The sequence below is a fragment of the Enterobacter cancerogenus genome (assembly GCF_019047785.1).
GTDB lineage: Bacteria > Pseudomonadota > Gammaproteobacteria > Enterobacterales > Enterobacteriaceae > Enterobacter > Enterobacter cancerogenus.
This window is the reverse complement of the sequence record NZ_CP077290.1, coordinates 4,351,840-4,467,182: the sequence shown is the minus strand read 5'-3', so window position 1 is coordinate 4,467,182 and position 115,343 is coordinate 4,351,840. Positions and strand designations below refer to the sequence as shown.

96 protein-coding genes and 1 riboswitch (2 of these 97 only partly in view) are annotated in these 115,343 nt (G+C 56.0%); of the genes, 33 read left to right on the top strand and 63 right to left on the bottom strand.

The features are described from left to right. From I6L58_RS21055 to I6L58_RS20935, 25 genes are all read right to left on the bottom strand, one after another. Nucleotides 1–1,022 carry the 5' portion of a glycosyltransferase gene (locus I6L58_RS21055; protein ID WP_088208140.1) on the bottom strand. The gene continues 115 nt to the left of window position 1, outside the view, so the window shows 1,022 of its 1,137 coding nt (coding positions 1–1,022); it begins with the start codon at nt 1,020–1,022; the stop codon falls past the left edge of the window. Beyond that, the gene (locus I6L58_RS21050) at nt 1,019–2,347 is read right to left on the bottom strand and encodes an O-antigen ligase family protein (RefSeq protein WP_088208139.1); all 1,329 of its coding nucleotides are present in this window, start codon (nt 2,345–2,347) and stop codon (nt 1,019–1,021) included. The genes I6L58_RS21055 and I6L58_RS21050 overlap by 4 nt, the downstream gene beginning before the upstream one ends. Nucleotides 2,348–2,377: 30 nt before the next feature. Beyond that, on the bottom strand, nt 2,378–3,760 hold the full coding sequence (cpsG, locus tag I6L58_RS21045) for a phosphomannomutase CpsG (RefSeq protein WP_088208138.1): 1,383 nt from the start codon (nt 3,758–3,760) through the stop codon (nt 2,378–2,380). Further along, nucleotides 3,760–5,157, bottom strand: coding sequence for a mannose-1-phosphate guanylyltransferase/mannose-6-phosphate isomerase (locus I6L58_RS21040; protein WP_088208137.1), 1,398 nt, complete (start codon nt 5,155–5,157; stop codon nt 3,760–3,762). The genes cpsG (I6L58_RS21045) and I6L58_RS21040 overlap by 1 nt, the downstream gene beginning before the upstream one ends. Nucleotides 5,158–5,415: 258 nt before the next feature. Further along, entirely contained in the window at nt 5,416–6,315 is a 900-nt protein-coding gene (gene galF / locus I6L58_RS21035) for a UTP--glucose-1-phosphate uridylyltransferase GalF (protein ID WP_088208136.1), read from the bottom strand. A gap of 175 nt (nt 6,316–6,490) precedes the next feature. Then, on the bottom strand, nt 6,491–7,882 hold the full coding sequence (wcaM, locus tag I6L58_RS21030; protein WP_088208135.1) for a colanic acid biosynthesis protein WcaM: 1,392 nt from the start codon (nt 7,880–7,882) through the stop codon (nt 6,491–6,493). A gap of 12 nt (nt 7,883–7,894) precedes the next feature. Next, nucleotides 7,895–9,115 carry a colanic acid biosynthesis glycosyltransferase WcaL gene (wcaL, locus tag I6L58_RS21025; protein WP_006176298.1) on the bottom strand — a complete coding sequence of 407 codons (1,221 nt, stop codon included), beginning with the start codon at nt 9,113–9,115 and terminating at the stop codon, nt 7,895–7,897. Further along, nucleotides 9,112–10,392: a colanic acid biosynthesis pyruvyl transferase WcaK gene (gene wcaK, locus I6L58_RS21020; protein WP_088208134.1), complete on the bottom strand. Its 1,281-nt coding sequence runs from the start codon at nt 10,390–10,392 to the stop codon at nt 9,112–9,114. Before wcaK ends, wcaL begins: the two co-directional genes overlap by 4 nt. Before the next feature lie 15 nt (nt 10,393–10,407). Further along, nucleotides 10,408–11,886, bottom strand: a complete 1,479-nt coding sequence (gene wzxC / locus I6L58_RS21015) for a colanic acid undecaprenyl disphosphate flippase WzxC (protein ID WP_006176300.1) — start codon at nt 11,884–11,886, stop codon at nt 10,408–10,410. A gap of 1 nt (nt 11,887) precedes the next feature. Further along, entirely contained in the window at nt 11,888–13,282 is a 1,395-nt protein-coding gene (wcaJ, locus tag I6L58_RS21010) for an undecaprenyl-phosphate glucose phosphotransferase (RefSeq protein WP_006176301.1), read from the bottom strand. A 110-nt stretch (nt 13,283–13,392) separates the two neighbouring features. After that, nucleotides 13,393–14,763, bottom strand: a complete 1,371-nt coding sequence (cpsG, locus tag I6L58_RS21005; RefSeq protein WP_088208133.1) for a colanic acid biosynthesis phosphomannomutase CpsG — start codon at nt 14,761–14,763, stop codon at nt 13,393–13,395. A gap of 110 nt (nt 14,764–14,873) precedes the next feature. Next, a complete protein-coding gene (gene cpsB, locus I6L58_RS21000; protein WP_006176303.1) occupies nt 14,874–16,310 on the bottom strand; it encodes a mannose-1-phosphate guanyltransferase in 1,437 nt (478 codons plus the stop codon). Between the two features lie 3 nt (nt 16,311–16,313). Then, nucleotides 16,314–17,537, bottom strand: coding sequence for a colanic acid biosynthesis fucosyltransferase WcaI (wcaI, locus tag I6L58_RS20995; protein WP_058609782.1), 1,224 nt, complete (start codon nt 17,535–17,537; stop codon nt 16,314–16,316). Then, the gene (locus tag I6L58_RS20990) at nt 17,534–18,013 is read right to left on the bottom strand and encodes a GDP-mannose mannosyl hydrolase (protein ID WP_006176305.1); all 480 of its coding nucleotides are present in this window, start codon (nt 18,011–18,013) and stop codon (nt 17,534–17,536) included. The genes wcaI and I6L58_RS20990 overlap by 4 nt, the downstream gene beginning before the upstream one ends. 2 nt (nt 18,014–18,015) lie before the next feature. Then, nucleotides 18,016–18,981, bottom strand: coding sequence for a GDP-L-fucose synthase (gene fcl / locus I6L58_RS20985; protein WP_058609783.1), 966 nt, complete (start codon nt 18,979–18,981; stop codon nt 18,016–18,018). A 2-nt stretch (nt 18,982–18,983) separates the two neighbouring features. After that, nucleotides 18,984–20,105 (bottom strand): GDP-mannose 4,6-dehydratase, encoded by a 1,122-nt coding sequence (gene gmd, locus I6L58_RS20980; protein ID WP_088208132.1) that lies wholly within the window; start codon nt 20,103–20,105, stop codon nt 18,984–18,986. Between the two features lie 21 nt (nt 20,106–20,126). Beyond that, nucleotides 20,127–20,681, bottom strand: a complete 555-nt coding sequence (gene wcaF, locus I6L58_RS20975) for a colanic acid biosynthesis acetyltransferase WcaF (protein ID WP_088208131.1) — start codon at nt 20,679–20,681, stop codon at nt 20,127–20,129. A gap of 16 nt (nt 20,682–20,697) precedes the next feature. Next, a complete protein-coding gene (gene wcaE / locus I6L58_RS20970) occupies nt 20,698–21,444 on the bottom strand; it encodes a colanic acid biosynthesis glycosyltransferase WcaE (protein ID WP_088208130.1) in 747 nt (248 codons plus the stop codon). A 16-nt stretch (nt 21,445–21,460) separates the two neighbouring features. Next, nucleotides 21,461–22,681 carry a colanic acid polymerase WcaD gene (gene wcaD / locus I6L58_RS20965; protein WP_088208129.1) on the bottom strand — a complete coding sequence of 407 codons (1,221 nt, stop codon included), beginning with the start codon at nt 22,679–22,681 and terminating at the stop codon, nt 21,461–21,463. Then, nucleotides 22,656–23,873, bottom strand: a complete 1,218-nt coding sequence (gene wcaC, locus I6L58_RS20960; RefSeq protein WP_088208128.1) for a colanic acid biosynthesis glycosyltransferase WcaC — start codon at nt 23,871–23,873, stop codon at nt 22,656–22,658. The genes wcaD and wcaC overlap by 26 nt, the downstream gene beginning before the upstream one ends. Beyond that, nucleotides 23,870–24,361: a colanic acid biosynthesis acetyltransferase WcaB gene (gene wcaB / locus I6L58_RS20955; RefSeq protein WP_042320603.1), complete on the bottom strand. Its 492-nt coding sequence runs from the start codon at nt 24,359–24,361 to the stop codon at nt 23,870–23,872. Before wcaB ends, wcaC begins: the two co-directional genes overlap by 4 nt. After that, on the bottom strand, nt 24,361–25,203 hold the full coding sequence (wcaA, locus tag I6L58_RS20950) for a colanic acid biosynthesis glycosyltransferase WcaA (RefSeq protein WP_006176315.1): 843 nt from the start codon (nt 25,201–25,203) through the stop codon (nt 24,361–24,363). Before wcaA ends, wcaB begins: the two co-directional genes overlap by 1 nt. Before the next feature lie 106 nt (nt 25,204–25,309). Continuing rightward, complete coding sequence (wzc, locus tag I6L58_RS20945; RefSeq protein ID WP_006176316.1) at nt 25,310–27,472, bottom strand: tyrosine-protein kinase Wzc; 2,163 nt, start codon at nt 27,470–27,472, stop codon at nt 25,310–25,312. A 2-nt stretch (nt 27,473–27,474) separates the two neighbouring features. Beyond that, nucleotides 27,475–27,918 (bottom strand): low molecular weight protein-tyrosine-phosphatase Wzb, encoded by a 444-nt coding sequence (gene wzb, locus I6L58_RS20940; protein WP_006176317.1) that lies wholly within the window; start codon nt 27,916–27,918, stop codon nt 27,475–27,477. A 6-nt stretch (nt 27,919–27,924) separates the two neighbouring features. Beyond that, nucleotides 27,925–29,064, bottom strand: a complete 1,140-nt coding sequence (locus I6L58_RS20935) for a polysaccharide export protein (RefSeq protein WP_006176318.1) — start codon at nt 29,062–29,064, stop codon at nt 27,925–27,927. Nucleotides 29,065–29,758: 694 nt separating this feature from the next. Here I6L58_RS20935 and I6L58_RS20930 point away from each other — a divergent pair. Beyond that, nucleotides 29,759–31,342: a TerC family protein gene (locus I6L58_RS20930; protein WP_006176320.1), complete on the top strand. Its 1,584-nt coding sequence runs from the start codon at nt 29,759–29,761 to the stop codon at nt 31,340–31,342. Nucleotides 31,343–31,432: 90 nt separating this feature from the next. On the opposite strand, the gene asmA is transcribed toward I6L58_RS20930, so the two are convergent. From asmA to udk, 3 genes are all read right to left on the bottom strand, one after another. Further along, a complete protein-coding gene (gene asmA, locus I6L58_RS20925; protein WP_088208127.1) occupies nt 31,433–33,283 on the bottom strand; it encodes an outer membrane assembly protein AsmA in 1,851 nt (616 codons plus the stop codon). Nucleotides 33,284–33,305: 22 nt separating this feature from the next. Further along, nucleotides 33,306–33,887 carry a dCTP deaminase gene (dcd, locus tag I6L58_RS20920; protein ID WP_006176323.1) on the bottom strand — a complete coding sequence of 194 codons (582 nt, stop codon included), beginning with the start codon at nt 33,885–33,887 and terminating at the stop codon, nt 33,306–33,308. Between the two features lie 90 nt (nt 33,888–33,977). Then, nucleotides 33,978–34,619, bottom strand: a complete 642-nt coding sequence (udk, locus tag I6L58_RS20915; RefSeq protein ID WP_006176324.1) for a uridine kinase — start codon at nt 34,617–34,619, stop codon at nt 33,978–33,980. A 342-nt stretch (nt 34,620–34,961) separates the two neighbouring features. Here udk and I6L58_RS20910 point away from each other — a divergent pair, with 342 nt between their 5' ends. Continuing rightward, complete coding sequence (locus I6L58_RS20910) at nt 34,962–38,291, top strand: diguanylate cyclase (protein ID WP_088208126.1); 3,330 nt, start codon at nt 34,962–34,964, stop codon at nt 38,289–38,291. Here I6L58_RS20910 and alkA read toward each other — a convergent pair. Further along, on the bottom strand, nt 38,256–39,128 hold the full coding sequence (alkA, locus tag I6L58_RS20905; RefSeq protein WP_088208125.1) for a DNA-3-methyladenine glycosylase 2: 873 nt from the start codon (nt 39,126–39,128) through the stop codon (nt 38,256–38,258). The two genes, I6L58_RS20910 and alkA, sit on opposite strands and share 36 nt — an antisense overlap. 131 nt (nt 39,129–39,259) lie before the next feature. Between alkA and yegD the strand changes: the two genes are divergently transcribed. The 8 genes from yegD (at nt 39,260) to trhP (ending at nt 53,343) form a co-directional block, all read left to right on the top strand. Further along, the gene (gene yegD, locus I6L58_RS20900; RefSeq protein ID WP_088208124.1) at nt 39,260–40,612 is read left to right on the top strand and encodes a molecular chaperone; all 1,353 of its coding nucleotides are present in this window, start codon (nt 39,260–39,262) and stop codon (nt 40,610–40,612) included. A 187-nt stretch (nt 40,613–40,799) separates the two neighbouring features. Then, entirely contained in the window at nt 40,800–42,044 is a 1,245-nt protein-coding gene (locus I6L58_RS20895; RefSeq protein WP_088208123.1) for an MdtA/MuxA family multidrug efflux RND transporter periplasmic adaptor subunit, read from the top strand. Then, complete coding sequence (locus tag I6L58_RS20890) at nt 42,044–45,166, top strand: MdtB/MuxB family multidrug efflux RND transporter permease subunit (protein WP_088208122.1); 3,123 nt, start codon at nt 42,044–42,046, stop codon at nt 45,164–45,166. The genes I6L58_RS20895 and I6L58_RS20890 overlap by 1 nt, the downstream gene beginning before the upstream one ends. Beyond that, the gene (gene mdtC / locus I6L58_RS20885) at nt 45,167–48,244 is read left to right on the top strand and encodes a multidrug efflux RND transporter permease subunit MdtC (protein ID WP_058609796.1); all 3,078 of its coding nucleotides are present in this window, start codon (nt 45,167–45,169) and stop codon (nt 48,242–48,244) included. After that, a complete protein-coding gene (gene mdtD, locus I6L58_RS20880) occupies nt 48,245–49,660 on the top strand; it encodes an MFS transporter (protein WP_088208121.1) in 1,416 nt (471 codons plus the stop codon). Further along, nucleotides 49,657–51,060, top strand: a complete 1,404-nt coding sequence (baeS, locus tag I6L58_RS20875; RefSeq protein ID WP_088208120.1) for an envelope stress sensor histidine kinase BaeS — start codon at nt 49,657–49,659, stop codon at nt 51,058–51,060. Before mdtD ends, baeS begins: the two co-directional genes overlap by 4 nt. Next, complete coding sequence (gene baeR / locus I6L58_RS20870) at nt 51,057–51,779, top strand: envelope stress response regulator BaeR (RefSeq protein ID WP_058609798.1); 723 nt, start codon at nt 51,057–51,059, stop codon at nt 51,777–51,779. Before baeS ends, baeR begins: the two co-directional genes overlap by 4 nt. Nucleotides 51,780–51,981: 202 nt before the next feature. Beyond that, on the top strand, nt 51,982–53,343 hold the full coding sequence (gene trhP / locus I6L58_RS20865) for a prephenate-dependent tRNA uridine(34) hydroxylase TrhP (RefSeq protein ID WP_006176342.1): 1,362 nt from the start codon (nt 51,982–51,984) through the stop codon (nt 53,341–53,343). 255 nt (nt 53,344–53,598) lie between these two features. Here trhP and I6L58_RS20860 read toward each other — a convergent pair whose 3' ends face one another. Continuing rightward, nucleotides 53,599–53,937: a contact-dependent growth inhibition system immunity protein gene (locus I6L58_RS20860; protein ID WP_088208119.1), complete on the bottom strand. Its 339-nt coding sequence runs from the start codon at nt 53,935–53,937 to the stop codon at nt 53,599–53,601. A 9-nt stretch (nt 53,938–53,946) separates the two neighbouring features. After that, a complete protein-coding gene (locus I6L58_RS20855) occupies nt 53,947–54,762 on the bottom strand; it encodes an RNase A-like domain-containing protein (protein WP_088208118.1) in 816 nt (271 codons plus the stop codon). Nucleotides 54,763–55,185: 423 nt separating this feature from the next. On the opposite strand from I6L58_RS20855, the gene yegS reads away from it, so the two are divergent. Beyond that, nucleotides 55,186–56,085, top strand: coding sequence for a lipid kinase YegS (yegS, locus tag I6L58_RS20850; RefSeq protein WP_006176346.1), 900 nt, complete (start codon nt 55,186–55,188; stop codon nt 56,083–56,085). 172 nt (nt 56,086–56,257) lie between these two features. Here yegS and fbaB read toward each other — a convergent pair whose 3' ends face one another. Beyond that, on the bottom strand, nt 56,258–57,310 hold the full coding sequence (fbaB, locus tag I6L58_RS20845; protein ID WP_006176348.1) for a class I fructose-bisphosphate aldolase: 1,053 nt from the start codon (nt 57,308–57,310) through the stop codon (nt 56,258–56,260). Nucleotides 57,311–57,561: 251 nt separating this feature from the next. On the opposite strand from fbaB, the gene I6L58_RS20840 reads away from it, so the two are divergent. The 3 genes from I6L58_RS20840 to I6L58_RS20830 are packed head-to-tail and all read left to right on the top strand — an operon-like array spanning nt 57,562 to nt 60,790. After that, nucleotides 57,562–58,839, top strand: coding sequence for a nucleoside permease (locus tag I6L58_RS20840; protein ID WP_006176350.1), 1,278 nt, complete (start codon nt 57,562–57,564; stop codon nt 58,837–58,839). Further along, the gene (locus I6L58_RS20835; protein WP_088208117.1) at nt 58,836–59,840 is read left to right on the top strand and encodes an ADP-ribosylglycohydrolase family protein; all 1,005 of its coding nucleotides are present in this window, start codon (nt 58,836–58,838) and stop codon (nt 59,838–59,840) included. The genes I6L58_RS20840 and I6L58_RS20835 overlap by 4 nt, the downstream gene beginning before the upstream one ends. Further along, nucleotides 59,837–60,790: a PfkB family carbohydrate kinase gene (locus I6L58_RS20830; RefSeq protein WP_088208116.1), complete on the top strand. Its 954-nt coding sequence runs from the start codon at nt 59,837–59,839 to the stop codon at nt 60,788–60,790. The genes I6L58_RS20835 and I6L58_RS20830 overlap by 4 nt, the downstream gene beginning before the upstream one ends. Here the strand turns inward: I6L58_RS20830 and I6L58_RS20825 are convergent. From I6L58_RS20825 to thiM, 3 genes are read right to left on the bottom strand one after another with little or no spacing between them, the layout of a single operon-like run. Then, nucleotides 60,764–61,510 carry a GntR family transcriptional regulator gene (locus I6L58_RS20825; protein ID WP_006176355.1) on the bottom strand — a complete coding sequence of 249 codons (747 nt, stop codon included), beginning with the start codon at nt 61,508–61,510 and terminating at the stop codon, nt 60,764–60,766. The genes I6L58_RS20830 and I6L58_RS20825 overlap by 27 nt on opposite strands. A gap of 42 nt (nt 61,511–61,552) precedes the next feature. After that, the gene (thiD, locus tag I6L58_RS20820; protein WP_088208115.1) at nt 61,553–62,353 is read right to left on the bottom strand and encodes a bifunctional hydroxymethylpyrimidine kinase/phosphomethylpyrimidine kinase; all 801 of its coding nucleotides are present in this window, start codon (nt 62,351–62,353) and stop codon (nt 61,553–61,555) included. Then, nucleotides 62,350–63,120, bottom strand: a complete 771-nt coding sequence (gene thiM / locus I6L58_RS20815) for a hydroxyethylthiazole kinase (RefSeq protein ID WP_088208114.1) — start codon at nt 63,118–63,120, stop codon at nt 62,350–62,352. Before thiM ends, thiD begins: the two co-directional genes overlap by 4 nt. Nucleotides 63,121–63,155: 35 nt before the next feature. After that, nucleotides 63,156–63,253: riboswitch (TPP riboswitch) on the bottom strand. A 533-nt stretch (nt 63,254–63,786) separates the two neighbouring features. On the opposite strand from thiM, the gene I6L58_RS20810 reads away from it, so the two are divergent. The 4 genes from I6L58_RS20810 to I6L58_RS20795 all read left to right on the top strand — a co-directional run bounded on the left by I6L58_RS20810 (nt 63,787) and on the right by I6L58_RS20795 (nt 67,633). Beyond that, nucleotides 63,787–64,011, top strand: coding sequence for a hypothetical protein (locus I6L58_RS20810; protein WP_006176369.1), 225 nt, complete (start codon nt 63,787–63,789; stop codon nt 64,009–64,011). A 9-nt stretch (nt 64,012–64,020) separates the two neighbouring features. Then, nucleotides 64,021–64,458: a hypothetical protein gene (locus I6L58_RS20805; protein WP_176399417.1), complete on the top strand. Its 438-nt coding sequence runs from the start codon at nt 64,021–64,023 to the stop codon at nt 64,456–64,458. A gap of 313 nt (nt 64,459–64,771) precedes the next feature. Beyond that, the gene (locus I6L58_RS20800; protein WP_006176373.1) at nt 64,772–66,148 is read left to right on the top strand and encodes a diaminobutyrate--2-oxoglutarate transaminase; all 1,377 of its coding nucleotides are present in this window, start codon (nt 64,772–64,774) and stop codon (nt 66,146–66,148) included. Nucleotides 66,149–66,166: 18 nt separating this feature from the next. After that, complete coding sequence (locus I6L58_RS20795; protein WP_058609807.1) at nt 66,167–67,633, top strand: pyridoxal phosphate-dependent decarboxylase family protein; 1,467 nt, start codon at nt 66,167–66,169, stop codon at nt 67,631–67,633. 36 nt (nt 67,634–67,669) lie between these two features. Here I6L58_RS20795 and I6L58_RS20790 read toward each other — a convergent pair whose 3' ends face one another. After that, nucleotides 67,670–68,185: a protein disulfide oxidoreductase gene (locus tag I6L58_RS20790; RefSeq protein WP_088208112.1), complete on the bottom strand. Its 516-nt coding sequence runs from the start codon at nt 68,183–68,185 to the stop codon at nt 67,670–67,672. Nucleotides 68,186–68,261: 76 nt separating this feature from the next. Beyond that, a complete protein-coding gene (locus I6L58_RS20785) occupies nt 68,262–69,182 on the bottom strand; it encodes a LysR family transcriptional regulator (RefSeq protein WP_167519796.1) in 921 nt (306 codons plus the stop codon). A 123-nt stretch (nt 69,183–69,305) separates the two neighbouring features. Here I6L58_RS20785 and I6L58_RS20780 point away from each other — a divergent pair, with 123 nt between their 5' ends. Together I6L58_RS20780 and I6L58_RS20775 are read left to right on the top strand one after the other, a co-directional pair. Next, nucleotides 69,306–71,084, top strand: a complete 1,779-nt coding sequence (locus I6L58_RS20780; RefSeq protein ID WP_088208111.1) for an adenine deaminase — start codon at nt 69,306–69,308, stop codon at nt 71,082–71,084. Between the two features lie 20 nt (nt 71,085–71,104). Beyond that, nucleotides 71,105–72,448: an NCS2 family permease gene (locus I6L58_RS20775; protein ID WP_088208110.1), complete on the top strand. Its 1,344-nt coding sequence runs from the start codon at nt 71,105–71,107 to the stop codon at nt 72,446–72,448. On the opposite strand, the gene I6L58_RS20770 is transcribed toward I6L58_RS20775, so the two are convergent. Genes I6L58_RS20770 through I6L58_RS20760 form a run of 3 tightly spaced genes read right to left on the bottom strand, consistent with a single transcriptional unit; the run spans nt 72,445 to nt 76,228 of the window. Beyond that, nucleotides 72,445–74,643 carry a polysaccharide biosynthesis tyrosine autokinase gene (locus I6L58_RS20770; protein ID WP_088208109.1) on the bottom strand — a complete coding sequence of 733 codons (2,199 nt, stop codon included), beginning with the start codon at nt 74,641–74,643 and terminating at the stop codon, nt 72,445–72,447. The genes I6L58_RS20775 and I6L58_RS20770 overlap by 4 nt on opposite strands. Next, a complete protein-coding gene (locus I6L58_RS20765; RefSeq protein WP_006176381.1) occupies nt 74,643–75,092 on the bottom strand; it encodes an arsenate reductase/protein-tyrosine-phosphatase family protein in 450 nt (149 codons plus the stop codon). Before I6L58_RS20765 ends, I6L58_RS20770 begins: the two co-directional genes overlap by 1 nt. Then, nucleotides 75,092–76,228 (bottom strand): polysaccharide export protein, encoded by a 1,137-nt coding sequence (locus tag I6L58_RS20760; protein WP_088208108.1) that lies wholly within the window; start codon nt 76,226–76,228, stop codon nt 75,092–75,094. The genes I6L58_RS20765 and I6L58_RS20760 overlap by 1 nt, the downstream gene beginning before the upstream one ends. A gap of 467 nt (nt 76,229–76,695) precedes the next feature. Here I6L58_RS20760 and I6L58_RS20755 point away from each other — a divergent pair, with 467 nt between their 5' ends. Together I6L58_RS20755 and I6L58_RS20750 are read left to right on the top strand one after the other, a co-directional pair. Continuing rightward, nucleotides 76,696–77,028: an RcnB family protein gene (locus tag I6L58_RS20755; RefSeq protein WP_006176384.1), complete on the top strand. Its 333-nt coding sequence runs from the start codon at nt 76,696–76,698 to the stop codon at nt 77,026–77,028. Beyond that, nucleotides 76,979–77,458 carry a GNAT family N-acetyltransferase gene (locus tag I6L58_RS20750; protein WP_088208107.1) on the top strand — a complete coding sequence of 160 codons (480 nt, stop codon included), beginning with the start codon at nt 76,979–76,981 and terminating at the stop codon, nt 77,456–77,458. The genes I6L58_RS20755 and I6L58_RS20750 overlap by 50 nt, the downstream gene beginning before the upstream one ends. Nucleotides 77,459–77,549: 91 nt before the next feature. Here the strand turns inward: I6L58_RS20750 and apbC are convergent, their stop codons facing one another. After that, on the bottom strand, nt 77,550–78,659 hold the full coding sequence (gene apbC / locus I6L58_RS20745) for an iron-sulfur cluster carrier protein ApbC (protein WP_088208106.1): 1,110 nt from the start codon (nt 78,657–78,659) through the stop codon (nt 77,550–77,552). Nucleotides 78,660–78,795: 136 nt separating this feature from the next. On the opposite strand from apbC, the gene metG reads away from it, so the two are divergent. Further along, the gene (metG, locus tag I6L58_RS20740) at nt 78,796–80,829 is read left to right on the top strand and encodes a methionine--tRNA ligase (RefSeq protein ID WP_042320245.1); all 2,034 of its coding nucleotides are present in this window, start codon (nt 78,796–78,798) and stop codon (nt 80,827–80,829) included. 99 nt (nt 80,830–80,928) lie between these two features. Here the strand turns inward: metG and I6L58_RS20735 are convergent, their stop codons facing one another. From I6L58_RS20735 to I6L58_RS20725, 3 genes are read right to left on the bottom strand one after another with little or no spacing between them, the layout of a single operon-like run. Then, nucleotides 80,929–81,399, bottom strand: a complete 471-nt coding sequence (locus I6L58_RS20735) for a YehS family protein (protein ID WP_006176388.1) — start codon at nt 81,397–81,399, stop codon at nt 80,929–80,931. A 47-nt stretch (nt 81,400–81,446) separates the two neighbouring features. Next, nucleotides 81,447–82,166, bottom strand: a complete 720-nt coding sequence (gene btsR, locus I6L58_RS20730; RefSeq protein WP_088208105.1) for a two-component system response regulator BtsR — start codon at nt 82,164–82,166, stop codon at nt 81,447–81,449. Next, complete coding sequence (locus I6L58_RS20725; RefSeq protein ID WP_006176390.1) at nt 82,160–83,845, bottom strand: sensor histidine kinase; 1,686 nt, start codon at nt 83,843–83,845, stop codon at nt 82,160–82,162. Before I6L58_RS20725 ends, btsR begins: the two co-directional genes overlap by 7 nt. Nucleotides 83,846–84,062: 217 nt before the next feature. Here I6L58_RS20725 and mlrA point away from each other — a divergent pair, with 217 nt between their 5' ends. Both mlrA and I6L58_RS20715 read left to right on the top strand, forming a co-directional pair. After that, nucleotides 84,063–84,803, top strand: a complete 741-nt coding sequence (gene mlrA, locus I6L58_RS20720) for an HTH-type transcriptional regulator MlrA (RefSeq protein WP_006176391.1) — start codon at nt 84,063–84,065, stop codon at nt 84,801–84,803. Between the two features lie 69 nt (nt 84,804–84,872). Further along, on the top strand, nt 84,873–84,986 hold the full coding sequence (locus tag I6L58_RS20715) for a protein YohO (RefSeq protein WP_071599713.1): 114 nt from the start codon (nt 84,873–84,875) through the stop codon (nt 84,984–84,986). Here I6L58_RS20715 and I6L58_RS20710 read toward each other — a convergent pair. From I6L58_RS20710 to bglX, 5 genes are all read right to left on the bottom strand, one after another. After that, entirely contained in the window at nt 84,961–85,698 is a 738-nt protein-coding gene (locus I6L58_RS20710) for an ABC transporter permease (protein WP_088208104.1), read from the bottom strand. The two genes, I6L58_RS20715 and I6L58_RS20710, sit on opposite strands and share 26 nt — an antisense overlap. Next, nucleotides 85,682–86,632: an ABC transporter ATP-binding protein gene (locus I6L58_RS20705; RefSeq protein WP_088208103.1), complete on the bottom strand. Its 951-nt coding sequence runs from the start codon at nt 86,630–86,632 to the stop codon at nt 85,682–85,684. Before I6L58_RS20705 ends, I6L58_RS20710 begins: the two co-directional genes overlap by 17 nt. Further along, nucleotides 86,625–87,782: an ABC transporter permease gene (locus tag I6L58_RS20700; protein WP_088208102.1), complete on the bottom strand. Its 1,158-nt coding sequence runs from the start codon at nt 87,780–87,782 to the stop codon at nt 86,625–86,627. Before I6L58_RS20700 ends, I6L58_RS20705 begins: the two co-directional genes overlap by 8 nt. Nucleotides 87,783–87,794: 12 nt before the next feature. Beyond that, on the bottom strand, nt 87,795–88,712 hold the full coding sequence (osmF, locus tag I6L58_RS20695; RefSeq protein WP_058609815.1) for a glycine betaine ABC transporter substrate-binding protein OsmF: 918 nt from the start codon (nt 88,710–88,712) through the stop codon (nt 87,795–87,797). Between the two features lie 147 nt (nt 88,713–88,859). Continuing rightward, nucleotides 88,860–91,157, bottom strand: coding sequence for a beta-glucosidase BglX (gene bglX, locus I6L58_RS20690; protein WP_088208101.1), 2,298 nt, complete (start codon nt 91,155–91,157; stop codon nt 88,860–88,862). A gap of 189 nt (nt 91,158–91,346) precedes the next feature. Between bglX and dld the strand changes: the two genes are divergently transcribed. Both dld and I6L58_RS20680 read left to right on the top strand, forming a co-directional pair. Further along, entirely contained in the window at nt 91,347–93,095 is a 1,749-nt protein-coding gene (gene dld / locus I6L58_RS20685; protein WP_088208100.1) for a D-lactate dehydrogenase, read from the top strand. Nucleotides 93,096–93,207: 112 nt separating this feature from the next. Beyond that, nucleotides 93,208–93,762, top strand: coding sequence for a GNAT family N-acetyltransferase (locus I6L58_RS20680; protein WP_042320259.1), 555 nt, complete (start codon nt 93,208–93,210; stop codon nt 93,760–93,762). Between the two features lie 97 nt (nt 93,763–93,859). Here the strand turns inward: I6L58_RS20680 and pbpG are convergent, their stop codons facing one another. Further along, nucleotides 93,860–94,780 carry a D-alanyl-D-alanine endopeptidase gene (gene pbpG / locus I6L58_RS20675; RefSeq protein WP_006176400.1) on the bottom strand — a complete coding sequence of 307 codons (921 nt, stop codon included), beginning with the start codon at nt 94,778–94,780 and terminating at the stop codon, nt 93,860–93,862. Nucleotides 94,781–94,947: 167 nt separating this feature from the next. After that, complete coding sequence (locus tag I6L58_RS20670; RefSeq protein WP_006176402.1) at nt 94,948–95,535, bottom strand: Yip1 family protein; 588 nt, start codon at nt 95,533–95,535, stop codon at nt 94,948–94,950. Between the two features lie 157 nt (nt 95,536–95,692). Here I6L58_RS20670 and I6L58_RS20665 point away from each other — a divergent pair, with 157 nt between their 5' ends. Further along, the gene (locus tag I6L58_RS20665) at nt 95,693–96,262 is read left to right on the top strand and encodes a DedA family protein (RefSeq protein ID WP_088208099.1); all 570 of its coding nucleotides are present in this window, start codon (nt 95,693–95,695) and stop codon (nt 96,260–96,262) included. Nucleotides 96,263–96,782: 520 nt separating this feature from the next. Here I6L58_RS20665 and I6L58_RS20660 read toward each other — a convergent pair. Next, the gene (locus tag I6L58_RS20660) at nt 96,783–97,547 is read right to left on the bottom strand and encodes an SDR family oxidoreductase (protein ID WP_088208098.1); all 765 of its coding nucleotides are present in this window, start codon (nt 97,545–97,547) and stop codon (nt 96,783–96,785) included. 50 nt (nt 97,548–97,597) lie between these two features. Next, nucleotides 97,598–99,016: a multidrug resistance outer membrane protein MdtQ gene (gene mdtQ / locus I6L58_RS20655; protein ID WP_088208097.1), complete on the bottom strand. Its 1,419-nt coding sequence runs from the start codon at nt 99,014–99,016 to the stop codon at nt 97,598–97,600. Nucleotides 99,017–99,223: 207 nt separating this feature from the next. Between mdtQ and yohP the strand changes: the two genes are divergently transcribed. After that, nucleotides 99,224–99,307 carry a small membrane protein YohP gene (gene yohP, locus I6L58_RS23135; protein ID WP_015572324.1) on the top strand — a complete coding sequence of 28 codons (84 nt, stop codon included), beginning with the start codon at nt 99,224–99,226 and terminating at the stop codon, nt 99,305–99,307. Nucleotides 99,308–99,347: 40 nt separating this feature from the next. On the opposite strand, the gene I6L58_RS20650 is transcribed toward yohP, so the two are convergent. The 6 genes from I6L58_RS20650 to map form a co-directional block, all read right to left on the bottom strand. Further along, entirely contained in the window at nt 99,348–100,742 is a 1,395-nt protein-coding gene (locus I6L58_RS20650) for a glycoside hydrolase family 1 protein (protein ID WP_088208096.1), read from the bottom strand. Nucleotides 100,743–100,754: 12 nt separating this feature from the next. Further along, on the bottom strand, nt 100,755–102,608 hold the full coding sequence (bglF, locus tag I6L58_RS20645; RefSeq protein ID WP_088208095.1) for a PTS beta-glucoside transporter subunit IIABC: 1,854 nt from the start codon (nt 102,606–102,608) through the stop codon (nt 100,755–100,757). A 135-nt stretch (nt 102,609–102,743) separates the two neighbouring features. Then, entirely contained in the window at nt 102,744–103,577 is an 834-nt protein-coding gene (gene licT, locus I6L58_RS20640) for a BglG family transcription antiterminator LicT (protein WP_088208094.1), read from the bottom strand. A gap of 165 nt (nt 103,578–103,742) precedes the next feature. Beyond that, complete coding sequence (locus tag I6L58_RS20635) at nt 103,743–105,032, bottom strand: carbohydrate porin (protein ID WP_254082168.1); 1,290 nt, start codon at nt 105,030–105,032, stop codon at nt 103,743–103,745. 366 nt (nt 105,033–105,398) lie between these two features. Continuing rightward, nucleotides 105,399–106,331: a tRNA dihydrouridine(16) synthase DusC gene (gene dusC, locus I6L58_RS20630; protein ID WP_088208092.1), complete on the bottom strand. Its 933-nt coding sequence runs from the start codon at nt 106,329–106,331 to the stop codon at nt 105,399–105,401. Between the two features lie 66 nt (nt 106,332–106,397). Beyond that, a complete protein-coding gene (gene map / locus I6L58_RS20625) occupies nt 106,398–107,177 on the bottom strand; it encodes a type I methionyl aminopeptidase (protein WP_088208091.1) in 780 nt (259 codons plus the stop codon). Nucleotides 107,178–107,378: 201 nt separating this feature from the next. Here map and I6L58_RS20620 point away from each other — a divergent pair, with 201 nt between their 5' ends. The 4 genes from I6L58_RS20620 (at nt 107,379) to sanA (ending at nt 110,324) form a co-directional block, all read left to right on the top strand. Then, nucleotides 107,379–107,777 (top strand): CidA/LrgA family protein, encoded by a 399-nt coding sequence (locus I6L58_RS20620; protein ID WP_006176413.1) that lies wholly within the window; start codon nt 107,379–107,381, stop codon nt 107,775–107,777. Next, the gene (locus I6L58_RS20615; protein WP_058609826.1) at nt 107,774–108,469 is read left to right on the top strand and encodes a CidB/LrgB family autolysis modulator; all 696 of its coding nucleotides are present in this window, start codon (nt 107,774–107,776) and stop codon (nt 108,467–108,469) included. The genes I6L58_RS20620 and I6L58_RS20615 overlap by 4 nt, the downstream gene beginning before the upstream one ends. A 129-nt stretch (nt 108,470–108,598) precedes the next feature. Beyond that, nucleotides 108,599–109,483 (top strand): cytidine deaminase, encoded by an 885-nt coding sequence (cdd, locus tag I6L58_RS20610; protein ID WP_058609827.1) that lies wholly within the window; start codon nt 108,599–108,601, stop codon nt 109,481–109,483. 127 nt (nt 109,484–109,610) lie between these two features. Then, nucleotides 109,611–110,324, top strand: coding sequence for an outer membrane permeability protein SanA (gene sanA / locus I6L58_RS20605; protein WP_006176416.1), 714 nt, complete (start codon nt 109,611–109,613; stop codon nt 110,322–110,324). A 105-nt stretch (nt 110,325–110,429) separates the two neighbouring features. Here sanA and mglC read toward each other — a convergent pair whose 3' ends face one another. The 4 genes from mglC to galS all read right to left on the bottom strand — a co-directional run. Continuing rightward, a complete protein-coding gene (gene mglC / locus I6L58_RS20600; RefSeq protein ID WP_006176417.1) occupies nt 110,430–111,440 on the bottom strand; it encodes a galactose/methyl galactoside ABC transporter permease MglC in 1,011 nt (336 codons plus the stop codon). Between the two features lie 15 nt (nt 111,441–111,455). Continuing rightward, nucleotides 111,456–112,976 (bottom strand): galactose/methyl galactoside ABC transporter ATP-binding protein MglA, encoded by a 1,521-nt coding sequence (mglA, locus tag I6L58_RS20595; RefSeq protein WP_042320270.1) that lies wholly within the window; start codon nt 112,974–112,976, stop codon nt 111,456–111,458. Between the two features lie 79 nt (nt 112,977–113,055). Next, complete coding sequence (gene mglB / locus I6L58_RS20590; RefSeq protein WP_088208090.1) at nt 113,056–114,054, bottom strand: galactose/glucose ABC transporter substrate-binding protein MglB; 999 nt, start codon at nt 114,052–114,054, stop codon at nt 113,056–113,058. A gap of 295 nt (nt 114,055–114,349) precedes the next feature. Next, nucleotides 114,350–115,343 carry the 3' portion of an HTH-type transcriptional regulator GalS gene (gene galS / locus I6L58_RS20585; protein WP_042320612.1) on the bottom strand. Its footprint extends 29 nt past the window's final position, so only the last 994 of its 1,023 coding nucleotides appear in the window; its start codon lies off the right edge, out of view — the gene reads right to left on this strand; its stop codon occupies nt 114,350–114,352.

Sequence of the window (115,343 nt, the reverse complement as noted above, 5' to 3'; positions counted from 1 at the left end):
TGATTGTTTAGTAAATAGCTAATTCTTTCAGCAAGTTGATTATCATTCCTCTCTTCTACCAAAAATCCTGTACGCTCATCGATTATTGCTTCTGGAATACCTCCATGCTGCGTACCAATTACAGGAACTCCTGTCACTGCCGCTTCAAGAAGTACCATTCCTAAACCTTCTGCATCACCTGTTTTTGCCGTAACGCTAGGTAAAACCAACATACTAGCTTGACGCATCCAGGTCATCACATCGCTGTGAGGTAGTGCACCAACAAATGTCACATTATTTTCAAGCCCAAGCATTGCGACCTGGGTCTTAAGAACTTCCCTTAATGGGCCGTCACCGATAATTACGAGCTTAACGTCACTATTTTTTACCTTTACATGCTTAATAGCATTGATTAATACGTTCGTTCCTTTTTTTTCAACTAACCGCGCGACATGCAGGATTATGCCTTGATTGTCCTCTTGATTCCGTGGCTGGTAGTTTTCAACATCAATACCGATGTAATGTTGAATAATCTTGCTTTCAGGGAAGCCATGTGACAGCGCCTGTTGAGCAATGAAATTTGATACACAAATAAATTTATTGCTATCATTTTTAACTTTTTTCTGATGGATGAGATAATTTATCCATGCTGGCGAACGTGATGATAACAATTCTTTATTACTAACGGTCACATCAAATCCATGCAGGGTTGTCACGATAGGTATATTTTTATTTTGGGCTAGTTTCAGCGCGTAGAGGCCATCAATAGCAAAATGCGCGTGGATGAGATCTAAAGGTTGTTCTCGCAAAATATAATGATAAGGATGAGCGGATGTCGTTATGGCATTAAACATCTCAGCAATTTTTCCTTGAAAATCTCCATTTTCATTCAATACTGCGGTATCCGCACCATCGGGTTTCCTTCCAATAATTCGCCTGCCTATATAGCACTTTTTAAAGCATTGAAGTGCTTCAGCTTGCTGTTGGATGAATATCTCTGAACCTTTAAAGAGCTGGTTTCTGAAAATACCAACCGTTTTCATTGTCGTACCTTATTATTATGGTTAATTGGTAAATTCGCTACCATGTTTAATGCCATACTAAGCCCAAGCATTACAGCCAAAACAACCATCTGATGCTGCTCCCCAATTAAACCAAAGTTTTCTCCAAATCCATGAGCGAACAACCATGAGAGCACCATCATGAACGAAATCCCTATGCTTCTCTGTTCTTCATAGATACCCCGAATCGCTCGCCACGCAACAGTAATACTACACATCATAAAACCGAAGCCCATGAATGAAGCAATAATGCCGGATTTAGACCAGAGATATATAAGGGTGTTATGAGGCGGGAGAAAGTAGTCGGTATGCTTACTATAATCAATTTCCCACCCACCAAATCCTTGCCCCATCAACGGATTATTCAAAAATGCATTAAATGCATAATTCCAGATTTGATAACGGGTTTCAGCGGTATCTGTTGATTCCTTTAAAAAACCAGTGTGTTCACTCATGCTGAAAATAACGCTAATTGCGATTAGAATAACAACAAAAGAAGCACCAACCGATCCTAGTATAATTTTAGTGGAACTTTGCAATTTTAGATAGATAAAGAATACTGGTATGAGTACCGCGAAGAGCACCCCGGCTTTGGAGCCTGTAAAGAATACTGTAGCCCACAATATCACAGCCATTAAAAGGGTTTTTTTTGATTTCTGCGTTTTATATATCCCCCAGGCCATGAAAGAAGAAATACCAGCATAACAGGCCGCTGCATTGGCATTAACAAATAATATACCACCCGCTTTCACCGGATCATAGAAGTTATTTCTTGCACCATCTAATAACCCCTGTAGCGTATTCATTCCCATTGTATATTTACTCATTGGGGAAAGAATAATAGCTAATTCTAGAGACTCATTAAACCTGAAGATCATGACCGTGATAGCCTGAAGACAAATGATAAAAAGCATAACATTAATCGTTCTATAAAGTGCTACCCGGTCTTTCAATGCCAACATATAAACAGCATTGGAAATCACGATAAATTCACACAAATAGGCAATATCTCGTATACCTATTGATTTTTCAACCGACCACGTAAGGCTAAATGAACTAATGACTATAAGCCCGACAAGAATTAGAATCGTCGGTTTCGCTAAAAAACGACTTAAGTTAATGAGAAATTCAGGAAGGAGTAAAGCGGGGATAAGAAACGCCAGAGGTACATCGGCCCCGCCTATTTGTATCAAATATAGCTGTGGAATACTACACACTAGCACTAATAAGAGTCTGGTGCGTAAGTGCAGCGAGAGCATACCAAAATAGAAAATCAGAACTATTACTGCTATGAAAATTTCAAACATTACTTTATTCCCGCGAGATTAAGCAATTCTTTAATTACCCTGTATTAACTCTAATAATTCACCTGTTTTTTTCTCCATCAATTCACGATCAGAATTTGCTTCCACATTTAGTCGTAAAAGAGGCTCTGTATTAGAGGTGCGGATATTAAATCGCCAATCAGGGAAAGACATGCTCAGTCCATCCGTGTAGTCAATATCGATTGCTTCTTTTGCATAGCGATTCTCGATATCGGAAATTAATGTTATAGCATTACAGACCTTACGGTTAATCTCGCCTGAAACAGGATATAGAGCGATACGATCTTCGACCAATGAACGAAGAGATCTCCCAGAGGTCAATACGAGTTCAGCTACCAGTAACCATGGAATCATGCCGCTATCACAATATGCGAAATCACGGAAATAGTGGTGTGCGCTCATTTCTCCGCCGTATACTGCATTCTCTTTGCGCATACGTTCTTTGATAAATGCATGACCCGTTTTTGACATCACCGAGATTCCACCTGCAGTGTCAACGATATCAATAGTATTCCATTTCAGCCGCGGATCATGGATAATTTTTGCCCCAGGCTCTTTTTTGAGGAAAGCTTCTGCTAACAATCCAACAATATAATAGCCTTCGATAAAATTAGCTTGCTCATCAAATAAAAAGCAGCGATCGAAATCTCCATCAAAAGCAATACCCATATCCGCTTGAGTGGAAAGTACTGCATTCGCAGTATCCTTACGGGCTTCCGGTAAGAGTGGATTAGGAATGCCGTGTGGGAAGGAACCATCAGGGTCGTTATGGACTTTAATAAATTCTACCGGAATACCAGCCTTTTTGAAACGCAGCTCAATCTCATCAATCACATGCCCAGCAGCACCATTCCCTGAATTGATTACTAACTTCATAGGTTTGATACGGAAATGATCGAGATTGATATAGCCCATAAGATGGTCAACATATTCTTTGAGAATATTAATTTTATTATAGCTTCCCTTCTTCTGACATGGAGAAAAATCATTTATTTCAACAAGATGTTGAATCTCTTTTAATCCCGTATCTCCGCTGATAGGTTGAGCACCCTGGCGAACAAGTTTCATTCCATTGTAGTCTATTGGGTTATGGCTTGCAGTCACCTCAATTCCGCCATCAACATTCAAATGAAAAGTGGAGAAATAGATCTCCTCTGTCCCAGAAAGTCCAATATCAATAACATCACAGCCGCCGTCCATGAGTCCATCAGCCAAAGCTAGTTTCAGTGATTCGCTTGTCAGTCGGACATCACCGCCTACAACAACCTGCTTCGGTTTAAGACATTGCGCATATGCACGACCAATACGCCATGCGATTTCCTCATTGAGCTCTTCACCCAATTTACCGCGAATATCGTAAGCTTTAAAGCAATTCAATTTATTATTATTTTTCATCATGAAATCCTTTTAACGTCATCATCACCTAAATAAGAACCAAACTGTATTTCCAGAATTTCAAGATTTATTTTCCCTGGATTTGAAAGTTGGTGTTTTTTTCCAACAGGAATGGTAGTTGATTCATTTTCAGTGAGATAAATTTGTTGTTCTTCAATTCTAATTTGCGCCGTTCCCGTGAGAACCACCCAATGTTCAATACGATGATGATGTAGCTGGAAAGAGAGTTCGCCATCAGGAATAATAGTCACTCGATTAACTTTGTAACGCGCGTCACGAACAAGAGTTTCAACGTGCCCCCACGGCATATAACGTATCGTATGTTCGCGGAATTCGTTTCGAGAATTCTTTTTAAGGTGCTCGACTACAATTTTAACATCCTGAACATTATCTTTGTGAGATACTAATAATGCATCCTGAGTATTCACAATTATCAGGTTATCTAAGCCTAATGCTGCCGTTAATTTACTTTCACTGCGGATATAACAATCACGTGTTTGATGGGCAAACACATCCCCAATTAGCGCATTGCCTTGTGCATCATGTGGAGATGTTTCCCACAACGCAGACCAGGAACCAACGTCATTCCAGCCCGCATCCAGTGCCGAAACAATTCCCAGATCCGTATGTTCCATCACAGCGTAGTCGATTGAATCGGATGGGCAAGATGAGAAAATTTCTTTATCAAGCTTAATAAAGTCGAGATCGTTCAGCGGTTGTTGCATGGCTTTTTTGCATGCATCAAGTATTAAAGGGCAAAATTTAGCCACTTCATTGAGATATGATGACGCCCTAAACATGAACATACCGCTGTTCCACAGATATTCATTGCTCTCCAGGTAGGAGATGGCGGTACCTTGATTAGGCTTTTCAACAAATCGTTTGATTTTCCAGGCTGCGGAGTGGCCAACGTGCTGCTCTTCACCGCGCTGAATATAGCCGTAACCTGTTTCAGGCTGCGTAGGGACAATACCGAACGTGACGAGTTTACCCATCTTTGCGAAAGGAATGGCATTAGCTATCGTCGTGTGGAATGTAGTTGTATCAGCAATCAAATGATCGGCTGCAAGTATGAGCAAGACAGGGTCTTCGCCTGTTTTCTGCGCATGTAGCGCAGCCAGCGTGATTGCTGGTGCAGTATTTCGCCCAACAGGTTCAAGAATGATATTTCCGGCTAGTTTATGCATTTGCCGTAACTGCTCAGCCACCAGAAAACGATGATCTTCGTTGCAAATTACAATTGGATTAGCCACTTCCAATCCATCCAGGCGCGCGATGGTATTTTGAAGCATCGATCCATTCTGATGAAAAGAAAGAAATTGCTTAGGCTGCAATTCTCGCGACATCGGCCATAATCGGCTTCCTGTTCCTCCTGCGATAACCACTGGAAGTAACATCCTGCTTCTCCTGCTTTGCTCAATACTGATGTGTGTAAAATAAGCATGCTACCGCCCCTGGCCTACGCTACCAGAAGCGACATTCGATAATGAAATTCTCGCCTTGCACTCGTTTATACGCTGCTTTCGAGAAGAAATAGATTTTTACTGCACTTATGTAAGGAATGTGATGAATATTTGCAAGCTTTATATATGACAAAAGACCACGCTGAAATTTCAGGGTAGTCTCCTGTTTTATTAAAGCATCAAGACTGTCTGTTAGTCATGTGCATTTAGTAGATTTATTATGCGCTCACGTAACTTCTGACCTTCCTTCAGGTTACGCAGGCCATACTCCACAAACGCCTGCATATACCCCATTTTCTTACCGCAGTCATAGCTGTCGCCCGTCATCAGCATGGCATCAACTGACTGCTTCTTCGCCAGCTCAGCAATCGCATCGGTCAGCTGGATACGGTCCCAGGCACCCGGCTCGGTTTTTTCCAGCTCGGACCAGATATCTGCATTCAGCACATAGCGGCCTACTGCCATCAGGTCGGAATCCAGCGTCTGCGGCTGATCCGGCTTCTCAATGAACTCGACGATGCGGCTCACCTGCCCTTCCGTCTCCAGCGCTTCTTTTGTCTGGATAACAGAGTACTCGGACAGATCGCCTTTCATGCGTTTCGCCAGAACCTGGCTGCGACCCGTTTCATTGAAGCGCGCGACCATCGCCGCCAGATTGTAACGCAGCGGATCGGCAGAGGCATTGTCAATGATGATATCGGGCAGCACAACGATAAATGGATTATCACCCACCACCGGGCGTGCGCACAGAATTGAGTGGCCCAGACCCAGCGGCTGTGCCTGACGCACGTTCATGATGGTTACGCCAGGAGGACAGATAGACTGCACTTCGGCCAGCAGCTGGCGTTTGACGCGCTGCTCAAGCAACGCCTCGAGTTCGTAGGAGGTGTCGAAGTGGTTTTCAACGGCATTCTTGGAGGAATGCGTGACCAGGACGATTTCTTTGATCCCTGCAGCCACAATCTCGTCGACGATGTACTGAATCATCGGCTTGTCGACAATCGGCAGCATCTCTTTTGGAATTGCCTTTGTGGCTGGCAGCATATGCATGCCCAGACCCGCTACCGGAATGACTGCTTTCAAATTAATCATTATACCTTCCACCTTAAAATGGTTGACGAATTATAGCTTTTAAACCTGTTTTCGCCAGTATGATTTGCCGTAAATCTCATAGAATGTTACGCCACCGCACCACAAATTACAGTAGTTGTAATCTGAATAGTAAACGCTTATCTACCAGGAATAGTCGTAAAAATGCCAAATGTGCTTATCTGTGAGGCAGCGCAAAATTCAGCCGTTCTGTATTCACCGTTTGTTGGTCGACCCGATCAATATCCACCGAGCTCTGCCCTTTTTCATTCACGGCCTTGATGTTTGCCAGCGAGAGCAAGGTCTCATTTTTGGCCATGAATTTCCCGCGCACATCTTTGCGCAGGTCAAAATTCATCTTCAGCGCCGGGCCTGTGGCCGCCTCCTGCATGACGTTGATATTGCGCAGGAAGAGATGCTGAGGCTTGTTGTGCAGTTCAAGTGTAGCACGCTTGAGGTCGAGGTTTGTGATGGCGACAAAGGAGGTCGCATTGCCCGATGAAATCTGTATTCCGCGCAGTTTATACGCAAGCTGGCGATTATCCAGGCGAATATCGTTAAGCCTGAAGTTCTGCGGGATCGACAAATAATCCCCCTTGATCACCCCGTACCCGATTAACATTCCGGCACTATTGACCATATCGATATTATCAATGATGAAATTATCACAGCCATAAATAGCTACCGTGGCATTATCAATCCCCGCCTTTTTACTGAAATCCGGTGTGATATTGGTGGCTTTTACATTACGGATAATGAAGTGTTTGCCGTTTTCGACGTGGACTAATTGCCGACAGTTGCTGCCCGTAATATTGGCGACAACGAAGTTCTTCACCGTTTGCTTTTCAGGGTAGTCATTGTCATAGGTGCTCCCGGCAAGGCCAATGCCGATACCCCAGTTCGTCTTGCCGTTGGTGCAGTTGATCGTGTCAATCACGTGGTCGGAAATCAGGATATTGCGGTCGTTAATCGCCACGTTCCACTCGATTGCATCACCCTGCAAATGGCTGAATTGACAATTGATGATCCGCGCGCCGTCGACCTGATTATGAAACCCCTGGCGCAGAATGGCGTAATTGGCCTGGCTCACGCTGAGGCCATCAATCAGCAGATTGCGCATCACGCGCGGTTTCTTTCCGCCAATATAAATCTGCGTGACCGGCCCGAAGCCGCTCATCGCCAGGCCCTTAATCACGCAGTCGGACCCGCGAACGTCCAGGGTGATGTTGTGGGTGCGCCCTTTTCCCTCACCGATAACTTTACAGCCTTCCTGGAGGACAAACCGCCCGCGTCCGTTACCTTTCAGCGCGCCGCGAACGAGCAGCGTTTTACCGTCCGGAATAAAAATGCCGGTATTGATGTTCTCGCAGGTGAGTCCGGCGGGCACCACAACGGTGTCGGCTTCGCTAAATGCCTGCTTAAAGGCCGCAATCCAGTCGTTATGATTGTAGCGATCGATACTGACCGTCGACCCGCCAGCTGCCCGCGCCGGTCGGGACGAGAGCAGCGGCGCAGCGGCCAGAAGCGATAAAGATGAAACAAAGCGGCGTCGGGTAATCTTTTTCAGCATACAACCTCGGCGTTACAACGTTTGCAGCAGGCTTGCTAACTGGCGATTGATCGCCTGCTGGTTAAATTCGGCTTCCACTTTTCCGCGCGCATTGCGCAATATCGACACCAGATCCTGCGGGTCAATATCGCAAAAGGCGGCGAGACGATCGGCCAGCGCTAAGGCATTGTTTTCAGGCACCAGCCAGCCGGAATGCTCCGACGTAATCAACTCGGGAATACCGCTGTGCAACGTAGACACGACGGGAATGCCCACCGCCATCGCCTCCATCAGCGCCACCGGGATCCCTTCCATGTCGCCGTCCGCTCCTGTCACCGAAGGCAGCAGGAACACGTCTGCCTCATCGAGCATGGCCTTCACCTCGTGGCTCGGCTTAAAGCCCGGCATCTCCACATAACCTTCCAGCTGATACTGTTCGATTAGGGTGCGTAAACGGCGCTCCCACGGCCCAATCCCCAGGATGCGGTAATGGAAGTCCACGCCGCGCGCTTTAAGCTGACGACAGGCTTCGATAGCCACATGTAGCCCCTTCTTCTCGGTCAGACGGGCCACGGAGATAATCTGCAAGGGTGTACCCGGCGCTTTTACCGGACGCTGGGTGAATCGCGCCATGTCCACACCCATCCGTGATACGGTGATTTTTTCGCTCGGGCAGCCCATGGTTTTGAGCCGTCCGGCCCACAGCTCGCTGATGGGCAGCATCATGTCGCCCCGGCGGAAAAGCTGCTGATATTCAGGCGTGTAGTGATTGAGCACCTCGCGACTCGAGATGTCGATTCCGTGGAAGATGGTGGCGATCTTTCCCTCAATCACGCCAAGCTCACGCAGCTTCGCGGCGGTCACGCCCGCCGGGCCGAAGTGGGCGATAAACACATCGGCACGATACGGCTGCGCCGTTTGCCCGCAAATAGCCGAGAGGATCAAATTGCGGGATTCGGCCCCGTAGCGTGACACGTTCAGCGCCCGCCACGTTGACGCGCGGTGGAGCCCCCGCAGCGTCTGGCCTGCACGGTAGCGCAGCTTATTCATTCGCCCGCTCGGTTCATCCTGCAGCCAGCGGGTTTTCGCCTCCAGCCCATACTGGGTATACGCCGCATGGGTGTTTTGCGTGTCGCCCTTTTGCAGGGCGACAATCTCCACGTCATATCCCATATCGATAAACGCGGTGATCTGGTTCAGCACAAAGGTTTCAGACGACAAAGGAAATTTCAGTAAGAAGAAACCAACCTTCATTTCCCCTCCCCGACGCGATCGAGAACCGATTTCACCATCCCAATCCCTTTCTCGCGCTCGGCTTTCACCGCCGCAGCCAGCCGTTCATTGATAGCAGGCAACTGTCCCAGCGTGTCGCCGACCATGGCCCCGAGGGAGCCGTCCAGCAGATGACGAATATCGACCGCCATTTCGGGCATGCCGAGCTGCTGCATAATGCCGGCAGATTTGTGCTCGTAGTTAATCGCGATAGCGGGCGTACCGAAGTTCATGGAGATAATCGCCGAGTGCAGACGGGTGCCCACGGTCAGGTCACAGGCGGAGAGGATCTTGCCCATCTCCAGGTCGTTCAGTTCATCCATCACCACATGGTAACGCGAAGGGTCATTGACCAGCCCACGCAGGTTCAGGGCCACCATGCGGTCGTCTTTGTTATAGCTGTCGATACCGGTACAGGTTGAGAGCGCCAGCACCTGATACCCGCTGTCGAGCACCCGGTTAACCACCTCGGCGAAGGCTTTCTCATACGCCGCCTGGGTGGTGCCAAGACGTTTATCAAACGGCGCCAGCTCGCGCAGGGTAATGGCAACGGTTTTCTGTTTCGCGGTCACATCCAGCCAGTGCTGCACGGCATAGCTTGCCTGGAAAGTGGCGTCCTGATGGTCCACCAGCCAGGCGGTATCCACGCCGTGTTCGACTTTTGTGGTATCAATTTCGCTGCGCTTCATCATATCGAGGCTCACCGATTCACGCAGGATCAGCGCGTCGCAGTGGCCAAACACGTAGTTCGCCAGCTGGTTGAACTGCGGATCCTGGAAGGGCCCCACGCTGTGGCCGATCATGAACAGCGGCTTTTTCGCCATAAAGGTGCAGAGCGCGTGTTCGAACTGCGGCACACCGTACAAGTCGACAAAGAACGATCCGCCCACCTGGATAATGGCGTCATAGCCCGACAGCAGACGGACAAAATCGGTAAAGCCCTGCGCGATGGCAATATTGCGCAGCTTGCCGGTATCGGTCACGCGGGAGAGCAACACCTGATGCTGATAGCGACGGCGCAGCACTTTCTTCACGCGGCCCATCACGCCCGCGGCGTTATTATGTTGTTTCATCTGGCTGTACAGCGGATCGCCCATCACCGGGCGGTTTAAAAGCCAGGAGGAGCTGACCGGGTAACGGCTCATCACGTCGACTTCCGTCTCAGGCTCAAGGGTGTTAATCGCATCCAGTAAACCGCGCAGAATGGCGCTGTCGCCACGGTTGCCGCAGGTATGGTTGCCAAGAATAAGTAATTTCATAATGGCCTCTTAAAATTAGCCTGCGCGAAGCAGCGTTTTCATTTTTTCGTTACGGCAAAACTGACGTTTCATCTCAACCACCAGCGCATTACGCGACAGCACAATCATCACCCCGAACGCCAGCGCGCCCGCCGCCACCTGCACGGCCAGCAGCGCGGCGAGCGGCAGCTGCCCGTTGAGCACCACGCCCAGCCCGTAGCTCACGACAAGGGTCGGCAATGAGAGGTAAAACGGCAGCCACAGGCTCAGGATGTACTGACGGTAACTGGAGCCGAGCACCGGCTTAATCATCACGAAGTAGCTCAGCACGGTATTGATGATTTGCACCAGCAGGAAGCCGAGCGTCACGCCGAGGGCGCCGGCCATGTGGCCGCCGACAACGATCGCCGGAATAAACAGAAAGGTTTTGAAGACGTTGAATTTGAAGCTGATATCAACGCGGGCTTTCGCCATCAGCAGCGAACCAATCGGGTTCCCCACCGAGCGCAACAGCCCGACCACGCAAAGCAGCTGCAGGATCGGCACAATGCTGACCCACTTCTCGCCAAACACCAGCGGGACGAAGTTGCTGGAGACCACCATCAGACCCAGCAGCACCGGGAAGTTGATAATGCCGACCACGGAGAGCAGCTTGTAGAAGTTGACGCGCAGCTTCTCCGTGTCGTCCTGGATTTTGGCGAACGCCGGGAACAGCACGCGGGTGATAATCGGGTTCAGCTTCATCGGCGGAACAACCGCGACGTTGTACGCCAGGTTGTATCCCCCTGCGACGCTCGCACCGAGAATACGCGCCAGCACCAGCGTGGAGAGATTGGTATTGACGTAGTTAATGATACTGTCGGCGGTCAGCCATGCACCAAAGCGCAGGTTAGAGGAGACCGACGCCAGCGAGAAGTGCAGCCCCGGGCGATAAATTTTGCGGCCAAAGTAGCCAAACAGCAGCGTACGCACGGCAGAATTGACCAGATAGCCCAGAATAGCGGTCATCGCCAGCGGCCAGAAATGGGCGCTGACCACGGTAAAGGTGAAGCCCGCCAGCACGGCGCTGGTTTCGATCATGCCGATTTTGTTGAACTCCAGCTCCTTTTGCATCAGCGCGCGAAACTGCTGCCCGTGGGGGATCAGCACAAACGCAAAGGAGAGCGTGCGCATCAGCGGTGCCAGGTCCGGGTTATGCAGCACGCGGGCGATGGTGTCGCTCAGCAGGAATACCAGCACAAACACGACGATCCCAAGCCCAACGTTCAGCCAGTAGAGCGTGGTCAGCTCCAGATGGCTAATCTCCTTGCGCTGGATAATCGAGTTGGCAATACCAAAGTCAGACAGCGTATCGGCGAGGGCGATAATCACCAGCGACACGGTCAGAAGACCGAACTGGTGATTATCGATAATACGCGCCAGCACCGTCATCTGCACCAGCCCAAGGCCAATGATGACGATGGTCGCCATTGCTGACCACTTGGCGCCACTGATGGTTTTTTCTCGTAAGCTCATCTTAGTACGCCGCTTTGTTCACGAAACCTTTGAAGATAGTCAGAAAGACAATCTTGATATCGAACCAGACGCTCCACTCGCGGATGTACTCCAGATCGAACTCAATGCGTTTTTCCATTTTTTCCAGCGTGTCGGTCTCGCCGCGCCAGCCGTTGATTTGCGCCCAGCCGGTAATGCCTGGCTTCACTTTGTGGCGCAGCATGTAGCCTTCGATCAGGGTACGGTACTGCTCGTTATGGGCGACGGCGTGCGGACGAGGCCCCACAATCGACATGCCGCCGGTAAAGACGTTGATAAACTGCGGCAGTTCGTCCAGCGAGGTCCGGCGCAGGAAGTTGCCAACGCGGGTCACGCGCGGATCGTTTTGCGTCGCCTGCGTTACCACGCTGTCGTTTTCCATCACCTTCATGGAGCGGAATTTCCACACCATAATCGGCTTACCGTCCATGCCGTAGCGGGTCTGGCGGAAGATAACCGGGCCGGGCGAGCTGATCTTTACGGCCAGCGCAATACAGCACAGCACCGGGGAAATCAGCAGCAAAATCAGCGACGAGAGCACGATATCTTCGAGGCGTTTCAGCACGCGGTTAATACCGGACAGCGGCGTGTCGTACAGCGGAACCACCGGAACGCCGTTCACTTCTTCAATACGGGAGTGGAGAATGTTAAAGGTAAAGACGTCCGGAATGAGGATTACCGAACAGGTGGTGTCCGCCAGGTCACGCACCAGCGTTTTGATGCAGGATTCATCTTTCATCTGCATGGCGATGTAGACGTTGTGGATCTTGCCGGCTTTTGCGTCCTCGACCAGCTGTTCGTAGTTTCCCGCCCAGTCAGACGACACACCGCCCGGCTTGGCATCGTGATAGATCCCGACCACGTCGAAGCCTAACCACGGCTCTTTGCGGAAGGAGTTAAGCAGCACCTGACCTACCGGCAAATCACCGGCAACGGCCACATAGCGGGTGTTATAGCCCCGGTTACGCAGCCAGCCTGCGCCAAAGCGGATCAAGGATCGGCACACCACCATGCCTACGCTGGTCAGCAGATACCAGGCCAGATAGGTTACCAGACGGTTATCGAAATCCTGGCTGAAAGCCACCAGCCCGGCGCTGAAGATCAGGCTCAGGGTCCAGTTTTGCAGAAGAAGCATCAGCTCGGTGGTTATTTTCACGCCGCGCCACGAACGATAAAAATCGGTCATTCCGCCGATCATCTGGAACACCACCAGCGCGATCAGGGCCATCAGCAGATGCATATATAAGAACGACTGCCCGCTGATCTGACACACCACCCACAATCCGCCGACCATGATGGTGATATCAGAAAATCGCTGCACCATAGAGATTAACGATGCATTCGTTCTCGCTCGGTCGCGCTTTTTTAGATTCGTCATCGTTGTTCCTTTAGTTCACAACCTTCCCCCTCACCCTAACCCTCTCCCTAAGGGAGAGGGAATTTGAACACCCTCTCCCTTAGGGAGAGGGCTGGGGTGAGGGGCAATGATTACTGATTCAACAGCGCCAGAATGTCCTTCGTTCGCGCTTCCATCAGCGCCGTATCGGCCCGTGATTCCACGTTCAGGCGCACCACCGGTTCGGTGTTGGAGGAGCGCAGGTTGAAACGCCACTGCGGGAACGACATGCTGATCCCGTCGGTGCGGTCGATTTCAAGGGCATGGATCGCGAAGTGATGCTCCACGCGGGCAATGGCCTCGGCAGGCTGCGCCAGCGTGCTGTTGATTTCCCCGCTTGCCGGGAAGGCGGCCATGCGGTCACGCACCAGTTCGCCCAGCGTTTGCCCTTTCAGGCACAGCAGCTCGGTTACCAGCAGCCACGGGATCATCCCGCTGTCGCAGTAGGCAAAATCGCGGAAATAGTGATGTGCGCTCATTTCGCCGCCGTAGATGGCGTCCTCTTCGCGCATGCGCTCCTTAATGAACGCATGACCGGTTTTAGACATCACCGGCTCGCCGCCCGCCGCGCTTACCACGTCGACGGTGTTCCAGGAGAGACGCGGATCGTGAATGATCCTGGCCCCCGGGTTCTTCTCAAGGAAGGCTTCCGCCAGCAGGCCGACAATGTAATAGCCTTCGATAAACTGGCCCTTTTCATCGAACAGGAAGCAGCGGTCAAAATCGCCGTCAAAGGCAATGCCCATATCCGCGCCGTGCTCAATCACCGCGTTGCGGGTGTCGTCCCGGCACTCGGGCAGCAGCGGGTTCGGAATACCGTTCGGGAAGGTACCGTCCGGGGTGTTATGCACCTTGATGAAGGTCACCGGCACGTTCAGCGCCTTAAAGCGCGCTTCCAGCGCATCAATAACCGGGCCCGCCGCGCCGTTACCGGAGTTGATCACCAGCTTCAGCGGCTTGAGGTTCGCCACGTTGATGTAGCCCAGCAGGTGGTCGATGTACTCTTTTTGCAGGGTGATCTGCTGATAGCTGCCGCGTTTCGCTTCATCCACCGGCGGGAAGTCGTTCGCTTCCGCCAGGCGCTGCACGTCGCGCAGGCCGGTATCACCGCTGATCGGACGCGCACCCTTGCGCACCAGCTTCATCCCGTTGTAGTCCATCGGGTTATGGCTGGCGGTCACTTCGATACCGCCGTCCACGCCCAGGTGGAAAGTGGCGAAATAGATCTCTTCGGTGCCGGAAAGGCCGATATCCAGCACGTCTACGCCCGCGTCCTGCAGCCCTTTCGCCAGCGCCAGCTTGAGGGATTCGCTGGTCAGGCGCACGTCGCCGCCCAGCACGATTGTTTGGGGCTTTAAATATTCGCCATATGCACGGCCAATGCGCCACGCAATGTCTTCATTCAGCTCTTCGCCCAGCTTGCCGCGAATATCGTAGGCTTTAAAACAGGTTAATTTTTCCATGATGACCCCTTTTTCAGGCAACAGTTGGCCCTGACCACGTAATGGCCAAATTTATTTTTTTCATTCGTAGGCCCGGTTAGCGTAGTGCCACCGGGCGAGGTGCTAAGGCGCTATACCCGTCCGTAACGGTCCTGGAAGCGCACGATGTCGTCCTCTTCCAGATAGGAACCGGAGCGCACTTCAATTAAGTCGAGCGGAATTTTCCCCGGGTTTTCCAGGCAGTGGGTCGCCCCCAGGGGGATGTAAATAGACTCGTTCTCACCCAGCAGCTTGATTTCACCGTCGATGGTGACTTTGGCGGTCCCCGCCACCACCACCCAGTGCTCGGCGCGGTGGTGGTGCATCTGTACCGACAGCCCTTCGCCCGGCTTTACGGTAATACGCTTCACCTGATAGCGATCGCCCGCGTCGATGGAGTCATATTTACCCCACGGACGGTACACTTCACGGTGGATATGATGCTCATGACGACCGTCGGCCTTAATCTGCTCGACGACTTTCTTCACGTCCTGCACCGCGTTACGGTCAGCGATCAGCACCGCGTCTTTGGTCTGAACGACCACCAGATCCTTTACCCCCACCGTGGTGACCAGGCCGGACTCGGCGTAAACGTAGCTGTTTTCGGTTTTGTGACTGATCACGTCACCGTGATGAACGTTTCCCTCCGGCGTATGGGCGCTGATCTCCCACAGAGAGGACCAGGAGCCGACGTCGCTCCAGCCGGCATCCATTGGCACGACTACGGCATCCGCCGTGCGTTCCATCACCGCGTAGTCGATGGATTCTTCCGGACAGGCGAGGAAAGAGGCTTCATCGACACGGATGAAATCAAGATCCGGGTCAACCACGGCCATGGCTTTTTCGCAGGCGCGTAAGATATCCGGGCGATACTTTTCCAGCTCTTCCAGATAACGCCCGGCGCGGAACAGGAACATGCCGCTGTTCCAGTAATATTCCCCGCTGGCCACGTAGGCCTGCGCGGTTTCAAGATTGGGTTTTTCAACGAACTGCGCCACATCGAACGCCACGCTGTCACCTTCGCCAGCCGTGACCGTGCCGCGGCGGATATAGCCATAACCGGTTTCCGGCAGATCCGGAACGATGCCAAAGGTCACCAGCTTGCCACTCTCGGCGTAAGGAATGGCGGCCCGTACCGCGTCGCGGAACGTCTCTTCCTGCTGAATGACGTGATCAGCGGCCAGGACCAGCATCAGCGGGTCACATTCCGGGCTGCTGCGTTTCGCCGCCAGCGCCGCCAGGGCGATAGCGGGTGCGGTATTACGTCCGGCAGGCTCCAGAATGATATTTTCTGTGAGTTTGTTCAGCTGGCGCAGCTGCTCGGCAACGATAAAGCGGTGCTGCTCGTTGCAGATCACCACCGGGCTTTCACACTCCACGCCTTGCAGACGGTTGACCGTCGTTTGCAGCATGGTGAGCTCCCCTTTCAGGCAGAGGAACTGTTTTGGATAGAGCACGCGGGACAGCGGCCACAACCGGCTACCAGAGCCACCAGCCATCACGACCGGAAACAGTTTGCTTTGACTCATGATTTATCCCCGTATATCTGCAATAAATTGGCTCAGCACGTTCTCTTTTTCGAGCGTGCGTTCGGCATATTCACGTGCCACCGTGTTGACTTTTGGCATGGCAAGCGCGTGCTCAATGCCAGCGACCAGTGCGGACACCGACTCCGGCTCGACGCAAACGGCGATCCCTGGATAGTTCTCGCACAGCTGGCCTAACTCGGTCTCCGGCTCGGCGGTGATGACCGCGTTGCCGCCGACCGCCAGAATGTTGGTGAGCTTCGACGGCAATACCGCATCTGCCGCGCCGCGCTTTTGCACCACCAGATGGCAGTCGCCCATCTTCAGCAACGCAGGCAAGGCCTCGTAAGACTGAAGCGGGAAAAATTTCACATTGGTCAGGCCGCGTTCGCTCGCCATCTTTTCCAGACGCGCTTTACCGCCACCCTGCCCAACAATCACAAACATCCATGAATGTTTGCTTAACTGATGCGCCGCCTCGATAACGCTTTCCAGCCCCTGCTTTTCACCGATGTTGCCTGAATAAAGAATGATTTTTTGGTCATCAGGCAAACCGAGCTGAGTGCGTAACGCCCGGGCATCACTTTCCGTTACGTCACGAAAGCGCGCCACTTCGGACCAGTTCGGGAAAAAGATCACTTTCTCCTGCGCGACGCCCTTTTCCTGCGCTTTGTTCATCATTGAGCGCGAGATGGTCGACACGTAATCCACGTTGTGCAGGCCGCTGCGCTCAAAGGCGCTGGCGAGTCTGGCAACACGGCCACCCTTGCCTTTACCGGCCATGCCCAGACCGAGCATCGCATCGACTTCATAATCCTGAATGTGCAGCAGGGTGCGTGCGCCGGAGAGTTTCCCCAGCAGGCGCATGCCCGGCGTGCAAAACAGCGTCGGCACCACGCCGATAATGCGATCCGGCTTCCAGCGACGCTGCGCCATCAGCGGGAAGAAACTGCTCAGGGCAAAGCTGCCGAGATGGAGCAAGCGTTTCAGGGTTGACGGCTGCTTCGGCACGTACAGCGGGCAGCGCCAGACGGTGGCGGCCCCCTGTTCGCGGCGATAGCGCCAGCCCGAGTAACGCTCGCCTACCTTCCACTCCGGGTAGTACGGTGGTGCAGTAATGACCCGCACCTCGTGGCCCTGGCTCGCCATCCACTCCACCATTTCACCGGTATATTTCCCGATGCCGGTCAGCTCCGGCGAGTAGTTGATTCCGTAAACAAGGATTCTCATAAGCCCGGCACTCCGGCCTGACGATCTGCCAGAAAATAGGCACGACTGTTGTCGTGCACATTGTCACTGGCAAGCAGCGCCTCTGGCGTTTGCCAGCGGTAGTCGTCATGTTGAGAATCAGGCAGACGCAGGTCTGCCTCACTCACTTTCAGGCGGAACCCCAGCACGATGTAGTGCGTGGTGAAGTCGCTACCTGAAAAGTTATCGTCATAGAAGTGCTGCCAGACCCCGTAAAACTGGCCTGATGCCATCGGCAGTTGCAGGCCCAGTTCCGCCAGAGTGAGACGTTCAAACGCATCGGTAAGCCGCTCATCCTTCTGCACGCGCCCGCCGGGCACGAACCAGAAGCCCTGTGCAGGACGATTGGTTCGTTTCCCCAGCAAGAACTCGCCGCGTTCGTTCTCCACAATCAAATCCATTGAGATGAGCGGTGTGGAACGAACGATCGTGGCAAAATCTTCCTGACTCAAAAACATGGTTACCCCCGGAAGCGGTGCTGATTTTCAAGGAACCACTGGTAGGTGCTTGCCAGCCCCTGCTCCAGTGACACCTCGTGATACCAGCCCAGCTGATGCAGGCGGGTCACGTCGAGCAGCTTGCGCGGCGTACCGTCCGGTTTCGTGGCGTCAAACACCACGCGGCCTCTGTAGCCCACCACCTGCGCGATGGTCTGCGCCAGCTCGCGGATCGTGCAGTCCACGCCGGTGCCAACGTTGATGTGCGACAGCATTGGCTCGGTGTTTTCCTGCCAGACCTCGCGATCCAACTCCATAACGTGAATGCTGGCCGCAGCCATGTCGTCCACGTGCAGGAACTCACGCATCGGCGTGCCGCTCCCCCACACCACCACATCCGGTGCATTCTCGGCGGTCGCCTCGTGGAAGCGGCGCAGCAGCGCCGGGATCACGTGCGAGTTGCTCGGGTGGAAGTTATCGTGCGGCCCGTACAGGTTGGTCGGCATCACCGAGCGATAGTCGCGGTTGTACTGACGGTTGTAGGACTCACACAGCTTAATCCCGGCAATTTTGGCAATCGCGTACGGCTCGTTGGTCGCTTCCAGCGTCCCCTGCAGCAGTTCGCTCTCGGCGATCGGCTGCTTCGCCATTTTCGGGTAAATACAGGATGAACCGAGGAACAACAGCTTGTTCACGTTGTGCAGGTGCGCCGCGTGAATGATGTTGCTCTCAATCATCATGTTTTCGTAAATGAAATCCGCCGGGTAGGTGTTGTTGGCGACGATACCGCCCACCTTTGCCGCCGCCAGATACACCTGGTCAATGCGTTCGTTCTCAAAGAACGTCTGCACTGCGCGGCTGTCGAGCAGGTTCAGCTCGTCGCGCGTGCGGACAATCACCTCGACGTCGCCGCGCTGTTCAAGCTGTCGGACAATCGCGGAACCCACCATTCCGCGATGACCGGCGACAAAAATACGTTGTTTGGTCATTCTCAGGACTCCAGCGCGATGGCAACCTCGTAGCCATGGGACTTCAGCAGAGAGTGTTTTTTCGCCGCTTCAAGATCTTTAGCCACCATCTCAGAGACCATCTCCTGCAGCGTGGTTTCTGGTTTCCAGCCCAGGGTTTCGTGCGCTTTGGTTGGGTCGCCGAGCAGGGTTTCCACTTCCGCAGGACGGAAGTAACGCGGGTCAACCTGGACAATCACGTCGCCCGGCTTCACGCCCGGTGCGTCATGGCCGGTCACGGAGACCACAATGCCCTTCTCTTCCACGCCGGTGCCTTCAAAGCGCAGTTTGATGCCCAGCTGTGCCGCGGCCATTTCCACGAACTGACGTACGGAGTACTGCACGCCGGTCGCAATCACGAAGTCTTCTGGCTTGTCCTGCTGCAGCATCATCCACTGCATTTTCACGTAGTCCTTCGCATGGCCCCAGTCACGCAGGGAATCCATGTTGCCGAGGTGCAGGCAAGACTCCAGGCCCTGAGCGATGTTGGCGATCGCGCGGGTGATTTTGCGGGTTACGAAGGTCTCGCCGCGGCGCGGAGATTCGTGGTTGAACAGAATGCCGTTACAGGCGTACATGCCGTAGGATTCACGGTAGTTCACGGTGATCCAGTAGGCGTACAGTTTTGCCACCGCATACGGTGAGCGAGGGTAGAACGGCGTGGTCTCTTTCTGCGGGATCTCCTGCACCAGGCCGTACAGCTCAGAGGTGGACGCCTGATAGAAGCGGGTTTTCTTCTCAAGGCCGAGGAAGCGAATCGCTTCCAGCAGACGCAGGGTCCCCATGGCATCAACGTCAGCGGTGTATTCCGGGGATTCGAAAGAAACGGCGACGTGGCTCATCGCGCCCAGGTTATACACTTCATCCGGCTGCACTTCCTGCAGGATGCGGGTCAGGTTGGAGGTATCGGTCAGGTCGCCGTAGTGCAGGTGGAATTTCGGGTTCGCGGCATGGGGATCCTGATAGATATGGTCCACACGCTCGGTGTTGAAAGACGATGCACGACGTTTAATACCGTGAACTTCATAACCTTTTTCCAGCAGCAATTCTGCCAGGTAAGAACCATCCTGTCCGGTAACGCCGGTGATGAGAGCGACTTTAGACATGTTTATATTCCTCTGTACTTATCAAAGTTTTTCAGTTTCAACGCGTTCGCGTATCACCACTGCGGGATTGCCACGGCAAATTTTATTTGCCGGTAGCGAATTAAAAACGCTGCTGCGGGCACCAATAACCGTGCCGTCGCCAACAGAAACACCGGGTGCAACAAAAACGTCCGTTGCCAGCCAGCATTTTTCGCCAATCACAACAGGCGTGGCGGTAATATCAAAATGCGGGCTCATAAAATCATGGCTGCCGGTGCACAAATAACATTTCTGTGAAATCACCGAGTTGGCACCAATCGTAATATCGCCAAGGGTATATAGCACCGCGTCATCCCCGACCCAGGCATAATCCCCAAGCGTTAATTTCCAGGGGTACGTAATTTTTACCGATGGACGAATGACTACGTTTTTTCCGATTTTTGCACCAAACAGGCGCAATAAAAATGCTCGCCAGCGGTACAGTATTTGCGGAGACCAGGCAAATAACGTTGCCTGAACCGCCCACCACAACTGCACCTTAATACCGTTCCCGCCCCGAAAACCTTTCGGCACGGAGAATCCGTTAAGTTCCTGCATTACATTTCCTTATATTTCAGGCTTTGTTATATAAGGCTTTCGCTTTACCCGTCGTTTTAAGACGGAAGAAATAAGACAATTCTGCCCAGAAGCCCGGCACGCGTAATATTTTACGCTGAACGTTTTTCGCGTCCTGGCATAGTTCCAGATTATTAGAGGTTGACACGCCCCCCATCGAAAATTCAGACACCAGCCCTTTAATTCGACGGAACGGATAACCGGCTTTATACAAACTGGCCGTCAGGGCATAATCTGATGACACTTTATACTGCAAATCATAAGGCTGTTTTTTCAGCCCGCTGACCGGGTAGAAAATGGCCTGATGGCTGGCGGGCAGGCTGTGATAGATATACCAGCCCGGTTTTGCGCTACGCAGTACCCTGTTACCATCACCGAAATCGAGCAGCGCATCGCCGATAAACATCGCGTCCTCTTTCTGACGCGCCAGCTGACGGGCAAACAGCGCCACATCATCGTGGAAGGTATCGCCGGAATTGAGGAAGATGGCATAGCGCCCTTGCGCCATGACGATCCCCTTGTTCATGGCGTCGTAGATGCCTTTATCTTTCTCGCTGATGTAACGTAAGTTGAACTCACCGTTGAGTTTTTCCAGAAACTCCGCCGTGCCGTCATTCGAGCCGCCGTCGACCACGATCCACTCAAAGGTGATACTCGGATCGCGCGCCAGGTTGCGCAGCGAGCGCCAGGTTTTTACCACGCCTTCGTAGTTGCGAAAGGCGACGGTAACCACACTAAGAAACATAAATCACCTCATTTCGTCATACGCGCGTAATATTAAGCGCCTTGCGCAAAATAAACGGACAGACAATCAAGAATGCATATTCCGGGCTAAATATTGACCCCGTAAAAAACAGCGACACTGGCGTAAAAAGATAAAGCTGTACGCGAAAGTTCTGGTTATCACCAAACGCGTTGATCATCATTTTGAAAACTTTAAACAGATACCACAGCGTCAACAGTACGGCGAACCAGGAAAAATAAATAATTAACAGATACAGGCCATTGTCTATTGTTTTTCCGACGTCCGCACCGTTAAAGATTCCGAATGATGCAACATATTCGTAAAGTGAGCCGAATCTTACTACGCCATCAATGTGGGTTAATGAATACCCCACCATCACCAGCGGACCAATGATGCGATAATAGGACGACGAGCCTTCGGTTCCCAAATCACCAAGACGTTCGGAGATGTACGGAAACGCAAATATTACGCCCACCAGAAATACCGTCAGGGAGATTATCGCCAGCGGCAGCTTTTTCTTAATCGCTTCTTTGTTCAGATACTGAAACGCCCACTCCAGCAGGTAAAACAGGATAAATGTCATTACCCCTGAGAACGATCCGGACAGAACGATTCCTGCAAGAATCATAGCATCGGTCTTAGGGGTTTTGATACCGAACTGTTTGATGCTGAGCCAAATTGAGATTAATGCCAGAGCAAAAAACGCGGGTTCAAAATAGAGGGCAGTGGTACGTTTACCACCAAACTTAATAAAGTTCAGTACATAGCTGTTACTGTAAATGAGATATTTCGAAATTATTTCCATCAGGCTACTGCCGCCGGTCAAAATAATTTGCGCCATCTCCATGGCCGCAAGCATAACAACCAGCCCGACGACAATATAAAAGAACCTGAGGATTTTCCTATAATTGTGCGGAGAAATAGTTTTAAAGCGAATACTCCACACCATGCCAATAATAATGACGATATACACAAACAGCATCGTAGAGGTGACGTATTTGCTGGCATCCAGTGACTGACCAAACAGGTAGTTAAAGGCCGTTAAGCCAAACCCCAGCCCCAGCGCAATCATCAGTTTCTTGAGGCTGATTTTCTCAACGTAGAGCAAAAGCAGGACCGGCAAGAAGGTGACGATAGTGATCGGGAAGCTCTCTCCCAGCTGGGCAATCTTAACGTTGACCAGCAGGTAGATCAGCGGCAGCAGCAGATAACTACAGATTCTGATAGAACGAGACATACTCCTCCAGCATCTGTTGTCCACTGTAGGCCTTGCGGCTGCGGTTGCGGAACGATTCCAGGTCAGTGCCAAAAACGGCCTGTGCAATCTCCGCCTTCGGCAACTGCACCAGAGGCAGAACCTCACTCTCTGCAAAGGTCTTTCCGCCCGATTTATCCAGCACTTCGCGCGCGGCGTCGCTGTGGGTGGCAATCACCGGCACGCCGATAGAGAGCGCTTCGCACAGGATCAGCGGGTAGTTGTCCACGCGGGAACTAAACACCAGGGCGTCCATACCGTTGAGCGCACTCATCAGTTTGCGTTTGTCGGTTTCAAATCCGTGGTTAATCACATTCGGCCCCTCAAACGGGGAGAACTTGCCGAAGGTGTGCAGCTCAATCTTGTTCCCCAGCGCCATAATGTCACGCACCAGCTGCTGGTTGGTTTTGCCGTCGTAACGCAGATCGTGCGCCACCACGGCAATTTTCGGCTGACCTGCCGTTACGGCAACCGGCGTTAGTTCGGCCAGGATCTCTTCCGTTGCCACGTCGATCCCGTTGTTGACGATCTTGCACTGCCCTGCCCCGTACAGGCTGTTGAACGCATCCGCGACGTGCTGGCTTGGCGAGATAAAGATGCAGCCGAGCGAAAGCATGGCGCGGAACAGCTGGCGCTTGCCCTCAACTAACTGGTGCGCGCGATCCACTTTAACCGGCGGATAGTTACTCAGGGTCGGGCATTTCTGGCAGTCGGTTTTCCAGCCTTCGCAGCCGTCGGTAAACGCGCAGCGCCCGGTCACGCTCCAGTGATCGTGCAGCGTCCAGACGAATCGCGTGTCCGGCTTGTGGGCCTGCACGTTTTCGCAAAACGCTACCACCTCTTCCAGGTTCAGCCAGTAACTGTGCAGGACGTGAAAATGCAGAACAACCGGCCCGGAGGTACGGGTCACGGTGCGATAGAGATTATTCAGATTGCCAAACAGATCGCGGTTAAACAGGCGGAACAGCGCAATGTTCGCCACCGACGTCAGGCGCGGCGTCTGCTTCAGAACGTGCGGATAGTTATCGTGGCTGACGCTTTTCTTGCCGCCCTTGCCGTAACCGTAGACGAAACGGGACTGTAGCCCTTTTTCCAGCGCGCGCTGGTGCAGATCCAGCGCCACGCCTGCCGCGCCGCCTTCCGCCAGGCGCACGTTAAATTGCAAAATATTCATTTGATCACCTTCACGCGGGCTTTCTCACCGACCACCAGCGCGTTGTCCGGGATGCTGTCCAGCACCACGCTACCGGCACCAATGGTGACGTTATTGCCCACGGTAATATCACCAATCATCACCACGTTAGCGCCCAGCTCGACGTTATTGCCGATGACCGGGCAGGCCAGGCTTTCCGGCCCGCGATTGCCAATAGTGACCGCGTGACGGATGGTGAAATCATCCCCTGCCACCACGAACTTATTGATCACCACCGCATAGCCATGATGAATGGTAAAGCGACGGCCAATGGTGGCCGCAGCCTGAATTTCATAGCCGAAGAAACATTCAGTGATGATGCGGTACAGCACCAGCACCGGTGCCGCCCAAAGATTGTTGAGCACATTTTTTTTGCGCCACACCGAGCAAAAATGCGCGATGCGGTAGGCAAGCACCATGCAGCACGGGCGCAGGCTCCAGCCGTTTGCGCGGCAATCTTCCAGAAACATTATTTCCCCCGAAGTCCATCGGCCAGACGCTTGCCGTTACGTACGGAAAGCAGCGTGAGCAGCGTGCGCCAGTTCATGCGCTTGTTGCGGATCTGGTAGAGGGTAAAAAGCTGATACTTACGGCTGGCACGGTCGAATTTTTCTTTGTGCTTGCGGTAAAAGTGGAAATAGCCCGAGAATTTCTTTGGCGACGAGGTGATTTGCATCTCGCCATGATTGATGTGCAGGATCTGCGTGGCCTCTTCCACCTTCCACGGCTCGCCGTACTCCACCACCATCCGCAGGAAAATGTCGTAGTCCTGCGCGGCCTTCAGTTCGGTATCAAACAGACAGGCTTTAAAGCGTTGTGCCCAGGTAAACACCTGATTACCGATAATGTTGCGCTTGTAAAACAGGCGACGGGAGTACGGTGATTTCGGGTACAGCGGCAGGCTCGCCGGCTGCGAATAAACTTCGCCCTGGCAAACATAGTCGTTGGCATACAGGAACGCGTGCGTCACCAGTTGCGCTTTGTGTGACAGGAAGATCGACAGTCGGTTTGGCGTCCATTCGTCATCATCGTCGATCCCGGTCAGATACTGCCCTTTCGCCTGCATAATCGCCTGATTACGCACCGCACACGCCCCGGAATTGATGGGGTTATGCGTGTACATCACGCGCGGGTCGTTCAGGTCTTCAACAAATTTTTGCAGTTGCTCAAACGAGGAGGAACAGTCATCGACGATGATCAGTTCCCAGTTATCGTAATCCTGACGCAGGACCGATTTAATCGCGCGGATCGCCAGCTGCTGACGATTCCATGTCGGCATATAGATAGAAATCAAAGGGCGTTGTGTGGTCATGGTCTTCCCCGGATAAATTCGATGCCCTCACCCCCGCCCTCTCCCAAAGAAGAGGGGGATAACATTCCCTCTCCCTCAGGGAGAGGGTCAGGGTGAGGGAAACTGGTTATTTACTGTCAGACTTATATTCGTACTCGTAATAGCCGTAATCCTGATACCCGGTCGCGCGGCGGAAGATGGAGTTGAGGATCACCCCTTTCACCTCAATGCCGTTCTGCTCGAAGCGGCTCAGGCTGGTTTCCACTTCCTTGAGCGTGTTCACCGCGTAGCGCGCCACCATCAGCGTGGTCCCCGCATGGCGACCCACCACTGCGGCATCGGTCACGGCGAGGATTGGCGGGGTATCGATCAGTACCAGGTCGTAGTGCTTGCTCGCCCACTCGATAAGCTGGGTAAAGCGCTCGCTCATCAGCAGTTCAGACGGGTTAGGCGGTACCTGGCCGCGTGGGATCAGGTCAAACTTCGGAATCGAGGTCGGTTTCGCACTATCGGCGATCTCCCCTTTGCCGAGCAGGATTTCAGACAGACCGTTGACGTTGTTGGTCCCCAGCAGCTCGTGGGTGTAGCCCTTACGCATATCGCAGTCGATCAGCAGCACGCGTTTATTGGTCTGGCTCACCACCGCCGCGAGGTTGGCACAGACGAACGTTTTACCAATCGACGGGCTGACCCCGGTCATCATCAGGACGTTGTTTTTAGCCTGCATCATGGCGAAGTGAAGGCTGGTACGCAGGCTGCGCACGGCTTCAATCGCGAGGTCGGTCGGGTTACCCACGGCCAGCAGCTGGCTCTGCTTGTAACGCTTCACGCCCTTGACGGTTTTCACGCTGTCGCGCGATTTCTGCCACTCAGAGAGCGGGATGCTGGCGTAAACGCTGATGCCATTTTCTTCCAGCACCTGCGGGCTTTCGATACCGCGGTTGAACAAGGAGCGCAGCAGCACGCCCACGATAGAGAGCATCAGGCCGAGAATAATGCTGCCGAGAATAATCAGCGCCTTCTTCGGCTTCAGCACGCCAGGCTGCGTGATGGCCGGGTCAACGATGCGCACGTCGCCAACGGTACTGGCTTCGGTGATCTTCAGCTCCTGCTGTTTATTCAGCAGTTGCATGTACACCTGCTGGCCAGATTCCACGTCGCGGGTCAGACGCACAATCTCCTGCTGGGTTTTTGGCATTGCGGTGACGCGGTTATTCAGCTTCGCCTTCTCGTCTTCCAGGGTGCGGCGTTTTTCCAGCAGCGTGCGGTAGGCCGGGTGGCGTTTGGTATAAAGCTTGGAGATTTCCGCCTCTTTGAAGGTCAGCTCGTTGAGCTGCGCGTCGATGTTAACCATCGAATCCAGCACCGATTTCGCTTCCAGCGGCAGGTCGACGGAGTCTTTATCCTGACGATAAGCGTTCAGCTTGTTCTCGGCGTCATCCAGGCGCGAACGCACTTCCGGCAGCTGTTTAGCGAGGAAAGCCAGACTTTTTGCTGCTTCCGCCGACTTGCGCTCAACGTTCTGCTCAAGGTAGTTGCGGGTGATGCTGTTGAGGATGTCGCGGATCTGATCTTTATCTTCACCGGTAAAGGTCATGCTCAGAACGCCGGTGTCCTTGCCGTTTTCGGTCACGGTCAGGTTGTTTTGCAGGTTATTAATCATCCCGAGCGTGGAGAATTTGGTGACCGTGAACTCACCGCCTTCCTGCGCGTGAATGGCGCTGACCATCATGCTGACGCCGTCTTTGGAGAGCATCTTCCCGACTTCACCGCGCGCGCTAAAACCGGCGTCACTGGTAAGCTGATACTGGTTTGGCCCGAGAACCTCCAGGGTGAAGGTTTGATCTCCGGCCCCTTTCGGCAGCACGAAGTCGGTGACTTTTACCGTATCATTGCTGCGGCCCATCAGGCGATCCCAGCCTGCGCCAAACACCGGGAAGGTGTTTTTAGTGACCGAAATATCCAGCCCCAAATCGTGCACCGTTTTGCCGAGTACAAGACGCGACTGGATCAGCTGAATTTCCGCATCCGACGCCGGTGGCTTATTTGCCAGCGCGGAGCCGATGTCCTGTACCAGCGAGTTGCCGGTATTCTGTTCAATCTGAACCAGCGCGTCGGCGCTGTAGATTGGCGTCGCAAACAGCGTATAGATAAACGCCCCAACGGCGAACACGGCGGTGATGCCGAGCACCCACCACTTCGCTTCAACCACGGTGCCGACAAGACGACCAATATCAATTTCATCACTACCCGAGATCGGGGCGGCAGATGTTTTTGTTTTTTCTGTCATTGTTATCCCTGCTGAGCTTTCAGTGCCTGCGCCCACTGACGGGCAGACTGGTCAAGTAAGGTGTACACCGCCTCAAATGCCTCACGGCTCTTGCGATACGGATCGGGGATCTCGCGTTCATTGTCCCAGTGACCAAACAGCATCACCTTGCCGCGCATCTCCGGGGCGATGTCGCACAGCGCATGAATATGGCGTTTTTCCATCGCGAGGATCAGGTCATACTCGCGGCACATCCGGCCCGTGACCTGACGGGCGATATGCCCGTCGAGGGAGAGGTTATGATCCAGGGCAACGTGGGTGGCACGTTCGTCGGCCCCTTTACCGACCAGCGCACCCAGCCCTGCGGACTCCACCGTGAGATCAGGCTGATACTGTTTCAGCAGGCGTTCAGCCGTGGGGGAACGGCAAATGTTCCCCACACACACCACTAAAATTTTGTTAAACATCGCGGATTACCAGGTGTGAATGTCGCGCGCCGTATCCGTCATGTAGCGAACGCCACTGATGGTTGGCAGCAACTGGTTGATCAGACGGTTCCAGCGGGCAACCGGCGCGGTGGTGACATAGACCACATCGTATGGCTGGAGGCGGAACTCGGTGGCCATGACCAGCGATGTCGCATCGGACATATCCAGCTGGTAGATATTGGCAATCTTGCCTTTCGCGCTGCCCTCGCCTTTCAGCGGACGGATCACGAAGATGCCGCTGGCGTTGGAGGAGGTCAGATCGATGCCTTCCGCATTGCCCAGCGCTTCGGTCAGGGTCATGCCGCTGAAGTCCATTTTGAGGGTGCTCTGTTTCTTCACTTCACCCATGACGAAGACTTTCAGATCGTCGTTACGCGGCACGTACAGAATATCGCCCGGATAAAGCAGGCGGTTCTGGGTCAGGTCGCCGTTTTGCATCAGCGCCTGCAGCGAAATGCGCTGCTCTTTGCCTTCGTGGGTCAGCACGACGTTGCGCCAGTCGGCACCATCGGTTAAGCCGCCCGCAGCATTGATGGCATCCAGAACGGTGAGCGGCACGTTGGTGATGGCCTGCTGGCCGGATTTGTTCACCTGGCCGGAGATGTAGGCTTTCTGCGAGCGGAATGCGGCGATATTAACGTCCACCTGCGGGTCAGCAATGTACTGCGCTAAGCGGCTGGTAATATCACTACGGATCTCGGCAAGCGTTTTGCCGACAACATGCACTTTGCCAATGTACGGATAGAACATGGTGCCATCGGACTGGACCCAGTTCCCGGTATCGCTTGAGCTGCGGTACTGGCCCGCCGGGGTGGTGAGTTCAGGGTGATCCCAGACGGTAACGCTAATCACGTCACCCGGCCCCACGCGATACTCATAATTGGCGATTTCCTGGTCCAGAGACATATTCGGCTGGGCAACATTCGGACGCGGACGTAATTGTTCGACCAGACGCGGGGTCAGGGGATAAACATTGACCATTTTGTCGAGATCGAAATCGGCATCCTGTTGTTTAATCACATCCTTGCCCGATGTGGACATATTGCTGCCGGGAAAGACCGTGCAACCACTCATCAAGGTCACAGACACCAATAATGGCATCAATTTCATTTTGGATTTCATCATTGATTATTTATCACTTTGGCAGAGTAATTATCCTGTGCAAATTAAATAAGCGCGGGTCGTTTTGGCATTCAGCATGCAGTTAATCAATTTGAAATATAACTGGCATCTGTCCTAAAAAAACCGTATTCATCCATTGGCTATTGACAGAATAATTGAGGCTGTTTTACACGCCTTCAGGCACGCTACCGCCCTTGGCTTTCAGTTACCAATCCACTGACTAAACAATATGTTATGGATAGACACCCTCTTGGACATGGCTTCAGGGAAAATATATCGGTCATGAAAAACCTATGACGGATAAACATTTCCATTCCCTGAATACCGAAACAAAAATAGCAGCAAGAAGTTTTAACATTTGATGCTGGGAGAATTGTTGCAGCTAACCTAATAGCAGGCAAGGAGACAACCGTCTGAATAACAGTTTTTAAGATTAATATTAAGAGCAAATTTTTAAGGTTTTAGGAATTTCTTTATATTGACAAAATATCGAATAAAACCACTCAGTGCGATATATCCTAAATAACGTCTCCGATAATCAAAACCCCGCACTACACTTATTTACACCCTCCCGCATGTTGTTCATTTTTTTGGTTATCGATTAAGAGAAATCTCAGCCTGCCATTGCATTTTTGGTCAGCTTTATCCATGATCGCAATGTGACATTAGTCATATAACAGAAGGTATTGCTATTACTATGGAATGGATTGCCGATCCGTCAATCTGGGCCGGGCTGGTTACGCTGGTCGTCATCGAATTAGTGCTCGGTATTGATAATCTGGTCTTTATCGCCATCCTTGCCGAAAAATTACCGCCTTCGCAGCGCGACCGTGCGCGCGTCACGGGGCTGGTGCTGGCGATGGTGATGCGTTTGCTGCTGCTGGCCTCCATCTCCTGGCTGGTCACTCTCACCACGCCGCTGTTTACGGTTTACGGCCTGAGCTTCAGCGCCCGCGATCTGATCATGCTATTCGGCGGGCTGTTCCTGCTGTTCAAAGCCACCGTCGAGCTTAACGAGCGGCTTGAAGGGAAAGACCATGACAACCCGACCCAGCGTCGCGGGGCAAAATTCTGGCCGGTGGTGGCGCAAATCGTGGTGCTGGATGCCGTCTTCTCGCTGGACTCGGTCATTACCGCCGTCGGCATGGTAGACCACCTCGCGGTGATGATGGCCGCCGTAATCATTGCTATTACGCTGATGATCATGGCAAGCAAGGCGCTGACCCGCTTTGTGAACAGCCACCCGACCATCGTTATTCTCTGCCTGAGCTTCCTGCTGATGATCGGCTTTAGCCTGGTGGCCGACGGCTTTGGCTTCCATATTCCGAAGGGGTATCTGTACGCCGCAATTGGGTTCTCGGTGATGATCGAATCCCTTAACCAGCTGGCGATTTTCAACCGTCGCCGCTTTCTCTCCGCTAATCAGACCCTGCGTCAGCGCACCGCCGATACGGTGATGCGCCTGCTCAGCGGACGAAAAGAGGATGCAGAACTGGACGCCGAGTCCGCCGCGCTGCTTGCCGACCACAGCGACGGGCAGATCTTTAACCCGCAGGAACGGCGCATGATTGAGCGCGTGCTGAACCTTAACCAGCGCTCGGTCAGCAGCATCATGACCTCCCGTCATGACATCGAACATGTCGACCTGACGGCCCCGGAAGAGCAGATCCGCGCCCTGCTGGATAAAAACCAGCACACCCGCGTGGTGGTGACCGGGGGCGACGAGGAAGAAGAGCTGCTCGGCGTGGTACACATCATCGACCTGCTGCAACAGCAACTGCACGGCGAGCCGCTCAACCTGCGTGTGCTGGTCCGCCAGCCGCTGGTGTTCCCGGAGGCGCTGCCGTTACTGTCCGCCCTTGAGCAGTTCCGCAACGCGCGCACTCACTTTGCCTTTGTGGTGGATGAGTTTGGGTCCGTTGAAGGTTTAGTGACGCTGAGCGACGTGATGGAAACGATCGCCGGCAATCTGCCTAACGAAGTGGATGAAATCGATGCGCGTCACGATATCCAGAAGAATGCCGACGGCACCTGGACGGCAAACGGCCATATGCCGCTTGAGGACCTGGTGCAGTTTGTTCCGCTGCCGCTGGATGAGAAGCGTGAATACCACACCATTGCAGGATTGTTGATGGAGTATCTCCAGCGCATTCCGACGCCAGGCGAAGAGGTGCAGGTAGGAGATTACTTGATCAAAACGCTTCAGGTTGAAAGCCATCGCGTGCAGAAGGTGCAGCTGATACCGCTACGTAGCGAGGATGAGCTGGATTTTGAGGTATAAAAAAGCCGGATAGCGTTTCGCTTACCCGGCCTGCGATTTACGGATTTTACAGGCCGGGTAAGGCGTAGCCGCCACCCGGCACTAACACTCTCAAAGCTTATCTAACAGCTTTTTCACGTCCTTACCGTTTTGCGAATCCTTGTTGCGATCCGCCCAGTCGTTCAGCCGACGTTTGGCTTCATCCTGAAGGTGCTTACGCAGAATTTGATCAACCTGCAGGCTGTAATTTAGCGCCTGCCATTTTCCGTAGACGTGCAGTGGGACTGGCGTCGCTTTGAGGAAATCAATCAGTTCACCCTCGCCTTCCCAGCCGGAGAGCACGCGGACGTTAAACCGGGTGTCAGCCGTCTCTTTCACCAGATCCATCTTGCCCTCACCGGTGAGCGCCAGCATCGACGAGGTGCCCTGCATCTCATTCAGCGACAGCTGCCCGTTATCCAGGGTCAGATCGCTTGTGAAGTTATCAAGACGTGTCGCGCTGTCGTAGTTTTCATTCGCCTTAACGTTACTGCTGCGCTCAACCGCCTGCTGGACCAGTTGCTGGAAGTTGAGGCCTTCCATGCGGGTGTCTTTCAGCTCAACGTGCGCCTGGCCCTGCCAGTTATGGCGGAACGCGTCGGCGTCAATTTTCGTGCCGGCGAAATCCCCCGCCAGCGACATCTGTCCGGTCAGCGAAATCGGGTAGTTAAAGGCGTTCAGAATGGTGCCGATTTCGACATTATCCAGGCGCGGCTGGAACGCGGCGCTGGCCGTGTCTTTACGCACATCCAGCGTACCCGGCAGCGACACATGTCCTGCCCCCATATTGCCGCCCAGCTCGGAGATGACCAGCAATCCATTGTGATTGAACATCTGGCTACTGACGTCGGTAAACTCAATGCCGCGCCAGCGAAGCCGGTTAGCTTTTAGCAGAATATCGGCGGTAAAACCGCGCAGGCCGTTATAGTCAGGCTGATCGAGATTAGATGAAATCACTGGCCGCGGCTTCATCGCCTGGCTCTGAGCGTTTTGCGCCGCACCGTCATCAGCCGTGCTGGCGGGCTGTGTTGGAAGCAGGTTTTCAAGATTCAGCGTGTCAAACTGCAAATCCAGAACCCACTTCGGCTCCTCAGCCAGGGTCACGCTCGCCTGCCCTTTCATGCTGCTGTCATTGGCCTGCAGGTTAAGGTTATTGAGCTGCAGCTGTTTGTGTTCTTCCTGCCAGATGGCCTGCAAGGTCCCCTGGCCGGCAATGCCTTTGGTCGGCAGGTCGGCGCCGGTGAGTTGCCAGTTCAGCTGGCGGATATCGGCAGTCAACTGGTGCGGATAGTCCGACGCATTTACGTTGGCATCCATCGACAACGTCAGATCGCGCTGGTCGCGGTTGATACGCCCGGAAAACGCCATGGTCGCAATGTGGTTCGCGTCCTGCTCCATCGTCAGGCTGATATTGCGCACGGTAACCTGCTCATCATCTTCATGCTGGAAAACCAGCACGCTGTCGGCAATTTTCAGGTTGGCGATGTCAAACGACCAGCCGGCATCGGACGGCACGTCGGGCAAGGTATTTTCGTGCGGGGCAACCGGCGCGTCAGGCTGACGGACCGCTTCGCTTTGCGGCGTAAGCTGGATCACCGCCCCTTTCAGCATCACCCGATCAACCTGAAGCTGATGGGAGAAAAGCGGGATCAGCGCGACATCAAGTCGCATGTTGTCGGCCGCCACCAACGGCTGTGATGCCCCTGGCGCAGTCAGCGACATGCGCCCGGAGAGAATGCTCAGCTGCGGCCAGACGTGCCAGCGCAGCGGCCCGTCCAGCTTAAGTTCGTAACCACTGCGCGCTTCGACCTGACGCACCATATAGGCACGGAAGTCATTCGGGTTAACCAGCAGTACCAACGCCGAAAGGCCAGCAACCAGAACCACCAGCAAAATCATCAGCGTTGTCAGAACTCTTCTCATGGCATCCTCAATGGTCTAACAATCAGTCTTTATCAATACGACTGGCAACCGCACCCTGCTGGTCGCGATATTTTGCATCCTGACGGCGATTATAAGGACGATCCGCCGGGCCTGTCAGCGGTTCAAAGCTCAGCGCACCGATCATCATGCCCGGACGCAGCGCGAGCGGGAGTTTACCCGCATTGAAGAACTCCAGCACAATACGGCCTGACCAGCCCGGATCGATGCGGTGCGCCGTTACGTGCACCATCAAACCCAGACGCGCCAGCGAGGAGCGGCCATCGAGCCAGCCCACCAGATCGGCAGGCAGCGTGACTGATTCAAACGTCACGGCCAGCGCCAGTTCACCCGGATGCAGATAAAACGCCTCACCCTCGTCGAGGACAATTTCGTCGCTCATCACGCGGTCCAGCGCCGCGCTCACCTCGTCTTTCGGCCCGCTCAGGTCGATAAACGGCGCCGTATGGCCGCTAAAGGTGCGAAACTTATTCCCCAGACGCACATCGACCGTCACGCCGTTAATGCGCTCAACTGGCGGACGCGGGGTGATAGACAGGCGGCCTTCATCCAGCCAGGCTTCTATATCGCGGTCACAAAGACGCATGGCACTTTCTCCTTTCGTGCATCGTACCCTGAGGCGCTATCGGCTCAGGGCAAACCAGGTTATCTCTGAACGGTACACAATTCGCGCGGCTTATTCAAAAAACTGACTGATTTTCGCTTTTAAGATATCAATGGCAATACGGTTTTTACCGCCACGAGGCACGATAATATCGGCGTATTGCTTGGATGGGTCGATAAACTGCAGGAACATTGGACGCACGGTTTTCTGATACTGTGCCATCACGGAGTCCATAGAACGCCCGCGCTCGTTGACGTCACGCTTAATACGGCGCATCAGGCAGATGTCCAGCGGGGTATCGACAAAAATAGAGAAGTTCATCGACTCGCGCAGCCGCGCGTCCGTTAACAGCAGGATCCCTTCAAGGATGATGACCTTCTTCGGCTCAATGCGAACGGTCTCTTTTAAGCGGGTATGTTCTACGTAGCTGTAAACAGGCAATTCAATAGCCTTGCCGCTTTTCAGCGCTTCTAAGTGCTGGAACAGCAGGCTGTGATCCATGGCATTAGGGTGGTCGTAATTAGTCTTTACGCGCTCTTCCATCGACAGATGGGATTGATCTTTGTAATAGCAATCTTCGGGAATGACGCCGATATGCTCATCACCAACCTGTTCACGCAGTTCGCGATACAGCGTACTGGCAATAAGACTTTTACCTGAAGCCGATGCGCCGGCGATGCCTATAATGACGCACTGATGAGACTTATCAGTCATAAATTTAGCGACCTGATTAACCTGGATGTTAAGGAAGGACGACGCCGGAGCGTCAAACGCGGCAATTATAGGGATTTCGCAGGCGTGATACCAGTCGAAACCGCAGGTAATGCGAGAGAGCCTCCAAAGTCGCTTTTTCTCCCTGAGTGAAATTTAAATGACCACTTTTTGGTCGTTTAACGGGAATTTTTTGGCGAGTAACTATTTAATAAGTCTATGATGTCAAAATCTGAGCAGTCAGCATATGAATTGTAAATTGTTTGTACTAGCATAAACCAAATTCTTAATTTCTCGCGTCCGGACATCGCTCCTGGCGACCTGGCGTCTCGGGATAAAGCGGTAATGAATAAACAATACCAGCGGGTTTTGATTACCACCCAACATCCTTTACTGCGACTTGTCTGTCTGGGTCTGGTCACGTTTATTTTTACCCTATTTTCCCTGGAACTCACCCGTTTCGGCACCCTGCTCGCGCCGTTATGGTTCCCTACCTCTATTATGACGGTGGCGTTTTATCGTCATGCCGGGAAGATGTGGCCGGGTATTGCCCTCGCCTGTTCATTCGGGAATGTCCTGGCCTCATGGATGCTCTTTTCGTGGGGATCCGTTAGCTTCATTTATACCTCCGTCAATATTATTGAGGCCTGCATCGGCGCACTGCTGCTGCGTAAGCTGCTGCCATGGTATAACCCGCTACAAAACTTGAATGACTGGGTGCGTCTGGCGATAGGCAGCGCCCTGATCCCGCCGCTGACAGGGGGCGTGTTAATCCATTTTCTGGCGCCCGGACCTGAGCCGCTGCGTAATTTTCTGGTGTGGGTGGTTTCCGAATCAATCGGCGCGCTGGCGCTGGTGCCATTAGGGCTGCTGTTCAAACCGCACTATCTCCTGCGCCACCGCGACCCGCAGCTGCTGCTGGAAACTCTGGTCACCATGGCGGTAACGCTGGTTCTGAGCTGGGCTGCCATGAACTGGCTGCCGTGGCCCTTTACCTGTGTGATTGTCCTGCTGATGTGGAGCGCGGTCCGCCTTCCGCGCGTGGAAGCGTTTCTGGTATTCCTGGTCACCGTCATGATGGTCTCCCTGATGATGGCGCAAAACCCCACCCCGGTAGCAACGCCGAACGCCAGCGCCATGCTCAACGCGCCGTGGCTGCCGTTTCTGATGATGTTACTGCCTGCCAACGTGATGACAATGGTGATGTATGCCTTCCGCGCCGAGCGCAAGCACATTACCGAGAGTGAAGAACGTTTTCGCAATGCAATGGAGTACTCCGCCATCGGCATGGCGCTGGTGGGCATCGACGGCCAGTGGCTGCAGGCCAACAAGGCGCTGTGCAACTTTCTCGGCTACAGCCAGACGGAGCTTCAGTCGATGACGTTCCAGCAGCTCACCTGGCCGGAGGATTTACACTCTGATATCGAACAGCTCGATCAGCTGGTCAACGGGGATATCAACAACTACAGCCTCGAGAAGCGTTACTACACCCGCGACGGGGAAGTGGTCTGGGCGCTACTTGCCGTCTCTGTCGTACGCCACGCCGACGGCACCCCGCTCTACTTTATCGCCCAGATTGAAGACATTAACGATCTCAAGCATACCGAATGGGTCAATAAGCGCCTGATGGAGCGTATTACCCTGGCGAATGAAGCGGGCGGAATTGGGATCTGGGAATGGGATTTGCAGCCGGACGTCATCAGCTGGGATAAGCGGATGTTCGAACTGTATGAGATCCCGCCCCACATCAAGCCCACCTGGCAACTGTGGAATGCGTCGATTGTGCCTGAGGACCGCGCCCATGCGGAACAGGTGATCCGCGACTCCCTGAAGGCGCGCATGCCGTTTAAGCTCGAATTCCGTATTCGTGTCAAAGAGGGGGTGCGCCATATTCGCTCCCTGGCCAACCGGGTACTGAACAAGCAGGGTGAAGTGGAGCGTCTGCTCGGCGTTAACATGGACATGACCGAGGTCAAGCAGCTTAACGAGGCGCTGTTCCAGGAAAAAGAGCGTCTGCACATTACGCTCGACTCCATCGGCGAGGCCGTGCTCTGCACCGACGTCGACATGAACGTGACCTTTATGAACCCGGTGGCCGAGAAGATGAGCGGCTGGCCCCAGTCCGAGGCCATCGGGCAGCCGATTCTGAACGTGCTGCACATCACCTTCGGTGAGAAAGGCCCGCTGATGGAAAACATCCACAGCGGCGATATGTCCCGTTCCGATATCGAGCAGGACGTGGTACTCAACTGCCGCAACGGCGGCAGCTTCGACATCCACTACAGCATCACGCCCCTCAGCACGCTGGACGGGCAGGCCATTGGCTCGGTGCTGGTTATTCAGGATGTGACCGAATCACGCAAAATGCTGCGCCAGCTGAGCTACAGCGCCTCCCATGACGCGCTCACGCATCTGGCTAACCGCGTCAGTTTCGAAACCCATCTTAAGCGCCTGATCCAGACCGTGCAGGAGACGCGCCAGCGCCATGCCCTGATTTTCATCGATCTTGACCGCTTCAAAGCCGTCAACGATACCGCAGGCCATGCCGCGGGCGACGCCCTGCTTCGTGAGCTGTCATCATTGATGCTGACCATGCTTCGCTCCAGCGACGTTCTTGCCCGTCTGGGGGGCGATGAGTTTGGTCTGCTGCTACAGGACTGTAATATCGAAAGCGCACGCTACATTACCGGGCGGCTGATCCACGCCATCAATAACTATCACTTTATGTGGGAAGGCCGCCTGCACCGTATCGGCGCCAGCGCGGGCATTACCCTGATTGATGAGACCAACCATCAGGCGGCAGAGGTGATGTCCCAGGCCGATATCGCCTGCTATGCCTCTAAAAACAGCGGGCGTGGCGTGGTGACGGTTTACGAACCGCAGCAGGAGCGGATCCACAGCGCGCGCAGCATGATGTCGCTCGATGAGCAGTGGCATATGATCAAGGACAATCACCTGCTGATGATTGCCCGCAGCGTTGCCTCCCCGCGCATACCGGAGAGCAGCAACTTCTGGCTCATCTCGCTGCGCCTGTGGACCAGCCAGGGTGAAGTACAGGAGGAGCAGGCGTTCCGCTCTGGTCTCGCCGAGCCTGAGCTGCTTCACGCCCTCGACCGGCGTATCTTCAGCGAGTTCTTCCGCGCGTACGCTGCCCAGGTAGCGGCCAAAGGGATGGGGGTTGCGCTACCGCTTTCGCAAGCCGGGTTATCCAGCGTCACCCTGGTAGACGAGCTGATTGAACTGCTGGAGAAAGGCCCATTCCCGGGCCGCCTGCTGCACCTGATTATCTCCGCAGAGGTGCTGCGCAATACGGATGAGAACCTGCAGCAGGGTCTGCAAAAACTGCGACACGCAGGTTGCCGGGTGGTGTTAAGCCAGGTGGGGCGCGACATGAGCCTCTTTAGCCATCTCAGCGCTAACATGGCCGACTATCTGATGCTCGACCCGGACGTGGTGTCAAACGTTCACGGAAACCTGATGGATGAAATGATGGTGACCATCATTCAGGGCCACGCCCAGCGGCTGGGAATGAAAACCCTGGCAGGCCCCTGCAACCAACCAATCATGATGGATACCCTCTCGGGCATCGGCATCGACTTTATCTATGGCGACACCATCGGCGAACCGCAGCCGCTGGAACTACTGCTCAACACCAGCTATTTCGCCATCAACTGAGGGCGTCCAGCCGTCGGTATACCAGATGTGCAACAGCGCATAGGAGCGCCACGGCTGCCAGCGTTCGGCGTAACGGCGGATTTGCGCGGGCGTCATGCCAGCGAAGCGCTGTTTAATCAGATAATCATCCGGCAAAAACACATCTTTGGCCTGCCATCCCCGCAGGGCTAAATAGTTTGCCGTCCAGCGGCCAATGCCGGGCCGCTGCTGCAACGCTTTCATGCCCGCGTCGATGTCCACCGGCGGAACGAGAGGAAAGTCACCGTCCACCACCGACCGGGCGAGATGAATCAACGATTCCGCCCTTTTTACCGGCATCCCGAGCGCTTTCAATGCCAGCGGATCGGCGGCGGCCAGCGCCTGCGGGGTGGGGAAACAGAGATAATCCGGCGCATCTTCAACCGCCTCACCGTACAGCGCCACCACCCGTCCGGTAAGTTTCGCTGCCATCGCCACGCTCACCAGTTGCCCGAGGATCGCCCGCACGCCCTGCTCGTAAGCATCCATTGCGCCAGGTAAACGCAGCCCGGGCCGCGCAGCACCCAACTCGCCGAGCGTCCGGGCAATCTGCTGCGGATCGCAGTCAAGATCGAACAGCCGTGCGATGCGGTCCAGACAGCCTGCCGCCACCGGCATCAGGCCCGGGCTGAGCGTGACGTTGAGGGTGTGGGAGGCAAGGTCTGGTGTGACGCGAAAAATGCCCCGGTGCCCGTCACAGGCAAAACTGCGCTCGTAGTCGTCCTCGGTCACGGTTTCCACGCCCGTCACGGCACGCGCGCTCAGAAAGCCAAACATCCACTGCCAGTCGTAGGGGGGTTGCCAGTTCAAGGTAAACATCGTTGCTCCTGTCATGTTCTCCTCAGCATAAACCGAAAGGCCTTGTTTCGCCTTGCTTTCATATTCCAGTTGTCGCGGAAGAGACATTTCGTTAAAGTCTCGCCCCTTCTCACCGGCATGGGGATTTCTACGTGTTTATTGGATTCGATTACGGTACGGCCAACTGCTCGGTTGCGGTGATGCACAACGGGCAACCACAGCTCCTGAAAATGGAAAAAGAGAGCACGCTGCTGCCGTCAATGCTCTGCGCGCCAACCCGTGAGGCGGTAAGCGAATGGCTTTTCCGCCATCACCAGGTTCCGGCCACCGCGGCGGAAACGCAGGCTCTGCTGCGCCGCGCCGTGAGCTATAACCGCGAAGAGGACATCGACGTTACGCCTGCCAGCGTACAGTTCGGCCTGTCGTCGCTCGGGCAGTACATTGAGGATCCGGAGGAGGTTTACTTCGTTAAATCACCGAAGTCATTCCTCGGGGCCAGCGGCCTGAAGCCGCAGCAGGTCGCGTTGTTTGAGGATCTGGTCTGCGCCATGATGCTGCACATCCGCAATCAGGCACAAACGCAGGTCACGGAAACCATCGACCAGGCGGTGATTGGCCGTCCGATAAACTTCCAGGGCCTGGGGGGCGATGACGCCAACCAGCAGGCGCAGGGTATTCTGGCGCGCGCGGCGCACCGTGCAGGTTTTCGCGACGTGGTGTTCCAGTACGAGCCGGTAGCGGCGGGACTGGATTTTGAAGCCACGTTGACGGCAGAAAAACGTGTGCTGGTGGTGGATATCGGCGGCGGAACGACGGACTGCTCGCTGCTGCTGATGGGGCCGCAATGGCATCAGCGTCGCGATCGTGAAAACAGCCTGCTGGGGCACAGCGGCTGCCGCGTTGGCGGTAACGATCTGGATATTGCCCTCGCCTTTAAGAGCCTGATGCCGCTGCTGGGCATGGGCGGACAAACCGAAAAAGGGATCGCCCTGCCGGTTCTGCCGTGGTGGAACGCCATTGCGATCAACGATGTGCCTGCGCAGAGTGATTTTTACAGCACCGCAAACGGTCGTTTTCTCAACGATCTGATACGCGATGCGCAGGATGCCGACAAAGTCGCGCTGCTCCACAAGGTCTGGCGTCAGCGCCTGAGCTACCGCGTGGTGCGCACCGCCGAAGAGAGCAAAATTGCGCTCTCAGATCGCCCGGAACATGCGGTCACCCTGCCGTTTATCAGCGACGAACTGGCAACGATTATCTCGCAGGAAGGGCTTGAAACGGCCCTGTCACAGCCGCTGCAGCGTATTCTCGAACAGGTGCAGCTGGCGCTGGATAACGGAAAAGAGCAGCCGGACGTGATCTATTTAACCGGGGGTAGCGCCCGTTCGCCGCTGATTAAGAAAGCGCTGGCGGCACAACTGCCGGGCATACCGATTGCCGGTGGCGATGATTTTGGCTCCGTAACCGCAGGGCTGGCGCGCTGGGCGCAGGTGATGTTTAGCTAACACGGGTGTGGCCTGGTGCCCTCATCCCGGCCCTCTCCCAGTGGGAGAGGGAGAAAAAGGATCGACTCCCTCTCCCGCCATTCAGACAATTCCAGACAGTGTTCCACATTTCCTCCATTTTTCTGCCGGGTAGCCTGACTAAACTAGTATCATTCCCCGAAGTGTTTCAGGATGAGAACGTAAAACGATGAAAGGCAGTAACAAATCCCGCTGGGCTATCGCCGCTGGCATCATTGTGGTGGTCCTTGCCGCCGCCTGGTACTGGCACAGTCAATCCGCGAAGTCCCCTGCATCTTCGGGGGCGAGCAGCGCATCTCCGCGCGCGGCGGGCGGTGGCCGCCACGGTATGCGCGGCGCGGCGCTGGCCCCCGTGCAGGCAGCGACCGCCGTCAACAAAGCCGTTCCGCGTTATCTCACCGGGCTTGGCACCATTACTGCGGCCAATACCGTCACCGTGCGCAGCCGGGTAGAGGGGCAGCTGATGGCGCTTCACTTCCAGGAAGGCCAGCAGGTTAAGGCCGGTGATTTACTGGCAGAGATCGACCCAAGCCAGTTCAAAGTCTCGCTCGCTCAGGCGCAGGGGCAGCTTGCCAAAGACAAAGCCACCTTAGCCAACGCCCAGCGCGATCTCGCCCGCTATCAGCAGTTGGTGAAAACCAACCTGGTGTCGCGTCAGGAACTGGACACTCAGCAGTCGCTGGTCAGCGAAACCCGAGGCACGATCAAAGCAGACGAAGCAGCGGTCGCCAGCGCCCAGCTGCAGCTCGACTGGAGCCGCATTACCGCGCCGATTGACGGACGCGTCGGCCTAAAGCAGGTTGATATCGGTAACCAGATCTCCAGCGGCGATACCACGGGCATCGTGGTCATTACCCAGACTCACCCCATCGATTTAGTCTTTACCCTGCCGGAGAGCGACATCGCCACCGTGGTGCAGGCGCAAAAAGCCGGTAAAGGGCTGGTGGTTGAAGCCTGGGACCGCACCAACAAACAGAAACTCAGCGAAGGATCGCTGCTGAGCCTCGATAACCAGATTGATACCACCACCGGTACCATCAAGCTGAAAGCACGCTTTAGCAATCAGGATGATGCGCTTTTCCCGAATCAGTTCGTTAACGCGCGCATGCTGGTCTCTACCGAAGAAAACGCGGTGGTGATCCCAACGGCAGCGCTGCAGATGGGTAACGAAGGCAACTTCGTCTGGGTGCTGAACGATGACAACCAGGTCAGCAAGCATCTGGTGAAAACCGGGATTCAGGATAGCCAGACGGTGGTGATTAGCGCCGGGCTATCCGCAGGCGATCGGGTGGTAACCGACGGCATCGACCGTCTCACGGAAGGGGCGCGCGTCGAAGTGGTCGAGGCGCATGGCACGACCACCAGCGAACAGCCGGCGAAACGCGAGCACGCTAAACAGGGAGCCAGCGCCTGATGCAGGTCTTGCCACCAAGCGCGACAGGTGGGCCATCACGCCTGTTTATTATGCGCCCCGTCGCCACCACGCTGTTGATGGTGGCCATTTTGCTGGCCGGGATAATTGGCTATCGCTTTCTGCCCGTGTCGGCGCTGCCGGAAGTGGATTACCCTACGATTCAGGTGGTCACGCTCTACCCTGGCGCCAGCCCGGACGTGGTGACGTCGGCCATTACCGCGCCGCTGGAGCGCCAGTTTGGGCAGATGTCTGGCCTGAAGCAGATGTCCTCGCAAAGCTCTGGTGGGGCGTCAGTAGTTACGCTGCAGTTCCAGCTGACGCTCTCGCTGGACGTCGCCGAGCAGGAGGTGCAGGCCGCGATCAACGCCGCCACCAACCTGCTGCCGTCTGACCTGCCTAATCCGCCGGTCTACAGCAAGGTCAACCCGGCCGATCCGCCAATCATGACGCTGGCCGTCACCTCCTCCGCCATGCCGATGACGCAGGTGGAAGATATGGTTGAAACCCGCGTGGCACAGAAGATTTCACAGGTAACGGGCGTCGGTCTGGTGACCCTGGCGGGCGGACAACGTCCTGCCGTGCGCGTGAAGCTTAACGCGCAGGCGATTGCCGCGCTGGGGTTAACCAGCGAAACCATTCGTACCGCCATCACCAGCGCCAACGTCAACTCGGCCAAAGGCTCGCTGGACGGGCCAACCCGCGCGGTCACGCTTTCGGCCAACGATCAGATGCAGTCAGCCGATGAGTATCGCCAGCTGATTGTCGCCTACCAGAACGGCGCGCCAATTCGCCTCGGCGACGTGGCAACCGTAGAACAAGGCGCGGAAAACAGCTGGCTTGGCGCGTGGGCCAACAAGCAGCAGGCGATTGTCATGAACGTTCAGCGCCAGCCGGGTGCGAACATCATCGAGACCGCCGACAGTATTCGTGCCATGCTGCCGCAGCTGATTGAAAGCCTGCCGAAATCGGTCAGCGTGAAGGTGCTTTCCGACCGCACCACCAACATTCGCGCCTCCGTTACCGACACCCAGTTCGAGCTGATGCTGGCGATTGCGCTGGTGGTCATGATTATCTACCTGTTCCTGCGCAACGTGCCGGCCACCATTATTCCCGCCGTCGCCGTACCGCTCTCGCTGGTCGGAACCTTTGCGGTGATGGTGTTCCTTGATTTCTCGATCAACAACCTGACGCTGATGGCCCTGACCATCGCCACCGGTTTCGTGGTGGATGACGCCATTGTGGTGATCGAGAACATTTCGCGCTACATCGAGAAAGGCGAGAAGCCCCTCGCCGCCGCGCTGAAGGGGGCGGGCGAGATCGGCTTTACCATTATCTCCCTCACTTTCTCGCTGATTGCGGTGCTGATCCCGCTGCTGTTTATGGGCGATATCGTCGGGCGACTGTTCCGGGAGTTTGCCGTCACCCTGGCGGTGGCGATCCTGATCTCCGCCGTGGTGTCGCTGACGCTGACCCCGATGATGTGTGCCCGCATGCTGAGCGTGGAGTCCCTGCGCAAGCAAAACCGTTTCTCGCGCGCCTCAGAGCGGATGTTCGAACGCATCATCGCCGCCTACGGCCACGTGCTGGCGAAGGTGCTGAACCACCCGTGGGCGACGCTTGGGGTTGCCCTGGGTACGCTGGCGCTCAGCGTGATGCTGTGGATTTTCATCCCGAAAGGCTTCTTCCCGATTCAGGACAACGGCATTATTCAGGGCACGTTACAGGCCCCGCAGACCGTATCGTTCGCCAACATGGCACAGCGCCAGCAGCAGGTGTCGGAGATCATCATGAAAGATCCGGCGGTGGAAAGCCTCACCGCCTACGTGGGCGTCGACGGCACTAACCCGTCGCTGAACAGCGCGCGCCTGCAGATCAACCTCAAACCGCTTGATGACCGTGACGATCGCGTCAACACGGTGATCCAGCGCCTGCAAAACGCGGTGGCGAAGGTGCCGGGCATCGAACTCTACCTGCAGCCGATTCAGGATTTAACCATTGATACCCAGGTGAGCCGCACTCAGTACCAGTTTACTCTGCAGACCACCAGCCTGGAGGCGCTCAGTACCTGGGTGCCGCAGCTGGTTGATACTCTGCGCGGCCTCCCGCAGCTCTCCGACGTCAGCAGCGACTGGCAGGATAAAGGGCTGGCGGCCTACGTTAACGTCAACCGTGACACCGCCAGCCGTCTGGGTATTTCCATGGCGGACGTGGATAACGCACTGTACAACGCCTTTGGCCAGCGCCTGATCTCCACTATTTACACGCAGGCGAACCAGTACCGCGTAGTGCTGGAGCACAACACCGGGAACACGCCCGGGCTTGCCGCGCTGGACACCGTACGTCTGACCAGTAAGGACGGCGGCATCGTGCCGCTCAGCGCCATTGCCAGCGTGGAAGAGCGCCACACCCCGCTGACCATCAACCATCTGGATCAGTTCCCGTCGACCACCATTTCGTTTAACGTCCCGGACGGATACTCGCTGGGCGAGGCGGTGGAAGCGATCCAGAACGCCGAAAAAAACCTCGGCTTCCCGACGGATATACAGACCCAGTTCCAGGGGAGCACGCTGGCGTTCCAGGCGGCGCTGGGCAGCACCATCTGGCTGATCGTGGCCGCCGTGGTGGCAATGTACATCGTGCTGGGCGTACTGTATGAAAGCTTTATTCACCCGATCACCATCCTCTCCACCCTGCCGACGGCGGGCGTCGGGGCGCTGTTAGCGCTGATGCTGGCGGGCAGCGAGCTGGACGTGATTGCGATTATCGGCATCATTCTGCTCATCGGTATCGTCAAGAAAAACGCCATCATGATGATCGACTTCGCCCTTGCCGCCGAGCGCGAGCAGGGAATGTCGCCGCGCGATGCGATCTTCCAGGCCTGTCTGCTGCGTTTTCGTCCGATCCTGATGACCACCCTCGCCGCCCTGTTAGGCGCGCTGCCGCTGATGCTGAGTACCGGCGTTGGGGCCGAGCTGCGGCGTCCTTTAGGGATCGGTATGGTCGGCGGTCTGCTGGTCAGCCAGGTGCTGACGCTGTTTACCACGCCGGTGATCTACCTGCTGTTTGACCGTCTGGCCCTGTGGACCAAAAGCCGCTTCCCGAAACGTGAAGAGGAGGCGTAAGTGAAGTTTTTCGCGCTCTTCATTTACCGCCCGGTGGCGACGATATTGATTTCGCTCGCCATCACCCTGTGCGGCGTACTCGGCTTCCGGCTGTTGCCGGTAGCCCCGCTGCCGCAGGTGGACTTCCCGGTGATCATGGTCAGCGCCTCGCTGCCCGGCGCGTCGCCGGAAACCATGGCCTCGTCGGTCGCCACGCCGCTGGAGCGGTCACTCGGGCGCATTGCGGGGGTCAACGAAATGACCTCCAGCAGTTCACTGGGCAGCACGCGTATTATCCTTGAGTTCAACTTCGACCGGGATATCAACGGCGCAGCGCGCGACGTGCAGGCAGCGATCAACGCCGCGCAGAGCCTGCTGCCGAGCGGTATGCCGAGCAGGCCGACCTATCGCAAAGCCAACCCGTCCGACGCGCCCATCATGATCTTAACGCTCACCTCGGACACCTATTCCCAGGGCGAGCTGTATGACTTTGCCTCTACCCAACTGGCGCAGACCATCGCCCAGATCGACGGCGTGGGCGACGTCGACGTGGGCGGTAGCTCCCTGCCCGCCGTGCGCGTGGGGCTCAACCCGCAGGCGCTGTTCAACCAGGGAGTGTCGCTGGACGACGTGCGTTCCGCCATCAGCAACGCAAACGTGCGCAAACCGCAGGGGGCGATTGAAGACAGCAGCCACCGCTGGCAGATCCAGACAAACGATGAGCTCAAAACCGCCGCGGAATACCAGCCGCTGATTATTCACTACAACAACGGCGCGGCGGTGCGTCTGAGCGATGTCGCCAGCGTGACCGATTCGGTGCAGGACGTGCGCAACGCCGGGATGACCAATGCCAAACCGGCGATTCTGCTGATGATCCGCAAGCTGCCGGAAGCCAATATTATCCAGACGGTGAACAGCATTCGCGCGCGACTGCCGGAGCTGCAGGAGACCATTCCGGCGGCGATAGACCTGCAGATTGCCCAGGATCGTTCCCCGACGATCCGCGCCTCGCTTGAAGAGGTTGAGCAGACGCTGATCATCTCCGTCGCGCTGGTGATCCTGGTGGTCTTCCTGTTCCTGCGCTCGGGCCGCGCGACGCTGATCCCGGCCGTTGCCGTACCCGTGTCGCTAATCGGCACCTTTGCTGCCATGTACCTGTGTGGCTTCAGTCTCAACAACCTGTCGCTGATGGCGTTGACCATCGCCACCGGCTTCGTGGTGGATGATGCGATAGTGGTGCTGGAAAACATCTCACGCCACCTCGAAGCGGGCATGAAGCCGCTGCAGGCTGCGCTGCAGGGCACGCGCGAGGTCGGCTTTACGGTGCTCTCCATGAGCCTGTCGCTGGTGGCGGTATTCCTGCCGCTGCTGCTGATGGGCGGGCTTCCTGGCCGCCTGCTGCGCGAATTTGCCGTCACGCTTTCCGTCGCGATTGGTATCTCGCTGGTGATCTCACTCACCCTCACGCCGATGATGTGCGGCTGGATGCTCAAGCGCAGCAAACCGCACACCCAGCCGCGCCGTAAGGGTTTTGGCCGCGTACTGATGGCGATGCAGGAAGGCTACGGCAAATCGCTGAAATGGGTGCTGAATCACACCCGCATCGTCGGGCTGGTGCTGGTGGGCACCATCGCGCTGAACGTCTGGATGTATATCTCCATCCCGAAAACCTTTTTCCCGGAACAGGATACCGGGGTGCTGATGGGCGGTATTCAGGCCGACCAGAGCATCTCCTTCCAGGCGATGCGCGGCAAGCTGCAGGACTTTATGAAGATTATTCGTGAAGACAAAGCCGTGGATAACGTCACCGGTTTTACCGGCGGGTCGCGCGTGAACAGCGGGATGATGTTTATCACCCTGAAATCGCGGGATGAGCGTAACGAAACCGCGCAGCAGGTGATCGACCGTCTGCGGGTCAAGCTCGCCAAAGAGCCGGGTGCAAACCTGTTTTTGATGGCCGTTCAGGATATCCGCGTCGGCGGACGTCAGGCCAACGCCAGCTATCAGTATACCCTGCTCTCGGATGACTTAGCCGCGCTGCGCGAGTGGGAGCCGAAGATCCGCAAGGCCCTGGCCGCTCTGCCGCAGCTGGCCGACGTGAACTCCGACAGCCAAAACAACGGCGCGGAGATGAACCTGACCTACGATCGCGAAACCATGTCGCGGCTGGGGATTGACGTGGCGGCGGCCAACAGCCTGCTGAACAACGCCTTTGGTCAGCGTGAAATCTCCACCATCTACCAGCCGATGAACCAGTACAAGGTGGTGATGGAGGTCGATCCGCGCTACACCCAGGACATCAGCGCGCTGGACAAAATGTTTGTGATTAACAGCGACGGCAAGGCGATCCCGCTCTCCTACTTTGCCAGCTGGCAGCCCGCGAACGCGCCGCTGTCGGTGAACCATCAGGGGCTGTCGGCGGCATCGACGGTCTCCTTCAACCTGCCGACCGGCTCGTCGCTGTCTGAAGCGAGCGATGCCATTAACCGCACCATGATCCAGCTTGGCGTGCCCTCTACGGTGCGCGGCAGCTTTGCCGGTACCGCGCAGGTATTCCAGGACACGATGAACTCGCAGGTGATCCTGATCCTCGCGGCGATTGCGACGGTCTATATCGTGCTCGGCGTGTTGTATGAGAGCTACGTCCATCCGCTGACCATCCTCTCGACGTTACCGTCGGCGGGCGTGGGGGCGCTGCTGGCGCTGGAATTGTTCGGCGCGCCGTTCAGCCTCATCGCGCTGATTGGTATCATGCTATTAATAGGCATTGTGAAGAAAAACGCGATCATGATGGTCGACTTCGCGCTGGACGCCCAGCGCAACGGCAACCTGACGCCGGAAGAGGCTATATTCCAGGCCTGCCTGCTGCGTTTTCGCCCGATCATGATGACCACGCTGGCGGCGCTGTTTGGCGCGCTGCCGCTGGTCATTTCCGGTGGCGACGGGTCCGAACTGCGCCAGCCGCTGGGGATCACCATTGTTGGCGGGCTGGTGATGAGCCAGCTGTTGACGCTCTACACCACGCCGGTGGTCTATCTGTTTTTCGATCGTCTGCGGCTGCGTTTTTCACGTAAAAACAGAACAACGGTGACCGAGTAAATGACCGATCTTCCCCGTCAGGTTCGCTGGCAGCTATGGATAGTGGCGTTCGGCTTCTTCATGCAGTCGCTGGACACCACCATCGTGAATACCGCCCTCCCCTCCATGGCGAAAAGCCTGGGGGAAAGCCCGCTGCACATGCATATGGTGATCGTCTCCTATGTGCTGACGGTGGCAGTAATGCTCCCCGCCAGCGGCTGGCTGGCGGATAAAGTCGGGGTGAGAAATATCTTTTTCACCGCCATCGTGCTGTTTACCGTGGGATCGCTGTTTTGCGCCCAGGCGAACACGCTCGATCAGCTAATTATGGCCCGCGTCTTACAGGGCGTGGGCGGCGCGATGATGGTGCCCGTGGGGCGGCTAACGGTAATGAAAATAGTCCCGCGCGAGCAGTATATGGCGGCGATGACCTTCGTGACGCTCCCCGGCCAGGTGGGGCCGCTGCTCGGCCCGGCGCTGGGCGGGATTCTGGTGGAGTACGCCTCGTGGCACTGGATCTTCTTGATCAACCTGCCGGTCGGCATCGTGGGGGCGATCGCCACCCTGATGCTGATGCCGAACTACACCATGCAGACCCGGCGCTTCGACGTCTTTGGCTTTATCCTGCTGGCCGCCGGGATGGCCACGCTGACGCTGGCGCTCGACGGGCAGAAAGGGCTGGGGATCTCCTCTCTGACCCTGGGGATACTGGTCGCCCTCGGCATCACCGCCATTCTGTGGTATCTGTGGCATGCCAGAGGGAACGACAAAGCGCTGTTTAGCCTTCATCTGTTTAAAAACCCCACCTACCGCCTTGGCCTGTTCGGCAGCTTCGCCGGGCGCATCGGCAGCGGCATGCTGCCGTTTATGACGCCGGTCTTTTTACAGATTGGCCTGGGCTTTTCGCCGTTCCACGCGGGCCTGATGATGATCCCGATGGTGCTCGGCAGCATGGGCATGAAGCGCATCGTGGTGCAGGTGGTCAACCGCTTCGGCTACCGCCGGGTGTTGGTCGCCGCCACGCTTGGGCTGGCGCTGGTAAGCCTGCTGTTTATGGCCGTGGCGCTGATGGGCTGGTATTACGCGCTGCCGCTGGTGCTGTTCTGCCAGGGCATCATTAACTCCATGCGCTTCTCGTCGATGAATACCCTGACGCTGAAAGACCTGCCGGACGAGCTGGCAAGCAGCGGTAACAGCCTGCTGTCGATGATTATGCAGCTTTCGATGAGCGTGGGCGTGACCATGGCGGGCATCCTGCTCGGCATGTACGGCCAGCAGCATCTCAGCGTCGACACCCCGGGCGCGCATCAGGTGTTTTTATATACCTATCTCAGCATGGCGGTGATTATCGCCCTGCCCGCTTTTATCTTCGCCAGAGTCCCGAACGATACCCGTAAGAATGTCGTGATCCGACGCGGCAAAAGGAGTGCACCATGAAATTCTGGCGTCCGGGCATCACCGGCAAGCTGTTTGTAGCGATTTTTGCCACCTGTATCGTTCTGCTGATCACCATGCACTGGGCGGTGCGGGTCAGCTTTGAGCGAGGCTTTATCGACTACATCAAGCACGGCAACGAGCAACGCCTGCAGGGCTTAGGCGATGCGCTTGGCGAGCAGTACGCCCTGCACGGGAACTGGCGTTTTCTGCTCAATAACGACCGCTTCGTGTTTCAGATCCTGCGTTCGCTGGAGCACGATAACGATGACGACCGCCCCGGCCCCGGCATGCCGCCGCACGGCTGGCGCACCCAGTTCTGGGTGATTGACCAGGAGATGCGCGTGCTGGTTGGCCCGCGCGCGCCGGTCCCGCCCGACGGCTCAAAGCGCGCCATCAGGGTTAACAATGAGACCGTCGGCTGGGTCATCGCCTCCCCGGTCGAGCGTCTGACGCGCAACACGGATATCAACTTTGACCGCCAGCAGCGCCAGACCAGCTGGCTGATTGTCGCCCTCTCCACCCTGCTGGCCGCACTTGCCACCTTCCCGCTGGCGCGCGGCCTGCTTGCGCCGGTAAAACGTCTGGTAGAAGGCACCCACAAGCTGGCCGCCGGGGATTTCTCCACCCGCGTGGATACCCGCAGCCAGGATGAGCTGGGCAAGCTGGCCCAGGACTTCAACCAGCTCGCCAGCACGCTGGAGAAAAACCAGCAGATGCGCCGCGATTTTATGGCCGACATTTCCCACGAACTGCGCACCCCGCTGGCGGTGCTGCGCGGCGAGCTGGAGGCGATTCAGGACGGCGTGCGCCAGTTTACGCCTGAATCGGTGGCGTCATTACAGGCCGAGGTCGGGACGCTCACCAAGCTGGTGGACGACCTGCACCAACTCTCAATGTCCGACGAGGGCGCGCTAGCCTACCAAAAAGCGCCAGTGGACGTGATTAACATTCTTGAAGTGGTCAGCGGCGCATTCCGGGAACGCTTTGCCAGCCGCAACCTGAAAATTGACCTCTCGCTACCGGACAGCGCCGTGGTGTTTGGCGACCCCGACCGCCTGATGCAGTTGTTCAATAACCTGCTGGAAAACAGCCTGCGCTATACCGACAGCGGTGGCGGACTACTTATCTCCGGCAAACAAGAGAACGGACGCTTCGCCCTGACCTTTGCCGATTCCGCCCCCGGCGTGCAGGACGCGCAGCTGGAAAAATTATTCGAGCGCTTTTACCGCACCGAAGGCTCGCGCAACCGCGCCAGCGGCGGCTCCGGGCTGGGGCTGGCGATCTGCGTTAACATCGTCGAAGCCCACAACGGCACGATCCGCGCCGCCCATTCGCCATTTGGTGGGGTTAGCATTACAGTAGAGTTACCTCTGGAACGGGATTTATCGAGAGAAGCATGACCGAATTACCGATTGACGAAAACACACCGCGCATTCTTATCGTGGAAGACGAGCCTAAGCTTGGGCAACTGCTTATCGATTATTTACGCGCCGCAGGCTATGCCCCCACGCTGATTAATCATGGCGACCAGGTGCTCCCCTATGTGCGCCAGACTCCGCCGGACCTGATCCTGCTGGACCTGATGTTGCCGGGCACCGACGGCCTGACCCTGTGCCGGGAAATCCGCCGCTTTTCAGACGTGCCCATCGTTATGGTGACCGCCAAAATCGAAGAGATCGACCGCCTGCTGGGGCTCGAAATTGGCGCTGACGATTACATCTGCAAACCCTACAGCCCACGCGAAGTGGTTGCCCGCGTGAAAACTATCCTGCGCCGCTGCAGGCCGCAGCGCGAGCTGCAGGTGCTGGACGCCGAAAGCCCGCTGATTGTCGACGAAAGCCGTTTCCAGGCCAGCTGGCGCAGCAAGCTTCTGGACCTTACCCCTGCCGAGTTTCGCCTGCTGAAAACCCTCTCTCACGAGCCGGGGAAGGTTTTCTCCCGCGAACAGCTGTTGAACCACCTTTACGATGATTACCGCGTGGTGACCGACCGCACCATCGACAGCCATATCAAAAACCTGCGCCGCAAGCTGGAAGCGCTCGACGCTGACCAGTCGTTTATCCGCGCGGTGTACGGTGTCGGGTATCGCTGGGAAGCGGATGCGTGCAGGATAATGTGAGGTTACTCCCCTCACCCTGACCCTCTCCCCTGGGAGAGGGGACTGTACAGAGCCCTCTTTCACCCTCGCCCGTTCGGGTGGGGCAAAGGCTTTACCTCCCCGCCCCGCAGCGCTACAATGCCCGCCCTTAAAGTATGGGAACTCCCCCTACCGCGTCACCTGGTGCTCGCGGATCTGACCTGTCATCAGAATGAGAACAAACATGTTTAAACCGGAACTCCTTTCCCCGGCGGGAACGCTGCAAAATATGCGTTACGCCTTTGCCTATGGTGCCGATGCCGTTTACGCGGGCCAGCCGCGCTACTCGCTGCGCGTGCGCAACAACGAATTCAACCACGAGAACCTGCAGCTCGGCATCAACGAAGCGCATGCCCTGGGCAAAAAATTCTACGTGGTGGTCAATATCGCGCCGCACAACGCCAAGCTGAAAACGTTCATCCGTGACCTGAAGCCGGTGGTGGAAATGGGGCCGGACGCGCTGATCATGTCGGACCCGGGTTTAATCATGCTGGTTCGGGAGAACTTCCCGGAAATGGACATTCACCTCTCCGTTCAGGCTAACGCCGTTAACTGGGCGACGGTGAAATTCTGGAAACAGATGGGGCTGACCCGCGTCATTCTGTCTCGTGAACTGTCCCTCGAAGAGATTGAAGAGATCCGCACTCAGGTGCCGGACATGGAGATTGAGATCTTCGTCCACGGCGCGCTGTGCATGGCCTACTCCGGCCGCTGCCTGCTCTCGGGGTATATCAACAAACGCGATCCTAACCAGGGCACCTGCACCAACGCCTGCCGCTGGGAGTACAACGTTCAGGAAGGCAAAGAGGACGACATCGGTAACATCGTGCACAAGCACGAACCGATCCCGGTGACTAACGTGGAGCCGACGCTCGGCATCGGCGCGCCGACCGACAGCGTGTTTATGATTGAAGAGGCTAAACGTCCGGGCGAGTACATGACTGCCTTTGAAGACGAGCACGGCACCTACATCATGAACTCCAAAGATCTGCGCGCCATCGCGCACGTCGAGCGTTTAACCCAGATGGGCGTGCATTCGCTGAAAATCGAGGGTCGCACCAAATCTTATTACTACTGCGCACGCACCGCACAGGTTTATCGCAAGGCGATCGACGATGCAGCAGCCGGTAAACCATTCGACACCACCCTGCTAGAAACGCTGGAAGGGCTGGCGCATCGCGGGTACACCGAAGGTTTCCTGCGCCGTCACACCCATGACGACTATCAGAACTACGAGCACGGCTACTCCATTTCTGAACGCCAGCAGTTTGTCGGCGATTTCACCGGCGAGCGTAAAGGCCCGCTGGCAGCCGTCGCGGTGAAAAACAAATTCACCAAAGGCGACAGCCTGGAGCTGATGACCCCTCAGGGCAACATGAACTTCACGCTGGAGCATCTGGAAAACGGCAAAGGCGAGGCAATTGAGGTCGCACCGGGCGATGGTCATACCGTATGGCTGCCGGTTCCGGAAGAGGTGGAGCTGGAGTTTGCGCTGCTGATGCGCAACTTTGACGGTGAAAACACCCGCAATCCGCACGCAAAATAGTTGATTAGGGAAATTTTTTCACGCTGGGATAATTCTTAGAAACGGATCACATACCGCTTCGCTCGTTACGGGTATTATCCCCCCGCTGAAAAACATAACCCATAAATGCTAGCTGTACCAGGAACCACCTCCTTAGCCTGCGTAATCTCCCTTACGCGGGCTTATTTTTTTGCGTCAAACCACTGGACATTGTTTGACGCCGGTTTCACGACCGCTCGGTCTGAATCAGAGTGCGTAGTGCTGGCCCGCTGTATACTAGAAATGCGACAACTCTGTCGAGTAACCTTTGGCTGTCATGTAGCTTATCAGTCGGGCTTTAACAGTACCGAGCCATTCCTGCGCTGTCATATTCCAACCCTCAGGGTCAAATTCGTGACGATAACGTTCTGAAAAAATCTTAACCCCATCAGGATCAGACTCTATTTCAGTTAAATTTGCCAGGCACATTCTAAGGCTGAATACTGGCGAAGTGGTCAAATATTCATTCAACAAATTGTCAAAATCACAGTCGGCATCAAAAATATCGCAATCCTGCCCGAAATATATTACGACCAAATTATCAAGCTCACATGGTTTATAGATATCCGCATCCATAGCGCCCCCTTAAGGTATTGGAAATGCCGTCACAATATAGAAAAGTTTTCCATTATATGTCGATGGTCTGATAACTAACCGCACGCCATAGACTTTTTTAACCTTATCAGAACCCTTCTCAATATAATACCCTACTGGCACCCTGAATTTGTGTGAATAGGATAAGGTAGTGCGCGCATTAGAATACTTTAGCGCAGCCTCTATCTGACTTTTTTTCACAGAAAAAACCTCAGAAATGACCAGTTCCGCTTGTCTGATATTAAAAAATGAACTGGATGCAGTGGGTACACGAGCCTCTAAAAATCTCGCTTTCAACTGCTCAGGCGTCCTTCCAACATGGCGAGCAATAGTATGCCCTAATTTTCCACCTTCATGATCCAACAATCGAATGCGCCCTGAATATATGGATCCAATCCTGGCGGCTCCGGCAGCCCCCGCAAATGCAAAAGGAACCGCAATATCAAATGTCACACCGACTTTATAAGCGGTTTCCGCGCTTGCACCGAGCTCACCGGCAGCGATCTCAGCCAGTTGTGCAGTGGCAGTTGATGTTTGTCTGCCCGTAATCACCTGCTTAAATGACGCCGTTAGGGTATCGAGACTATGAGAGCCTACAACAACACATCCTGCTTTAGATAACATTGTGGGTTCAGGAACCACACACAAAACGCCTGCACCGAACATTTCTACAACGCCGCTTACAACGCCCAGACCGCCCCATAAACGGTTACTCATTGTTTCTCCTTCGCTGACAGTTTTACCACGTAATATAGCGGCCATCTGTACCGGAGATATCGTAACGGTAAGCCCATCCTGGGTTTGCATATAAACTCCCTTTTATCATTAAGCAGTTAAACCCGAGGTTATTATCCATCAGATGTAAGGTCAATAATGATTCATCAGCTTACGCCTCGCGCGTATTGCTCGTTGTTTAACGCCTCCTGCCCTTCAAACACGTTTTAGCCCCGGCTGCGTTACGTTTACTGGGTCTGTGCCTGTGAGATATTATCCGGGAATTTCGGAATTTTGGCCGGGCTTGATACCTTAAATTGTGGATGACTGATATCGCCTCCTGCTGCCATAACCCTTCCGCCCAAAGTACACGCATGGGCCAACGTGGTTTAACGCCTCTGCGTAACCTGGGTAGCTTTAGTGTTAGCCTTATTTTTTGCCTTTCGTCCTGTTCTTACCCGCTTTTCCCCTCCCTGAGATACACTCTTGGTAGACCAAGAAAAGGGAGCAACGTGGATGGCAACCTATCCAGACAGTTTATTGATTCTTAATGGTAAAAGTGCAGGCAATGATTTGCTGCGTCAGGCGATCGACGAACTGCGTGAAGACGGCGCATCTATTCACGTCCGGGTGACGTGGGAAAAAGGCGACGCGGCGCGCTATATCGACGAAGGGAGACGCCTCGGCGTTGATACGATTATTTCCGGCGGCGGCGACGGTACCATCAACGAAATCGCCGGGGCGCTGATCGACCTCAACCCGGCGGACCGCCCGGTGATGGGCATTCTGCCCCTTGGCACCGCCAACGATTTTGCCACCAGCGCCGGCATCCCCGAGGATTTTATGAAAGCGCTACAGCTGGCGATCCTCGGTAAAGCCACCGCCGTCGACATTGCACAGGTGAACGATCAGACCTGCTTTATCAATATGGCTACCGGCGGATTCGGCACGCGCATCACCAGCGAAACGCCGGAAAAGCTGAAGGCCGCACTCGGCGGCGTCTCCTATTTGATTCACGGCCTGATGCGTATGGACACCCTTAAGCCGGACAGCTGTGAAATCAGCGGTGAGAATTTCCACTGGCAGGGCGATGCGCTGGTGATCGGCATCGGCAACGGTCGCCAGGCGGGCGGCGGACAGCAACTCTGCCCGGAGGCGTTGATTAACGATGGGCAGCTACAGCTGCGGATCTTCACCGGCGACGGGCTGCTACCCGCGCTGTTTACCACCCTGACCCAGCCAGCAGAAAGCCCGAATATTATCGACGGAAAATCCGCGTGGTTTGAGGTGGTCGCCCCAAACGGCATGACCTTTAACCTTGATGGCGAGCCGTTGAGCGGCGATCGGTTCCGCATCGAAGTTGTGCCGGGCGCGCTGCAGTGCCGGTTGCCGCCGGACTGCCCGCTTCTGCGCTGATGTTTTTGCCGGGTGGCGGCTACGCCTTACCCGGCCTACAATTCTCCCTCTCCATGTGGGAGGGGGAAAAACTGTCCCGTGCGACGCCCTCCCCCATGAAGGACGAGGCTACAAGGCGACTCCGCCCGATTCCCTCTCCCACCGGGAGAGGGTCAGGGTGAGGGGCAAAACGTTACGCGATCGTCACTTTGCTATCCAGATAGACATCCTGCACCGCATTGATCAGCTTCACGCCGTCGGCCATGGTTTTCTTGAAGGCCTTACGACCAAGGATCAGCCCCATGCCGCCCGCGCGTTTGTTGATCACCGCCGTACGCACCGCGTCAGTGAGGTCGGTATCACCGCCCGCCGCACCGCCGGAGTTAATCAGCCCGGCGCGCCCCATGTAGCAGTTCGCCAGCTGGTAGCGCACCAGATCGATCGGGTTTTCGCTGGTCAGCTTGCTGTACACGCGGTCGTCGGTGTAACCATAGTTCACCGCTTTGTAGCCGCCGTTATTCTCGGCCATCTTCTGCTTGACGATATCCGCGCCGATGGTGGCCGCCAGATGGTTCGCCTGGCCGGTGAGGTCGGCGGAAACATGGTAATCCACCCCGTCTTTTTTGAACGCGTTGTTACGCAGATAGGCCCACAGCACTGTCACCATACCCAGCTCATGCGCGCGTTCAAACGCCGCAGAAATCTCTTCAATCTGGCGACGCGACTGTTCGGAGCCGAAGTAGATGGTCGCGCCAACCGCGACTGCGCCCATGTTGAACGCCTGCTCAACGCTCGCGTAGAGCGTCTGGTCGTATTCCGTCGGGTAGCTCAGGGTTTCGTTATGGTTGAGTTTAACGAGGAACGGAATGCGGTGCGCATAGCGGCGCGACACCGAGGCCAGCACGCCATAGGTGGAGGCCACGCAGTTACAGCCGGCTTCAATCGCCAGCTCAACAATGTTTTTTGGGTCAAAGTACAGCGGGTTAGCCGCAAAGGATGCCCCTGCGGAGTGCTCAACGCCCTGATCTACAGGTAAAATAGAGAGGTAACCCGTGCCGGCCAGTCGTCCGGTGTTGTAGAGCGTCTGCATATTTCGCAGTACCGCCGGTGGACGGTTGTTGTCCACCATTACGCGATCTACGTAGTCGTGACCAGGCAGGTAAAGCTGGTCGGCTGGAATGGTCATACAACGATGCTGTAAAAGGCTGTCGGCGTCTTTGCCAAGCAACTGCGCAATATCAGTCATAGTGATGCTCCCGTAAGTCCGACGTGATGTCGGCGTGTGTTATCCAGTCCCACCGTGTTGTGGGCAGACTAAGCCTGGTACCGACTTAACAGATTTTCCACCATCTGCAACTTTTTTAAGCACAATCTGCTGGCTCGTTTCGGTTACAACAATTTTGTTACACCGATCAAACAATCGCCTTAAAGGTATTTAAAAGGTATTATTAGATGGTATGTTAAAGGCGTACCCTCTCTGACATGCAGGATTAAACAATGAAAACGAAAGTCCAACTGTCATTCATGATGTTTGTTGAATGGTTTATCTGGGGCGCATGGTTTGTGCCACTGTGGCTATGGCTCAGCAAAAGCGGTTTTACCGCGGGGGAAATTGGCTGGTCTTACGCCTGTACCGCCATCGCCGCGATCGTCTCGCCGATCCTCGTCGGCTCGCTGACCGACCGTTTCTTTGCCGCCCAGAAAGTGCTGGCAGTGCTGATGTTCGCCGGGGCGGTGCTGATGTACTTCGCTGCACAGCAAACCCAGTTCAGCACCTTCTTCCCACTGCTGCTGGCCTACTCATTAACCTACATGCCGACCATTGCGCTGACCAACAGCATCGCCTTTGCCAACGTGGATGATGTCGAAGCCGATTTCCCGCGCATCCGCGTGATGGGCACCATCGGCTGGATCGCCTCCGGGCTGGCGTGCGGTTTCCTGCCGCAGATGCTGGGCTATAACGATATTTCAGATACCAATATTCCGCTGCTGATGACCGCAGCCAGCTCCGCGCTGCTCGGCGTGTTCGCGCTATTCCTGCCAAACACCCCGCCGAAAAGTACCGGCAAGCTGGATGTCAAAGTGATGCTGGGGCTGGACGCGCTGATCCTGCTGCGCGATAAAAACTTCCTGGTGTTCTTTATCTGTTCGTTCCTGTTCGCCATGCCGCTGGCCTTCTACTACATCTTCGCCAACGGCTATCTCACCGAAGTGGGTATGAAAAACGCCACCGGCTGGATGACGCTCGGCCAGTTCTCCGAAATCTTCTTTATGCTGGCCCTGCCGTTCTTCACCAAACGCTTTGGTATTAAGAAGGTCTTGTTACTGGGCCTGATCACCGCCGCCATCCGTTATGGCTTCTTTGTTTACGGCGGCGCGGAACAGTACTTCACCTATGCCCTGCTGTTCCTCGGCATTCTGCTGCACGGGGTGAGCTACGACTTCTATTACGTGACCGCGTACATCTACGTGGACAAAAAAGCGCCCGCGCACATGCGCACCGCGGCGCAGGGCCTGATTACGCTGTGCTGTCAGGGCTTTGGTAGCCTGCTGGGTTACCGCCTGGGCGGCGTAATGATGGAAAAAATGTTCGCATATAAAGAGCCGGTGAATGGCTTGACCTTCAACTGGGCCGGAATGTGGACGTTTGGCGGGATCATGATTGCCGTGATCGCCGTGCTGTTTATGCTGTTTTTCCGCGAATCGGATAAAGAGATCACCGCAATTGAGGTGGTTGATGGCGATACCGCGCTGACACGAGGGGAAGTTAAATGAAACGAGAACGTATTCTCGGTGCTCTTTACGGGCAGGCGTTAGGGGATGCGATGGGCATGCCGTCGGAGCTGTGGCCACGAAAGCGCGTCAAAGCGCACTTCGGCTGGATTGACCACTTCTTACCCGGCCCGGCAGAAAATAATGCGGCCTGCTATTTCAACCGCGCCGAATTCACCGACGATACGTCAATGGCGCTGTGCCTGGCCGACGCCATTATCGAGTGCGAGGGGGAGATCAACGCCGACGTTATCGGCAAGCATATTCTGCGCTGGGCGCTGGACTTCGACGCGTTTAATAAGAACGTGTTAGGGCCAACCTCCAAAATTGCCCTTAACGCCATCCGCGACGGCAAGCCGGTCAGCGAGCTGGAGAACAACGGCGTCACCAACGGTGCGGCGATGCGCGCTTCCCCGCTGGGCTGCCTGCTTCCCGCCACGCGTCTGGCGCATTTTGTTGAGCAGGTGGCGCTGGCCTCCAGCCCAACGCATAAATCCGATCTGGCCGTTGCCGGCGCGGTCGTGATTGCCTGGGCGATTACGCGCGCCATCGACGGTGAGTCCTGGCAGAACATCGTCGATGCCCTGCCGGGGATCGCCCGCGCGGCGCAGGAGGCGAAATCCACCACTTTTAGCGCTTCGCTTGCGGCCCGCATTGAGCTGGCGCTTAAAACCGTGCGCAACGCAAACGGGACAGAGTCCGCCAGCGAGCAGATTTATCAGCTTATCGGGGCGGGAACCAGCACCATTGAGTCCGTACCTGCGGCTATCGCAATGGTTGAACTGGCCGGAACCGACCCGAACCGCTGCGCGATCCTGTGCGCCAATCTGGGCGGTGACACGGACACCATCGGTGCGATGGCAACGGCAATCTGCGGCGCGCTTCACGGGGTGCAGGCGATTGACCCGGCGCTTAAGGTCGAGCTAGACGCCATTAACCAGCTTGATTTCGGCTACTACTGCGAAAAACTGCTGCACTACCGGGAGCAAAGGGAGGGCGTATGAGTTCATTTGCCCACAGCCTTGCCACGCTTAGGGCCACGCGTCCGGTAACGGTGCTGGGCGCGGCGGTCATTGATGTCATCGCCGATGCCTACGCCCTGCCGTGGCGCGGGTGTGATATCGAGCTAAAGCAGCAGGGGGTAAACATTGGCGGCTGTGCGCTGAACATCGCCATTGCCCTGAAACGCCTTGGGATCGAGACGCAAAATGCCCTGCCCGTCGGGCACGGCGTGTGGGCGGATATCATTCGTAACGCCATGGCGAAGCAGGATCTGCACAGCGCCATCGAGGCCGAATCCGGCGATAACGGCTGGTGCCTGGCGCTGGTCGAGCCCGACGGCGAACGCACGTTCATGTCATTTAGCGGCGTGGAAAACCAGTGGCAGCAGAGCTGGCTGGATGCGCTGAACGTGCCGCCAGGGAGCCTGGTCTCGTTGTCCGGGTATCAGCTGGCGTCGCCGAGCGGTGAACGGCTGACGCGCTGGCTGGAAGGGCTGCGGGACGTCACCGCGTTTATCGACTTCGGCCCGCGCATTGCCGATATCCCCGACGCGCTGATGGCGCGGATCATGGCCTGCAAACCGATTGTGTCGCTTAATCGCCAGGAGGCGGATATTGCCGCTGAACGAACGGGTATGCATGTCGACACCCTCGGCGCGCAGTGGCAGCAGCGTTTCGCCGCGCCATTGATCGTACGGCACGATAAAGACGGTGCGGCCTGGTACGACGGCGACGCCTCGGGCTACGTGCCAGCGTTTTCAGCAACGGTGGTGGACACCATTGGCGCGGGCGACAGCCACGCGGGCGGCACGCTTGCCGGCCTGGCGGCGGGCTGGAGTCTGGCGGATGCGGTACGGCTGGGAAATGCGGTCGCCGCGTGGGTGGTCAGCCACCGCGGCGGTGACTGTGCCCCCACGCGCGAGGCGCTACTCCTCGCACACAAAGACGTATAAATCGCTGCGACAGTAGCTAATACTGTACTCAATCGGCCGGTGCTGTTGGTCAAGCGCAACTTGCTTGATCACCAGCACCGGTATTTTTTCGTCCATCTTAATGTGGGTCTGGAATTCAGCGTCCGGCATCCGCGCGCTGACGCGGGAGCGGGTGCGCTGGGGGTAGATATTCTGGCTGCGGAAATAGTCGTACAGCGAAACACCGATGGCATCGGGATCGGGGATCAGCCCGACCGGCACCCAGGATTCCTCAATCGACACCGCATCGTCATCCACATAGCGGATGCGTTTGAGCAAAAAAACCTGGCTGTCCGGCGGAAGGGAAAGATGGTTAGCCACCTCTTCCGGGCAGGTCACCACCCGCTTGTTGACCCACAGGGTGTTAGGCTTTTGGCCGCGTAGCACCACCTGCTGAGAAAACCCGCGCGCTTCCTTGAGCGAATATTCGAAGATATTGTTGATTTGTGTGCCGTAGCCGCGGGCGCGCGTGACCACGCCCTCCTCCTCCAGCGCCTGCATCGCTTTACGCACGGTGATGCGTGACACCCCGGTCAGCTGGCTCAGGTCACGTTCGCCCGGCAGGATATTCCCGTGTGCCAGCACGCCGCTGCGTACTGCGTTTTTAACCGTTTCGGCAAATTTCAGGTACAGCGGCGTATTATCGGGCGCGGCGATCCGTTCATTGAGTTGGGCGATCAACCGGGTATGCGCTTGTTCCATCTCTGTTTTTCTCAGGCGAGGTGTATTCTGTCAGTATACGGCTTACCACCATGCATGAAAATGGTGAACAGGGCCAATACCGTGACCCACTTCCAGAGAATCGGCTTTTGCCAGCGCGTGTGAGAGCCAGACTTTGGCCTCCTGCACCGTATCGGCCCAGTTCGTATGGCGCGGACGCAGCGCCGCCAGCGCGGCAGAGAGCGTGCAGCCCGTCCCGTGGGTGTTTTTGGTCTGCACGCGCGGAGCGGTAAAACGTTGCGCGCCGTCCCGCGTGAACAGCCAGTCCGGGCTTTGTGCATCATCCAGATGTCCGCCTTTCATCAGCACCGCACCGCAGCCCATCGCCAGCAGCGCGGCCCCCTGCTCTTTCATCTCCCGCTCATTTTGCGCGTGACATGCGTTCAGCAGCGCGGCGGCTTCCGGCAGATTCGGCGTGATCAGCGCCACCTGCGGCAGGAGCTTTTTACGCAGCGTCTCAACGGCCGACGCGGAAAGCAGCGGATCGCCGCTTTTGGCCAGCATCACGGTATCAAGCACCACGTTTTGCACCTGGTAGCGCTTAAGCCGTTCCGCCACCGCTTCAACGATATCGGTCTCGGCCAGCATGCCGATTTTGGTGGTATCAATGCGCACGTCGCTGAAAACGGAATCGAGCTGCGCCGCGACAAAATCCGGCTCAATGCGATAGACCGACTGCACGCCGCGCGTGTTTTGCGCCACCAGCGCGGTAATGACGGAGCAGCCGTACGCCCCAAGCGCCGAGAAGGTTTTCAAATCGGCCTGGATCCCCGCGCCGCCGCTCGGATCTGTGCCTGCGATAGTCAGTGCGTTGATGCGTTTCATGCCTGCACCTCCAGCGTGTACAGCGCGTCGAGGAAGGCGCTGGCAAAACTGCCCGGACCACGGCTTTGCGACGCGGCAAGCGTGCCGGCACGCTTCATAAATCCGCAGGCGGCCGTGACGTTATCCAGCCTGTCGCCGGGAAGCGAACAGCTGGCCGCAACCACTGCCGAGAGCGCGCAGCCGGTGCCCACTACCCGGGTCAGCAGCGGATCGCCCCCGGCCACCGTGCGGGTACGCTGTCCGTCGGTGATGTAATCCACCTCACCCGTCACCACCACTATCGCATTGGTTTGCCGTGCCAGTGCCTGTGCAGCAGGTACCGCGCTGGCGGCGGTATCGGTGGTGTCCACCCCGCGTCCGCCCGCGCTCATCCCGGCCAGCGCGAGGATTTCCGAGGCATTGCCACGAATGGCGGCGGGGCTAAGGGTGAGGATTTGATGGCAAAAACGGCTGCGGAACGCCAGCGCGCCTACGGCAACCGGGTCAAGCGTCCAGGGCTTTCCTGCCGCCACGGCGCGCTCAATGGCGCGGCGCATCGACTGCGCGCGCGGTGAAGTGAGCGTGCCGACGTTAATCAGCAGTGCATCAGCAAGCGCAGCAAACTGTTCAGCCTCTTCCGCTTCAATCACCATGGCGGGCGATGCGCCCAGCGCCAGTAGCACGTTGGCTGTAAAGGTCTGCACGACGTCGTTGGTCATACAGTGCGTGAGCGGGGAACGGGTGCGGAATTGATGTAAAACGTGTAAATCGAGCAGGTCAGGCTGCATGGTTTCGCTCCTGCCTTGCGTGAAGAAGCGATGACCGGGAAGGCATCTGACTTCCCTACGCTGGCATTATCCAGATCAGGTAATACGGGTATTTCTCAGCCTTCATTTAAGAAGGGCACCCCGAGTCAAAGAGACACCAGTATAACGAATTAGCGCCCTTTGTTTAATCTGTTTTTTTGACTTTTAAGAGAGGCATTTTCACTTAATACACAGTGAGTTTCATTCGAAATAATAACCTGAAACTGTGCGATTGCACCACTTCATAATAACCTTGAAAACATTACTCCAGTTAACGCATGTGCAATCAACGACTTATCTTCAGAACGCTATAAAAAACACATAAGTTAATGTTTACATTAATATTTTATACTCACTCTCACTGTTGCAATTCGTGCTTAACGTGATCTTAATCAAAGTTTTAAACGTCACCTTACTGGATAGTTCACCCCAGTTATCTTTTTCACTTTTATGAAACCCCATGCGCGGGTTCGTATATACACGATTATATTAACCTTTAGTTCGTTAGCAATAATAACGAAAACAGTCACCAACATGTCTAAATATATATTTCTCTCTGCCGCCCTCTACATGATGCTTATTACTCTCGGGATCTGGATTGGCGTGATGTACGTTTCTTATTATCTGTGTAGGTTATAAGGCAATAACATGAAGAAGTTGATGATGATAGTCATAAGCACGGCCATGCTTGCGGGATGTGTCTCGCCTGAACAGCGGATCGCGAATTGCACCGCGAAAGGGGTGAGCTACGATACTTGTTATCTCTCTGAGCAACAAAGGCAGCAAAGCATTACCAATGCGTCCCTCTCCGCGGCTTATGCAAACGCGGCCCGGGCGACAGAGACGCATCCTGAACATACGAAACATCCTTAAGGCATGAATATGAAAACGAAATTAGCCCTTATCGCATTGCTGTTCTCCGTCGCCACCGCGCCAGCTTACGCCATCAACGCGCACTATCGCGCTCAGTTAGAACACTCGGGATGTACTGAAATAAGCGCCAGCGATGGCTCGTGCGATATTAACAAAAGCAAAGCGGAAAACGCGGCGCAGCCCGATAAGGCAGCACAAATTCACGACCCGATGCGGGAAGCTTCTTTCTCGGCAAACGGGCTTAATGCCACCATTTCAAACGGTTTTTTTAGCGCGACGGTCAATGGCAAAAAGGCGACCGTTAAGCGGCTGAATGCCCATTTCTATGAAATCCACGGCGCGGGGTACGTTATATCGATTGTGCTTGATGACAACGGTATAACGGATGCGTCCTGGAATAAAACGACCGGTCGCGAGCACGGTGTTTTACAGGTGATGCAACAATAACCGGTTAAAGGAGGCGTAAAGCCTCCTTATCCCTTAAAAAAAGGCACGATTTGTAACACTCTTTGACGTACATTTGCAGTCCTCATCGAACACGTGAAACCCCTTGTTCTGCCTGAATAAAAACCACCGCTTCGTGGGTTAAATTTGCGATAAAACCCGCCCTGTTCGCCATGTAACAAAACGGTAAGCAAATTATCGATTGAGCCACGTGTCAAAAGGCTCTATATTGGCGGCGTTTTTTCAGGCCCCATCTATTTTTTAAAACTATTTATTCAATCGTGGCGCATAACGAAGCCGCGGTTGTAGGAGAGATATGATGACGGATAAAGTCCGTATTGACACCGCAGATGCCCCTAAAAGCAACGAAACCTATCTGGCCCGTCAGGCCGAGTTCGAATCTAACGTCCGCAGTTATCCGCGCAAGCTGCCTTTAGCGATCACTAAAGCAGAAGGCGTGTGGATCACCGATGCAGATAATAAAGAATACCTTGATTGTTTAGCTGGCGCGGGCACCCTTGCGCTTGGTCACAATCATCCTGATGTGCTGAAAAGCATCCAAAATGTCATTACCAGCGGCTTGCCGTTACATACCCTGGATCTGACTACGCCGTTGAAAGACGCGTTTTCAGAATACCTGCTCTCCCTGCTGCCAGGTCAGGGCAAAGAATACTGCCTGCAGTTTACCGGCCCGTCCGGTGCTGACGCCGTTGAAGCGGCGCTGAAGCTGGCGAAAAAAGTCACCGGCCGTAGCGGGATCATCAGCTTCTCGGGTGGTTACCACGGCATGACCCACGGCGCGCTGTCCGTGACCGGCAACCTGTCTCCGAAAGAAGCCGTGGACGGCATGATGCCGGAAGTGCAGTTCATGCCTTATCCGCATCAGTACCGCTGCCCGCTGGGTATCGGCGGTGAAGCGGGCGTGAAAGCGCTGACCTACTACTTCGACAACCTGATTAACGACGTTGAAAGCGGCGTGCGTAAACCTGCGGCGGTGATCCTTGAAGCCGTTCAGGGTGAAGGCGGCGTGAACCCGGCTCCGGCTGAGTGGCTGCAGCGCATCCGTAAAGTGACTCAGGAACACGGCATTCTGCTGATCCTCGACGAAGTGCAGGCAGGTTTTGCCCGTACCGGTAAATTCTTCGCTTTCGAGCACGCGGGCATTGAGCCAGACATCATCGTTATGTCCAAGGCGGTTGGCGGCGGCCTGCCACTGGCTGTGCTGGGTATCAAAAAGCAGTTCGATGCATGGGCACCAGGCCACCACACCGGCACCTTCCGCGGCAACCAGCTGGCGATGGCAACCGGTCTGACGACGCTGAAAATCCTGAAAGACCAGAACATTGCAGACAAAGTGGCTGCACAGGGCGAATGGCTGAAAGGCCAGCTGAAAGAGATGGCGAAACGCTATCCGGTTATCGGCCACGTTCGCGGTCTGGGCATGATGATCGGTATTGAGATCGTCAAGCCAGACGAAGCCGCTGACCACATGGGCTGCTTCCCTGGCGACGGCGAGCTGTCAGCGCTGATCCAGAAGAAGTGCTTCGAAGCGGGCCTGATTCTGGAGCGCGGTGGCCGTAACGGCGTCGTGCTGCGTCTGCTGCCGTCACTGCTGATCAGCGATGAAGAGCTGAAAGTGTTCCTGGATAAATTCGAGCAGGCCCTGCTTGCTGCGGGCGTTCGCCCGGCGTAACCGGAGTTGTTGATTACGATGTCTGATTCAAACCCAATTTTGTTCTCCTCTGCGCAAAGCATTGATGCTTACAAGCAGGCGATTGAACAAAGCACTCAGGCTGTGATGCAGTGGCTGAAACAGCCTGAGATGTATCAGGGCAAAACGGTCGCGGAGCTGCGCGACCGTATTCAGCTGGATTTCAACCCGAAAGGGCTGGGCAACGACGCGGCGATTGAACGCGCCGTGGAGTTCTTCCTGAAAGACAGTTTGTCCGTTCATCACCCGCAGTGCGTGGCGCACCTGCACTGCCCAAGCCTGGTGGTAAGCCAGGCGGCGGAAGTGCTGATCAACGCCACCAACCAGAGCATGGACTCCTGGGATCAAAGCCCGTCCGCAACCATTATTGAGATCAAACTGATCGAATGGCTGCGTACCCGCGTGGGTTATCAGGCTGGCGACGCGGGTGTCTTCACCAGCGGCGGCACCCAGAGCAACCTGATGGGCCTGATGCTGGCGCGCGATGCGTTCTTCGCACGTCAAGGCCACTCCGTTCAGCAGGACGGTCTGGTCGGCGATCTGCGTAAAATTCGCGTGCTGTGCTCCGAAAACGCGCACTTCTCCGTGCAGAAAAACATGGCGCTGATGGGCCTCGGCTATCAGTCCGTGCTCCAGGTGAAAACGGACGAATTCTCGCGTATGGATCTCAACGATCTGGCGGCGAAAATCGAGCAGTGCAATGCCAACGGCGAGCAGATCCTGGCGATTGTTGCGACGGCAGGTACCACTGATGCCGGTGCTATCGATCCGCTGCGTGCGATTGCTGAACTGGCGGCGAAGCAGAACATCTGGGTGCACGTTGATGCGGCCTGGGGCGGCGCGCTGCTGATGTCCGAGCAGTATCGTCACTACCTGGACGGTATTGAGCTGGTGGATTCCGTTACCCTGGACTTCCACAAGCAGTTCTTCCAGACCATCAGCTGCGGCGCGTTCCTGCTGAAAGAAGCGCGTCACTATGAGCTGATGCGCTATCAGGCGGCCTACCTGAACTCTGAGTTCGATGAAGAAGCAGGCGTGCCAAACCTGGTGTCCAAGTCTCTGCAGACAACCCGTCGTTTCGACGCGCTGAAGCTGTGGATGAGCCTGGAAGCGCTGGGTCAGGAGCAGTATGCGGCGATTATCGATCACGGTGTGACGCTGGCGCAGCAGGTTGCGGACTACGTGAAAGCGCAGTCTGCTCTGGAACTGGTGATGCAGCCACAGCTGGCAAGCGTGCTGTTCCGCTTCCGCCCAGAGACGCAGATGGACGACGCGGGCATCGCCCTGCTGAACCAGAAAATTGGCGACGCGCTGCTGGAGTCAGGCCGCGCGAACGTCGGCGTGACCGAGCATAACGGCATCACCTGCCTGAAGCTGACCCTGCTGAACCCAACCGTGACGCTGGAAGATGTGAAAGTCCTGCTGTCGCTGGTTGAGCGTACCGCTCAGGAAGTTCTGGCGAAGTAATCTCAGCCCCTCTCTCGTCAGGGAGAGGGGTTATTTTTATATTCCCGCCCACCAGAGTCTGACCTTCATTCCCCAGTAGCTTGTCCAGCCCGTTGTGGTACTCACCACTTTGCCTTTCGACACAATCACCAGCGTCGGCGTGACGCTCACCTGCCATTCCTGCGACAGCGCGCCGTTGGCATCGTTGATGACCGGCATGGCGAGCTGTTTCTTCTCTACCCAGCGGTGCAGTTTGGCATTATCACCGGAGCGGAGCGCAATGCTCACGACGTTACCGCCCTCTTCTGCCAGAGCGCTGACGGACGGGGTAGTGAACCTGCAGATGCTGCACCAGGTCGCCCAGACGTAAATCAGCAGCGGCCGGTCCTGGCTGAGCGCGGCAATATCGTACGTTTTGCCGTCGATGCTTTGCATGGGTGTCGCGCTGAAGCTGGCAGGCAACGTCGGTTTGCGGAACTGATCCACGCCCCACATCACGACCATAACCAGCAGGATTAAAACACACCCTTCCCGCACCCAGCGGCGCAGTTTACTCACTTTACGGTTATCCATTGTGCCCTCATCTATTGACGAGGGTTATCTTAGCGAGCATTGCCCCGCCTCGCTGTAAAGAAGTGTCGCATAGAGGTCAGGATGACCGCAGGGTGTCGACCATCAGGGTAAAGCAGGATTCGATAAACGGTGGGAGCGTCTGAGGTGCCCGCATCAGCGCCACCGTGCGGGCCAGCGCGGGCTGTTGCAGGTGCACCACGCAAAGCTGCGGGTCCTGCAGATGGGTGGTATACAGCTGCGGTAAAATCGCCACGGCCAGCCGGGAACGCACCAGACCATACAGGGTTTCGATGTAGTCGACCTGGTAGCGCGTCTGCAGGGACAGACGATGGCTTTCTGCCAGCGCCGCCACCAGCCGCTGAATATTGCCTTTCGAAAAGACGGCGATATCGCGCCCGGCCAGCTGCTTCCATGGTATGTGTGCCGACGCGGCCAGCGGGTCGTCGCGGTGGAACACCGCCACAAAAGGATCGTCCTGAAGCGGAAAGAGGTCCAGCCGGTCGGGCACCGTATTATCGATAGCACCCACGCCAAAATCGATCTGCCCTTTTAGCAACTGGGCGACCAGCTCATCGTTAGTTTGATCGTGAAACTCCACCCTCAGACGGGGAAAAGCCTGGGCGAGGATCTGCGGAAGGCGGGGAAACAGCAGCGAACTCACGGAGGGGATCAGCCCAATGCGCACGGTGCCGTCGCCCCCGGCCTGCACGATGTGCTGCATATCATCGAACGCGAGTTGCGCCACGCTGAGCACCCGCTGGGCGTGCGGCAGAATGGCAGCGCCAAGCTCCGTCAGCGTGACCGCCGAGGCCGTGCGGTTCACCAGTTTGCCGCCCAGCACCGTCTCGATTTGCCGCAGCGCGCTGCTCAGCGCCGGCTGGCTGATTGCCAGTTTATTAGCGGTGTCGGTAAAATGACGCAGCTGCGCCAGCGTCACAAAATACTGTAGCTGTCGAAGCGAAAGCGCGGGCAAGCGCTGCCAGGGTTCCATCATCATTATCTTTGTCTACACGTCACAGAATAACCCGCCGTTATCGGGCGATAAATTTTATCAGCTGGGCAAACGTTTGCCGCGTGCATAGAGTAGCGCCATTGTTTTAAAGCTGGAACCGTTAATTGCATGACTTCCGAAACCCGACGCCGCGCCGTTCAGGCCGCGCGAGGCGAAACGCCCTTTGATCTGCTGCTCACCCACGCGCGCATTATTGATATGGCCACGGGCGAGATCCGCGAGGCGGATATTGGCATCGTTGGCGAACTGATCGCCAGCGTACATCCCCGGGGCAGCCGTACCGACGCGCATGAGATACAGGATCTGAACAACCAGTACGTATCGCCGGGGCTGATGGACACGCACGTCCACCTGGAAAGCTCGCATCTGCTGCCCGCCCGCTACGCCGAAATCGTGCTGGCGCAGGGGACCACGGCGGTATTTTGGGATCCGCATGAACTGGCGAACGTGCTGGGCATTGAGGGCGTCCGTTTTGCCATTGAGGCCAGCCGAAATTTACCCCTGCAGGTGATGGTGGCCGCGCCGTCGAGCGTGCCCTCCACGCCGGGCCTCGAGATGTCCGGAGCCGATTTTGCCGGACAGGAAATGCAAACGCTGCTGAGCTGGCCGGACGTGCGCGGCGTGGCGGAAGTGATGGATATGCATGGTGTGCTCAACGGCAGCCCGCGCATGCTGGAGATCATGCAGGCGGGGCTGGAGAGCGGTAAGCTCATTGAGGGCCATGCGCGCGGGCTTAGCGGTGCCGATCTACAGGCTTATCTGGCCGCGGGTGTCACCTCAGACCATGAGCTGACCTCCGCAGACGACGCGCTGGAGAAATTGCGCGCCGGGCTGACGCTGGAAATTCGTGGCTCCCATCCTTATCTGCTGCCCGATATTGTTAATGCCCTGAAAACGTTGCCGCATCTCTCCTCGCAGATCACGGTCTGTACCGACGATGTGCCGCCGGACATCCTGCTGGAGAAAGGCGGCATTATCGCGCTGCTGAACCTGCTCATCGGGCACGGTTTAGCGGCAACGGACGCACTGCGCTTCGCCACGCTGAACGCGGCTATTCGCCTGCAGCGCAACGACCTGGGGCTGATTGCCGCCGGGCGCCGTGCGGATCTGGTCGTCTTTGATTCGCTGCAAAAGCTCACGGCTCGCCAGGTCTACGTTGCTGGAAAAGAGATCGCCCGCAACGGGAAGATGCTGACTTCTCTGCCCGATACCCCCCTGACGCTCCCGCGCGATACGGTGCAGCTGCCCGCGCCAGGCGTCGATGATTTCCAGATGCGCATCGCAAACGCCCACCACGGCGTTGCCCGGTTGCGCCATATCAGCGGCGCGCGATTCACCCGCTGGGGAGAAACCGAGGTTCAGGTGCGCAACGGGCGGGTGCAGATCCCGAGTGGTTTCAGCCTGATTTGGGTTCAGCATCGCCACGCGCGGCACGCGGCAAAACCGCAGATGGCCCTGCTGGAAGGCTGGGGAGAACTGCGCGGCGCTATTGCCACCAGCTATTCTCACGACTCGCATAACCTGGTGGTCCTGGGGCGCGATCCCGAAGAGATGGCCCTGGCCGCCCGCGCGCTTATCCAAAGCGGCGGCGGAATGGCGCTGGCCCAGCATGGCCAGGTGATTGCCCATGTCGCCATGCCGATTGCGGGGATGCTCTCTGAACTGCCTGCTGATGAGCTGGCCCGCCAGTTCAAGGCGCTGCGCGATCGCAGCAGCCTGATTGCCGACTGGGAGCCGCCCTACCGCGTCTTTAAGGCGATAGAGGGAACCTGTCTCGCCTGTAACGCCGGGCCGCATCTGACCGATCTTGGACTGACGGATGGAGCGACACGCGAAATTGTCGATCCGCTGATTTCTTACCGGGAAACCCCGGACATTACATCATAATTGCGAAGGAGAGCCGGATAATGGCCGACAACACCGTTAATTCGCCAGCACCAGGGAGCTGGCTTGAACGACGTTTTGCACTGCGGGCGCGGGGCAGTACCGTGCGCACCGAGTGTCTGGCGGGGATCACCGGTTTTCTGGCCGCTGCCTATCTGCTGGTGGTGATACCGGGGCTGCTGGCCGTGGGCGGTATGGACAAGGGAGCAGCCACAACGGGCACCATTCTGGTCTTCGTCGCGGGCACGTTGCTGATGGCTTTCTATGCCAATCTGCCGTTTATCGTCGGGCCAGGTATTGGTGGTTCCGTGCTGGTCGGCGTGACCCTGGCGGGAAGCGAAGGCATTGGCTGGCAAATTGGCCTGGGTATCGCCTGCTGGTCGGGGATCCTGTTTTTCCTGCTGACGCGTTTTGGCCTGCGTGAAGTGGTGACCCGCTCCGTTCCCCAGTCAATCAAGCTCGGGCTGACGGCCTCCATCGGACTGTTCGTCGCCGTGCTGGGGTTCCGCAACGCCGGGCTGGTGCTGGCGAACGCCAAAACCAACGCGCTGATGCTGGGGGATTTTCTCTCTCCCGCCGCGCTGGTCGCCCTGGCGGGCCTGTTTCTGGCTATCGCCCTTCAGGCGCGTCGTATACCGGGGGCGATCCTGTGGGCAATCCTGTTTGCCACGCTGATTGGCATCCCGGCTGGCGTAACAAAGTTGCCCGTGCGTTTTCTCGATCTCCCCCACTCGCTGACCCCGGTCTTGGGCCATATCGATATGCTGGGTGCGCTCAACATTGCCTTTCTGCCTTTCCTGTTCGTCTTCTTCGCATCGGAATTTTTCTCCACCATGGGGACCACGCTGGCAGTAGGCGGTGAAGCGGGCCTGCTGGACGAGGAAGGCAACATGCCCCACATCAACCGTCCGTTTATGGTGGATTCGATTGCCGCTGCGATTGGCCCGTGGGTTGGCATTCCTGCGGCGACCGCGCTGATTGAATCTTCAGCGGCTGCCGAAGCCGGGGGCAAAACCGGCATGACGGCACTGGCTGCCGCCGTGATGTTCCTGTTGATGCTGCTCTTTACCCCGGTAGCGCTGATGATCCCGAAAGAAGCCACCGCGCCAGCGTTGATTCTGATTGGCCTGAACATGTTTAGCGGGCTGAGAAAAGTGGATTTGGCGAATTTCACCGACGGCCTGCCGGTGCTGATGATGGTGATGATCACGCTGATTGCCAACAGCTTCGGCACGGGCATTGCGGGAGGATTGCTGTTTTACATCGTGATTAAAGCAATTGCCGGGAAATGGCGTGAAATCCCCGTTGGTCTGTGGATCCTCGCCATTCCCCTGGTGTACTACTTTGCGACGCTGGTGAAGCACTAACCTTTGCGCTGCTTACGCTTCGGGGTGTAGCCGTAGTCATACTGGCTATACCCCTCGCTGTAATACAGCGCAGCGGATTTAATAATATCGTTCAGGATAATACCGCTGACGCCCACGCCAGATTGCTGCAGGCGTTTTAAGCTGTTCTCGATCTCTTTCACGCTGGTTTTGGCATAACGGGACACCAGAAGTGTAATTCCCGCCGTTTGTGCAGCCAGGGAAGCGTCGGTAACGGCCAGCACCGGCGGCGTATCAATCACAACCAGATCGTAGCGCTCGTTGGCCCATGCCATCAGCGTCCTGAAGCGTTCATTCATCAGCAGCTCCGCCGGATGGGTCGGCGCAGGTCCGCTGGTCATCACGTCGATGCCCGCTTTCTCGAGACGCTGAATCGCCTGCACGCCGTCGCATTTTCCTTCAAGCACGCTCGACAGCCCGCAGTCGTTATTCAGGCCAAAGATTTTATGAACGTAGCCCTCACGCATATCCGCATCGATAAAAAGCACCTTTTGTCCCGACTGGGCAGCAATGGCCGACAGTGAGGTACTGACCAGGGTTTTCCCGCAGTCCTGAGTCGGGCCAGAGAACATCACAATGCGGTTTGCAGCATCCATCATTGTAAAGTACAGGCTGGTACGCAGGCCCCTCACCGCTTCGACGTAGCTGTCTGCGGGACGGTCGACAGGCAAAAACGGTACGTTCGAGGTGGTGTGCCGCCAGCGTGATGCAAACAAACTTTTGCTGCGCAGATGCGTTTTCTTCCAGAGCCAAACCGAGCGCGGAAGCGTGGCCAGAACCGGAACGCCCAGCGGCTCCAGCTGTTCCGAACTCATGATGCCGCGTTTTAGCGCCACGCTGGCGATGACGTAGCCCAGTGAAAGAGCCAGCCCCGCCACAAAACCGAGTACGATAATCAGCGCTTTTTTGGGTTTGATCGGCTCAGGCTGGGTTTCAGCCTGATCGATGATACGCACGTTACCAATCGCGCTGGAACGCGAGATATTCAGCTCCTGCTGGCGCGTCAGTAGCTGGAGGTAGATGGTGCGACCGGATTCAACGTCACGGCTCAGACGCAAGATCTCCTGCTGCGTGGTGGGCATGGTTGAGACGCGGTGGTTAAGCCGGCTGCGTTCATTCTCCAGGGTCTGCCGCTTTTCCCGCAGCGCGCGATAGGTCGGGTGATCTTTCTTAAACAGCTGCGAGATCTCCGCCTCGCGGAAGGTCAGTTCGTTAAGCTGATTTTCAACGTTAACCACCTGATCAAGAATCGCCTTCGCTTCCAGCGTCAGGTCGACGGAATCCCGCTGTTTACGATAGGCATTAAGCCGTTCTTCGGCCTCATCCAGCTCGCCGCTGATTTTAGGCAACTGGCGCTCCAAAAACGCCAGACTGCGGGTGTCCTGGGCTTCCTGACGCGCAATATTCTGCTTCAGAAAATTGCTGGTGATGCCGTTGAGCACCTTCGTAATTTTCTGCGGATCTTTGCCGGTCAACGTTAACGCCAGCATGCCGCTCTGCTTGGCCATTTCTTTGACCGTAAAGCTTTTGCTTAACGCGTTGATCGCCTCAAGCTTCGTGAGTGTTTTCAGCGTGAACTCGGTCCCTACCTCTGCGTCAATCGACTGGACGTTGACATAGACCCCCGCTTTCGCAAGCGGCTTGCCAACCGCGCCTTGCGCGTGAAAATTGTCGCCATCCAGAGAATACTGGCCCTGCGCCTGTACGGTGAGCACCAGCGTCTGGGGTTTACCGTCTTGATGTGGGATCTGCAGCCAGCCGAGCTGAATATCGCCCGGCTTGCGTCCCTGAATGCGCTCCCATAAACGCCCGATCACCGGGTAAACGCGCTGATGAACCTGCTGGGTCAGCCCGAGATTTTCCACCGTTTCACCAAGGATCATGCGCGACTTGAGCAGCAATATTTCCGGCGTGGCATCAGGTAACAGACCAGAATCAAGCTGGCCTAAGTTTTTAAGCAGCCCGTTTTCCTGTTTTGATTCAATTTGTACCAGCGCATCCGCCTGGTAGACCGGTGTGGTAAAGAACGCCCACGCGCCCGCCAAAAGGGTGAACAGGAGCGTGATGCAGACGATCTTGACGCGATGATCGATCGCTTCGCCGAGCAGTCGAACGAAATCAACTTCACTGGCTTGAGGTGCGGCTGCACCATAGTTGTCTGTGTTGTAAGACGTCATTAATGCGTTATTCCTTTTTGACCCAAACGGCGAGCCCACTCCCGGCTGGCTTTTCCTAACTGCTCGAAAACATATTCAAATGCTGCATAGCTTTTACGGTACGGGTCAGGAATGCTCTGCGATTCCAGCCATTGCCCAAACAGCAGCGACTTCCCGCGAATTTCAGGCGCAATGGCGGAAATAAAGTGAAGATGTTCCGGCTCCATCACCAGAATCAGATCGGCTTTTTGCATCAGGCCTGGCGTTAGCTTGCGCGCTCTGTGGTCGTCGAGAGAGATCCCATGACGCAATGCCACATACTGCGCGCCTTCGTCCGCCGGCGATCCTTCCATCCCCCACACGCCAGCAGAGGAGATCTGCTTGCCGGGTAACTGCTGGCGCAACAGTCGCTCCCCAATAGGGGAACGGCAAATGTTGCCGGTGCAAACCACTAATATTGAATTAAACATTATTGCGGCCACGATCTGATGTAACGCACCGTTTCGGTCAGGTCGTGAACGCCCCTGATCGTCGGAACAAGCTGGCTTATCACGCGGTTCCAGCGCGACAGCGGCGCGGTCGTGACGTAGACGATGTCATAGGGTTCAAGCTGGAATTCCGTGCCTAACACCATGGCAGACGCATCCTGTGCATTCAGCTGGTAGATGCTGGCAATTTTGTCCTGCAGGCCTTTCTTCGCAACGGAACGAATGACAAAGATCCCCGTGGCATCCGCCATATCCTGATTCAGGCCGCCTGCACTGCTCAGCGCTTCGGCAAGCGTCATGCCGCTGCGATCCATTTTGAGGGTGCTTTGCTTAACAACTTCGCCCATCACGAACACTTTCAGGGCGTCGTTGCGCGGAATAAATAGAATGTCGCCGGGATGAAGCAGTTTATTCTGCGTCAGGTCGCCTTTTTGCATCAGCGCGTAGAGCGAGAGGCGTGAGTCCTCGCCGTTGTGGGTGAGCACCACGTTTCGCCAGTCCGCATCGACAGACAACCCGCCCGCCGCATTGACCGCATCCATCACCGTCAAGGGAATGTTGGTGATGGGCTGCTGGCCGGATTTAGCCACTTCGCCGGTGACATACGCTTTTTGCGACCGGAACGCGGCCACGCTGACATCGACCTGCGGGCTTTCAATGACGCTATCCAGCTTGCGGGTAATCGCTTCGCGCACCTCTGCCACGGTTTTTCCCAGCACGTTGAGCTTGCCGACGTAAGGATAGAAAAGCGTACCGTCTGCATTCACCCAGTTGCCGGTGTCGCTTGCGCTGCGGTACTGCCCCGCCGGGGTGGTGAGCTCAGGGTGGTCCCACACGGTGACGGTCAAAATGTCACCCGCTCCGATGCGGTATTCCCAGTTTTTGATCTGCTCATCCAGTTTAGGATTCGGCTGAGATTTCGATTCCGCAGGGCGCAGTTTTTCGATAATTGAAGGTGTTAGAGGATAGACGTCTATGCGTTTATCTAAATTAGTTTCATCCGAAGATGCGACAATATTTTTTCCGGTCGTGCTGAGATTTTGCCCTGGAGAAAATACGCAACCCGTTAATTGAGATATTGTTAAGAAAATTACAGAGAATGTTGTTGTGCTTTTCATTTGTATAAATTTTTTATTCATGAACGCGACGGACGCGCATACGGCAACATACTGATGTCACCACTTTTTTATTAAAAACTGAATTAAATAAAACAGATAAAGCATGCGTCATCGAATGGTGAGCAGAATTAACATTGCTACCAAAAATCCGCGAGCAATGTTTAAACGGCTCTGCTTTTATTAGCTTAAAACTTCTTTTGATAAAATGCATGCCATATTTATTATAAAATTATATCTGGCATGCATTTTCAGAATTAATTAAAAAAAATATCACAGCAATGAATTAGTCTGAGGTTTTTATATTCACGAAAAATATATCATTAACCTTTTGTCCTACACAAAACCGTCCATTTTTGTTACATTTTTTTTCGAACAACCTCTGCTGGGGTACTTAAAATAGGCTATCTGCCACACTGTCAACGCAACAGCAGGCTGTGAGTATCAGTAACGGTATAACTGGAGAAAAAATGGCTAAGCATAAATGGCTGCTTCTGGGTGTAATGATGTCTCTGGCGGGTGCAGCGTCCGCGGCCCCGCAAACAGCGTCTGCGCCTTCTGGCATCAAGGCCTATGAAGAGCAAGAGTTCATTGCCGATTTCACTAAGTTCAAAATTGGCGATACGGCACCTGCGATGTATCAAACGCCAGAATACACGATCAAGCAGTATCAGCTCCGTAACCTTCCGGCGCCGGATGCTGGCACACACTGGACTTACATGGGCGAGAATTACGTCCTGATTGGCGATGCCGATGGCAAGATCTACAAAGCGTACAACGGCGATATCTTCTATCACCGCTAATCCCGTTTTCGTCCGTCCGTGGCAGGAAAGCGATCGTCCTTTCCTGCGCACGCTGTTTCTTCATGCCCGGCGCGAAGCCTGGCCCTGGCTGAACAGTGAAGACTGGCAGCTGGAGGATTTTGACGCGGTCACCCTCGACGAGCAAATCTGGGTGGCGGTGCAAAACGGCCATCGCGTGGGGTTTGCCTCCGTCTGGCCTAACGATAACTTCCTGCACAACCTGTTCGTCGGCCCGGAGTATCAGGGACTTGGGGTTGGCAGCGTATTGCTGGAGCAGGTGCAAAAGACCTTCACCAGCACTGGCGCACTGAAGTGTCTGGTCAAGAATGAACGGGCGGTTGCGTTTTACCAGCGTCACGGCTGGTACATCGAGGCGACGGGAGATTCGCCGGAAGGCGAGTATTATTTGATGCACTATCGGCCTGGTTAAGTCAGGTGGCGCTTCGCGTACCTGACTTACAAAACCGTATTTCACAGGCCGGGGAAGGCGAAGCCATCACCCGGCACTCAACGCAGAAGAATTACACCGCGCGGAAGGCGATTTCGCCCGGAATGATTTCGCCCTGCCAGTAGAGTTGCGCCGCAACGCGCCCCGCCAGTTGACGATACATCTCGGCAAATTCACTGTCCGGACGGCTGACGACCGTCGGTTTTCCGCTATCCAGATCTTCACGCAGGGTAATGTGCAGCGGCATCTGACCCAGCAATTGAGTGTGATACTGCGCGGCCAGTTTCTCTGCACCACCAGTGCCGAAAATAGGCTCATGATGCCCGCAGTTGCTGCAGATATGCATGCTCATGTTCTCGACAATGCCCAGCACCGGCACGTCAACTTTCTCGAACATCACGATGCCTTTTTTGGCGTCGATCAGGGCAATATCCTGCGGCGTGGTCACAACCACTGCGCCCGTCACGGGAATGTTCTGCGCCAGCGTCAGCTGGATATCACCGGTGCCCGGCGGCATATCCAGCACCAGGTAATCCAGATCCGGCCACATCGTTTCCTGCAGCATTTGCAGCAGCGCTTTGCTGGCCATCGGGCCACGCCAGACCATCGCGTTATCGTCTGTAACCAGATAACCGATAGAGTTGGTTGCCAGACCGTGCGCCATAATCGGTGCCATGTGGGTGCCGTCCGGCGAGGTTGGACGCTGGTTTTCTGCGCCCAGCATAGCCGGGATGGACGGACCGTAAATATCCGCATCCAGAATACCGACTTTCGCCCCTTCGGCAGCCAGCGCCAGCGCCAGGTTGACCGCGGTGGAGGACTTACCTACTCCGCCCTTGCCAGAGCTGACGGCAATGATAATTTTGACGCCATTAATGCCCGGCTGGTTTTTCACGCGCTTAAGCGTGGCGATGCTGTGGCTCAGCTTCCAGTCAATCGCTTTTGCACCGGTGATGCGCAGCAGTTCGGAACTGGTTTGCTCTTTGAGGACATCAAATGCGCTGGTCCAGACGAACGGCATCTGCAGTTCAATATGCAGCGTGTCGTCCAGCCATGCGACGTGGTGAAGCGCTTTCAGCGTGGTGAGATTGTGCTTCAGGGTTGGATGCTGAAAATTAGCCAGCGTCCCGGCGACCATTGCTCGTAAGGCTTCCGGTGATTTGGCCTGGGATTGAGAACTCATCCCGACTCCTTTGTTCTTGTGAATAAGACCTTAGATGACAAGTTTACCTGAAAGGCCGTGGTTTGTGCTTACTTAATAATGCCCCTTTTGGTAATATCAAAAACCCTTTTCACAGTTAAAAGAAGTAATGACTACTATGACTCAAGTCGCGAAAAAAATTCTGGTAACGTGCGCACTGCCGTACGCCAACGGCTCAATCCACCTCGGCCACATGCTGGAGCATATCCAGGCTGATGTCTGGGTCCGTTACCAGCGAATGCGCGGCAACGAGGTCAACTTCATCTGTGCAGACGACGCCCACGGCACGCCGATCATGCTGAAAGCGCAGCAGCTCGGCATCAGCCCGGAGCAGATGATCGGTGAAATGAGTCAGGAGCACCAGACGGATTTCGCCGGTTTTGACATCAGCTATGACAACTACCACTCGACGCACAGCGACGAGAACCGCGAGCTGTCTGAGCTTATCTACACCCGTCTGAAAGAGAACGGTTTTATCAAAAACCGCACCATCTCTCAGCTCTACGATCCGGAAAAAGGCATGTTCCTGCCGGACCGTTTCGTCAAAGGCACCTGCCCGAAATGTAAATCCCCGGATCAGTACGGCGATAACTGCGAAGTGTGCGGCGCGACCTACAGCCCGACCGAGCTTATCGAGCCGAAATCCGTGGTGTCCGGCGCAACGCCTGTCATGCGCGACTCTGAGCACTTCTTCTTCGATCTGCCGTCGTTTAGCGAAATGCTGCAGGCGTGGACCCGCAGCGGTGCGCTGCAGGAGCAGGTCGCCAATAAAATGCAGGAGTGGTTCGAATCCGGTCTGCAGCAGTGGGATATCTCCCGCGATGCACCTTATTTCGGCTTCGAGATCCCGAACGCGCCGGGCAAATATTTCTACGTCTGGCTGGATGCGCCTATCGGCTACATGGGCTCGTTCAAGAACCTGTGCGACAAACGCGGCGACACCACCAGCTTTGACGAATACTGGAAGAAAGATTCCGACGCCGAGCTGTACCACTTCATCGGCAAAGATATCGTTTACTTCCACAGCCTGTTCTGGCCGGCGATGCTGGAAGGCAGCAACTTCCGCAAGCCAACCAACCTGTTCGTGCACGGCTATGTGACGGTGAACGGCGCGAAGATGTCTAAATCCCGCGGCACCTTTATTAAAGCCAGCACCTGGCTGAACCATTTCGACGCGGACAGCCTGCGTTACTACTACACCGCGAAGCTCTCTTCACGCATCGACGATATCGACCTGAACCTCGAAGATTTCGTCCAGCGCGTTAACGCGGACATCGTCAACAAGGTGGTGAACCTGGCCTCCCGTAACGCGGGCTTTATCGCCAAGCGTTTTGACGGCGTGCTGTCTGCCGAACTGGCCGATCCTGAGCTGTACAAAACCTTCACCGACGCCGCCGCTGCGATTGGCGACGCCTGGGAAAGCCGTGAATTCGGTAAAGCGATTCGTGAAATCATGGCGCTGGCTGACGTGGCTAACCGCTACGTTGACGAGCAGGCACCGTGGGTTGTCGCTAAGCAGGAAGGCCGCGATGCGGACCTTCAGGCTATCTGCACCATGGGCCTGAATATGTTCCGCGTGCTGATGACCTGGCTCAAGCCGGTTCTGCCGCAGCTCTCTGCGCGTGCTGAAGCCTTCCTGAACACCGAGCTGACCTGGGATGCCATCCAGCAACCGCTGCTCGGCCACAAGGTCAACACCTTCAAGGCGCTGTATAACCGCATCGAAATGAAGCAGGTTGACGCCCTGGTCGAGGCCTCCAAAGAAGAGGTGAAGGCTGCCGCTGCGCCGGTAACCGGCCCGCTGGCAGACGATCCGATTCAGGAGACCATCACCTTTGATGATTTCGCCAAAGTCGACCTGCGCGTGGCGCTGATTGAAAACGCGGAATTCGTCGAAGGCTCTGACAAGCTGCTGCGCCTGACGCTGGATCTGGGTGGCGAGAAGCGTAACGTCTTCTCCGGCATCCGTTCTGCCTATCCCGATCCGCAGGTGCTTATTGGTCGCCAGACGGTGATGGTTGCGAACCTTGCGCCGCGCAAAATGCGCTTCGGCATCTCTGAAGGGATGGTGATGGCGGCAGGTCCTGGCGGGAAAGATATCTTCCTGTTAAGCCCTGACGAAGGCGCGAAGCCGGGTCAGCAGGTGAAATAACAAAAAAGCCGGAGTTGATCTCCGGTTTTTTTTTGCAACGTGTTTTCTTCCTCTGGGAGAGGGGCGGGGTGAGGGCATCAGGCCGCCAACCGGCTAAAATCACGCTTTCGGGTGATGCACCCGGTGGGTCAGCCCGCGCAGGAAGTTACGCAGAAACTGGTCGCCGCACTCGCGGTAGTTTTTATGATCCGGTGCGCGCATCATAGCGGTCACTTCCGGCACCGATACGCGGTATTTTTGCTCGGTCATGATCGCCACAATATCGTCAGTCTTCAGTGAGAAGGCGATGCGCAGTTTTTTCAGTACGGTGTTGTTATTCACGCGGCGCTCCAGCGCCAGCTCGGGTGCAGACTCATCTTTGCCGCGCTTGTCGTAAATCAGGCCGTTCAGGAAGCCAGACAGAATAATGTCCGGGCAGCGTACAAAACCCTCTTCATCTTCTTTGGTCATCCAGGTATCGAAACCTGCCGACGTGGCTTCCATATCGGACAGCGCAAGAATGCGCACCATGTCGTTATTGTTTGCTTTCAGGGTGTAGCGCAGGCTACGAAGAATGTCATTACTAATCATGAGTGCCTTTAACTTTCGATGTTGCAATGGCGCGCAGTGTACCAGTTTTACAGGCCAATCGCTTCTTTCAAACTTTTCAGGTAGCGACGACTGACGGGAACCGTTTGTCCGGCCCGCAGCACCAGCTCGGCCTGGCCGTTATCCTCAAGACGGATCTCCTTGAGATGCGCCATATTAACCAGATACTGTCTGTGACAGCGGATCAGCGGGGTGCGGCTCTCCAGCGTGCGCAGCGTCAGTTCGGTGAACCCTTCGTTGCCCTCGGCGCTGGTGACGTACACGCCGCTCAGCCGGCTGCTGACAAAGGCGACGTCATCCATTTGCAGTAGATAAATTCGGCTGTGTCCGGTGCAGGGGATGAACTTCAGCGGCTGCTGGTTCTCCGGCAGCAGGGTCACATCCTGCACGCCACGCTCCTGGCGCAGGCGGGTCAGCGTCTTTTCCAGACGCTTCTCCTCGATCGGCTTTAGCAGATAATCAAACGCATGTTCTTCAAAGGCTTTCACGGCATATTCATCAAAGGCCGTCAAAAACACGATATAGGGACGGTGCTGGGGATCGAGCATCCCCACCATCTCCAGGCCGCTGATGCGCGGCATCTGGATGTCGAGAAACAGCACGTCCGGGCGCAACTTGTGCACCGCGCCAATCGCCTCGATGGCATTGGCACACTCTCCTACCACCTTAATATCACTGTGCTCCTGCAACAGAACGCCCAGGTTTTCCCGTGCGAGCGGCTCATCATCCACAATCAGCACTCTCAGCATGCGTTTTCCTCCAGCGGCAGTCGTAAGGTAATGCGGGTAAAGTGGTCTGGCTCGCAGGCGACGGTGATCCCGCAGTCGTCACCAAAATGCGCACGCAGGCGTTTATCCACCAGGCTCATGCCCAAACCGCCTGATGCGGTTGGCGCATAAAGCCCGGCGTTATCTTCAATATCCAGCACCAGATGGTGGTTAAACCGGCTGGCAGAAATCGTGATCTCGCCAATCCCTAACAGCTGCGACGTGCCGTGCTTGATGGCATTCTCGACGATAGGCTGCAGGGTAAAGGCCGGAAGGTGCTGGTACGCCAGCTCATCCGGCACCGAAAGTGACACCTGCAGTCGCGACTGAAAACGCGCCTGCTCAATTTGCAGATAGGCGTTAACGTGCTCGACTTCATCCGCCAGGGTGACAATCTCCGACGGACGCTTGAGGTTCTTGCGGAAAAACGTCGACAGGAATTGCACCAGCTGGGCCGCCTGATCGCTGTCACGGCGAATGACCGCCTTCAGCGTGTTGAGCGCGTTAAACAGGAAATGCGGGTTGACCTGAGCATGCAGAAGCTTGATCTCTGACTGCGTCAGCAGCGCTTTTTGCCGTTCATACTGTCCGGCCAGAATCTGGGCCGACAGCAGCTGGGCGATCCCCTCCCCCAGCGTGCGGTTGATCGAGCTGAACAGGCGGTTCTTCGCTTCATAAAGCTTGATGGTGCCCATTACCCGCTGGTTTTCACCGCGCAGCGGAATGACCAGCGTAGAGCCGAGCTTGCACTGCGGATGCAGGGAGCAGCGGTACGGCACTTCGTTGCCGTCGGCGTAGACCACTTCACCGGTCTCGATGGCGCGCAGGGTGTACGCAGAAGAGATCGGCCTGCCCGGCAGATGATGGTCGTCCCCGGTGCCGGTAAAGGCCAATAGCCGTTCACGGTCGGTAATCGCGACCGCGCCGATATCCAGCTCCTGATAAAGCACCTGCGCCACCTTCATGCTGTTTTCTTCGTTAAAGCCCTGGCGCAGGATCCCTTCGGTCGACGCGGCGACTTTTAACGCCGTTGCGGAGAACGCCGAGGTGTATTTCTCAAACATCGCGCGCTTGTCGAGCAATATACGCATAAACAGCGCGGCCCCGACGGTGTTGGTTACCATCATCGGCGCGGCAATGCTGCTCACCAGATGCAGCGCGTCTTCGTAGGGCCGGGCGATCAGCAAAATAATCGCCATCTGCGCCATCTCCGCCACGAAGGTAATTGCCCCGGCGGTGATCGGGCTAAAGACTTTATCCGGGCGTCCGCGTTTGATCATGTAGCTGTGCACCAGGCCACCGAGCAGCCCTTCAACAATGGTCGAGATCATGCAACTTAGCGCCGTCATGCCGCCCATTGAGTAGCGATGCAATCCGCCGGTTAACCCAACCAGCCCGCCCACGACCGGGCCACCGAGCAGACCGCCCATGACCGCGCCGATGGCGCGCGTGTTGGCAATGGAGTCTTCAATGTGCAGCCCGAAATAGGTGCCCATGATGCAAAAAATAGAGAAGGTGACGTAGCAAAGCAGCTTGTGCGGGAGACGAACGGTCACTTGCATCAGCGGGATGAACAGGCGCGTTTTACTCATCAGCCAGGCGATGACAAGAAACACACACATCTGCTGAAGCAGCAGCAGCACCAGATTGAACTCGTACATACGCAGGGACCGCACATTTCAAAAACGCGTAACATACACTGATGGCGGTAAACTTTCTTTGAAGTATTCCAAAAAAGCCGCATTTCGTGTTCGCTGTCACACCTTTTGCCGAATATCCCCCATAACGGGCATTATTCGTTCAAAAAAACGACAATTCTTCCTGGTTCGCCAAACTGGGTCTACAGTTAAGCTGGGAACGCGCAAGCCGGGGGCAACTATGGCGCTTTACACGATAGGTGAAGTGGCACTCCTTTGTGATATCAATCCCGTCACGCTGCGCGCGTGGCAGCGACGTTATGGATTACTGAAACCGCAGCGAACCGACGGCGGTCATCGTCTGTTCAATGAGGCAGATATCGACCGCATCCGCGAGATCAAAGGCTGGATCGACAATGGCGTACAGGTGGGCAAAGTCAAAGATCTGCTCAGCCAGGACGACCCGGACACCCAGCATCTCTGGCGCGAGCATCAGGAAACGCTGTTGCGGCTTCTGCAGGCAGGCAACCTTCAGCGCCTGCGCGCCTGGATTAAAGAGCAGGGGCGCGATTATCCCGCCCGGACCTTGATCACCCATCTTTTTATCCCGCTGCGTCGACGGCTGCAGTGTCAGCAAACCACCCTGCAGGCGCTGCTCAGCATGCTGGACGGGGTACTCATCAACTACATCGCCGTCTTTCTTGCATCGGCCAGAAACAAAGGCGGAAAAGATGCCCTGGTTGTCGGCTGGAACGTTCACGATACCACCCGGCTATGGCTGGAAGCGTGGATCGCCACCCAGCGGGGCTGGCGTGTGGACGTACTGGCACATTCCCTCCCCCAGCTTCGCCCCGACCTTTTCGACGGACAAACCCTGCTGGTGTGGTGCGGCGAAGTGCCAACCGCCTCGCAGCAGCAGCTGCTCACGGAGTGGCGTGAGCATGGCTACCCCGTTTACCCGCTTGGTCCGAATGAGCCTTAACGACATTTAATGGTTCATTAACAGCTGCGCTTCACCGTATAATTGTTCCGTTAACAACAGGAGCAGATGATGAAGGCAACTAAACTGGCCGTAATAACACTTTTCGTGCTGATGGCCCTCAGCGGTATCGGCGGTGTGATGCTGGCGGGTTACTCATTTATTGTACGCGGCGGTGTCGGCTGAGATAAACGGCCAGGCGCTCAAACAGGCGATCGACCACGATAGCCGCCAGCGCGACGAGCAGTGCACCCTGAATGATATAGGCCGTATTAAACCCGCTTAAGCCGATAATAATCGGCGTTCCGAGCGTATTAGCCCCCACCGTTGAGGCGATGGTCGCGGTGCCAATGTTGATAATCACCGACGTGCGGATCCCCGCCACGATCACCGGTGCCGCAAGCGGCAACTCCACCTTGCCAAGCCGCTGCCAGGCGCTCATCCCCATCCCTTCCACCACGCTCAGCACCGACCCCGGAACCGAGGCAATCCCCGCCAGCGTGCCCTGAAGAATGGGCAAGACGCCGTACAGGATCAGCGCGACAATCGCCGGCACCTGACCAAAGCCCATCACCGGCACCGCAATGGCCAGCACCGCGACCGGCGGAAAAGTTTGTCCAATAGCGGCTATCGTCTCCACCAGAGGACGAAACTCCTTGCCGGATGGGCGCGTTACCGCAATCCCGGCCCCCACGCCAATTACAATCGCCACGACGCTTGAGAGGATCACCAGCCAGGCATGCGCCAGCGCAAGATTGATAAAGCTCTCCTGCTGATAAACCGGACGCGGCAGGCCGGGAAACAGGGTACTAAACAGCCCGGCGCTGTAAGGCATGGCCCAAAGCAAGACCAGAAAAAGCCCCACCAGCCAGGGCAGCGGATCACGCATCCACTTCACGCGCCACCTCCCCCACCAGCAGATCGCGGAAATGCAGCGCGCCGCAGAGTGTCCCCTGCGCATCACAGACCGGCAGCGCCTCGCACTGGCGCGCCACGAAGGCCGAAAGCGCATCGCGCAGGCTCATCTGTTCCTGAAGCGGTTCGCCGCCAGGTGACGCATCGTCCCGCCGCATGTACTCGCCCACCGTGCGCAGGGAGAGCAGCCTGACGCCCAGCTCGCTGCGGCCAAAAAACTCGCGGACAAAATCATTGGTCGGATGGCTCAACAGCGCCAGCGGCGTCCCCTGCTGGATCACTTCGCCGTTGTCCATCAACACCAGGTGGTCGGCCAGCCGCAGCGCTTCATCGATATCGTGGGTCACGAGAACGATGGTGCGCCCAAGAATGCGGTGGATGCGCGTCATCTCTGCCTGAAGGGCCGCGCGCGTAACCGGATCGAGCGCGCCGAAAGGTTCATCCATCAGCAGCACCTGCGGGTTGGCGGCCAGTGCGCGCGCCACCCCGACCCGCTGCTGCTGCCCGCCGGAAAGCTGGTGCGGATAACGGTCACGCAGCGCAGGCTCCAGCCCTAACAGGGCCATCAGCTCATCCACGCGCTCGTCGATGCTGCGTCGGCTCCATTTTTCCAGCTGTAGCACCGTGGCGATATTTTGCGCCACCGTCCAGTGCGGGAACAGGCCGATGGACTGAATGGCGTACCCCATGCGACGGCGCAACTCCAGCACCGGCAGGCTGCGAATCTCTTCCCCGGCAAAGCGGATCTGCCCGCTGTCGTGCTCGACCAGGCGGTTGATCATCTTCAGGGTGGTGGATTTACCTGACCCCGAGGTGCCGATCAGCACGGAAAATGCGCCCTCGGCAAAATTCAGGTTCAGATGGCTTGCCGCCGGACGGCCCGCAAAGGTTTTACTGACATCGTTAAATTCAATCATTGGCTCTTCTCCTGAGCAACGCGAGCCACAAGGCAAACAGCGCATCAAGCACGACCGCCAGCGCGATGGTAGGGATCACCCCGAGCAGCACTAAGTCCAGCGCGCTGCTGAGCAGCCCCTGGAACACCAGCGCACCGAAACCGCCTGCACCAATCAGCGCGGCAATCACCGCCATGCCCACGGTTTGCACCGTCACCACCCGCAGGCTGCGCACCAGCAAAGGAAGCGCAAGCGGCAGCTGGATTTTCCAGAAACACTGGCGGGCGCTCATGCCCATCGCCTGCGCGCTCTCCAGCACGTCAGACGAGACCTGTCCCAGCCCGGCCACGACGCCACGGACCAGCGGCAGCAGCGCATACAGCACCAGGGCAATCAGCGCAGGCGTAAGCCCGGTTCCCGCAATGCCCAACGAGCCAAGCGCCGGAAAGGATTGCACCAGCCCCGCCAGCGGTGCGATCAGCAGGCCGAACAGCGCAACGGACGGGATGGTCTGGATAACGTTAAGCACGGTGAATACCCCACCCTGGCGCGAGGGATGGCGATAGCACCACATGCCCAGCGGCACGCCCACCAGCAGGGCCGGCACCAGCGTACCGAACAGGATGGTCAGGTGCTGCGCGAGCGCATCGTCAAACACCTCCTGACGATTGGCGTACTCTTTTAATAACGACAGGTCGTTCAGCTCGCCACTGAACAGCAGCACCAGCGGAATACACCAGAGCTGGGCGTTAAGCAGCCAGCGCCAGGCGGACATCGGCATCAGGCGGCGGATCGCATCGCTGCAGGCCAGCAGGCACAGCGCCAGCCACAGCCACAGACCGCTGCCTATCGACGTTCGCGCAAGGGGGCTTTCAAGCGAGGTCATCTGCGTCGCCGCCAGCCCCGCGCTCCAGAACAGCGCAATAAACAGCGCTTCACAAAGCACGAGTGACAGCCAGAGGGATAAACGCGATGACCACAGGGATAAGGCGATCAGCACAGCCAGCGCGGCGGCAAGCAGCGCTGGCGTAAATGACCAGATAGTCCAGATCGCGCGCCCTTCGCCCGAGACCAGGCGATTGGGCGCAACGTTCACAAAGGGTAACGCGACGGCGGCGAGGGCAACAAACACCAACAGCAGCAGTACGCGGTTATGACATTTTATTGGCACAGCCTTTCCCTGTTACTTCACAAGCCCTTGTTGTTTCAGGAAGTCGGCAGCCACTTTTTTGGCATCCAGTCCTTCAACGGCAATATTGGCATTGAGCTGCTGCAGCGTTTTTTCATCCAGCTTTTCAAAGACCGGCTTAAGCCAGTCGCCAATCTGCGGATAGGCTTTGAGCACCGCCTCACGCACTACCGGTGCCGGGGCATAAATCGGCTGGACGCCTTTTGGATCAGTTAAGGTTTGCAGGCCCAGCGCGGCCACCGGGCCGTCGGTGCCGTAGGCCATCGCCGCATTCACGCCGGAGGTCTGCTGCGCGGCCGCCTTAATGGTCACCGCGGTATCGCCGCCCGCCAGGGAGAGGAGTTGCGACTGGTCGAGTTTAAAATCGTAGGCTTTTTCAAAGGCAGGAAGCGCGTCGGGGCGTTCGATGAACTCCGCAGAGGCGGCAAGCTTGATGTCGCCCTTCTCTTTCAGATAGCGGCTCAGATCCTCAAGCGACGTCAGCTTGCCTTTCTCAGCAACATCTTTGCGCACCGCAATGGTCCAGGTGTTGTTGGCTGGTGCAGGCGTCAGCCAGACCAGTTTGTTCTGTTCCGCATCCAGCTTTTTGACCTTCTCATAACCGGCTTTGGCGTTTTTCCATGCCGCGTCGTTTTCATCTTTAAAGAAGAAAGCGCCGTTACCGGTGTATTCAGGATAGATATCCAGCTCGCCCGAGACGATCGCGCCGCGCACCACCGGCGTGGTACCAAGCTGCACTTTATTGACGGTTTTCACGCCATGGCTCTCAAGCACCTGCAAGATGATATTGCCGAGCAACGCCCCTTCGGTATCGATCTTTGAGCCAACCTTCACCGGCTCGGCGGCCTGCAATGGCAGGCTCAGCGCCGCCAGTAATGCCGCCGCGCCTAAAATCCCCTTTGTCTTCGTCATTCCGCTGTCCTCATTTTTTTATCGCCTTTTTCAGAGGCTTGAGAGAAAAGCGTAGCTTAAAACGGCGGATTTAACCGGCAAAATGCCTTTTTAGCATAAGGTAAGATACATCCCCCGGCCTGCGGGGGATGTCAGAGAAAGGCAGGGTTACTGCAGCTCGAACTCGCCTTTATTCACGCGGGCGGAATCTACGCCGATAAAGACGTTAAACTTGCCCGGTTCAGCATCGTATTTCATCTGCTGGTTCCAGAACTTCAGCGCGTTGACGTCAATCGGGAAACTCACCGTTTTGGTCTCACCAGGCTTGAGATCCACCTTCTCAAAACCACGCAGCTGCTTCACCGGACGGCTCATGGACGCGGTAACGTCCTGAACGTACATCTGGATCACCGTTGCGCCGTCACGCTTGCCGCTGTTGGTCACGTCCACGCTGGCGGTGACGCTGCCGTCACGGGTCATGGTCGGAGCCGACATTTTCACGTCAGACACCGTGAAAGTGGTGTAGCTCAGGCCATAGCCAAACGGATACAGCGGGCCGTTGGCTTCGTCGAAGTAACGGGAGGTGTACTTATTCGGCTTATCGGCGTTATACGGACGGCCAGTATTAAGATGGCTGTAGTACACCGGAATCTGCCCGACGGAGCGCGGGAAGGACATCGGCAGCTTGCCGGACGGGTTGTAATCGCCAAACAGCACGTCGGCGATGGCGTTACCGCCTTCGGTCCCGGCGAACCAGGTTTCGAGAATCGCATCAGCCTGCTGATCTTCTTTCACCAGCGCCAGCGGGCGACCGTTCATCAGCACCAGTACCAGCGGCTTACCGGTCGCTTTCAGGGCGGCGATCAGATCGCGCTGGCTCTGCGGAATCGTGATGTCGGTACGGCTGGAGGCTTCGTGCGCCATCCCCTGCGCTTCACCCACCACGGCCACCACCACGTCGGACTGCTTCGCGGCGTTAACCGCTTCGTCGATCATCTCCTTCGGCGTACGCGGATCGACCTTCACGGCTTCTTCATACTGATTGAGGAAGGTGACGATATCTTTATCGTTGGTGACGTTCGCCCCTTTGGCGTACACCACTTTCGCATTATCCCCGACGGCACTCTTAATGCCGGTCAGCACGGTTACGGACTGATCGGCTACGCCCGCGGCGGACCAGCTGCCCATCACGTCGCGCTTGCTGTCGGCCAGCGGGCCGACCACGGCAATGGTGCCGGATTTCTTCAGCGGCAGCGTGTCGAGGCGGTTTTTCAGCAGCACCAGGCTTTCACGCGCTACTTCGCGCGCTTCTTTGCGGTGCAGACGGCTTTCGGCGTTGGTGTCCGCCGGGTCAGAGTCTTTCGGCCCGAGGTGGCTGTACGGATCGTTAAACAGCCCCATGTCATATTTGACGTTCAGCACGTGGCGGGTGGCGTCGTCCAGCTCGGCCATCGTCACTTTGCCGCTTTTCACCAGCCCCGGCAGGTATTTGCTGTAATACTCGTCGCTCATGCTCATGTTGATGCCGGACTTAAGCGCCACGCGTACCGCATCTTCCGGATCGGCGGCCGTGCCGTGTTTAATCAGCTCTTTAATCGCGCCGTGATCCGAGACGGTGATGCCCTTAAAGCCCCACTGGTCACGCAACACGTCTTTCAGCAGCCAGGCGTCGGAGGTTGCAGGCGTGCCGTTCAGGGAGTTCAGCGCCACCATCACCGCGCCGCTACCCGCATCCAGACCCGCTTTATACGGCGGCATGTAGTCGTTGAACAGGCGCTGCGGGCTCATGTCCACGGTGTTGTACTCTTTCCCGCCTTCCACCGCGCCGTAGGCCGCGAAGTGTTTGACGCTGGTCATTACCGAGTAGCGGTCCGCCGGGCTTTTGCCCTGCATCGCTTCCACCATGGTTTTCCCCATCGTGGCGGTTAAGTAGGTGTCTTCACCGAAGCCTTCCGACGCGCGGCCCCAGCGCGGATCGCGGGAGACGTCGACCATCGGTGCCCAGGTCATGTTCAGGCCGTCGTCCGCCGCTTCATAGGCGGAAATACGCCCGACGGTTTTTACCGCGTCGAGGTTAAAGGAGGAGGCTAAGCCGAGGCTGATTGGGAAGACGGTGCGCTGGCCGTGCAGCACGTCATAGGCGAAAAAGAGAGGGATTTTCAGGCGGCTGAGTTCCATCACCTGATCCTGCATTTTGCGGATATCCTGGCGGGTAACGGTGTTAAAAATGGCCCCGACCTGGCTCTCCTTGATCATGTCGCGGATAGCCTCTTTCGGGTTATCCGGGCCGACGCTGATCAGACGCAGCTGGCCAATTTTCTCATCGACCGTCATCTTCTTGAGCAGCTCGGTGACAAATGCATCACGGGCTTCAGGCGTGAGCGGATGATTACCAAACAAATCGTCTGCCAGCGCAGGTTGCAGCGCCAGGCTAACGGCGACACCTACCGAACATAGCCATTTCATGTCGTTTTACTCTCTCATCAATAACCGCCGGCAGCCCTCGGCCAGCCCGTGCGAAAAGCGCAGTGTGCCATAAACCCTTTGATCCGTGCAGGGTTATTCTCTGATTTTTCTCATGAATAGTAGACCGCTTGACGATTAATCGCGCTATGCTTTACAGCGAGAAATTTGCCCCACCACAAGGAGTGGAAGATGTCTTCTGTTCGATCTCACGATAACAACGCATTTATTAACGAACTGTCGCGCCTGGTTGGCTCCTCTCACCTGCTTACCGACCCGGCCAAAACCGCGCGCTACCGCAAGGGCTTTCGTTCCGGACAGGGCGATGCCCTGGCGGTGGTTTTCCCCGGCACGCTGCTGGAACTGTGGCGTGTACTGAGCGCCTGCGTCACCGCCGACAAAATTATTCTGATGCAGGCCGCCAATACCGGTCTGACGGAAGGCTCAACGCCGAACGGCAACGATTACGATCGCGACATTGTGATTATCAGCACGCTGCGTCTCGACAAACTGCACCTGCTGGATAAAGGCGAACAGGTGCTTGCCTTCCCCGGCACCACCCTGTATTCCCTGGAAAAAGCGCTCAAGCCGTTGGGACGCGAACCGCATTCGGTCATCGGCTCCTCCTGCATTGGTGCCTCCGTGGTGGGCGGGATCTGCAACAACTCCGGCGGCTCGCTGGTGCAGCGCGGCCCGGCTTACACCGAAATGTCCCTTTTCGCCCGTATCGACGAGAACGGCAAACTGACGCTGGTGAACCATCTGGGGATCGATCTGGGCGTGACGCCGGAGCAAATTCTCAGCAAGCTCGACGACGATCGCGTGCGGGATGAAGACGTTCAGCACGACGGACGTCATGCTCACGACCATGACTACGTAACCCGCGTGCGCGACATTGAAGCCCAGACCCCGGCGCGCTATAACGCTGACCCGGACCGTCTGTTTGAATCCTCCGGCTGCGCGGGCAAGCTTGCCGTCTTCGCCGTGCGCCTGGACACTTTCCCGGCTGAAAAAAACCAGCAGGTGTTCTACATCGGCACCAATGAGCCAGGCGTACTGACCGAGATCCGCCGCCACATTCTTGGCAACTTTACCCATCTGCCGGTGGCAGGCGAGTATATGCATCGCGATATCTACGATATCGCCGAGCGTTACGGTAAAGACACCTTCCTGATGATCGACAAGCTCGGTACCGACAAAATGCCGTTCTTCTTTACGATGAAGGGCCGCACCGACGCGATGCTGGAAAAAGTGCCGCTGTTTAAGCCGCACTTTACCGACCGCTTCATGCAAAAACTCGGCAACGTCTTCCCGGCGCATTTACCTGAAAGAATGAAAACATGGCGCGACAGGTACGAACATCATCTGCTGCTGAAGATGGCCGGCGATGGCATTGCCGAAGCGCAGACCTGGCTGACCGAGTTCTTCAAAACCGCCGACGGGGATTTCTTTGCCTGTACGCCGGAAGAAGGCAGCAAAGCCTTCCTGCACCGCTTCGCGGCGGCGGGCGCGGCCATTCGCTATCAGGCGGTTCATTCCGACGAGGTGGAAGATATTCTGGCGCTGGATATTGCCCTGCGGCGTAACGATACCGAATGGTTTGAACACCTGCCGCCGGAGTTCGACAGCAAGCTGGTGCACAAGCTCTACTACGGTCACTTTATGTGCTACGTCTTCCATCAGGATTACATCGTCAAGAAAGGGGTCGATGCACACGCTCTGAAAGAGCAGATGCTGACGCTGCTACGCGCCCGCGGGGCACAATATCCGGCGGAACATAACGTTGGGCATTTATACGAAGCGCCCGAGACGCTTAAACGGTTTTATCGCGAAAATGACCCTACAAACAGTATGAATCCCGGCATTGGTAAGACTACGCGGAATAAATACTGGAAAGAGTCGGCCGACGCGGAGCCGCACAATACGCAAGCCTCTGATTAGTTCCTACAGCCAAATTTAAGAGATTGTTAAGCAGTCCTCAAACGTACTAGAGTAGGTGCCTGACGCCAGAGAAACGTTTCTCTGGCTTTCCATGTTGAGGAGCAGGCACATCATGTCGGCTGTTGATATTTTGTCTGAAACTGAAGTCGACGTGCGCGACGCCCTTCCTGACGATGCGCATGCCATTTCGGCCATCTATGCATGGCATGTCCTTCACGGCCGTGCGTCGTTTGAAGAGGTTCCCCCCACCGTCGATGAAATGCGTCAGCGCATGCAAAACGTTGCCGACAAAGGTCTGCCATGGCTGGTTGTGCTCTATCGTGGGATTGTGGTGGGCTATTGCTATGCGACCTACTACCGCCCCCGCCCCGCCTACCGTTTCACGCTTGAAGAATCGATTTACGTCGACGCCAGCACCACCGGACGCGGTTTTGGATCGGCGCTGATGGATGCGCTGATTGCGCGCTGTGAAAAGGGTCCGTGGCGACAGATGATTGCGGTTGTCGGTGACGGGAATAACAATGCCGGGTCGCTGCGTTTACATAAAAAGCACGGCTTTGAAGTCGTCGGCCAACTGCGAAGCGTGGGCTACAAGAAAGGGGACTGGCGGGATACGTTGATTATGCAGCGCCCGCTTAACGACGGGGACTGGACGCTGCCGGAGTAAGTCGCTGTTGCCCTGGGCGGCGTCGCTTACCGGGCCTGCATGCGACGCCCTTGTAGGCCGGGTAAGGCGAAGCCGCCACCCGGCGCTCACAAACGGCTCAATCGTTCTGTGCGGTCGCCATCTGTTCTGCTTTCTGCTTCTTATACGCCAGCGCTGAAGCCGGCACCGGCTGCACTTTCCCGGTCTCAATCCAGGTACGCAGGCGGCTGGCATCCGCGAAGTGGGTATATTTCCCGAACGCATCCATCACCACCAGCGCCACCGGTTTGCCGTTGAACACGGTGCGCATCACCAGGCAGTGCCCCGCCGCGTTGGTAAAGCCCGTTTTGGTTAACTGGATATTCCAGTTATCGCGATACACCAGATGATTGGTGTTGCGGAACGGCAGCGTGTACGGAGGGTTCGAGAACGTCGCCATATCTTCACGCGTGGTGCTGAGCTGGCCGAGCAGCGGATAGCGTTTGCTGGCGACCAGCAGCTTCGTCAAATCCCGCGCCGTCGAGACGTTATGAATCGACAGGCCCGTAGGCTCCACAAAGCGGGTATTGGTCATCCCCAGCGATTTGGCTTTGGCATTCATGGCACGAATAAACGCGTCATAGCCGCCCGGATAATGATGCGCCAGGCTCGCCGCCGCGCGGTTCTCAGAGGACATCAGCGCCAGCAGCAGCATATTTTTACGGCTGATCTCACTGTTCAGACGCACGCGAGAGTAGATCCCTTTCATCTCCGGCGTGTGGCTGATATCCACCTTCAGCTTTTCATCCAGCGGCAGTCGTGCATCAAGCACCACCATCGCGGTCATTAATTTGGTTATCGAGGCGATCGGGCGCACCAGGTCCGGATGGCTGGCGTAAATCACCTTGTTGGTGTTCAGATCCACGATCATCGCGCTGCCGGACGCAATTTGCGGTTGCGCAGCGGTGGTTACCGCGGGCGTTTTGGCCATCACCGGTGCGGCAACAGACGCTCCCAGCAACAGCGCCAGGCTAAGTAAAGAGACTCGGAATTTTAACATGGTGAGACTTCTGGTAATTATTCACGCACGTAATGACGTACACCGCCTGCATGGATGGGTAAATGCAGGCTGGCTTCGGCATCATAGCGGGCACTGTGCGTTGTCGCCAGCAGTTAATCGTGAACAGATGCTGCATTGCTGGCATTTACGCCAGCAATGCAATACGCCTAGAAGAGACGGTAACCATAGCCCCAAAGAATCACCGTCAGCGCCAGTAACGCCTCCAGTACCAGTACGCCAATGGCAAGCGTTGAGCTGGAGAAGCTCAGGCCCTCTTCTTTATTGATATTCAGGAAGGTGGGAATACCCAGGTACAGCAAATAGCCGGTATAAAAGAGTGCGACCGTACCGACCAGCGCGCACAGCCAGACCAGCGGATAGAGCGCAACAATGCCGCTTAAGAACAGCGGCGTCGCGACGTATCCGGCGAAGATCATGCAGTTCGCCAGCGATGGACGCTGCGGGTAGTTGCGTGCCATCCAGTAGATGACGCGTCCCATGATGGCAACACCGGCCAGCATCAGGCCATAGAACAGCACCGCAAGCCCCAGCCCGGTGAACCAGGAGAGCTGGACCACGGTGCCATCACCAAAGTTCCAGCCGATTTGAGTCGTACCAATAAACGCGCAGATCACCGGCACCGCTGCCATCAGCAGTACATGGTGCGTGTAATGATGCGCAACCGTTTCGTTCTCGCTTCTGATTACGTGCATTTCACGATCGGGATGGGAGAAGAGTCCCCAGACATGGTTCATAGCGCCCCCTTGTTGTCGGCCCGTCAGCGATAGCCTAAGTATAATGCAGGCTGTCGATTATTTTATGTACAGCAGGAAATTTGCCTTGATTGCCGCGTTATTTATTCATGGGGTATATGATTAATGCAGGCACGCTGAGGGAGACTACGCTTACTTAATGGATATTAATGGTCTGATTGAACACTATGGATACGCTGCGCTGGTTGTCGGAAGCGTGGCAGAAGGCGAAACCATCACCCTGTTAGGAGGGGTTGCGGCACATCAGGGATTGCTGAAATTTCCGCTGGTTGTCGCCGCCGTGGCGCTGGGCGGCATGATAGGCGACCAGCTTCTCTACTTCCTCGGGTTACGCTTTGGGCCAACGCTGCTCAGGCGGTTTTCGAAGCACCGCAAGAAAATCAACCGGGCGCAGAGGCTTATTCAGCGTCATCCCTATCTTTTCGTCATTGGCACCCGCTTTATGTACGGATTCCGCATCATCGGGCCGATACTGATCGGGGCCAGCCGGTTACCCCCTAAAATTTTCCTGCCGCTGAATATCCTTGGCGCGATCGCCTGGGCGCTGATCTTTACCACTCTCGGCTACGCGGGTGGCGAAGTGATTGGCCCGTGGCTGCATAACCTCGATCAGCATCTTAAACACTGGGCGTGGCTAATTCTGGTGGTCGTGGCGGTGATTGCGGTGAGGCTGTGGCTGAAGCACCAGGAGAAAAAGCGGGAGGAGTAGTGCGGCCTGATGCCCTTACCCCCGTCCCGTCGGGTATCACGTTCCCTCTCCATTTGGGCTGAGGGATCCCCACAAACTTATGCGAGCAGCGAACTATTCCCTCGCCCCTCTGGGGAGAGGGTTAGGGTGAGGGGAATATACGGCGACGGGGGTATTTCCGTTCACTTTATTTATCTTGCTACTCTGTCGCTACATAACCGGTGAACGTGCCAGGGTGGCTCAATCGCCACCACCCTGGCAACCCGGGCTCCCGGCAGAAAATCGCCGCTTCGCGGTCCCCTCGGCTTATTCCTTCCGGCTTATCGGGGACGGGCGGAGGTAACCTCCCTGTAAATCCGCCCTCTCGGCGCATCCCTGCGCCTCGCCCCGGCCTGCTGGAAACGCCTCAGCGATTTACAGCCGGACCAGGGCATCGCTGAATACCTGGTGACATTCTGAAAGCAACGTTAATGCTTCTGCTTACACATTACTGGGGATCCCTCTCCCTTTTGGAGAGGTTAAGGCCAGGGTGAGGGAAAACCTACTCCGCAGGTTTAAACTGCGGATTCGCCAGCATAAATCCGCCGTCGACAATAAACGATTGCCCCGTGGTATAGCTGGCATCATTGTCGCAAAGCCACGCCACCAGGCTGGCAATCTCTTTGGTGTGCCCCGGTCTCGCCAGCGGGATAGCCGGCATTGAACCCGCCTTCACCTCGCTGTCGTCCATGTCGTTCATCGGCGTGGCGATAGCGCCGGGGGCCACAGCATTCACCAGAATGTTGTGGCCCACCAGCTCCAGCGCCATCGACTTGGTTAGCCCGCCCAGGGCGTGTTTTGCCGCCGTGTAGGCGCTGGCATCGGGTAAAGGCGTATGCTCATGCACCGAGGTGATGTTCACGATCCTTCCGCCCTCCCCCTGCTTCACCATCTGGCGGGCGGCGATCTGCGAACAGAGAAACGCCCCGTCAACGTCCACGGTGAAAATGCCCCGCCAGTCCTCATATTTCATCTCGAGAAACGGCGCCTTGGCCATCGCACCAGCGTTATTGACCAGCACGTCCAGCCGCCCAAAACGCGCGATAAGCGTTTCAATCGCCTTTGCCCCTTCCGGGAGCGTACTCAAATCCAGATGGATGGCTTCGGCCCGCTGTCCTAGCGCCTCCACCTCACGGCAGGTTTCGAGCGCGCCTTCCTCGTCGGAGTGCCAGGTTACGCCGATATCAAAGCCTCTTTCAGCCAGCATCAGCGCCGTGGTTTTACCTATCCCGGAATCTGAAGCGGTGACAATTGCAACTCGGGTCATACTCACCTCCTGAAAATGTGCAGAGAGGTAAGTATAGATAACGCCCGGATTTAGCCGTGGCGATATCCGCCGCCCAGGGCAGACGTCAGCTGCAGCGTGGCGTCGACGTACTCGCCCTGAAGCGTCAGCCCGGCGATACGCTCCTTCAGCGCCGGAATGCTGGCTTCGCTGACGCGCGAGCCTGCCACGATCCCCGCCCTGAAGCGCGCCTGCGCCAGTGACACCACGCGCGCCGCCTCTTTTTCAACCTTCTGCTGATGCTGGTTTTTCGCCGTCAGGGTTTCAACTTCGCTGGCGGTGCGCGCCACCTGATTGACGGCCTCCACCACGGCTTTGTTGTAGTTCGCCACCGAAAGATTATTTTGGGCCTGAGCGATATCCAGGCTGGCGTTCAGCCTGCCGCTGTCAAAAATCGGTAACGTCAGCCCGGCCGTCACGCCCATCTGCTGCGCCGAGGAGCGGAACAGATCGCTCAGGTGCAGGGCATCCTGTTGCAGAAACGCCTTGACGTTCACATCCGGATAAAAAGCGGCTTTGGCGGCGTCGACCTCGCTCATGGAGGCTTCGATATACCAGCGGGCCTCTTGCAGATCGGGCCGGCGGGCCAGGAGTTCGTAGCCCAGCGTGGTCGGCAGTGATGCTTCAACAGCGGGCAGCGCATGAGGCGTGAGTTTCAGCGACGTGGTATGGGTCAAGGCTTCCAGCCGGGCCTCAATCGTTCTCATTTTGCCGTTCACATCGGCTATGTGTTCATCGGTTTTGCTGGCGTTGATATCGGTTTCTATCCCCTCCACAGAGGAAGTGATCCCGTGCTGATATAACTCAATGTCGGCCCCAATGATATTCTCCTGCTCATGCTTGATCCGGGTAAGCACCCCGGCGACCGCAGACTGGGTTTGCCACGCCCAGTAGAGCCGCGCCACGCTGCTGGCAAGAAGCTGGCGGGTCTGTTCCAGTTCGGCTTTTTGAGCATTGACCCTGCCGATGCGGGACTCGACCTGCGCGCGGTTTTTCCCCCACAAATCCAGATCCCAGCCCGCCGTCAGGCCAAAGGTGCCGTTGGTATACCATGGCCCGGTGGTACCCGCTGCCGGGTCAGTTAGGGCAAACGGCCCCATCAGCCCTTCTGCCGACATTTTTTGCCGCTCGGCATCGGCTGAAAAATCGATTTGCGGGCCGTCGGCGGCCATCGTGGCTTTGGCCTGCGCCTCGGCCAGGGTGATTCGCTGCCGGGCAATCTGCATATCCGGTGCGTCCTGCAAGGCTTTGGCAATCAGTTCGTTAAGCTGCGGATCGTTGAAGTCTTTCCACCATTCGCTTTTTGGCCAGTCGATACGGGACAGGTGGGCGTTAACGGCAGAGGCGACCGGTTGCGCAGTTATCCCCGTCACTGTGGGATGCTGCGGGGCGCACGCGGTCAGGAATAAAATCAGAGAGGTATTAAGAGAAAGAATAAGAGAACGCTTCATGACGTTATGCACTCAAAAAATAAAGGCGCAAATTACGCTTGAAACCGTCCCTTTTTTTAGTAACGCGTGGCAATCCGCACTTTGTCATACATTTTCATAATCAGAAAATTATTTCCCTTAGTAATTAATTATATGAATGCATTCATCGCACTTATAAATTGACTGCTACACTTACCGGGAACAAACAAACATGCGCAGGAGAAGCGAATGAAAATACTATTGTGGGTTATTTTAATTATATTTCTGATTGGGCTGCTGGTGGTCACCGGTGTATTCAAGATGATTTTCTGACGCGTCTGCCCGGCGAGTTGCCGGGCAAATACTTTTTCAATCAGCCCTTGAGGGAGCCGCCGTTGGTGGCAATCACCTCTTTATACCAGTAGAAACTTTTCTTGCGGCTGCGCGCCAGCGTACCTTCTCCGCTGTCATCGCGGTCAACGTAAATAAAGCCGTAGCGTTTGGACAGTTCCGCTTTCGATGCGCTGACCAGATCGATGGGTCCCCAGCTGGTATACCCCATCACCTCCACGCCATCGTCAAGGGCTTCGCGCACCTGGACCAGATGATCGTTCAGGTAGCTGATGCGGTAATCATCCTGTACCACGCCGCTGGCGTCCGGTTTATCCTTCGCGCCGAGACCATTCTCCACGATAAACAGCGGCTTTTGATAGCGATCCCACAGCACGTTCAGCAGCGTACGCAGGCCGACAGGGTCAATCTGCCAGCCCCACTCGGAGCTTGCCAGGTGCGGGTTTGGAACCATGCTCAGAATATTGCCGCGCGCCTGCTGGTTCAACGCCTCATCGGTGGTGACACAGCCCGTCATGTAGTAACTGAACGAGATAAAATCAACGGTCGATTTCAGCGCCTCGCGGTCAGCATCGGTTATCGCTATTTCAATACCGTTGTCACGGAAGAAACGCAGCATATACCCCGGATAGGCACCGCGGCACTGCACATCGCCGAAGAACTGCCAGGCACGGTTCTCCTGCAAGGCTTCAAGCACGTCTTCCGGTTTGCAGGTCAGCGGGTACATCAAACCGCCCAGCAGCATGTTGCCAATTCTGGCGTCCGGAATGATGTCGTGACAGGCTTTTACCGCCAGGGCACTCGCCACCAGCTGATGGTGGATCGCCTGATACACGTCGCCTTTACTGCTGGACTCCGGCAGGCCGACGCCGGTCATCGGCGCATGCAGCGACATGTTGATTTCATTGAAGGTCAGCCACAGCTTGACCTTCTCCCCATAGCGCGCAAATACGGTGCGAGCGTAATGTTCAAAAAAGCCGATCGTCTTGCGATTGCCCCAGCCGCCGTACTGCTTAACCAGCCCCCACGGCATTTCGTAGTGCGACAGCGTTACCAGCGGGGTGATGTTGTGCGCGGCCAGCTCGTCAAATAGCCTGTCATAGTATGCCAGCCCCGCCTCATTTGGTTGCTGCTCGTCACCGTTCGGGAAGATCCGCGTCCAGGCAATGGACACGCGCAGGCAGCTAAAGCCCATTTCGGCAAACAGTTTGATGTCTTCCGGGTAGCGATGGTAGAAATCGATGGCGACGTCCTTGATGCCGCTGTCACCCGCCACGCGCTCCACCACCGGGCCAAACACGCCCTGCGGCTGCACGTCAGAGGTAGACAGCCCTTTGCCATCTTCCCGATAAGCCCCCTCTACCTGATTCGCGGCCAGCGCGCCGCCCCATAAAAAATCATCCGGGAAAGTCTTCATCACGTTCTCCTGTTATTGATGGCTTACGCTGAGCAATGGCGCACCGGCGGTTACGGACGTTGCCGCCACGGTCACCACGTCGCGATACTCATCGCTGTTACTGATAATAATCGGGGTCGTCAGGTCATATCCGGCGTCAATAATCGCCTGACGGTCAAATTCCAGCAGCAGGTCGCCCGGCTGCACGCTGTCGCCCACCTTCACATGGGCGGTGAACGGCCTGCCGTCGAGCTTCACGGTGTCGATCCCGACATGGATCAACACCTCAATACCGCTCTTGCTGAGCAGGCCGATAGCATGTTTGGTCTGAAAGAGAGAGGCCACCTCGCCGGCAAACGGCGCAACGACCTGATTAGTGGCGGGAATAATTGCCGCACCGCTGCCCAGCAGGCCGCTGGCAAAGGTCGTATCCGGCACCTGATCAAGCGCCAGCACGGTGCCGGTCATCGGAGAGAGCACCTCGTTTTCACCCGCTGACGGCGCGACCTCTGAGGTTGTGTGCCCCGGCATGCCCGCCGCCAGCGTCAGGCCACAGCTCAGCACCAGGGCGACCACCGTGCCGATAATGCCGCCCCACAGCGTGGCGTTTACGCCGCCCGGAGGGATCATTTGTGCGATGGTAAAAATATTGGCAAAGCCAAAGGAGTAGACGTGTGTATCGCTAAAACCGACAATCGCCCCGCCGATCGCACCCGCCACGCAGCCAAAGATAAAAGGGCGGCGCAGCGGCAGGTTAAGGCCATACACAGCCGGTTCGGTGATCCCAAAAATCCCTGCCGTGACGGAGGAGCCGGCCAGCATTTTCTGGCGCGCATCGCGGGTACGCAGGAAGATCCCCAGCGCCGCGCCCACCTGACCAAAGACGGCGGGAAGCAGCATCGGCAGCATCGAGTCATGGCCCAGCACCGCCAGGTTATTGATCATCAGCGGCACCAGCCCCCAGTGCAGGCCGAAAATCACGCAAACCTGCCACAGCGCGCCCATTGCCGCCCCCGCCAGCCACGGAGCCAGCACATAGATCCACTGATAACCGTTCGCCAGCAGCTGGCTCAGCCAGGTGGCGAGAGGGCCGATCACCAGAAACGTCAGCGGTACGGTGACGGCTAAACAGATCAGCGGCGCAAAAAAGTTTTTCATCGACGGAGGCAAAAGCGACGTGCTCCGCTTTTCCAGCCAGCAGCTTACCCACGCCGCGAGAATAATGGGGATCACCGACGAACTGTAGTTAAACCAGGTGACCGGAAGGCCGAGAAACGTCTGGGCAACCGCGCCCGACTGCTGGCTGGCGTCAAATGCGGCAATCATCATCGGATGGGTCAGCGCCCCGCCGATCACCATGGTGATAAACGGGTTGCCGCCAAACTTTTTCCCGGCGGTGTAGCCCAGCACCAGCGGGAAGAAGAAGAACAGCGCGTCGCTCGCGGCGAACCAGATTTTATAGGTCCCGCTTTCCACACTGAGCCAGCCGCACACCAGCGCCAGCGCCAGCAGTCCTTTCAGGATACCGGAGGCCGCCAGAATGCCGATAAAAGGGGTGAAAATGCCAGAGACGATATCTATCAGGCGCCCCAGTAAATGACCTTTATCACCCTTGTCGTCCACCACGGGGGCATCATCCGTTAGCCCTGCGGCATCGCGCACCGCCTGCCAGACTGTGTGAACGTGATTGCCAATCACCACCTGAAACTGTCCGCCGCTTTCAACCACCATAATGACGCCCGGATTTTTCTTCAGCCCGTCGGCATCCGCTTTTTGATTATCTTTCAGTTTGAAGCGAAGCCGGGTAGCGCAGTGAACAAGACTGACGATGTTCTCTTTTCCGCCAACGTGGCTGAGAATATCCTTTGCTAATGCCTGGTATTCCATCGCAATTTCCTTACATCCGATGCCCGCAGGCACCTGTTGACTGAGTATAAAAATAAAAAAACCCGAGGCGTCCTCCTGTCGAAGGCCGCACTCAGGTTTTGCCTGCATGATGCAGTAACAATCCAGCGTTGAGGCTTAACGCCCCTCTTTTCTCACCCGCTCAATGTGAATAGCGAGGAACATAATTTCTTCGGTTGTCAGCGCTCGCTGATAGCTTTTGTTCAGATGCTGGGCGATTTTCTCGGCGCATTTCCACGCTTTCGCGTAGTTGTCCTTCACCGCCGTATGCAGCGTAACGTCATCATCTTGCACCACGGTGCGGGTCAGCATCCGCTGGGCAAAAAATTTCAGATGGGTGACAAAGCGCTGATAGCTCAACGACTCCTCGTCATACTCCAGTTGCAGCTGATACTTCACCAGTTGCAGGATCTCCTGCATGACCCGGGTGACGTGCATCACTTCCGGCATTTCACTGTTCAGCTGCGCGGTGACCAGGTGCAGGGCGATAAACCCGGCCTCATCCTCCGCCAGCTCAACGTTAAGGCGTTTGGCAATAATGGCCCTTGCCTCCTGCCCCAGTTCGAACTCCTTTGGATACAGCCGCCTGATGTCCCACAGCAGCACGTTTTTGATTGCCAGCCCTTTTTTCTGACGCTCAATCGCAAAGAAGCAGTGGTCCGTCAGGGTGATATACAAACTGTCCTGCAATTTGCCCAGCCGCTGCGCCGCCAGCCCAATGATGCGGTTGCAGGTGGTCATAACTTCCAGCGGGATCTGGTTCAGCAACTCACCCAAACGCCGTACCAGCTCGTCGCTTTGCAGAGCAAAGACTTTTTCAATCAGCGCGGTATCCAGCGCGTCACCCATGCGCTTCTGAAAGGCCAGCCCACGCCCCATCACCACCTGTTCGCGCCCGCGCTCATCCAGAACAACCACCACATTATTATTCAGAATCTTGGCGATTTTCATCGGAACCCCAGAAACAAAAAAACCTGACCTCCGGCAGAAGCCAGAAAATCAGGTTTTGCCTGCCTAAGCAGTAACAATCCAGTTCTGGCACTCTATCAGTTTCATTCGTAGCCTCAATCTGTCACGCGTAAAAACGTGATGCAGATCGTGCTTGTCAGGGCGATATCAGAAGGTCACCACGGTTTTGAGCTCGGTGACCCATGCATCCTGAGTACGTGAAACGCCGCCCGGATGGTGCCAGTACTGAATACCCGGCTGAAGCTCAAGCCAAGCAACGGGACGGAAACGATAGTAAAACTCACCGTTGAGGGAATGGCCGGGGACCGGATGATACGCCGGGTCGTTATAGTCTGCGACGCCGTTCAGGGCATTCATCTCACGCTGGTTACGCGCGTACTGATTGCTCATGTCTATCCAGGTCAAACCAAAGCCTATCCAGTCTTCCGGACGGGCATCAAACAGCCCACGATAGCGCAGCGAGGCGGCATAGACCTGATGCATATAGTTGCTGCGTTGATCGGCCAGGCTCATGCTGACAGAGGTACTTAACCCGCGGTTTAGATCGTCGTGATGCTGCGTGAGCTGCTGGTTCAGACCGGCGTACATAAACCACGTCCGGTTGTGATGATCATATCCGTCCGGGTCGGTCGCACCCGCCCCGCCGGATTTCCCGCGATAAAGATCGGTTTGCGATGCATTGGTAAACACCACGCCCAAATTGTACGCGCCCGGCAGACCGTTAATCAGCGGACGGGCGTCGATCTCGACCGGCAGTAATACTCCTTTGCTGCCCTTCGTTGACCAACTCCAGGCGTGGCTGCGGCTTGCGGCATTGGGATTTTGCTCCATCACGCCGCCTTTCAACGTGACGGTAGGCGTCACTTTATACTCCAGCGTGGTGCCCCATGTATGCACGTTCCAGTTGTTCCAGGTGAGCGAGTTGGCCGATTTTCCGCCGCACTGGGAAAGCATCTGGAAGTCACACGGGATGATCTGATCGAAGGTCTGTACCTTGTTCATCATCCCCACCCGCCAGGTAAGACGCCGATCGTCAAAGCTTCTGGCGAAGGTCAGCCAGCCCAGGCGCGTAATCGACTGTCCGCCCCAGCTTTCCTGGGTCAGATCGTTAAAGTTTACCCGCGGGTCCTGCAGGCGTTTAGTGGTGAGATCGTCATTGTGGTTGCGGTTAACGATATTGCCTTCGATCCGCGCGTCCGGTATGCCGGTCCATCGCGCCAGGTCCTGGTTGAAGGTCAGCGCAAACTGATCGATATAGGCCACATGGGTATCATGGTTGTAGCCACCCCCGCCGTTCGAGGCAATTTCATTCAGATAACCGAGATTATAGGTAAACCCGTTATCGTTAAGGATCTTTCGTATTCCGAGCATGTCACCGAGAATCGGATCCGGTGGAGCCTCGAAGCCTAATACGGTTCCGTTCCATTCCTGCGCCATCGACAACGAGGAAAACGTCAATATGGCGAGCGCGCACAACTTACAGGGAATAATTTTATATTCCATCATAACCACCTGTGAAAGAGTATTAGTGCGTAACCGGTCGCAGGAAATTTTTTAATTTCCTGTCGCGATCTGTTTATTAATTTCTTTGAATAGTGTTAAGCCAGGTTTTTCTCCTGCGTAAATGACAGGCAAAAAAAAACCTAAGCGTTCCACAGCGGCGTATGCTGCGGAACGCTTAGGTTTTGCCTGTTAACCAGTAACAATCCTGCGTTGAAAACAGTGGCACCTTAACACCGTCGCGCCACGTTGAAAACCTTCGATGTTTTCTTATTTAAAAAATTGTGAGCAAATTAACGCTTATTATTTTGACTGAATTACCCGCGCGATATCCGCCGACGTTTGCAGCGTACGGATCTCCTGAAATAATCCCAGTGCCTCGTCGTATTCTTTACGCAAATAGCTAAGCCACTGTTTAATGCGTGCGACGTGATATAAACCGGTGTCACCCTGCTTTTCCAGGCGGCTGTATTTTTGCAGCAGCGCCACGACGTCGGCCCAGGGCATCCGCGGCGCGTTATATTTCACCACCCGGCTAAGGTTCGGCACGTTCAGCGCTCCACGGCCAATCATCACCGCGTCACAGCCCGTCGCTTTCAGGCAGGCCTGGGCGCTCTCGTAATCCCAGATTTCACCGTTAGCGATAACCGGTATGGTGAGCCGCTGGCGGATCTCACCGATGGCCTGCCAGTTGATGCGCTCCGCTTTGTAGCCATCCTCTTTGGTACGGCCATGCACCACCAGCTCGGTTGCCCCGGCCTGCTGTACCGCATCGGCGATTTCAAACTGGCGCGCGCCGCTGTCCCAGCCCAGGCGCACTTTAACCGTTACCGGCAGATGCGACGGCACGGCTTCACGCATGGCTTTTGCGCCGCGATAGATAAGCTCAGGATCTTTTAACAGCGTCGCCCCACCGCCGCTGCCGTTGACCATTTTCGACGGGCAGCCACAGTTGAGATCGACGCCGTAAGAGCCGAGCTCTACGGCACGGGCGGCGTTTTCTGCCAGCCATTCGGGATACTGGCCCAACAGCTGGATGCGCACCAGCGTACCGGAGGAGGTCCGGCTCTGGTTGTGCAGCTCAGGGCAGAGTCGGTGAAAAGATTTTACCGGCAACAGCATATCGACCACGCGTAAAAACTCCGTCACGCAGAGATCGTAATCGTTCACCTCGGTCAGAAGTTCGCGCACGAGAGAATCGAGCACGCCTTCCATTGGGGCCAGTAAAACACGCATGCAGAGTACCTGTGAAAAAAGACGCGCTATGGTATCTGCTCGCAGGGTCAGTGGGAAGCCCGGAGGTTAATCCGGGATCGTTTCTTCAGGACGCAGGGTGAGCACCTCAAATCCGTCTGCGGTAACCGCAATGGTATGCTCCCACTGCGCCGACAATTTTTTATCGCGCGTCACCACCGTCCAGCCATCTTTTTTAGTCTTGATGCGGCTGTCGCCCTGGTTGACCATCGGCTCGATAGTAAACACCATCCCCTCTTTCAGCATCGCACCTTCGCCCGGTTTGCCGTAATGCAGCACCTGCGGCTCCTCGTGCATCTCTTTGCCGATACCGTGGCCGCAGTACTCACGCACCACGCTGTAGCCGTTGCTTTCAACGTGCGACTGAATAGCGTGGCCGATATCCCCGAGCGTCGCGCCGGGCTTCACCGCCTTGATCCCTTTCCACATCGCTTCGTAGGTTTTTTTCACCAGCCGACGCGCCAGCGGTGAAACATCGCCAATCAGATACATTTTGCTGGAATCGGCAATCAGGCCCTCTTTTTCAAGGGTGATATCAACGTTCACAATTGAACCGGACTTCAGATGTTCAGACTCTTTAGGAATGCCGTGGCAGACCACCTCGTTGACGGAGGTGTTAAGCACATAAGGAAAATCATACTGCCCCTTACTGGCCGGGCGAGCCTGAAGCGTATCGACGATAAACGCCTCAACACGGTTGTTTATCGCCATGGTGGTCACGCCGGGCGCGATAAATCCGTCTAACATGGTAAAGACGGAGGCTAACAGTTCCCCGGCGTGGCGCTGTCTGACGAGCTCATCGGCGGTTTTAATGATGATTGACGGCATAGATCGTCTCCTGTGCAGCCTGTTAATCGTTTGATTCATAAATGAAACTAATACTGGCATGCAAACGGGCTGCTGTCCATTTGGTGAAATGCCCAACGTTCCCTTTCGGAATGTCTGGTATTCTCAAATTTCATGATGTGATCCGTGGCACACTTCTGGGTTTAATTGTATGATGAATGCGTTTCTTCAAGGACTTTTACCATGAGCAAATCATTGAATACTGTCTGGCAATATCTGCGCGCATTCGTCCTGATTTACGCCTGTCTCTATGCCGGGATCTTTATCGCCTCGCTGCTGCCCATCACGATCCCCGGCAGCATTATCGGCATGCTGATCCTGTTTGTGCTGCTGGCGCTGCAGGTGCTACCCGCAAAGTGGGTCAACCCCGGTTGCTTCGTACTTATCCGCTATATGGCGCTGCTGTTCGTGCCTATCGGCGTGGGGGTGATGCAGTATTTCGATTTGCTCAAAGCGCAGTTCGGCCCGATTGTGGTCTCCTGCGCGGTCAGTACGCTGGTGGTATTGCTGGTGGTGAGCTGGAGTTCGCATCTGGTACACGGCGAACGTAAAGTGGTCGGGCAAAAAGGAACCAAACAATGATAGCCAATATCTGGTGGTCGCTGCCGTTAACCCTGGTGGTCTTCTTCGCCGCGCGTAAACTGGCCGCACGTTTTAAGATGCCGCTGCTTAACCCGCTGCTGGTGGCGATGGTGGTGATTATTCCTTTCCTGATGCTCACCGGCATTCCTTACGAACGCTACTTTGCCGGGAGCAAAATATTAAACGATTTGCTGCAGCCTGCCGTCGTGGCGCTGGCGTTTCCTTTATATGAACAGCTGCACCAAATCCGCGCCCGCTGGAAATCCATCATTACCATCTGTTTTTTGGGCAGCCTGGTGGCGATGATCACCGGCACATCGGTAGCGCTGCTGATGGGCGCATCGCCCGAGATTGCCGCCTCCATTATGCCTAAATCCGTCACCACGCCGATTGCCATGGCAGTGGGCGGCAGCATCGGTGGGATCCCGGCCATCAGCGCCATGTGCGTGATCTTCGTGGGTATCCTGGGGGCGGTGTTTGGCCACACCCTGCTTAATGTGATGAAAATTCATACTAAAGCCGCGCGGGGTCTGGCGATGGGTACCGCCTCACACGCGCTGGGTACCGCGCGCTGTGCCGAAATGGATTATCAGGAGGGCGCATTCAGCTCCCTGGCGCTGGTCATCTGCGGGATCATGACCTCGCTGATTGCCCCGTTCCTCTTCCCGGTGATCCTGGCCGTGGTGGGCTAAAATTTTGCGATGCGTCGCGCAAATTTCATTTTGATTTCATAAGTTGCATACATTATGAGAAGTGGATCACATATTAAGGCCCATCGGCTCCGTACACTACCGATCCATTAACCTTGATGAGGCAACGCCATGCACCCACGTTTTCAAACAGCTTTCGCCCAGCTTGCAGAGAATTTGCAATCAGCCCTGGCCCCGGTTCTGGCGGATACGCATTTCCCCGCCCTGCTGACGGCGGAGCAGGTCACGACGCTTAAACAAGCCACGGGACTGGACGAAGACGAACTGGCTTTTGCACTGCTGCCACTGGCTGCCGCCTGCGCCCGCGCCGATCTCTCCCACTTCAACGTTGGCGCCATCGCGCGCGGCGTCAGCGGCGTCTGGTACTTCGGCGGGAACATGGAGTTCCTCGGGGCCACCATGCAGCAAACCGTTCACGCTGAACAGAGCGCCATCAGCCACGCCTGGCTGCGCGGTGAAAAGGGCCTGCGCGCGATCACCGTTAACTACACCCCCTGCGGCCACTGCCGCCAGTTTATGAACGAGCTGAACAGCGGACTTGAGCTGCGCATCAATCTGCCGGGCCGTGAGCCGCATACGCTGGGCGATTACCTGCCAGATGCGTTTGGCCCGAAAGATCTGGAGATCAAAACGCTGCTGATGGACGCGCAGAACCACGGTTTCGCCCTCTCCGGTGATGAGCTGAGCGAAGCGGCGATTGCCGCTGCTAACATGAGCCACACCCCTTACAGCACATCGCCAAGCGGCGTGGCGCTTCAGTGTCGTGACGGGCGCATCTTCACCGGCAGCTACGCAGAGAACGCCGCGTTTAACCCGACGCTGCCCCCGTTGCAGGGCGCGCTCAACCTCCTGAGTCTCAACGGCTATGACTACCCGGACATCCAGCGCGCGATCCTCGCAGAAAAAGCCGATGCACCGCTGGTCCAGTGGGATGCTACCGCCGCCACCCTGAAGGCGCTCGGCTGCTCGACAATCGACCGCGTACTGTTGGCGTAATGTTGACGGCGGGCAGAAATGCCCGCCCGTTTGCTGAAAAACCCCTCAGTTGATTCACCGATTCTTGCGCTAACCAGGCGGGTAAAGTAGCCTGAGTTAAATTTCACCTTCGGTACGAGCCATCTTCATGTTAAAGCGCGTTTTTTACAGCCTGTCTGTCCTGGTCGGCATACTGCTGTTGGTCGTGCTTGGCCTTGACCGCTGGATGAGCTGGAAAACCGCCCCCTACATCTTTGACGATTTGCAGGATCTCCCGTATCGCCAGGTCGGCGTGGTGCTCGGCACAGCCAAGTACTATCGCACCGGGGTTATTAACCAGTATTACCGTTACCGTATTCAGGGTGCGCTGAACGCCTATAACAGCGGCAAGGTGAACTACCTGCTGCTGAGCGGGGATAACGCCCAGCAAAGCTATAACGAACCGGTGACGATGCGTAAGGATCTGATTGCCGGCGGCGTTGACCCGGCGGATATCGTGCTCGATTATGCCGGCTTCCGCACGCTGGACTCCATTGTGCGCACCCGCAAAGTCTTCGACACCAACGACTTCATCATCATCACCCAGCGCTTCCACTGCGAGCGTGCGCTGTTTATCGCGTTGCATATGGGTATTCAGGCCCAGTGCTACGCGGTACCGTCGCCAAAAGATATGCTCAGCGTGCGCGTGCGTGAGTTTGGCGCTCGCTTCGGTGCTCTGGCTGACCTCTACATCTTTAAACGCGAACCGCGCTTTTTAGGCCCGCTGGTGCCCATCCCAACGATGCATGAAGTGCCGGAAGATGCGCAGGGTTACCCGGCAGTACGGCCGGAACAGCTGCTGGAGTTGCAGAAGAAACGCTAAACCCCGTCGGGTGGCGGCTTCGCCTTACCCGACCTGCCATCGCGATTTTGTAGGCCCGGTAAAAAAAAGCCCGCTACAAGAGCGGGCTTTTTCACATCACTTCTCTTATTTCTTACGCGCGTATTTCAGGGAGTCCAGCGCTACCGCGAAGATGATAATCGCGCCCTTGATAATGTACTGCCAGTAAGGGTTCACGCCGATATAGGTCAGACCGTAGTTGATCACGGTGAAGATGATCACACCGGTTACCACGCCGATGACGGTACCGACACCGCCGCTGAAGGAGACGCCGCCGACCACGCAGGCCGCAATCGCATCCAGCTCATACATAAAGCCGAGGTTGTTGGTGGCAGAGCCGATACGCCCCGCTTCCAGCATCCCGCCAAACGCGTAGAACACGCCGGACAGGGCATAGATCATCAGCAGGTTCAGCGCCACGTTCACGCCGGAAACTTTCGCCGCTTCCGGGTTCCCGCCGATGGCGAAGATGTTCTTACCGAAGCGCGTTTTGTTCCACAGCACCCAGACGAAGGCCACCGCAATCAGCGCATAAAAGGTGATGTACGACAGGCGGAAGCTGCCCATCGCAATAAACCCTTGCGTGAAGGTCGAGAAGCCGCTGTCGAAGCCCGAAATGGGGGAAGCGCCAACAAAGTCGTAATAAAGGGAGTTGATACCGTAAACGATGATCATCGTACCCAGGGTGGTGATAAACGGCGTCACGTTCAGGTAAGCGATGATGATACCGTTAATCAGGCCGATGATTGCCCCGATGGCGCAGACAATCAGGATCACCACGAAAATCGGCATGGTTGCCATTTCCGGGAAGACCTTGTTGGCGTTTTCCATCGACTGCAGCAGCGTTGCCGCGATAACCGCCGCCAGGCCAACCTGACGCCCTGCCGACAGGTCTGTCCCCTGAGTGACGATAAGACCCGCCACGCCCAGCGCGATGATAATACGCACGGAAGACTGGGTCAGAATGTTACTCAAGTTCAGCAGACTTAAGAACGTAGGGTCCTGGAAAATAATAATGGCCAGCAAGACTAAAAGAACAACGTAAATACCGCCTTCTTTCAGGTAAGTGAGAAAACTTTTTTTATTTAACGCACTCATGAGGAGCCCCTGATCTTAAAGGTGCAAAGACGCAAGACGTAAAATTTCGTTTTGCGTTGTCGTTTTGGTGTCAACAATTCCGGCAACGAGACCATTGCTCATGACCAGAATACGATCTGTGATCCCTAACAATTCCGGCATTTCGGAAGAAATAATAATGATCCCTTTATTCTTTTTCGCCAGCTCAGCGATCAGCTGATAAATCTCAAACTTTGCACCCACATCGATACCGCGGGTGGGTTCGTCCAGCATCAGAATTTCTGGCTGAGTCAATAACCAACGACCAATAATCACCTTCTGCTGGTTACCACCGGAAAGCGAACCGATTTGCGTACGGTGGCCCGGCGTTTTCACGCGCATGGAGTCAATAACCCACTGGGTATCGCTTTTCATGCGGGAATTGTCCAGCAGACCGATTTTACTTTTGTAGTTACGGATATTGGAGATCAGCGAGTTAAAATTAATATCCAGATAAGCATAAATGCCGGTTGAGCGACGCTCTTCCGTCACCAGCGCAAAGCCGTGATTAATGGCTTCGTTGGCGTTGTGGTTATTAATTTTTTTGCCGTGCAGCGTAATAGTGCCGCCGGATTTTTCGCGAATACCAAACAGCGTTTCCACAATATCGGTGCGCTTGGCGCCGACCAGGCCCGCGATCCCCAGAATTTCGCCTTTATGCAGATCGAACGACACGTCACGAATCGACGGCTGGCGCAGCGAGGTGAGGTTGCGCACCTCAAGGATCACTTCGCCCGGCGTGTTCTCTTTGTCCGGGAAGCGCTGGTTCAGGGAGCGGCCCACCATCATGGCGATGATTTTGTCCATGTCCAGCCCTTCCAGCGGCTGGGTGGCAATCCACTGGCCGTCGCGCAGGATGGTAATTTCGTCGCACAGCTGGAAGATCTCTTCCATCTTATGCGAGATATAGACAATACCGCAGCCGCGGTCTTTCAACTTACGAATAATGGTAAAAAGGTGGTTAACCTCTTTTTCCGTTAATGAGGATGTAGGTTCGTCCATAATGACGATTTTGGCGTCATAGGAGAATGCTTTCGCAATTTCGATCATCTGCATCTGGGAAACGGATAATGTTCCCACGCGGGCGCGCGGATCGATATCAATATCCAGCTCGTCGAATATGGCTTTGGTGTCGCGATACATTTTATCCTGATCGACAAATACACCTTTGGTGGGATAGCGACCCAGCCACATATTATCCATAACCGACCGTTGCAGTACCAGGTTCAGTTCCTGGTGAACCATTGAGATACCGTTTTCCAGCGCCTCTTTCGCCGAATGGAAATCGATCTCTTTCCCCTGAAAAAGAATGCTGCCAGAATCTTTTTGATAGATCCCAAAAAGACATTTTAATAACGTTGATTTACCCGCACCGTTCTCCCCCATCAGGGCATGAATAGAGTGAGGACGCACTTTTAAATTAACGTTATCGAGTGCCTTAACGCCGGGAAATGACTTGTTGATACCGCTCATTTCCAACAGGTATTCACCGGACGACTGAGTAGTTGTGCTGACCATAATTATACCTTGTTGGCCTCGCATAGCGCGTTATAAATGGGCGCAACGAATTGCGCCCAGTGGAGACAGGTTAACTCACTTATTTACCGAGAAACTCAGCCAGGTTGGACTGGTCTACGCCCACGTAAGGTACGCGAACGATTTTGTTTTCAATTTTCCAGTTGGTACCCTCAGCGGCACCTTTACCGTCAGCCAGGTTTTTCGCCAGATCGAAGGTGGCTTTCGCCTGGTTGTTGGCATCGTTCAGCACGGTACCGGCCATCGCGCCAGATTTCACCAGCGCCAGCGCTTCTGGCAGAGCATCCACGCCGAACACCGGAATGGAAGATTTGTTGTGTGCTTTCAGCGCTTCTACCGCGCCCATTGCCATCGCATCGTTGTTGGCGATAACCACTTCGATTTTGTTGGCGTTCGGACCAGAGAGCCACGCGTCCATCTTATCTTTCGCCTGAGCGGTGTCCCACATGGCGGTATCTAACGCCAGCTGCTGGGTTTTCAGACCTTTGTCGTTCAGCTCTTTGATAACGTAGGTGGTACGTGCTTCCGCATCCGGGTGGCCCGGTTCGCCTTTCAGCAGAACGAACTGAATCTGACCGTCTTTGTTCAGATCCCAGTTCGGGTTTGCCGCCCAGTGTTTAGCAATCAGGTCGCCCTGGATAATACCGGACTCTTTGGAGTCAGTCCCGACGTAAAACGCTTTGTCATAGCTGTCCAGCGCTTTACGGGAAGGTTCTTTGTTGAAGAAGACGATTGGCACGTTCTGGCCGCGCGCTTTTTCAATTACCGTGCCTGCTGCAGCCGGGTCAACCAGGTTGATTGCCAGCGCTTTCACGCCTTTTGCCAGCAGCACGTCAATCTGATCGTTCTGTTTGGACTGGTCGTTCTGGGAATCATTCATCAGCAGCTGAACATCTGGCGCTGCCTTGGCATCTTTTTCAATTGCTTTACGCACAACAGACATGAAGTTGTCGTCGTATTTATAAATGGTCACGCCAATACGGGTATCCGCAGCGTGTGCAGCTGCACCAAAAAGCATGCTTGCCATTACAGCAGACAGAGTCAACACCTTCTTATTCATGGTATCTCCGGTTTTTTTTATGCAGGGTAGTTCTTGTGAATAACGGTCGGCGGGCAGATGTTAAATAAACGTTACTGGCAGCCGAAGTTCACTTATAAACTTTCTCTCTTCCGTGATCGGTAAGGCTCCAGAAATGCGTTTTTTTAGATGTTTACGGCACGTTTGCTATGGCCAAAGTGAATAATCACCGTTACATAGCGTTTCAGCCCCTAAAACGCTGACATCATAGTCAGCGGCTTGTTAAGATACTGTGAATTTACTCACAGATTGAAAACGGTTACATCACTCTGTGTAATCAGTTAGTGATCGGAGCCACAATTTGCCGAATGGATACCGAATGACGACGCACTAAAGTCGGCATGAAACAGTGGGTTGCACCCGCATCAAGCATGCCTGCTGCGCCCTGTAACGCCAGCTCCGTCGCCAGTTTTGCCATGGAGGCAATGGGGTAGCGAACCGTTGTCAGCTGCGGGTCGGTGTAACGCGCGATGGGGATATCATCAAATCCAATCAGCGATAAATGCTGTGGCACCGCAATACCGTTGTCCTTCAGGGCGGTCAGCGCCCCCGCCGCCATGCTGTCGTTATAGGCAAAGACGGCAGAGAGCTGAAGATTACGCCCCAGCAGCTCGACCATCGCGGCCTCGCCTCCCTGCATATCCGGCGTACCGGTGCCGATCCAGCTGTCCAGCGGGACAATGCCCTGCTCTTTCAGCGCGTTTTGCCACCCTTCCCGGCGCATATCGTCATCTTCAATGTGATGGCTGGAAGCAAGGTAACCAACGCGCTGATGGCCGTTGTTTATCAGCATCCGCGTCGCCATCATTGCGCCGCTGACGTTATCCAGCCCGACGCAGCGATGGGCATAGCCAGGGACAATCCGGTTGATCAGCACCATGCCGGGGATCTGCTCCATAAACCCGGCCAGCTCCTCATCGCTGAGCGCTTTTGAGTGCACGATTAAGGCGTTACAGCGCTGGCGGATCAGCACCTCAATGGCATAGCGCTCTTTTTCCGCCTCGTGATAGCTGTTGCCAATCAGCACGTACTTCTGATGCTGCTGCGCGACAACGTCCACCGCTTTGACCAGTGCGCCAAAAAAGGCATCTGACACATCCATCACCACCACGCCAATGGTGTCGCTGACCTGGGTCGCGAGCGCCTGAGCATTGGCATTGGGTCGGTACCCCAGTTGGGTGACGGCTTTTACAACGGCTTCACGCGTTTCAGGGCTGACCAGCGCACTGTTGTTCAGCACGCGAGAGACGGTCGCTACGGAAACGCCCGCC

What these genes read in the sequence shown, in the direction of transcription:
- yohP (WP_015572324.1), top strand. Translation starts at nt 99,224, where the DNA reads ATGAAAATACTATTGTGGGTTATTTTAATTATATTTCTGATTGGGCTG.
- wcaE (WP_088208130.1), bottom strand. Translation starts at nt 21,444, where the DNA reads ATGTTTCTTAGTGTGGTTACCGTCGCCTTTCGCAACTACGAAGGCGTG.
- baeR (WP_058609798.1), top strand. Translation starts at nt 51,057, where the DNA reads ATGACCGAATTACCGATTGACGAAAACACACCGCGCATTCTTATCGTG.
- I6L58_RS20665 (WP_088208099.1), top strand. Translation starts at nt 95,693, where the DNA reads ATGGATATTAATGGTCTGATTGAACACTATGGATACGCTGCGCTGGTT.
- I6L58_RS20895 (WP_088208123.1), top strand. Translation starts at nt 40,800, where the DNA reads ATGAAAGGCAGTAACAAATCCCGCTGGGCTATCGCCGCTGGCATCATT.
- baeS (WP_088208120.1), top strand. Translation starts at nt 49,657, where the DNA reads ATGAAATTCTGGCGTCCGGGCATCACCGGCAAGCTGTTTGTAGCGATT.
- fcl (WP_058609783.1), bottom strand. Translation starts at nt 18,981, where the DNA reads ATGACCAAACAACGTATTTTTGTCGCCGGTCATCGCGGAATGGTGGGT.
- mdtD (WP_088208121.1), top strand. Translation starts at nt 48,245, where the DNA reads ATGACCGATCTTCCCCGTCAGGTTCGCTGGCAGCTATGGATAGTGGCG.
- mlrA (WP_006176391.1), top strand. Translation starts at nt 84,063, where the DNA reads ATGGCGCTTTACACGATAGGTGAAGTGGCACTCCTTTGTGATATCAAT.
- I6L58_RS20635 (WP_254082168.1), bottom strand. Translation starts at nt 105,032, where the DNA reads ATGGCGCAGGAATGGAACGGAACCGTATTAGGCTTCGAGGCTCCACCG.
- udk (WP_006176324.1), bottom strand. Translation starts at nt 34,619, where the DNA reads ATGACTGATAAGTCTCATCAGTGCGTCATTATAGGCATCGCCGGCGCA.
- I6L58_RS20620 (WP_006176413.1), top strand. Translation starts at nt 107,379, where the DNA reads ATGAGCAAATCATTGAATACTGTCTGGCAATATCTGCGCGCATTCGTC.
- I6L58_RS20990 (WP_006176305.1), bottom strand. Translation starts at nt 18,013, where the DNA reads ATGTTTTTGAGTCAGGAAGATTTTGCCACGATCGTTCGTTCCACACCG.
- I6L58_RS20910 (WP_088208126.1), top strand. Translation starts at nt 34,962, where the DNA reads ATGAATAAACAATACCAGCGGGTTTTGATTACCACCCAACATCCTTTA.
- galF (WP_088208136.1), bottom strand. Translation starts at nt 6,315, where the DNA reads ATGATTAATTTGAAAGCAGTCATTCCGGTAGCGGGTCTGGGCATGCAT.
- cpsG (WP_088208133.1), bottom strand. Translation starts at nt 14,763, where the DNA reads ATGGAAAAATTAACCTGTTTTAAAGCCTACGATATTCGCGGCAAGCTG.
- I6L58_RS20890 (WP_088208122.1), top strand. Translation starts at nt 42,044, where the DNA reads ATGCAGGTCTTGCCACCAAGCGCGACAGGTGGGCCATCACGCCTGTTT.
- wzb (WP_006176317.1), bottom strand. Translation starts at nt 27,918, where the DNA reads ATGTTTAACAAAATTTTAGTGGTGTGTGTGGGGAACATTTGCCGTTCC.
- I6L58_RS20830 (WP_088208116.1), top strand. Translation starts at nt 59,837, where the DNA reads ATGAGTTCATTTGCCCACAGCCTTGCCACGCTTAGGGCCACGCGTCCG.
- I6L58_RS20735 (WP_006176388.1), bottom strand. Translation starts at nt 81,399, where the DNA reads ATGATTAGTAATGACATTCTTCGTAGCCTGCGCTACACCCTGAAAGCA.
- metG (WP_042320245.1), top strand. Translation starts at nt 78,796, where the DNA reads ATGACTCAAGTCGCGAAAAAAATTCTGGTAACGTGCGCACTGCCGTAC.
- I6L58_RS20805 (WP_176399417.1), top strand. Translation starts at nt 64,021, where the DNA reads ATGAAAACGAAATTAGCCCTTATCGCATTGCTGTTCTCCGTCGCCACC.
- wcaL (WP_006176298.1), bottom strand. Translation starts at nt 9,115, where the DNA reads ATGAAGGTTGGTTTCTTCTTACTGAAATTTCCTTTGTCGTCTGAAACC.
- wcaC (WP_088208128.1), bottom strand. Translation starts at nt 23,873, where the DNA reads ATGAATATTTTGCAATTTAACGTGCGCCTGGCGGAAGGCGGCGCGGCA.
- sanA (WP_006176416.1), top strand. Translation starts at nt 109,611, where the DNA reads ATGTTAAAGCGCGTTTTTTACAGCCTGTCTGTCCTGGTCGGCATACTG.
- I6L58_RS20660 (WP_088208098.1), bottom strand. Translation starts at nt 97,547, where the DNA reads ATGACCCGAGTTGCAATTGTCACCGCTTCAGATTCCGGGATAGGTAAA.
- I6L58_RS20705 (WP_088208103.1), bottom strand. Translation starts at nt 86,632, where the DNA reads ATGATTGAATTTAACGATGTCAGTAAAACCTTTGCGGGCCGTCCGGCG.
- cpsG (WP_088208138.1), bottom strand. Translation starts at nt 3,760, where the DNA reads ATGAAAAATAATAATAAATTGAATTGCTTTAAAGCTTACGATATTCGC.
- I6L58_RS20935 (WP_006176318.1), bottom strand. Translation starts at nt 29,064, where the DNA reads ATGATGAAATCCAAAATGAAATTGATGCCATTATTGGTGTCTGTGACC.
- gmd (WP_088208132.1), bottom strand. Translation starts at nt 20,105, where the DNA reads ATGTCTAAAGTCGCTCTCATCACCGGCGTTACCGGACAGGATGGTTCT.
- I6L58_RS20765 (WP_006176381.1), bottom strand. Translation starts at nt 75,092, where the DNA reads ATGTTTAATTCAATATTAGTGGTTTGCACCGGCAACATTTGCCGTTCC.
- I6L58_RS20750 (WP_088208107.1), top strand. Translation starts at nt 76,979, where the DNA reads ATGGCAAGATCTACAAAGCGTACAACGGCGATATCTTCTATCACCGCT.
- I6L58_RS20930 (WP_006176320.1), top strand. Translation starts at nt 29,759, where the DNA reads ATGGAATGGATTGCCGATCCGTCAATCTGGGCCGGGCTGGTTACGCTG.
- I6L58_RS20770 (WP_088208109.1), bottom strand. Translation starts at nt 74,643, where the DNA reads ATGACGTCTTACAACACAGACAACTATGGTGCAGCCGCACCTCAAGCC.
- bglF (WP_088208095.1), bottom strand. Translation starts at nt 102,608, where the DNA reads ATGGAATACCAGGCATTAGCAAAGGATATTCTCAGCCACGTTGGCGGA.
- I6L58_RS20840 (WP_006176350.1), top strand. Translation starts at nt 57,562, where the DNA reads ATGAAAACGAAAGTCCAACTGTCATTCATGATGTTTGTTGAATGGTTT.
- wcaD (WP_088208129.1), bottom strand. Translation starts at nt 22,681, where the DNA reads ATGTCTCGTTCTATCAGAATCTGTAGTTATCTGCTGCTGCCGCTGATC.
- wcaI (WP_058609782.1), bottom strand. Translation starts at nt 17,537, where the DNA reads ATGAGAATCCTTGTTTACGGAATCAACTACTCGCCGGAGCTGACCGGC.
- I6L58_RS21050 (WP_088208139.1), bottom strand. Translation starts at nt 2,347, where the DNA reads ATGTTTGAAATTTTCATAGCAGTAATAGTTCTGATTTTCTATTTTGGT.
- I6L58_RS20825 (WP_006176355.1), bottom strand. Translation starts at nt 61,510, where the DNA reads ATGGAACAAGCGCATACCCGGTTGATCGCCCAACTCAATGAACGGATC.
- wcaJ (WP_006176301.1), bottom strand. Translation starts at nt 13,282, where the DNA reads ATGACGAATCTAAAAAAGCGCGACCGAGCGAGAACGAATGCATCGTTA.
- I6L58_RS20800 (WP_006176373.1), top strand. Translation starts at nt 64,772, where the DNA reads ATGATGACGGATAAAGTCCGTATTGACACCGCAGATGCCCCTAAAAGC.
- I6L58_RS20725 (WP_006176390.1), bottom strand. Translation starts at nt 83,845, where the DNA reads ATGTACGAGTTCAATCTGGTGCTGCTGCTGCTTCAGCAGATGTGTGTG.
- I6L58_RS20615 (WP_058609826.1), top strand. Translation starts at nt 107,774, where the DNA reads ATGATAGCCAATATCTGGTGGTCGCTGCCGTTAACCCTGGTGGTCTTC.
- wcaF (WP_088208131.1), bottom strand. Translation starts at nt 20,681, where the DNA reads ATGCAGGAACTTAACGGATTCTCCGTGCCGAAAGGTTTTCGGGGCGGG.
- alkA (WP_088208125.1), bottom strand. Translation starts at nt 39,128, where the DNA reads ATGTTTACCTTGAACTGGCAACCCCCCTACGACTGGCAGTGGATGTTT.
- mglB (WP_088208090.1), bottom strand. Translation starts at nt 114,054, where the DNA reads ATGAATAAGAAGGTGTTGACTCTGTCTGCTGTAATGGCAAGCATGCTT.
- I6L58_RS20760 (WP_088208108.1), bottom strand. Translation starts at nt 76,228, where the DNA reads ATGAAAAGCACAACAACATTCTCTGTAATTTTCTTAACAATATCTCAA.
- osmF (WP_058609815.1), bottom strand. Translation starts at nt 88,712, where the DNA reads ATGACGAAGACAAAGGGGATTTTAGGCGCGGCGGCATTACTGGCGGCG.
- btsR (WP_088208105.1), bottom strand. Translation starts at nt 82,166, where the DNA reads ATGCTGAGAGTGCTGATTGTGGATGATGAGCCGCTCGCACGGGAAAAC.
- mglA (WP_042320270.1), bottom strand. Translation starts at nt 112,976, where the DNA reads ATGGTCAGCACAACTACTCAGTCGTCCGGTGAATACCTGTTGGAAATG.
- wzc (WP_006176316.1), bottom strand. Translation starts at nt 27,472, where the DNA reads ATGACAGAAAAAACAAAAACATCTGCCGCCCCGATCTCGGGTAGTGAT.
- mglC (WP_006176417.1), bottom strand. Translation starts at nt 111,440, where the DNA reads ATGAGTGCGTTAAATAAAAAAAGTTTTCTCACTTACCTGAAAGAAGGC.
- I6L58_RS20790 (WP_088208112.1), bottom strand. Translation starts at nt 68,185, where the DNA reads ATGGATAACCGTAAAGTGAGTAAACTGCGCCGCTGGGTGCGGGAAGGG.
- apbC (WP_088208106.1), bottom strand. Translation starts at nt 78,659, where the DNA reads ATGAGTTCTCAATCCCAGGCCAAATCACCGGAAGCCTTACGAGCAATG.
- I6L58_RS20775 (WP_088208110.1), top strand. Translation starts at nt 71,105, where the DNA reads ATGGCCGACAACACCGTTAATTCGCCAGCACCAGGGAGCTGGCTTGAA.
- fbaB (WP_006176348.1), bottom strand. Translation starts at nt 57,310, where the DNA reads ATGACTGATATTGCGCAGTTGCTTGGCAAAGACGCCGACAGCCTTTTA.
- I6L58_RS20810 (WP_006176369.1), top strand. Translation starts at nt 63,787, where the DNA reads ATGAAGAAGTTGATGATGATAGTCATAAGCACGGCCATGCTTGCGGGA.
- mdtQ (WP_088208097.1), bottom strand. Translation starts at nt 99,016, where the DNA reads ATGAAGCGTTCTCTTATTCTTTCTCTTAATACCTCTCTGATTTTATTC.
- cpsB (WP_006176303.1), bottom strand. Translation starts at nt 16,310, where the DNA reads ATGAGTCAAAGCAAACTGTTTCCGGTCGTGATGGCTGGTGGCTCTGGT.
- dld (WP_088208100.1), top strand. Translation starts at nt 91,347, where the DNA reads ATGTCTTCTGTTCGATCTCACGATAACAACGCATTTATTAACGAACTG.
- wcaK (WP_088208134.1), bottom strand. Translation starts at nt 10,392, where the DNA reads ATGAAATTACTTATTCTTGGCAACCATACCTGCGGCAACCGTGGCGAC.
- I6L58_RS20755 (WP_006176384.1), top strand. Translation starts at nt 76,696, where the DNA reads ATGGCTAAGCATAAATGGCTGCTTCTGGGTGTAATGATGTCTCTGGCG.
- bglX (WP_088208101.1), bottom strand. Translation starts at nt 91,157, where the DNA reads ATGAAATGGCTATGTTCGGTAGGTGTCGCCGTTAGCCTGGCGCTGCAA.
- licT (WP_088208094.1), bottom strand. Translation starts at nt 103,577, where the DNA reads ATGAAAATCGCCAAGATTCTGAATAATAATGTGGTGGTTGTTCTGGAT.
- I6L58_RS20795 (WP_058609807.1), top strand. Translation starts at nt 66,167, where the DNA reads ATGTCTGATTCAAACCCAATTTTGTTCTCCTCTGCGCAAAGCATTGAT.
- asmA (WP_088208127.1), bottom strand. Translation starts at nt 33,283, where the DNA reads ATGAGAAGAGTTCTGACAACGCTGATGATTTTGCTGGTGGTTCTGGTT.
- I6L58_RS20785 (WP_167519796.1), bottom strand. Translation starts at nt 69,182, where the DNA reads ATGATGATGGAACCCTGGCAGCGCTTGCCCGCGCTTTCGCTTCGACAG.
- dcd (WP_006176323.1), bottom strand. Translation starts at nt 33,887, where the DNA reads ATGCGTCTTTGTGACCGCGATATAGAAGCCTGGCTGGATGAAGGCCGC.
- I6L58_RS20855 (WP_088208118.1), bottom strand. Translation starts at nt 54,762, where the DNA reads ATGCAAACCCAGGATGGGCTTACCGTTACGATATCTCCGGTACAGATG.
- I6L58_RS20680 (WP_042320259.1), top strand. Translation starts at nt 93,208, where the DNA reads ATGTCGGCTGTTGATATTTTGTCTGAAACTGAAGTCGACGTGCGCGAC.
- I6L58_RS20835 (WP_088208117.1), top strand. Translation starts at nt 58,836, where the DNA reads ATGAAACGAGAACGTATTCTCGGTGCTCTTTACGGGCAGGCGTTAGGG.
- dusC (WP_088208092.1), bottom strand. Translation starts at nt 106,331, where the DNA reads ATGCGTGTTTTACTGGCCCCAATGGAAGGCGTGCTCGATTCTCTCGTG.
- yegS (WP_006176346.1), top strand. Translation starts at nt 55,186, where the DNA reads ATGGCAACCTATCCAGACAGTTTATTGATTCTTAATGGTAAAAGTGCA.
- I6L58_RS20650 (WP_088208096.1), bottom strand. Translation starts at nt 100,742, where the DNA reads ATGAAGACTTTCCCGGATGATTTTTTATGGGGCGGCGCGCTGGCCGCG.
- thiM (WP_088208114.1), bottom strand. Translation starts at nt 63,120, where the DNA reads ATGCAGCCTGACCTGCTCGATTTACACGTTTTACATCAATTCCGCACC.
- pbpG (WP_006176400.1), bottom strand. Translation starts at nt 94,780, where the DNA reads ATGTTAAAATTCCGAGTCTCTTTACTTAGCCTGGCGCTGTTGCTGGGA.
- I6L58_RS21040 (WP_088208137.1), bottom strand. Translation starts at nt 5,157, where the DNA reads ATGTTACTTCCAGTGGTTATCGCAGGAGGAACAGGAAGCCGATTATGG.
- wcaM (WP_088208135.1), bottom strand. Translation starts at nt 7,882, where the DNA reads ATGCTGAAAAAGATTACCCGACGCCGCTTTGTTTCATCTTTATCGCTT.
- cdd (WP_058609827.1), top strand. Translation starts at nt 108,599, where the DNA reads ATGCACCCACGTTTTCAAACAGCTTTCGCCCAGCTTGCAGAGAATTTG.
- I6L58_RS20860 (WP_088208119.1), bottom strand. Translation starts at nt 53,937, where the DNA reads ATGGATGCGGATATCTATAAACCATGTGAGCTTGATAATTTGGTCGTA.
- wcaB (WP_042320603.1), bottom strand. Translation starts at nt 24,361, where the DNA reads ATGTTTCTGGAAGATTGCCGCGCAAACGGCTGGAGCCTGCGCCCGTGC.
- I6L58_RS20780 (WP_088208111.1), top strand. Translation starts at nt 69,306, where the DNA reads ATGACTTCCGAAACCCGACGCCGCGCCGTTCAGGCCGCGCGAGGCGAA.
- I6L58_RS20715 (WP_071599713.1), top strand. Translation starts at nt 84,873, where the DNA reads ATGAAGGCAACTAAACTGGCCGTAATAACACTTTTCGTGCTGATGGCC.
- thiD (WP_088208115.1), bottom strand. Translation starts at nt 62,353, where the DNA reads ATGAAACGCATCAACGCACTGACTATCGCAGGCACAGATCCGAGCGGC.
- wcaA (WP_006176315.1), bottom strand. Translation starts at nt 25,203, where the DNA reads ATGACCACACAACGCCCTTTGATTTCTATCTATATGCCGACATGGAAT.
- I6L58_RS20670 (WP_006176402.1), bottom strand. Translation starts at nt 95,535, where the DNA reads ATGAACCATGTCTGGGGACTCTTCTCCCATCCCGATCGTGAAATGCAC.
- map (WP_088208091.1), bottom strand. Translation starts at nt 107,177, where the DNA reads ATGCCGTCAATCATCATTAAAACCGCCGATGAGCTCGTCAGACAGCGC.
- wzxC (WP_006176300.1), bottom strand. Translation starts at nt 11,886, where the DNA reads ATGAGCTTACGAGAAAAAACCATCAGTGGCGCCAAGTGGTCAGCAATG.
- trhP (WP_006176342.1), top strand. Translation starts at nt 51,982, where the DNA reads ATGTTTAAACCGGAACTCCTTTCCCCGGCGGGAACGCTGCAAAATATG.